This is a genomic window from Ureibacillus chungkukjangi (assembly GCF_003217295.1).
GTDB classification, from domain to species: Bacteria; Bacillota; Bacilli; order Bacillales_A; family Planococcaceae; genus Ureibacillus; species Ureibacillus chungkukjangi.
Window position 1 is genome coordinate 115,343 of sequence record NZ_QJTJ01000003.1, and the last position, 115,343, is coordinate 230,685.

Below are 115,343 nucleotides of genomic sequence, written 5' to 3' on the forward strand. Positions count from 1 at the left end.
CAGCAGCACTTACTGTTTTAGAACCTACTTCAAATGGTATTGGCGGAGATGCATTTGCTCTCGTTTGGGTAAAAGGAGAGCTTCATGGACTAAATGCATCAGGCCCTTCTCCAGAATTACTGACTGCAGAGGCAGTTAAGGCTCTTGGACATGAAAAGATGCCTAAAATGGGGCTTACCCCGATTACAGTACCTGGTACACCTGCTGCATGGGCAGAGCTTTCTAAAAAGTTTGGTCGACTTTCACTGGAAGAGACCCTACAGCCCGCTATTTCCTATGCAGAGGAAGGATATCCTTTAACACCGATTCTCGGAAAATATTGGGGCAGAGCCTATAATGCTTATAAAAGATTGGAAGGTCCAGAATTTGCTCATTGGTTCGACACCTTTGCACCGAATGGCCGTCCTCCTGAAATTGGCGATATATGGCGCTCACAAGGTCATGCAGATACATTAAGAGCCATTGCTAAAACAGATGCCAGAGACTTTTATGAAGGTGAACTAGCTCAAAAAATGGAGGACTTCATGATTGAGTATGGAGGATTCCTGAGAAAAAGTGATCTAGCCTCTTATCAGGTAGAGTGGGTTAAACCGATATCTACCAGCTATCGAGGGTATGAGGTTTGGGAAATCCCTCCGAACGGTCAAGGAATGGTGGCTTTAATGGCCTTAAATATTTTCGAACAGCTAGAGGAGCCTAAATGGCAAAGCGCAGATACCTACCATCAGCAAATCGAGGCTATGAAACTAGCGTTTACAGATGGGCAAGCGTATATCACGGAGCAAAAAGAGATGCCGGTTAGTGTGGAGCATTTACTATCAAAGGATTATGCTGCAATCCGTGCAAAGGAAGTTAACGATAAAGCAATTGATCCAAAGCCCTATGAGCTGCCATCAGGTGGAACTGTCTATTTAGCTACTGCAGATGATGAAGGGAATATGGTGTCATTCATCCAAAGTAACTACATGGGATTTGGCTCGGGTATCGTAATTCCTGGTACCGGTATCAGCCTGCAAAATCGAGGGGCAGATTTTACATTAGAAGAAAATCATCCAAACTTTTTAAAGCCTGGGAAACGTACATATCACACGATTATTCCAGGATTTATGACGAAGGACAAAGAAGCAGTAGGTCCATTTGGGGTAATGGGAGGTTATATGCAACCTCAAGGCCATTTTCAGGTAGTATCAAATACAATCGATTTTCTATTGAATCCACAAGCAGCACTCGATATGCCAAGATGGCAATGGATTGGCGGAAAGAAGGTACAAGTGGAACCTGAATTTCCAAATTATCTAGTGCAGGCATTACAAAGAAAAGGGCATGAAATTGAAGTGTTGCCTGATGGTGGCAGCTTTGGACGTGGGCAAATCATTTGGAGAAATCCACAAACTGGCGTCCTTGCCGGAGGAACGGAATCAAGAACAGATGGAATGATAGCAGCCTGGTAGAGTGAATAATCGTATAAAGAAAGGAGAGAGCAGACTATTAAGCTCTCTCCTTTTTCTAGTTTAGAAGATTATTTAAATAATGGCGTTTTCTTTAATACAAGACATACTGGGATGGCAATTACCATTCCTACTGCGTTTTGTACAAGGTTACCAGGGATTGAACCTAAAGGAATAATCCAGTTGCCAAAGATAATTGATTCGTAAAGATAGTAGACTACTACCATTACAGGGATTGATACCATCATCCCAAATAGGTTAAAGCCTATGCTATTCCCATTTCTACCTTTTGACCAAGCAATTTTCCCAACGATATACCCCTGCAAGCCGCGAGCGATAATTGTACCTGGTGCCCAAATTGTCCAGCCTGACATTAAATCAAATAACCCCATACCCAAGCTACCTGCAAGTGCACCCTTTTTAGGACCGAACATAATAGAAGCTATGAAGAGCATGCCCGTACCAAGATGGACTAAACCACCCTGTCCTCCAATTGGAAGCTTGATATTTAAGAAGACTGTTGAAACAAATACAAGAGAAATTAGTAGTGCTGAAATAATCAAATCAAAGGTTTTATTACGTGAGCTTGAATAATCTAGTGTTTTTTGCATCTCAACGATCCGTCCTTACTATTAGGAATTTACAGATAACAATAACAGAGGTCTGGTATTTAAAAAAGTATCACTTTCTTAAAAAGTTTTAAGGTCAGATTGAAGATTAATAATTCATACATAACAAAATCAATTAGTTAAAAGGGCTTAACGTAAACCAAGAGAGCTACTAATAAAAAACTGCCTTGTTAAAATTTCGAAATAATAATTAGTGCTTTTTTCTTTCAAACAGCCAAAATACGGATTTGCGAAATTTGTAATTTAGTAGAACGGTAGGTTTAAGGATTCATTTTTTAATTTCATATACAAATTTAAATTTTAAATCTATGTTTTAAATCGATTTAAAGTAATTTTGGACTATCTCTTTTCCCTCTTATTACTTAAAAATACTATTTCCAAATAGATACAATTATTTAAATTTCAAAATGATGGAAGAGAATTTACAAATTTAGACAAACAATATACTTTCAATTCTATATAGTAGTTTTTACAACTAGAACGGTTAAGAACATCTGTGGTTGCTGTGAACCTTAGATTCTCGTAATGGAGGGAGAGTTAGATTTGTTTATACGAAAAGGGGAGCAGGTTGTTGTTAATTTGGAAGGGGGAGAGATTATGAAAACGAAACGTTCAACCAAGATTTTAAGTATTACTGCTTCTTTACTTATGACAGTATCATTAATTGCACCAAATGTAGCAAGTGCGAAGGAAGTAAATAAGTTACACGAGTCTTTAAAACAATCAAGCGTATCGAATGTTTTGGCGAAGGATAAAATTAGCGACCGATTACTAACGGATTTTAAGGACGAAGAAAAGGTTACATTCCTGGTTAAATTCAAGGAAAAAGCAGATCCTCAAAAGGTTGCAGCACAGGCACGCAAAACAGCAGCGGACAAAAATCTATCTGCTCAAAATACGAAGCTTGTCCAACGCTCTGCAGTTGTTTCTGAGCTGAAGGCTACCTCCATCGATTCGCAAGCATCTGTTATAAAGTTTCTTGAGCAAGAAAAGAAAAAAGGAGCGGTTTCAGAGTTTGATTCCTATTATGTGGTGAATGGGATGGCAGTAACAGCAACAAAAGAAATTGCCGAAAAAATTGCAGGCTATTCAGAGGTAGAAAAAGTTCTTCCCAATGAAACTAGAAAATTAGTTACAACAAAAACAAAGGAAGCTAAGGCTCCTGCTGCAGATGTGGCGAATGTTGAATGGAACGTTTCTCGAGTAAAAGCTCCAGAAGTTTGGGAGATGGGGATCGATGGTTCGGGAACTGTTGTAGCAGTTATCGATACGGGTGTTGATTGGGATCACCCAGCACTAAAGGAAAAATACCGAGGCTACAATGAAGCAACAGGTGAAGTAGACCATGATTTTAACTGGTTTGATGCTACAGCAGGACAGTCAGAGCCGTATGATGACGATGGGCATGGTACCCACGTTACTGGAACAGTGGTTGGTAGTGAACCGAATGGCTCAAACCAAATTGGTGTAGCACCCGGGGCGGAATATATTTCAGTTAAAGCATTTACACCTGCAGGAGGTACAGATGCAGATTTACTAGAAGCAGCCGAATGGATTTTAGCTCCAACAGATTCTGAAGGAAATATTCGAGTGGATTTAGCTCCGGATGTTGTAAATAACTCTTGGGGTGGAGGACCTGGACTTGATGAGTGGTATCGAGATGTTGTAATTAGCTGGCGTGCAGCAGAAATTTTCCCTGAATTCTCAGCTGGAAACACAACGCTTTTCAACCCAGGAGGACCTGGATCTGTAGCTGCTCCTGCCAACTACCCAGAATCCTTTGCTACAGGGGCAATTGATATTAACAACAAAGTAGCAAGCTTCTCCCTACGTGGTCCATCACCTTATGAGGAAATCAAACCAGATATTTCGGCTCCAGGGGTTAACATTCGTTCTTCTGTACCTGGTGGCGGTTATGAAGGTGGATGGAACGGTACATCCATGGCTGGGCCGGCTGTAGCTGGTGTTGCAGCACTTCTGCGTCAAGTAAATTCAAACATTACAGTTGATGAAATGGAAGAAATTCTTCTAGAAACAGCAACACCTTTAACAGATTCGGAATACCCAGCTTCTCCTAACCACGGATATGGATATGGCTTAGTTGATGCATATTCTGCAGTATCCTCTATTATTTCTGGTCTTGGAACAATTGAAGGACAAGTAACAAAGCAGGGTGAGGATACAGAAGCGCCAACATTTGAGTACGAAGCGCCTAGTGAAACCTATGCAGGAATGGATTTAACATTAACTATTTCCGTTTCAGATAATATTAGTGTTTCATCAGTAAATCTAAATTATGTTGATGGAAATGGCGATGTACAAGCAATTCAAGCTGGACGTTCATCGGGTGACTACAAATCCGGTGAGTTTACAGTAGTTGTTCCTGGAAATTTAATAACAGGAAGCGAGTTTACTTACTTCTGGACAATCAATGATTTTGGTAATAATGAAGTAACAAGTGATGAATACTCGATTCAAGTAAATCCCGGTATCTCAACAGGCTACTCTGAAGATTTTGAGGGACAACCAGTTGGCTGGAGCTCATTCGGCAATGCAAATAGCTGGGAATGGGGAGCACCAAGCTCAGGGCCAGGAAGTGCTGCATCTGGTGAGAAAGTATATGCAACAAATCTAGCAGGCACTTACGCGAATAATATGAATGCAACACTAATTATGCCTCCTGTGGACTTACCGGAGGGGAATAGCTATCTACAGTTTAAGAATTGGTATAATTTTGAGCTTTCTTGGGATTTTGGCCATGTAGTGATTTCTACTGATTTAGAAAACTGGACACAATTACAAGAAGTATCTGGAGAATCCAATGGTTGGATAAGCTCAGAAATCAATTTATCAGACTATGCAGGGCAACGAGTATACATTGGCTTTAATGCATATTCAGACGGTAGTGTTTTACGTGATGGCTGGTATATTGATGATGTCGCATTATCGAATACAGCCCTTACGAAGAACCAATTAGGGGTTATTAAAAAGATTAAAACGGAAAAGCCAGCAAAATTAACAAAAGAAGATAAAGCTGCTGAGAAAAATAAGGCAAAAACGCAAACGCCTATTAATCCAGCAAAAATTAAACCTGAAAACCCTGTCAAAGCAAAAACGCCAGAGGTTGAAGCAATCGTGAATCCAACACTTCTTCCACTAGGTGCACAAGTAAGTGTACTTGAATCAGGACGCTCGGTTTATACAAATCCTGTTGATGGTACTTACACTATGACTCATAGTGCAGGTACATTTACTGTAAAAGCAGGCGCTTACGGTTATGAATCAGAAGAACAGACTGTGTCATTAGAGGCAGATCAAGCAGTTTCGGCTGATTTTACATTAGACGAGCTTCCACAAAGTTCTGTTACGGGATCTATTACTGATGCAAAAACTGGGGAGCCAATTGAGGGAGCAATTTTACTTCTAGTAGAGGATGCTAACATTACTCCTGTTTCAACAGATGCAAGCGGAAACTACACAATTACAGGTTATGAAGGATCATATACTTTAAAGGTTTTGGCTAATGGATACCGTGGCCAAGAAATTTCTGTAGTAATTGATGCAGATGGTGCAGTGCAAGATATAGCTTTAGAACCTTTCTACACATATCCAGGTGGGGAAATTGGTTATGATGATGGCACAGGAGAAAATGCACGTGCCTACTATGATGCAGGAAATGGTTGGGCAGTAAAAATGACTCTTCCTGAAGGGGAGGAGAACGGTATTGTAACGGATGGCGTCTTCCGCTTCTGGGACACGACTTGGCCAACTCCTGGAGGAACAAACTTTAAAGTAGAGGTTTGGGATGCAACTGGAGCAAATGGTACGCCTGGTAAAAAATTAGCTGGACCTATTGATGCAACAGCACTTCGAAATGGTGAGTGGACAGTTGTTGATTTACGTGAACATAATATTGCTGTAAATGGTGATTTCTACATGGTTTACATTCAATCAGCTATTAATACATCCTCACCTGGACTTGCTACAGATGAAGATGGAACAAACGCTGGGCGAAGCTATCAATATGTCTCAGGTGCTTGGTCTCCAGTACCAGCTGAGGAAGGCAATTATATGATTCGTGCACGTGTAAGCTATGAGGTAGCAACACCTGTTATCACAGGTCCTACTGAAAACTTCATTACAAATGAATCAGAATTAATTGTAACAGGTACTGCCTCTCCTACGACAACAATTGAGCTAACATTGAATGGAGAAGCTGCTGGTACTACTGAAGTAAGTGAAAATGGTCAATTTGAAATTCCAGTAACTCTTGCAGAAGGAAATAACGAGTTAAAAGTTACTTCTACACTAGATGGCAAAACAACTGGAGAGTCTGCCCCGGTTACGGTTGTATTAGATACAGCTAGTCCGACAGTTACAATTACAGCTCCTGCAAATGGTGAAAAGATTAGTCGTGAATCAGTCACTGTAACGGGTACAGTTGAGGATGCTAATCTTGATTTTGTAAAGGTGAATGGTCAAAAAGCTACGGTTACAAACGGTAAATTCTCACACCGTATGTTAATTGATAGTGGAACCAATACTATTAAGGTAATCGCACAGGATTTAGCAGGGAATCGTAAAGCAGAAACAATTACTGTAACGGCAGACTTTGATGCGCCTGTTATAGAAAATGTAAAACCAGACGCTAATTTAAATCTAATTACTGGTAAAAGCGTTAAAATTGAATTTGATAGTGAGCCAGGATTACGTGCCACATATATGATTCATATGCCATTAACAAATTTAAATGGCAATAGCCTGCAAAATGCTACTGAGTTACCTATGATGGAAGAAAGCCCAGGACATTATGTGGGGTATTATACAGTGCCATATGGAACAGTTGCAGATGGGGCACAAATTGAAGTGAAGGCTGTTGATAGCTTTAATAATGAAACACGAGCTAAAGCAGCAGGCAAACTTTACATCAATGTGGATTCGTCAAATAGCAAAGCTACAGATGTAAGAAATAATGGAAATAAGAGCGTTAAATAACGATATCGTTTAGATAGAAAAACTCGGAAGATTCTCCCTCCGAGTTTTTTGTTTGTGAACTTTCTATCACCTTCAAATAAAAATCATTAATTTGGACAGAATAAAGGCGAAAAGAGTGTAAATAAGAATTACTGCAAAATTCTTCTTTCTACTCTTTATGACAATCTTTTGAGGAGGATAGCAATGCCAAATGTAGAAGTAAGCTGTGCGGTTTCGAACTGTATTTTCCATGAAAAAGGAAATGTTTGTGGAGCGGATAAAATTCAGATTGATATGGATTACCATTCTAAAAACAAAAATACAGAGTTTGCTTCGGATTTTGATTTTGAGAAGCTTTCAGAAGAAGCAAATAATTCTCGAGATACATGCTGTAAAACGTTCGAACCAAAAGATGAACGTGAAGAATAAATAAGAAATCGTTTATTCAAAATGACACATGCAGGCAAAGCTGTTTGAACCATATTGATTGTTATAGACGGGGATTAAAGATTACTCTTTAATCCCTTGTTCTATTGTTTGGAAAAAAATCAATAGAAATATATGGGTATACAGAAAATTATTACTTTTATTCGTTAGTAACTTAATATATAAAATTCAATGTGATTCATATATAATTTAAGAACATATTAACAAAGAACAGAGGTTCAATCATGTTTTCAATACCTGATTCCCAAGGGATTACCATCTTGTATGGAGAGTATTCTGTCCCATTAATTGTCTTATCTGTTTTTATCGCTTGTTTTGCGTCATATGCTGCATTATTTATGAATCAAAGAATACAGGATAATGGTTTTTTTCCAAAATCATTTTGGTTAATACTATCTTCTGTAGCAATGGGGCTTGGCATATGGTCTATGCACTTCATTGGAATGAGTGCTTTTATGCTTCCTTTACCAATGGATAATGACCTGTTTTTAACGATACTATCTATGCTCCCTGCGATTATTGCATCCTATATTGCATTTAATTTTGCCAATAAGTCGACGCATCAATCCCTGCTTTCTTACTCTATTGTAGGAATGATTATGGGTCTTGGAATTGCTTCAATGCATTATTTAGGAATGGCAGCTATGAAAATGGAAGCAATGTATTATTATAAGCCTACTTTATTTGTTTTATCGATTATCATTGCCATTGTTGTATCGATGATTGCTATGTTTGTGTTTGCTACTTTACAAAAGCATATGAATAATCATTTAATCAAAATTATTACAGCAATTTTGTTAGGAATAGCAATTTCTAGCATGCACTATACTGGTATGGCTTCTGTTGTTTTTTACATAGAAGGACCATTTTTAACAACACACCATATGCATGATTTCCAAATGGATTTATCTGTTATTGTGATAGTAGCCTTAGGTCTTTTATTTATTATTGTTGGACTTACACGTATCTTAGAGCGTTTTGTAGATTACCGTTTAAATTACTACGATGCGTTAACTTTATTTCCAAACCAACGCCAGTTTGAGAAGGACACGAATGATTTAAAAACAACGGGTAGCCTTGCGATTCTTCAAATACAGGACCTAGAAAAATGGATTAATCAATACGGATATGTTTTTGGCGATAAAGTGATAAAAGCAGTTGGGGAAGTCATTGAGAATAATAGTAAATCGCAATCATTTAAGCTATATCGAATAGAAGGAAATCGATTTGCAGTGTACGCTTTTAATGACCAGCGTTTCGAGAAATTAAAGGGCTTTATGGAAAGTATTACTGATAATCTGAAAAATCCAATACAAATCGAAGACTATCCAATCGTGGTCGATATAGTTTGTGCGATTTCAACTTCGAAGGATAAGGAAAATGTCTTAGAGCTTTTAGCGAATAATTTAGCTGTTCTCCACTATCCATCAAGTAATTATATTGAAAATGTCATTGAATTTGATCCAAAGATTCATACCTACAATATGGATAGACAAATTGTCGAGGATCTTGAAAAAGCAATGGTTAACAATGAACTATTCTTAGTTTATCAACCGAAAGTGCAATCTCATTCTCGTAAAATCTCCGGATTAGAAGCCTTAGTGCGTTGGAAGCATCCGCAAAATGGAATGATTCCTCCTGGTGTTTTTATACCAATCGTTGAAGCAGCAGGCAATAAAGTATTTGACTTAACGGATTGGATTATAGAGCATGTATGTATCCAGATTTCCCAGTGGCTAGAAGAGGGAATAGAGTTTGAGCAAGTATCTATTAATATCCCAGGCTCTTATATAACTTCTACTAGACTTTATGAGGTTATTAACACAAACCTTGATAAATATAATGTTGATAGTAGCTATATAGAATTGGAAATTACAGAAACAAGTGTTGTCTATGATATTAAGCATGCCATAACAGCCATCAACAGGTTTAGAGAAATTGGATTGTCTGTTGCATTAGATGACTTTGGTACAGGACTATCTTCGCTTTCTTATTTAAAGAGAATGCCTATATCGACTATTAAAATTGATAAGTCCTTTGTAGATGGGATTTCTAATTCAGAAAAGGATTCGGCGGTTTTAAAATCGATTATTACATTGTCAGACTCTTTAAACTTAAAAATTGTTATTGAAGGTGTCGAGACAGAGGAGCAATATAATTTTATTTATTCAATGGAAGAAGCCCCACTAATTCAGGGCTATTACTTCTCAAGACCCTTAACATCTGATGAATTTATTAATTGGGCAAAAGAAAGAAAATAAACAGCTTCGGGAATTATTACGTAAAATAATTCCCGAAGCTGTTTTTAAATAATTTAAAACTCTAAAAACATCTAATAGGAATCAATCCTGTGTTAAATGAAGGATAACCAATATAGATGTACACCACAAATACCGAAATAAAGGCAAAAAACACCGACTAGAGTTAGCAGATAGAGTTTTTGAAAGTGCGCTTTACTATTTGTATAAACCCAATAAGAAACAAAAAGAATAAGAAGAGATAAGCCTACTTTTAAACCTAAAAATAATGCAGGATTAATGGAGATAAGGAAATTCATAATGGGATTCATTTCTTCGATTAGTTTTTTCATTAATCCATAGTTTGTTACTATGCCATCAAACAGGTTTAAAAAGGCAATGGAAATCCCAAATAACATAATGTTCTTTTTACCCATAGTACCTTCCTTTACAATTGGTAAAACTTTCTTATGCATTATTAACGGATTTTTCCATTATTAATCTGTTTAGTTTTGTATTGGTGCGTATTTTAGTGATGTATTTATCAAATGGTATGTCTTTCAAAAGGAATGTATGTAAATGAAAATCCCACTGAATACTAAGTCAGTGGGATTGTATCTTTATTGGATGAGGTATTCTTCTTTAAGCTCTGAAACATCGACTTCTGATCGCTCTTCGTGAGCATGTCTTAAGTGAACTGTAGCTGTTTTACCATCTTCATGTAGTTTATCAATCCATATAGAAACACCGTTATAGCTAACTTCAAACTCTTTAGATGAGGCAACAATATCTTGTGCTCGTTGATAATCCAAGGAAAGCCGCCTCCTTATTTCTGGTTCTTCTTAGCTTTTTGAGCCAATTGGTGAAGATGGTTTAGTTCTTGAGCAATTTCTTCTCGCATTTCACCCGGTGCTATTTTTGCGTTTCCAGGTGTTTGAGGTAGTGACTGCTTGTTAGTGCCTTTACTTTTGCTATCGTCTCTTCCCATAAGGAAAAACCCCTTTCAATTTGAATTCCTATTTAATATGGCTTCTGGTGGAATTTTTATCATTAGAAATTTAGTTTTTCGCTAAATGCCATAAAAAAATGCTCAAAAGTTTAAACTGCAAACTTTTGAGACAATATGCGGCGCTATTGTATGCTAACACCTGTTTCAATTGAAATGGCATCGACTTCATATAACCAATCACGAAGCAATGCTCGTGCTTGGTCTAAACCTTGGTTAGCCTGTGTCATTGTATCCATATCTTGTTTTTCTATGGCTGAAACCATTAATGTAAAGGCATTATATTGTGTATTTGCTCCTTCAATATATAATTCGTGAAGTTCCTGAATTCGCGAATTTTTGGGCATAATGGACTCTAAATCTACAACGAATTGGCGATAGCTTGGAAGTACATCGTCTAAAAGAGTATAGTAAAGAATTTCGTCATTTACATAGTTAACTCCAGTCACACTATCATACAGACTAATAATTCGATCCTCTTCAGGAGCTAGTAAAATGATTTGGTCTATATAATTTGTAAACTCCATTGCTAAATCTAAATCGGGATTAGAAGGCTCAGTTTCAGTTTCCGTCTCTGTCTCTTCTTCAGTTGTAGTAGGTTCGTCCGTTACAACTGGCTCCTCTGTTGTTGTCTCTTTTTTAGAATCTTTTTCACTGCAACCAACTAAAAAAACGAAAGCGAAAAGTGAAAGAAAAAGTGATAGTCTTTTCATGCTTCTCCCATCCTCCAACGAATCATTTCAAAACACGTCGGATTTTGTTTTTAAAAATCACATTCTTTGTAGGATATTCAAAAACATAAAAAGGGTGCATCCTTATATGATCTAATTAATGATGTAAGAAAATGGATTGGAGAAAATTTCAATTTTTAGAGTTTTTACTATTAAAACAGTGTTAATATAGTACTATAATAGAAGGAAGATAAAGGAAACTAAACCTTCCGATGAGCATTTTATGATTATAGTAGAAACGTGGTGTTTTTTATGTGGTTGGTTGTACTAGGAGTAGGAATCATACTTTTAATAGCCTTTATTGCAGTACAACACTTTAAACTGGCTCGATTAAAAGGGAAAATGGACTACTTAAAACCGCTAATTGAGACAGTTGAAAATGCAAAAGATATCATTTACTATTGCGAAACACCGCAATTAAAATATCGTTATTTAAGCCCTGGAGTTAATCAATTAGGTGCAAATTCTTATCAGGAGCATATGAAAAATCCTAATAGGGTTTTCGAAATTGTTCACCCAGATGATTATGAAAAGTTGGAAAGTAAAATATCAGGAGAATGGGATTTTAGTAAACCAATAATCTTTCGTCTTATGAATGATAAGGGGAATTATATTTGGTTTGAAGAACATGCTACACCGGTTTATAAGGAAGGTAGGATGATAGCCGTTCAAGGGATCTACCGAAATATTGATGATAAAATGAAATTACAGCAGCAGTTAGAGTATGAGGTTTCCCATGATGGGTTAACAAATGTCTTTAATCGTACGTATTTCCAAACAAAAATGGGCATCTACAATAGGCTGAAGGACGTTCCAATGGGTGTCATTATCTGTGATTTAGACCAATTAAAATATATAAACGATAATAACGGGCACCAAGCAGGAGATCGATTAATCATTGAAGCGGCGAATATTTTAACAAATTGTGCCAGTGAGGAAATGGTTATTGCTCGAATTGGTGGAGATGAATTCTCGATACTTTTACCAAATGTAGTCGAGGAGGATGTAGTTGCATTTATCAATAAAGTCATTCAAAACTTAAATTATCACAATACCTTTAATGAATCACTCCCAATTCATATGTCCGTAGGGTATGCCTACATTAATTCATCAATTCGAAATATGGAATGCTTATATAGTGAAGCAGATCAACAAATGTATACAGCGAAGAATGCAAAAAAGGTATTGGCAAGGTTAAGAAAATAAACGTGCATATAAAAAACATGAACTCGAAATAGATTTCGAACTCATGTTTTTTTAGTTTTAGCTTTCTTTTCTCATGATAAAGCTTAAATGCCTACCGCTTTTTTTATCCTGTCGATAAGAGAAGCCATCTTCACTTTTAAAGGTACATGTTTGATCAATCTTTATATTTTCGGAAGGAATACCCGCAAGCTCACATTGTTTTTTTACGGTTAACTGGTTGTCGATATGGTATTTGTTTGTTTCTTTGTTAAAGTACATAAAATCCTCTGCATAGCCAAGTGCTGCAAACTTTTCATAGACATCGACGTCCACCTCAAATTTCTCCTGGCTAAGGGCTGGTCCAAGTATGACCTGAATGTTCTTAGGATCACTTTGGTTTTTTTCTAGTATTTGTTGAAATGTCTTGAGAGTAATTTCCTTTACAGTGCCCTGCCAGCCTGAGTGGATAACCCCTGAAAGACCATTAGCTTCATTGTAGAAGATAACAGGAACACAATCTGCTGTGAACGAACAGAGAAGGGTATTCGACTCAAATGTATAAAGGGCATCTGTATCTGCTACAGCATCCTCGGTAGTTTGAGAACCTCGCCCTTTATCGGATAAGTTTACCTGATGCACGTTAGCGCTATGAGTTTGATTGGCACAAACAAAATCATTAATGCCACATTTCAAAGTTGAAGCGAGTTTTTGGCGATTCTCAAGTATATTCAGTGGGTCTTCACATATATGAAGCGCCATATTATTCTGTTCTGGACTATCAGAATTCTTTAAGGTTGTCCCTGCCACAAATTGATCGTTATCTAAATAGATTTTTAAGCTCATTCCATCACCCCACTATTATCATATTACACCCTTGCCAGTTAAATCAAAAAATCGCAAAAATATTCTGGCAAGGTTTAGCTCCAATAAAAAAAGGTGCCTCATAATGAGACACCTTTCGATTTCTTATTAGTCTTCTTCGATATCTTTACGATTTTTCTTTAACATTTTAGAAAGAAGCTCGTAAACGATTGGAACGATTACTAATGTTAGCAATGTAGAGCTTAATAGACCACCGATTACTGTGATAGCAAGGTCAGCTGACATTAGTCCGCCACCGCCGCCAACACCTAGTGCCATAGGAACCATCGCACCGATTGTTGCAATTGCAGTCATTAAGATTGGACGTAAACGTGTAGCTCCTGCTTCAAGAATCGCTTCACGCATCACCATTCCATCACGTTCCATATGGATTATACGGTCTACTAATACAATGGCATTTGTTACAACAATACCGATTAACATCAATAGCCCCATCATTACTTGAACAGAAATGGTATGGTTTGTTACGAATAAACCGATAAACGCACCTATTACTGTGAACGGTAATGAGAATAGAATCGCAAATGGCGCTAATCCTTCACCAAATGTAACAACAAGGATGAAGTAGACAATTAGAATTGCGGCAATCATTGCAACACCTAATTGTGTAAATGTTTCAGTCATATCTGCTGCAACACCTGCAACACCACTTGTAACACCTTTTGGTAATTCAAGATCGTTAATTTTTTTGTCTGCTTCACCAGTTGCTACAGAAATATCATCACCAATAATAGTGCCTGAAACTGTTGCATAGTACTCACCAGCAGAACGACTTAAAGTATTTAATGTAGTTCCTTTTTCAAGCTCTACTAATTCTGATAACGGCATTGTTGTACCAAGAGCCGTTGGAATTTCAGTAGCAAGTAAATCATCAATAGATTCTGGAGCAGCTTTTGCTTCTCGTTGAATAATAACGTCAATTTCATTTCCGTCATTTTCAACCTTAGTTAATACTTCGTCAGAGCCTGTATTTGATAATGCCATTACAATTTGGCCAGTTGTTAGACCATATTGAAGGACATGCTCCTGAGAAACCTTAAAGACATTTTCTACATATGGATCCTCTGCATCAGAAGAGATATCCTTAAGACCTTCAATTTCTCCTAAAGCAGTTTCTACTTGAGAAACAGCTGTCATTAAATCATCTAAATCTTCACTGTAAAGTGTGTAGCTTACTTCATTAGTTGACATAGACATTGAAGTGAAGTTTTGTGATTTCCATTCGCCAGATTGACCAAGGTTAAACACATACTCTTCAACTTCTTCTCTTGCCTCAGGGAAGTTCTTCATATCTGGGTCGAAGATTAGGTACATTAATGCACCGCCTCCACCGCCACCCATCATCATAGCAGTTGGATCTGCGCTAGATGAATCTGTAATCGATAATTGTAGAACATCAATATCGTCGCGTTTCATCAACTCTTGCTCAACTGCTTCGATATTTTCTTCTGTTTGTTCAGCAAGCTCTCCAGCTTTAGGAGTATAAGTTAAGTACATAACTTTTTCCTCAGCAGAACCCATGAAGCTAAATCCGATTAAAGGTGTAAGTGCAAGTGAACCAGCTAAGATAACAATTGCAATGATTGAAGTGATCCATTTATGGTTTAAAGCTTTTTCTAGAATACCACGGTACCATAAAGCAAGCTTTCCAACTTCTTTATGAGCTTTTTCTGTCTTCTCACCATAAAGCTTTTTACGGAATAAGAAATGAGACAGTGCTGGTACGATTGTAATCGCAACAAGTAGGGAAGCCCCTAATGCAAATGCCATTGTTAAAGCAAATGGCATGAATAACTCTCCAACCATACCACCTACAAATAGTAATGGTGCAAATACTGCTATAGTTACTAATGTAGAAGAAAGAATTGGTTTAAACATTTCAATCGTTGCTTCGCGAATTAACGCACGGCCACGAAGTTTTTCTTCTTTTAAGTGCATACGACGATAGATATTTTCTACTACTACGATAGAGTCATCGATAACACGACCAATCGCAACTGTAATAGCACCTAACGTCATAATATTTAATGTGATATCTAACCAGTTTAATAATAGTAGGGCCATAAAGATCGAAACTGGAATAGAGATTATCGAAATAATAGTAGATTTAAAGTCTCGTAAGAATAAAAGGATGATTAATACAGCGATTAAACCACCGAATACAGCCTTTTCAACCATTGAGAAAACTGAATCCTCGATTGGTTTACCTTGGTCAAGGGATAAATCAACAACTAAGCCATCGATATTAGCCTCTTCTTCTTCCATTAAATCCTTTACAGCATTTACTACAGTTACAGTGTTAGCCTCTTGCCCTTTAACAATTTGGATGGCAATGGCATCTTCACCATTTGTACGTGAAACAGATTGAACCTTACCTACTGTTTCGATTTTCGCAATCTCACCAAGCTTAACAAATGGTGATGGGTTTTCAGCAGTTGGTGTTACAGGGATTAGCATATCGTTTAACTGATCGACTGTTTGGATATCCCCATCAACTGAAACGGCCTCTTCGCCTTCGACAAACTTATATAGCCCTAATGATAAAGCCATATCACTTGCTTGAACCATTTGCTTTATAGTGTCTTCTGTTAGGCCAAGTGATGCCATTTTTGCATCATCAAATGTAAATTCTACTTCTTCAATATGTTGACCAGTGATAGTAGCCGAAGCAACACCATCAATTTTCTCGATTTTTGGAAGTAGGATATCTTCAACTGTTGATGTTAACTCAACAATATCTTCTTCAGTACTACTAATTGAAAGCGCAACAACTGGCATCATATTCATGCTAATAGCCATAATAGATGGTGATTCTACTTTTTCTGGTAGAGTAACACCGTCAAGCGCTGATTCTAGTTGACGTTTTTTCTCATCCATATCAACGCCATATTCATATTCAACCTGAATCTGAGATACGTTTGATGAAGAACTTGAGTAAACTGCTTTTACGTCTTCTAGTCCTTCAACCGCTTTTTCCATCGGAATTGACAATTCGTTCATTACTTGCTCAGGAGTAGCGCCTGGATAGACACCCATAACAATTAAGTAAGGAATTGAAATATCAGGAATTGACTCCATTTTCATTCTTGAAGCAGAATAAATACCAGATACAGTAATAATAATTGTAAGTAACCATACAGCTAGTTTATTTTTCAGTACAAAATTTACTAAACCTTTCACTTTTACACCTGCCCTTAAAAATTTGACTACTTTACTACAGTTATTTATACTAATGACTAATTGGTCAGTTGTCAAATGAAAGAGTAGGAGTGTTTTAAATTGGTTAAAAAACAACTCATAATGGAGAAATCGCTAGAATTGTTTGCTGAAAACGGTTTCGAAGCAACATCGGTACAGCAGATTACAGAGCGATGTGGGATATCAAAGGGAGCTTTTTATCTATATTTTAAGTCGAAAGATGAGCTTATTAATAGTTTAATTGACCATTTTATGACTAGTATTATTACTGAACTTGAACAGTCGGTCAGTGCGACGCAATCGCGTGAGGAGCTACTATATAACTTCTTATATATATCATTAGGCGAGTTTCAACAACAATCTAATTTTGCTAAATTCTTTATGACGGAGCAGGTCTTATCGTATAATAAGGACCTTTTTGAGAGAATGCAGACTTACATGGCTATGTTCAATCGAATAATTTATTCGATTGTTGAAAGACAATTTGCCCAGACTCCTCCCAATATGTATTTAGATTTAGTATTTACGATTAATGGCTTCGTAAAAAGCTATTCAGAATTATTCTTGCTTGATAATTACAAGTTAGATTTAAGCTTGTTATGTAAATCAATTGTTGAAAAAGTGACACTTGTTGCCCAAAACGCAACAATCCAAGTCGTGACAGCTGATTATTTAGCTTATATCAATCAAATTCCAAAATATACGAAGGACCAATTGATTGAACTCATAAATACTATACAAGAAGAGATTCGCGATGATTCACTTGTAGAGGAATCTTTACAATTATTAAAAGCAGATTTACAAGAGCCAACATTAAGCAGAGTCGTACTAGTAGGATTATTAAAAAATATAAAAGAGAACGAAAATTGTAAGTGGTGTGCATATCTTTATGAAAAATTTTTACAAAATGAAGACTGAAAAAGGTGAGTCCTGTGTTTCATGAGGACTCACCTTTTTACTTAATGATTTAATTTACTGTTTTTTCGTCCATAGATAAAGTAGAAAATTAGCCCAATTACGAACCAGATACCACAAGCAATCCATGTATCAACAGATAATTGAGTGATTAAAAATAGACAAGCAAAGAACGATAAAATCGGAAGCACAGGGAACAGTGGTACCTTAAAGCCGCCAGCTGGAATATCTTTATTTTTTCTTAAGAAGAGAATTCCAATCGAAACAATCATAAAGGCAATTAAAGTTCCCATATTTACTAGCTCAGCTAGCTTACTTAAAGGAATAAATCCTGCACAAAAGGCTACAGCTACTCCGAAAATCCATGTGTTAAAGACAGGACTTTGGCTCTTAGGATTTACTTTATATAATACTTTTGGAAGCAGACCATCTCGAGCGATGGCAAAAAGAAGTCTAGATCCTCCATATAACATTACAAGAATTACTGTCATCATTCCTGTAACTGCACCTAAGGAAATTACCCCAGCGATCCAGTCTTGACCAACTAGTTGAATAACAAAGCTCACAGGGTTACTAACATTTAAGTCTGTATAAGGAGCGATCCCAGTCATCACTAAGGAAATAGTAATGTAAAGCAAAGAACAAACTAATAATGAACCAATGATCCCAATTGGTAAGTTTCTCTGTGGATTCTTTACCTCTTCTGCAGCAGCAGAGACAGCATCGAACCCTAAGAAAGCAAAGAATACTAATGCTGCACCTGCTAAGACACCATCAAATCCAAAGGGCATGAATGGTTGCCAATTATCTGGCTTCACATAGAAGACTCCAACTACGATAAAGAGCAAAATGACTCCTACTTTAACAAAAACCATAATTTTATTGATTTTCGCCGATTCCTGCATTCCTCGTGAAAGTAAATAAGAAATGGCTAAAACGATAAGTACTGCCGGTAGGTTAATATATGTGCCACCTGCAGGATCAAATGGTCCAGACAGGCTGTGTGGAATCGTAATATTTAGCCCTTCCAATAAAGAGATTAAATAAGATGACCAGCCTGTTGCAACGGATGCAGAGGCTAAACCGTATTCTAGTACGAGTGCCCAGCCTACAAGCCACGCGATAATCTCACCAAATACAATGTATCCATATGTATAAGCACTACCGGTTACGGGGATAGCAGATGAGAACTCAGAGTAACACATTCCAGCTAAAGCACAAACAAAAGCTGCAATGATAAAAGAGAAGACAATAGCGGGACCGGAATGTGTGGCAGCAACGGTTCCAGGAAGAATGAAAATCCCTGTTCCTACGATAGCTCCAACACCTAGCATGATTAAATCAAATGCGCCTAAAGATTGCTTTAGCCCGGATCCTTCTCTCTTGTTTAATAAATCACCAATCTGTTTTTTTCTAAATAAATTCGACAAATTTAAACACCTATTCTTTTTGAATTATGAGAGAAATATTACTATGATTCCCTATGTTGGTCAAATTCTTATTAAGTATTTTGACGAATTAGCTCGAAAATATATATATTTTTTAACAATTTTATTTAGAATAACTTTTACTTTTCTGCAGACAATATAAAAAACAATTGGGCTTAATTAGAAAATAAGGTGATAAAAATGAAGGAAGAACATGAATTAACGCTCGTTGAACACTTAGAGGAATTAAGGAAAAGGGTAATAATCGTAGCTGTTACTTTAGTTTTATCGCTGCTGGTTGGTTTTTGGTTTGCGCCAAAAACATTAAATTTCATTAAGGATCAGCCTACAGCACAGGGTGTAGATTGGAATCTATTCGGCTACACAGATGGCTTAATGATTTATGTGAAGTGTGCCCTGATTTTAGGGATATTGATCACGCTTCCTATAGCATTATGGCAGATTTGGTTATTTGTGAAGCCAGGACTAAGCGAGAGGGAAGCAAAGGGAACAATTTTTTATATTCCTATTTCCTTTTTCTTATTTTTGTTAGGAATTAGTTTTAGCTATTTTATATTGTTTCCTTTAATGCTTAATTTTTTATCCAATGTGAATGTATCGATTGGCGCGATTGAAACCTATGGAATTCAGCAATACTTTTCATTGCTTTTTAATCTGACCATTCCAGTTGGGCTCGTATTTGAGCTGCCAGTAGTGATTTTGTTTTTAACAAACATAGGGGTCGTTACGCCGGATAAGCTTCGTAAAATGCGAAAGGTTGCTTACTTTATCTTAATCATTGTGGGCGTCTCGATTTCTCCACCAGATTTCATTTCAGATTTTGTTATCATTGTTCCGCTTTTACTTCTATTTGAAATTAGTATTAGTGTTTCTAGCTGGGCTGAAAAGAAGCGAAAGGAAAGAGAGCTATCTTATTCCGAAAATGGAGAGTTAACTTAAAATTTTTAAAAAGAAATGGAGGGCATTAAAATGGCGAGTATTGGTGTACCAGGTTTAATAATTATTCTGGTCCTGGCTTTAATTATTTTTGGACCATCAAAATTACCACAGTTAGGAAGAGCGGTTGGTGATACACTAAGGGAATTTAAAACTTCAACTAAGGATGTTATGGAGGACGTGACGGAGGATTTAAAAATCGAAGAAGTGGCGGAAGTAGAGAAAATTAAAAAAGTTTAATAAGTAATGGAGGAAGAGAATTCGTAAGCATTGGATTTCTCTTCCTTTTCCTATTAAATAAGAAGAAAGAGAATTGTTATACCGCTATAATTTAAAGTTTTGTAAAGATACCAATAGATTGCTGTTTACAAATTTCTTCTTTGATAAGATTTATGAAAAAAGAGGAGCTATAAACTATCACTATGAATTCAAATGAAAGATCAAATTCTTTAAAAACTTTGTTTGAAATATTGAAAGTATCAACTAAATTAGGCTTCACTTCCTTTGGAGGGCCGACTGCACATTTAGGCTATTTTCATGAGGAGTACATTCGAAGAAAAAAATGGCTCGATGAAAAAACCTATGCCGAGCTAGTGGCATTATGTCAGTTCCTGCCGGGTCCAGCAAGTAGTCAGGTAGGTATTGGAATTGGTGTGATGAGAGGTGGTATTTTAGGTGGTATTATCTCGTTTTTAGGCTTCACAATGCCATCCGTCATCGCATTAATTATTTTTGCATTGCTCGTACAGGGCCTAGATGTAAGTAATGCAGGATGGATACATGGACTGAAGATTGTGGCCGTTGCGGTAGTAGCTCATGCGATTTTAGGGATGGCCAAAAATTTAACGCCTGATTTATCGCGAAAAGCCATTGCGATTTTTGCAATCGCCGTCGTTCTGTTATGGCAGACTGCCTTTGCTCAAGTCGGAATTATATTGCTCGCAGGGGTATTGGGGTACTTCCTTTTTAGACAGGTAAACGAAGGAAATGTATCTAACCTTATCTTCCCGATAACAAAGAAATTAGGAGTTATTTGTCTTACGTTATTTTTTGGTCTATTGATTATCCTTCCGATTCTAAGGGAGGTTACGTCCTCGCGTTTAGTGGCGATGTTCGATAGCTTTTATCGTGCAGGAGCGCTAGTCTTTGGCGGGGGACACGTTGTTTTACCGTTATTAGAGCGGGAGTTTGTTCCGACAGGCTTAATTAGTGAAGAAGCCTTTTTAGCTGGTTATGGGGCAACTCAAGCAGTACCAGGACCAATGTTTACCTTTGCGGCTTATATCGGCGCTACTATGGATGGATGGCTAGGCGGTCTTCTTGCAACAGTAGCAATCTTTTTACCGGCATTTTTATTAGTTTTCGGTGCTCTACCCTTCTGGAATGCCTTACGCCGAAACGGCAAAATGAAAGGTGCCTTCATGGGAATGAATGCGGCGGTAGTAGGGATCTTGATTTCAGCTCTTTATGACCCAATTTTCACTTCAGCAATCATTGACCCAATTGATTTTGTTTTTGCAGTTGTATTATTCAGTATGCTGACTTATTGGAAGCTTGCCCCATGGATAATTGTGATTACGGGCGTTGTAGGTGGAATGCTTATAGCACTTATTTAGAAAATCCGTTTCAAAAGGATGAGTCCTTTTGAAACGGATTTTTGATATGGCTGGTTTATAAAAAAAAGCCAGATGAGGAAGTGGTCCTTCTCCATCTAGCTCTGGTGATATCTCATTTACAAATTAGAAGAGCTACTGATTATTGCCCTTGCCATGTGTGAATTAAATCGTTATTTTGTCCTTTTGCAAATACATCTGTTCGGTTAGCTCCCCAAGAAACTGCAGCGGGTGAACTTGTAAGAGTGCCGCCGATGGATTCCCAGCTATCCCAACGAGAACCATTCCATGTGCGTTTATATAGACGATTCCCTGTTCCTCTTGAAAAGACGTCCAGGTGATTTGCGCGGCGTGAAGAAACAGTTGGTGCACTTGTTAATGTACCCCCAAGGCTCTCCCAATCACTCCAAGTAGTGCCGCTCCACCATTTGTGGATTAAATCATTGTTTTGTCCTCTCGCAAAGACATCAATACGGTTTGGTCCCCACGAAACGGCTGCTGGTTCAGAGTTTAAGTTTCCGCCAAGATCTTCCCATTCTTCCCAGGTAGATCCGTTCCACGTTCTTTTATACAGTCGATTGCCAGTTCCTCTAACAAATACATCTAATTGGTTGGAACGACGTGAGGAAACAGCAGGACCGCTTGTTAATGTACCCCCAAGATTCTCCCAATCGCTCCATTGGCTACCGTCCCACCATTTGTGGTAAAGGGCGTTATCGGTACCTCTAACAAAGACATCAATACGATTTGCGCCCCAAGAAACAGCGGCTGGTGCTGAAGTTAAGCCACCCCCAAGGTTTTCCCAGCTACTCCATTGGCTACCGTCCCACCAAATATGGTAAAGGGCATTATCAGTTCCTCTAGCAAAAACATCTAGGCGGTTTGGTCCCCAAGATGAAGCAGCAGGTGCATCAACGATTGTACCCCCAAGGCTTTCCCAATTAGCCCAGCCCTGACCAGGAGTGGGTGTAGGAGTTGGTGTAGGTGTCGGAGCCGGGGCTGGACCAGGGCTCGGCTGACCTCCTCTAAGGATGTTTAGAGCAATCTCAATCACTCTTGTTAGAATTCTATCGAGGGTGCTTAAAGGTAGATTCATTTGACGTACTAAGGTATTAAACCAAGGTGTTTCCCTTTGGAACTGTGTGTAAACTTGACTAGCAGGTCGATTAATATTAGCTTGGTTTCTTGTAAAGTTCACTACATAAAAAAAGAACGTTTCAATTAACTGTCTGTTTACACCAGCCTGCTGTAGCTGTGTGTACAGATTTCCATGCTGACTGGGAATAGTTTGCATAAGCTGCTGAACACTTGGTTTTTGCTGTGGATTTCTTTGAACAAACTGAGGTGTTGCTGGATTATTAGGTGTGTTCATATTGATTTGGTTTGTATTCGTAGGGAAGTATTGCGCGTAATAATAGGGATAGCCATTATACATAAGACGTAAAATCCTCCGTTTTTTCATTAGTGTATGCACTTATGAAAAATATGGGAATCTATATTGATAGGAAATAGGATTTCAAAAGGCGAAGAAGCTAGGTGGAAGGGGCTTTTTTGAATTTAATTTTCTTCATTTTTATTAAAAAGCTGAGAACGCTTTGGTCTTTCAAGAGGTGTAAGGTTAATGATGAAATAACAAATAATTAAAATTAAAATAACTAGCGAAAAAATCAAAGTATCTAGAGGATGCTCATGATCAACGATAATCAAGCGAACCATCGCAGTAATACCGATGTAGAGAAAATAACGAAGAGGAAAATGATAATCATCTTTAAAATATTTAACAATCATCGTTATAAATTCGAAGTATAAGAAGAAGAGAAGAATATTAGCAAGGAAAAGCGTGTAATCACTACTATCCCTTAATAATAATATCTTAAAAAATTCTACTATTTCTTTTAGTAGAAGGAATGATAGAATGAAGGCTAAAATAACAAGGCAAAAATTCAGAAACCATTGTAAGACAGTCGGGAAAAGCTTAATGGATATTTTCCACTCTATTTTCTTCATCGTACCCCTCCTCCTTAAAAATTAAATTCTAATAAATTTAATCCTATGAGGGGAATTGCAAAAAAATGATAGAAAAAAGTTAATTGTAGTAAATAATTTATAAAGGTACAATTGTCATAGGAAGAAAGAACTTAAGTGAGTGAGTAACAAGGAAGGGTTAATTTGAAAATATATGAAAGAAATTATAACGAAATTTAGTACGAAAAAGTATTATATAATTATATATCTTTTGATAGGGATTATGACTACGGGATTAGTTGTAAAAAATCCACTCTATGGGGAGGATAATATCGGATATTATTTCCACCTCCTATTTGCATTCCTGTTTGCAAGTTGCTTATTAATTTACCCGAAGTATAAAAAAGGAATTATACGATGGTTAATCGTAATAATGGCTACTCTATTATTTTATACATTATTTTTAATTTACCCAGAAACAGGGTCTACCATATTATTGATTTACTTTATACCAACTATTTCTATTATATTTTTTGATAAGAAGCTCTTTTATGCTTCTCTTTTTATCAATCAAATTCTTATAGTAGCTACGGTTATTTTTCTCGTTAATAATGGAAAAACAAGTCTCTATCCGAATGTGACAAGTGACCCAATCGGAAATATTGTCACTTTTGTAGGCAGTCAGGTATTTATATATTTCATTTTTCATTTTACCTCAGATCGTATCACGAAAATGCAATTATATTATGAACAGGTAAAGCATTCAGAACGATTAAAAACAACAGGTGAGTTAGCAGCTGCTGTGGCACACGAGATTAGAAACCCATTAACAGTGGTTAAAGGGTATTTACAGCTTTACGAACAAGATAAAACTTTAGATGAATCTATGAAAAAAAGTTTACCTCTTTTAATAGATGAGCTAGATAGTGCTGAACAGGTAATCTCCCAATTATTATCATTATCCAGGCCGACAATGGACCAAAATACTGAGAGTGTAGACATAGAAAGAGCTATTAACAGTGTGGCTGAGCTACTACAATCCTATGGGATTTTAAATGAAAATAAAATTGAAGTAGTAGTCGAAGCTGGTAGTTACATTGAAATAAATAAAATGGAGCTGCATCAATTGCTGGTGAATGTTGTAAAAAATGCAATAGAAGCATCAAAGGCCGGTGGAACTATATTGATAACAGCAAAAAAGTTAAAGAATGAAAAGATTGAAATAAAAGTAATTGATGATGGCGTTGGTATGTCAGAAGAACAAATGACCTTATTAGGGACACCTTTTTATTCATTGAAGACAAAAGGAACTGGCCTCGGTGTAATGATTTGTAATAATATAGTAAAAAAATACAATGGTTCTATAAAATATGAAAGCTTAAAGGATTGTGGAACAACCGTTGCCATTTGCTTCCCGTCAAAAAGCATCCTTCATAGAGGATGAGCGCAAAGCTGACTTAAGAATGTGATATTCTGGTCAGTTTTTTTGATTTAGGTTCTTTTGCTGCTGTTTGTTTAATAAAGAATATTAGTGATGAAATTACATACATTTGAATTTCTCTATCTTATATTGTTAGATAGAGGTAAAAGGAAAATGCTCTCCAATAATAATGTTTAATTTAAACTTTTATATTTGTAAGATAGCTTTTTATAGTGTTGAGGGAGTTAGAAACTATCTACTAAAATGTTATATAATCACAGCATTAATATTTAGTTATCTAAATTTACTAAAAAATCACACTAGACTAAATATAAAGAATGTTTTACAATCATAAAGTCAATTGATTGAAGATATATATTTTTATAACTATTAATTTCAGAATATTTAGATTACCTATTGATGTTAAGTAGTCTGAATATTATAATTATTAAAACTTAAGAATCTATGTAACTTATTTTCGGGAGGAAAACAAAATGGCAGAGAAGAAAACATTAAAGAGATTTGCATCAGTATTTTTAGCATCATCATTAATCATGGGGGCGTTAGCAGGCTGTAATTCTGAGGGGACGTCAACAGCTGGTGGAGGCTCATCTAGTGATACTACTAGCGATGTAATTAAAATCGGTGCAAACTTAGAACTTTCCGGTGCAGTAGCTTCTTATGGATCATCTATTGCAAACGGAGCGGAATTAGCAGTTGAAGAAATCAATGCTGCTGGTGGTATCGATGGAAAACAAATTCAATTAGTTAAAGTAGATAACAAATCAGAAAACTCTGAAGCGACAAATGCAGCGATTAAGCTTGCAACACAAGATAAGGTTACGGCAATGATTGCTCCAGCAACTTCAGGGAACGTTATTGCAACAGCTCAAATTGCTAATCAATATAAAATCCCGACAGTTACTGCATCTGGAACAGCTCCAAATGTAACTGAAAATGAAGACGGAACATTGAACGATTTCGTATTCCGTACTTGCTTCATTGACCCATTCCAAGGGATTGTTGCAGCAAACTTTGCATCTAACGAATTAGGAGCAAAAAATGTAGCAATCTATGCGGATAATGCATCTGATTATGCTAAGGGGTTAGCGAAGTCATTTAAAGAACAAATTGAAGCGAATGGCGGAACGGTAGTAGCGGAAGAAGCTTACGTAGCAGATGATACTGACTTTAAATCAACATTAACTCGTATCAAATCAGCAAATCCAGATTTCATCTTTATTCCTGGATACTATGAAGAAGTAGGGTTAATTGTTAAACAAGCCCGTGAATTAGGCATTGAAGCGCCTTTAATGGGGGCTGATGGTTGGGACTCTCCAACATTAGTAGAACTTGCTGGTGCAGAAGCACTAAATAATACATTCATTACAAATCACTATTCTTCACAGGATCCAGAAGAAACAATTCAAGGATTTGTTGAAGCATTTAAAGGAAAATACAGTGAATCGCCAAACGCATTCCATGCACTTGGTTATGACACAGTTTACTACATTAAGGATGCTATCGAACGTGCAGGCTCTACAGATGGCGAAGCGATTCAAAAAGCTTTAGCTGAAACACAAGATTTAAGTTTAATTACAGGTACATTCTCAGTTGACGAAAAACACAACCCAGTTAAATCCGCAACAGTTCTAGAATACGTAGACGGTAATCAAGTGTTCAACTCTAAAGTTAATCCGTAAATTTACGTTTAAACGAATGGAACGAGTGAGGGGGGCGAGATTAGCCTCCCTTTTTACAATTTTAAAATCTATTAAAGCATCTAAAAGAATTGAAAGAAAAAAGGAGTGAGAGCTCATGGAATGGATACAACAGCTAGTAAATGGTATATCGCTTGGAAGTATTTATGCTTTGATTGCGTTGGGCTATACGATGGTATACGGAATCATTAAGCTGATTAACTTTGCACATGGTGACGTATTTATGCTAGGGGCATTTATTGGGTTTTATGCAATTGCAAGATGGGATATCGGGTTCTTCCCAGCCCTTATTATATCCATGGTACTCTGTGCAATTATCGGGGTAATCATAGAGCGAGTTGCTTATAAAAGGCTGCGGAATGCAACGCGAATTGCGGCTCTTATTACGGCAATCGGTGTTTCATTATTGATTGAATATACGGTGATATTCTTCAGAGGGGCCTCTCCAGAAGCGTATCCAGAGGTGCTGCCAAAAACATATATTGATATTTTTGGTGTGAGTATTAGTTCGATTTCTATTCTAATTTTAGCAGTAACAGTTGTACTAATGATTTTATTGCAATTTATCGTTCATAAAACAAAAATCGGAAAAGCGATGCGTGCAGTATCACTAGATCCAGACGCAGCCCGTTTAATGGGTATCAATGTAGATAATACAATTTCTGCAACATTTGCTATTGGTTCGGCCTTAGCTGGAGCAGCTGGTGTTATCTTCGGTGTTTACTATACAAGAATTGAACCTTTAATGGGGGTATTACCGGGTCTAAAAGCATTTATTGCTGCGGTATTTGGTGGTATTGGCAGTATTCCAGGAGCTATGGTTGGGGGTCTTTCTTTAGGTGTAGTAGAAACTGTTGTAAGTGCATTAGGTTTTTCTTTATGGCGCGATGCAGCTGCCTTCGTTATTTTAATTTTAATCTTAATCTTGAAACCATCGGGTATATTCGGAAAAAATACTCGAGAGAAAGTGTAGGTGAAGCGGGATATGAAAAAGTCAAAGGCGTTTTGGGTATTTTCTGCTTTAGCGCTAGTAATCTATGCAGTCGTTCAAGGATTAATCTCTAGTGGAATAATAGATTTATACTATCAAAATATTTTAGTGCAAATGTGTATTAACATTATGCTTGCTGTAAGTTTACATATTGTCATCGGGATTACGGGACAATTTTCAATAGGACATGCTGGTTTTATGGCAGTAGGGGCATATTTTAGTGCAATAGCCACTATGAAATTAGGTTTACCACTCCCTGTAGGTCTAGCATTGGGAGCGGGAGTTGCAGCTTTAGCTGGTTTACTAGTAGGGCTACCAACATTACGTCTTAAAGGGGACTATCTAGCAATTGCTACTCTTGGATTTGCTGAAATCATTCGCATTATCTTCTTGAACGTGGATTATGTTGGTGGAGCAGCTGGTATGGTGGTTACGAATATGACGACATGGACGTATGCTTTTGCTGGTGTTGTAATTACAATTATCGTAATTTCTAACTTTACAAACTCAAGACATGGTCGTGGTGCAATTTCCATTCGTGAGGATGAAATAGCGGCTGACGCTATGGGAATCAATACAACTTATTATAAAGTTGTTGCTTTCACAATTGGTTCGTTGTTTGCAGGACTTGCAGGGGCAATTTATGCACATAACTTTTTCATTATCCAGCCGACAACGTTTAACTTCTTAAAATCCTTTGATATTTTGATTTATGTTGTGTTAGGTGGATTAGGAAGTCTTTCTGGATCAGTGATTGCAGCTATTTTTTTAACAATGGTAACTGCGTTTTTAGCAAACTTCCCAGAGACTCGCATGATTATCTATTCGCTTGTATTAATTCTAGTGATGCTTTACCGTCCAACAGGTTTAATGGGAACAAAAGAGATTACGTCTTTATTTAAATTTGGAAAAAAAGGAGGTACTAAGCCATGACAAGTAACCTTCTTCTTAAAGCAGAAAATGTCGGCATTCAATTTGGAGGCTTAAAGGCTGTTCAAAATGTAAACATGTATTTAAACCAAGGAGAATTGGTTGGTTTAATCGGTCCAAACGGCGCTGGAAAAACAACGACTTTTAATATGATAACAGGTGTATACCAGCCTACAGTTGGCGCAATTACCTTTGCCGGTAGAAATTTGAAAGGGCTAAAGCCATATCAGGTAACAAAGCAAGGCATGAGTCGTACATTCCAAAATATCCGTTTATTTAAGGATTTGTCAGTATTAGATAATGTTAAGGTTGCCAACCACAATATTGCCAAGCATTCCATTGTCTCTTCCATTCTTCGTTTACCAAGTCACTTTAGTGGAGAAGCGAAAATGGAACAAGAATCCATTGAGTTTTTAAAGATTTTTGGTTTAGATGTCTACAAGGATGAAATGGCCAAAAACCTTCCGTACGGGATGCAGCGTCGTCTAGAAATTGCCCGTGCCCTAGCAGCAAAACCAAAGCTCTTATTATTGGATGAGCCAGCAGCAGGGATGAATCCTCAAGAGACGCATGATTTGATGGAGTTAATCGCCTTTATCCGAAAAGAGTTTAACTTAACGATTTTATTGATTGAGCATGATATGCATCTAGTTATGGGGATTTGTGAACGTATTTATGTACTTGACCATGGTCAGCTGATTGCGGATGGGACAGCAGAAGAGATTCGAAATAATCCAAAGGTAATCGAAGCATATCTTGGTGAGGAGGTGACTGATTAATGCTAAAAGTAAATAACATCGATGTATTTTATGGAAACATTCATGCATTAAAAGATGTCTCCTTGGAAGTAAATGAAGGTGAGATCGTTACATTAATCGGTGCAAATGGAGCAGGAAAATCAACGCTTTTAAAAACGTTATCCGGACTTTTGAAGCCTAAAAAGGGTGAGGTTTTGTATCAATCCCAGCAAATTGGTGGTAAAGCCGCACAAACCATTGTGAAAAATGGTATTTCACATGTTCCAGAAGGTAGACGTGTATTTTCAACGATGTCTGTAGAGGAAAACCTGGAGCTAGGTGCGTATTTACGCCATGATCGAGATGGGGTTAAAAAGGACATGGCAAATGTCTATGATTTGTTTCCGATATTGGGTGAACGTCGTAAACAGCCATCCGGTACATTATCTGGTGGGGAACAGCAAATGCTTGCAATGGGACGTGCATTAATGGCAAAACCGAAGCTGTTATTATTAGATGAGCCATCCATGGGGCTAGCACCGTTAATCGTAAAGCGAATTTTTGAGATTATTAAAATGGTGAATGAGCAAGGTACAACGGTTTTGCTAGTAGAACAAAATGCCAACATGGCACTATCTATTGCGAACCGGGCTTATGTTATCGAAACAGGGAAAATCGTACTTTCTGGCACAGCGAAGGAGCTTCAAGAAAGTGAACAAGTAAAAGCAGCCTACCTTGGAGGCTTATAAGAAAAGGGAAGCTTTGAGGGCTTCCCTTTTTATTAATTTTTCGGCTGATACTTTAATAGTGTGAATAGCTCGGCCTTTTCCTTCGGTGTTAAGTCTCTCCACTGGCCGACCTTTAGATTGCCTAAGTGAATGTTCATAATACGAATGCGTTGCAGTCTTTTTACTGAGTAGCCAAGAGCTGAACACATGCGACGAATTTGACGATTTAGTCCTTGCTCCAGAACAATTTTAAAGACATGAGATGAAACCTTTTCAACCTTGCACGGTAAGGTTTTAGTATCTAAAATCTCTACACCTGAAGCCATTTTCTTTAAAAATTGCTCAGAAATAGGTTGGTCCACCTGAACCACATATTCTTTTTCGTGGTGATTTTCTGCGCGCAAAATTTCATTGACGATATCCCCGTCATTCGTCAAAAGAAGTAACCCTTCAGATTCTTTATCTAGCCTGCCGATGTGGAAAATCCGTTTAGAATGCCCAACAAAATCAACTACATTGCCTTTAATATGTCTTTCAGTTGTACTTGTAATGCCGATAGGTTTATTTAATACGATATAGACAAGCTCTTCCTCTTTTTTTACGGGCTTACCATCTACACAAACGACATCACCTTCGTTTACCTGACTACCGACCGTAGCAAGCTCTCCATTGATGGTGATACGACCGTCCTCAATCCATTTATCTGCACCACGGCGTGAAGTAACGCCTGTTTCACTTAAAAATTTATTAATTCTCATAAATTCTCCTATTAACCTTTAGTTAAATCCAGTATACAATAACCAATTTCAATGCCTCCACTATTGTTGACTACAAATAGCAGAAACATTCCTACTGACGCTATATCATGTTTTCCTTCGATGCTACTAAATTTATAGTATTTGTCGAAAACTTTTTCTTAAAAAATGGAATAAATTAGATATATTTTTGTAATTTAAACAATATATATTACTAAATACCTTTTAGAATGGGGTACTGCGGTGCAAAGGTATTGGAAGACTAATAGTTGAAAAGGGGAGACTATAATTATGTCAGTATTAACAATGGCTTACGCATTTCCGAACACAGAAGGGGCAGTAGTAAATTTTAAGGATAAGTATGACAATTATATCGGTGGAAAATGGACACCACCTGTTGGGGGTCAATATTTTGAGAATGTGACTCCAGTTACAGGGAAGGTATTTACAGAAGTTGCTCGTTCAACTGAGGAAGATGTTGAATTAGCACTGGATGCAGCACATGCAGCTAAAGAAGCTTGGGGGCAAACATCTGTTGCTGAGCGTGCAAATATCTTAAATAAAATTGCTGATCGAATTGAAGAAAATTTAGAAAAGCTAGCTGTCGCGGAAACTTGGGAAAATGGGAAGGCGGTTCGTGAAACTTTAAATGCTGACTTACCACTTGCTATTGATCACTTCCGATATTTTGCAGGGGCAATTCGTGCACAAGAAGGCGGACTAAGTCAAATTGATAATGATACGGTTGCTTACCACTTCCACGAGCCAATTGGTGTAGTAGGACAAATCATTCCTTGGAATTTCCCACTCCTTATGGCTGTTTGGAAATTAGCACCTGCACTTGCTGCAGGAAACTGTGTGGTATTAAAGCCAGCAGAGCAAACACCAACTTCAATTATGGTATTGATGGAGCTAATTGAAGATCTTTTACCACCTGGTGTTGTGAATATTGTGAATGGATTTGGTTTGGAGGCTGGTAAACCACTTGCTTCTAATCCACGAATTGGCAAAATCGCCTTTACAGGGGAAACAACTACTGGTCGTTTAATTATGCAATATGCATCACAAAATATTATTCCTGTAACTTTAGAGTTAGGTGGAAAATCACCAAATATCTTCTTTGAGGATATCATGGATGCAGATGATGAGTTTTTGGATAAAGCAATTGAAGGCTTCGTATTATTTGCCCTAAATCAAGGGGAAGTATGTACTTGTCCTTCACGTGCACTAATTCAAGAGTCTATTTACGAGAAATTTATTGAGCGTGCATTAAAACGAGTAGAAGCGATTAAGACAGGAAATCCATTAGACCCAAGTACAATGATGGGTGCACAGGCTTCATCAGAGCAATTGGAAAAAATCCTATCTTATTTAGATATCGGTAAACAAGAGGGTGCACAGGTACTGGCTGGTGGAGATCGCAATGCTTTAGAGGGCGACCTTGCAGATGGTTACTATGTTCAACCAACTGTATTTAAAGGAGATAACAGCATGCGTATCTTCCAAGAAGAAATTTTTGGACCAGTTGTAGCTGTTACTACGTTCAAAACAAAAGAAGAAGCGTTAGAGATTGCAAATGACACGCTTTATGGCTTAGGCGCTGGTGTATGGACACGTGATATGAACACAGCTTACCGCTTCGGTCGTGGAATTGAAGCTGGGCGTGTATGGACGAACTGCTACCACGCATACCCAGCACATGCTGCCTTTGGTGGTTATAAAATGTCTGGTGTAGGTCGCGAAAACCATAAAATGATGCTAGAACACTATCAACAAACGAAAAACCTATTAGTAAGCTATAGTCCAAATAAGCTTGGATTCTTCTAATTCTTTTATAAAGGGGGGCTTATGTGGTTGAACGAGTAAGTGCTACTGATGCCGCACTTGAATTGATTGATAGTTTAAAGAAAAAACACGGTCCAATTATGTTCCATCAATCGGGTGGCTGCTGTGATGGTTCTTCTCCGATGTGTTATCCAGAAGGAGACTTAATCATCGGGAATGCCGATATTCTACTTGGTGAAATTGGTGGAGCCAAGTTTTATATGCACAAAAGCCAGTTCGATTATTGGAAGCATACACAGCTGATCATTGATGTAGTAGATGGTCGTGGAGGAATGTTTTCTTTAGAGGGTGTCGAGGGAAAACGTTTCCTTACTAGATCGAGAGCTTTTACATCGGAAGAATTAGCGGGGCTTGTATAAAGATGAAAGGTTTTTTGCTAGAATATTCTGGCAGGAAACCTTTTTTCCATTCCATAAATGTATCAGATAGTTATAAATTATTTCCCAAGAAAAGAAGTTGATAGGTTAGGAAGTGTAGAGATGAATAATGAGCAATTTATAAAAGCATTTCAAGACAATTATAATCGTCTTTTCAATTATACCGGGGGGCACGATATTAAGCTGATGATTTCTATTGCTGGAAAATATACGCTTGCACAAAAACAATTTAGTGGAGTCGTTTTACAAAAAATAATAGAAGAAACTCAAGATGGTGGAGATAAGGCATTATCGGTAAGACTGGAGTCCAGTACAAGCTACAAGCTAGCCTTTCACCTCATGCAACAGGTAGATAGGGATAAGGAACTTAATAGGATTATTGCTAATGACCGGACATTGGCGCAAGTTCATTTTAAAAAGACCACAAATAGAATAGTAGGTGCATTATTTTTAGACCCAAGCAATTGTTTGGAGCATGCAAAAAGAGCAAAGCAATTGTTTGATGAAATGAACCGAAATCAACGGTTTTTAACCTCCAAGGAAGATATTCCATATGCGGTGTTTTTAACGGCTAATCAAGATGTGCGGCCAAAGGTACAGGCAGATACAATTATAAAATACTATAGAAATTTAAGAAGTAACAAATTTACAATGGGCAATCATTTACAAGCGTTAGCCCAAATCATGACAGTCTATAGTGAAGATTATAATAAAATGTTATTGGAAGATGTTGTAAAGCTTAGAGAAGGATTAATAGAACAAGGGGTGAATGTGAAGAAGCTTCATTATCCATACTTGGGAGTATTAGCACTAGCTGCAACGGATGGAACGAAAATGAACAATATTGTTTCTTTACATAATCAATTAATTGAACAGAAGGTTTTCAAAAATGCGAAGGATTATGCGTTAGTTGTAGCTATTCAAAAGATTGTTCAAGAATTTGTGGAAGTAAATAATTTAATTGATATTACGGCGCTCACAAGCATCCTTAATCTATTTGATATTGCTGACTTTATATTAGATCTAGGTCCAAATATTCCAACAGGAATAGCAGATGTAATTGATTTATTTAACTAGTCAAACCTACATAAGAGTGAGATTTGGATATCAGTGATACAATAAAATAGAAGGCTAGAGGAGGTCGATTTCAATGAAAGAAACAAAATTATGGATTAATGGAAATTGGGAAGATGCCAAAAAAAGTTATTCATTAACGGCACCTTATTCTGGGGAAGTTATTGCACGAGTAGCGAAGGCTTCAACTGAAGATGTGGAACGTGCAATTGAAGGAGCACATCAAGCATTTCAATCATTTAAAACAACAACTGCTTATGAAAGAGCAGAAATATTATATAAAGTAGTAGAGATTATGCGTAATCGCAAAGAGGAATTTGCGCGTATTTTAGCGATGGAAGCAGGTAAGCCACTGTCTGCCAGCTTAACTGAGATTGACCGAACAATTGCGACGTATCAGTTCTCGGCAGAAGCGGCCAAACAATCAACGGGAGAAACGGTTCCTTTAGATGCAGCTCCAGGAACTAAAGATCGGATTGGCTATACGAAAAGAGTGCCAATCGGTGTTGTATCTGCCATTACACCATTTAACTTTCCTTTTAACCTAGTAGCTCATAAATTAGGACCAGCAATTGCAGTTGGGAATACGGTAGTGCTAAAGCCTGCTACCCAAACACCATTAACTTCTATTGTTATGGCAGAAGTATTTAAGGAAGCAGGTTTACCAGATGGAGTGCTACAAATCGTAACAGGCTCTGGTGGAGAGTTAAGCGATACACTTGTAACCCATCCACTTGTTAAAAAAGTAACCTTTACAGGTAGTGGAGCCGTTGGATTGAAGATTAAAGAAAAAGTGGGATTGCGTAAAATTACATTAGAATTAGGTTCAAATGCTGCAGTTATTGTAGAGCCAAGTACACCAATCGATAAAATTGTTTCACGCTGCGTTGCTGGTGCATTTGGATATGCTGGACAGGTTTGTATTTCACTACAAAGAATTTATGTGCACGAATCGATTTATGAAGATTTCGCGAAAGCCTTTGTAGAAGAAACAAGAAAGCTTAAATTAGGTGATCCGCTTGACCCCACAACAGATGTAAGTGCAATGATTCACCCAAAAGAAGTCGAACGTATCAAGCAATGGGTGGAAGAGGCGAAAGAACAGGGGGCAGAAGTAGCAATTGGTGCGGAATATACTGATAGAACTTTACAACCAACAGTTATGGTAAATGTAAAACCAAATATGAAGGTAGTCTGCCAGGAAACCTTTGCACCGATTGTGTCGCTTGTACCCTATCCAACATTAGATGAAGCCATTTCCTTAGTTAATGCGTCAGAGCTTGGCTTAAACGCAGGGATATATACCAATGTTTTAACAGATGCTATGAAGGCGGCTGATAATATTGAGGCTGGTACTGTTGTGATTAATGATATTCCAACGTTCCGTGTTGATAACATGCCATATGGTGGTGTAAAAAATAGTGGCTACGGAAGAGAAGGCATTAAATATGCAATAGAAGAGATGACTGATTTGAAGTTCATTACGATTAAAACGACAATCTAAAGGAATCTAGAAGTTGTGAACTGTCAGCTAAAATGGCACCAATTTAAATTTAACTCTTGCATATTTCAACCAGTTTAAATAATGTTATTACCGAAGTGAAGTAGTAGTGGAGGTCTATATGACAAATGAAGTGCCGATAAGTTATTCTCGTTCCTTTCAGACACACCTTATATTACCGCCAGATACAAATCATCATAATTCAATTTTTGGCGGAAAAGTTTTAGCTTATATTGATGAGATTGCAGCCATCACCTCTATGAAGCATGCCAAGTCTGAGGTCGTTACAGCATCCTTTGATTCAGTAGATTTTATCTCACCGGCATACGTAGGGAATATTTTAGAATTAGAAGCGATGGTTACTTCTACAGGAAGATCGTCTATGGAAGTGTATGTCCGTGTAATGGCGAGGAACTTGAAAACTGGTGAACTGAGACTTACTACAGAATCATTTGTCACGATGGTTGCAGTCGATGAGTCTGGAAGACCTGTACAGGTTCCAAAGGTATACCCGGAGACTGAGCGAGAACGTCAGCTTTTTGAAACGGGATCCACACGGAGAGAATTGCGACAAGCTAAAAGGCTAAATACAAAGGAACGTAGAAGGCTATTAGAAAACCTTGAATAAAAATAGAACCTTCTCAAAAGTCGAGGCTTTTGGGAAGGTTCCTTTTATATTTTCTACTCTGTTAACTCGTGAACAACATTTAATAGGGAGTCTGAAGAAGAAGACACCTGTGTGGCACTATCTGTTAACTCACTAATTAATTTTGAGATTTTTGTGATGTCTGTTGTTGTGTTTGTGTACTGTGCTTTGATGCCAGAAACGGCTTTTGCAATAGAATTGAAGGACTCCTCTAAACTTTGCTGAGTTTGTACACTTCTTTGTACCTGATCATCTACATTGCTGACAGAGGTAGTCATATGCCCAATATTTGTCTCGGTTTCATGGATTAAACGAGAAACGTTTTGAACAGCACTTTTCGTTTCTTCTGCTAGTTTTCTTACTTCCTCTGCTACAACAGCAAAGCCCTTTCCATGCTCCCCAGCACGAGCAGCCTCAATCGATGCATTTAATGCCAATAAATTTGTTTGATCGGCAATGCCTGTTACAAGGGCAACAATCTCTGAAATTTTTTGAGATGAAGTACGCAAATTATTCATAGACTTCTCGAGCATAGAAACACTTTCTAAAATAACATGCATTAATTGCGTTTGCGTTTCTAATTGATTTTTCCCTAATCTAGACTTATCCTCAGTATCAGCTACAAAATCTAATCCTTGATTTGTGGCAGTAGCGATACTGCCTGACTGAGAAGAGATGCCATATAAAGAGGCAGCCGTTTCTTGGCTAATAGCATTTAACTCTTCAGCTGTATTTTGAACAGTAGTAATTAATGAGTTTTTAATCGCCTCGTCCTGCATACGGATACGTTGCTGCTCAGCCTCATAGGCTTGAATAACAAGCTGCTGTTCAAGGTTAATAATCTTTGAAAATGCGTTGATAGCTTTTAGCGAATCATTTTTTGAAATATCTAGGTCGCTGATAAAATTAATAAAAGTAGTCGTCAATGATTGGAATGAGCTTAAATACCACTCAGATTCTAAGCCTATACGTACGTGAGTTTCAGCAATTGTCTTTCTCTGCTTTACATAATCGTCATTGATTTTACTTTCGAAAATTTCAGATAAATGTCTTGTTAAAGTTACCTTCAGCCGTTCAATCTTTGAGTGCTGATCGATGATGCCCATTAAATGCTTGCTTTTCATCAGTGCGTCATAAAATTGGTTAACCATTTCAGGGATAAACTGTTCTGTTAAAGGCTTTAATTGCTTTAATATAGCTAAGTCTTCCTTTGTTAAATTAATCAATTGAATTTGATTCTGAAGAACTGGGTAATTTGATAGATTTAATTGGACATCGTTTATGTACTTTTCTACTTCGAAATAATGGGAATTTCGTTTTTGTAGATTTTTTTTGAAAATAGACATTACATTTCTCCGTTCTACTATTTTATAAGAATGATACTTTATATCTATGATACATTAAATAGGATTGTAAATACTATATAGATGTGAGGTTATTGTAGAAAATATTATTATTATGATAATTCTATATACCTCCGTTTGTATTTTAGATAGTTCCCATGTAAAATACGAGATGTTTAGAGAATAAGATATTATTCATGCAAGAGATAGACATTATAAGTAAAGGACGTAATAAGATGGACAAACGCCGTTTTAAATTTGTCATTCCATCAATGGTGGTTGTAGCTGTTGGGGCAACTTTAATGCTAAGGAATTATTTTCAAGAGGTTTCAACAAGAGATGGTGTGATGCTTGTAGTAATCGCTACATTATTCTCGGGGATGATTGCTTATATCCTATTCCCGCATGATGAGGAAGAAAAGCCTGATCCAAAGCCGGTGAATACAAAGAAGAAAACTTCCAAATAATCAGGTCCGTAAGTATCCAATATACTTGCGGATTTTTTCTTTTTCTTCATAAGTATTTATGAAAGAGGGTAATGTAAGGTGAAACTATTTTGCGCTTCAACCGTAAAAGTAGTATACAAAAAATTTAAATGATAAAAGAAAGGCTGATAAATAGATGGAAACTAAATGGGGAAAAGTAATTATACATGCAAGTGCATTTTTTGCTCCGATGCTAGTCCCAATTTTATTTTGGTTAATAAGCTCTGAGGAAGAAATTAAGCGAATTTCTATTCAAGCACTACTGTTCCAAGTTGTGATGTGGCTCTTAATAGGAATATCTAGTTTCTTAAGCTTCATATTAATTGGGATACCATTCGTTATTATCTTTGTAATCATGACAATTGTGGTGCCGATTATCGGTATTATTAAAGCGTTAAACGAAGAAAAATGGAATTACCCGATTGTAGGACGCTGGGTTTAAGTTGTGAATTGTAAAAAATAGGGTTTAGATTAGAAAAAGAAATAACATACTGAGAGATGAACCAAAAGTAAATTTTGGGCTATTTCTCAAAATAAAGCTCCTTTAATATGAAGGAAATTTAAAGAGGTGGTCTCAAGTTTAGCAGAGATTACCTCTTTATTTTTTGTACATATTCAACACAAAAACCGTTTTTTTTTAGTGGGCATTTGATTTGCATTTTGATTTTAATGTTTATATAATATAGTCAAAGATAGTCAAAGTCAGTAATGATTGGGGTGAGGAAGAAATGAGAAATATATCTGACATCATTGAAGGTTATTTGAAACAGGTTATCGAATTAGGTGGTCAAGGACATATTGAGATCAAACGAAGTGAGCTAGCGGATAAGTTTCAGTGCGTCCCCTCTCAAATTAACTATGTAATCAATACCCGATTTACTGCTGAAAGAGGTTATCTTGTTGAGAGTAAACGAGGAGGCGGTGGATATATCCGAATCTTACGTGTAAAAGCACATTCAAGAATTGATTTGTTGGACGATATGATTAGTCAAATTAATCATGGTGCTACTCAAGCAATGGCCGAAGATATTATTTATCGTTTAATCGATGAGCAAGTAATCTCAAAGCGCGAGGCAAAACTGATGCTCGCAGCAATCGATAGGTCCACACTCCGATTACAATTACCTGTTAGAGACGAGTTAAGGGCCTATATTTTAAAATCCATGTTGGCCACATTAAAATACGATAAATAAACCTGAGCGAAAACTTTTTAGAGCTCTTGATCTATTAAAACAATTTTTAAAAAGGGGTGAGGTTATGGTTTGTGAACACTGTAAAGAGCAGCAAGCGACAATAACAGTTACACAAGTGGTTAATGGCCAAAAAAGTGAAAAGCATTATTGTGAGGTTTGTGCGCAAAATTTTCATCCTTTTAATTTAGATTTTCATAAAGAAGAACAAATTCCAATACATCAGCTTGTTTCCAATTTATTTGGATTACCGGTTTGGAATAATGGACCACAGGAAAAGGCGCCATCTACATCTCAAAAAAGCGCTAAATGTCCAACCTGTGGATTTACATTTCGAAAGTTTTTGAATGAAGGAAAGCTTGGTTGTCCACAATGTTATGAAACCTTTGGAAAACAGCTTCCACTCGTTCTGACAAAAATCCAAGCGGGTACTACACATAGTGGTAAAGCGCCCGGTAAGCCAAATCATCATAATGAGTGGATTCAAAAGCAAATCGATTCGACTCGTGAGCAATTGCAGCTCGCAATCCATGAGGAACGCTTTGAAGATGCGGCTGACTTACGCGATGAGATTCGAGAAATGGAGCGTAGGCTGGAACGTGGGGGTGTTGATACACCATGAATCTAGAACATTTTTTAAAAAGCGAGGCACCAGGGTGGATGGATGTTAAAGGACTTGATGCAGATATTGTATTAAGCACACGCATTCGATTGGCTAGAAACTTAGATGGCTATCGTTTCCCTTTAAGCTTTACAGAAAATGAAGCACAGCAAATTGATGGCATGATTTATGAAGCATTACATTCGATTAATGCTGATGGACATAAGTTTTCACACTTTACCATAAAAGAAATGCCTGCCTTGCAACGGCAAGTTTTAGTTGAAAAGCATTTAATTAGTCCGCTCTTAGCTAAAAAGGAGAAGTCCGCCTCTGTTCATATATCGAATGATGAAACAATAAGTATAATGGTAAACGAAGAAGATCATTTACGTATTCAATGCTTAGCTCCGGGGCTGCAGCTAGTAGAAACCTACAGGATTGCATCTAAGCTGGATAGTAAATTAGAAGAACATTTACCCTATGCTTTTAATGAGTCGTTTGGTTACTTAACAAGCTGCCCAACAAATGTTGGAACAGGACTTCGAGCATCTGTCATGATGCATTTGCCGGCTCTGACCATATCTAAGCAAATAAAAGTAGTAACTCAGATGCTTGCACGATTAGGAATGGTAGTTAGGGGTATATATGGAGAAGGTAGCGAAAATTTAGGGAATATTTATCAAATCTCCAACCAAGTTACTCTTGGAAAGTCAGAAGAAGAGATTTTAAAAGACTTACAAGAGGTCGCGTTACAAATTATTAAAAATGAGCGCGGTGCTAGGGAGGCATTATTAAAAAATTCTCGAATAATATTAGAAGACCGCTTTAATCGTTCGTTAGGTACTTTAAAGTATGCACGTATTATGACGAGCGAGGAAGCTGCTGCTTGTTTATCAAATGTTCGCCTTGGAGTTGATGTGGGCATCATTAACGAGGTCCCATTAAATGTATTAAATGAATGCATGATTCTTATACAGCCAGGCTTTGTACAGCAATATGCAGGTACAACTCTTCAAGCTAGTGAACGAGATATGTATAGAGCAAAACTATTGCGTGAAAAGTTAAATTCGAATAATCAAAAGCTAATGGAAAAAGGAGAGGAAAGATATGATGTTTAACCGTTTTACTCAACGTGCACAAAAAGTATTGCAATTAGCACAAGAAGAAGCAATTCGTTGGAAACACGAATCCATTGGTACAGAGCATATTTTACTTGGCCTTATTCGTGAGGGTGGTGGAATTGCAGCAAAAGCCTTAGAAGCAATTGATGTGAGTCCACAAATTATAGAATCAGGAATTGAAGAGCTAGTTGGAAAAGGTGCAAAGGATGTTGGTCCGATTGTTCACTATACTCCAAGAGCCAAAAAGGTTATTGAATTATCAGTAGACGAGTCTAGAAAACTAGGCCATGCATATATCGGAACAGAGCATATTCTGCTTGCCTTAATCCGCGAGGGTGAAGGGGTAGCAGCACGTGTATTAGCTAACGCTGGTGTAAGCCTAAACAAAGCGCGTCAACAAGTTCTTCTATTACTTGGAAATAATGATGCTGCTCAAAGTGCAAATAACCCTACCCAATCAGTTAATACACCAACATTAGATGGGTTAGCACGCGACTTAACAGCGATTGCGCGCGAAGGTTCACTAGATCCTGTAATCGGTCGCAGTAAAGAAATTACTCGTGTCATCGAGGTGCTTTCTCGCCGTACAAAAAACAACCCTGTCTTAATTGGTGAGCCAGGGGTTGGTAAAACAGCCATTGCTGAAGGTTTAGCACAGCAAATTGTTAACAATGAAGTACCTGAAACTCTTCGTGACAAACGTGTTATGACATTAGATATGGGTACAGTTGTTGCAGGCACAAAATACCGTGGTGAATTTGAGGACCGCTTGAAAAAAGTAATGGATGAAATTCGCCAAGCTGGTAACGTTATTCTATTCATCGACGAATTGCATACTTTAATCGGTGCTGGTGGTGCAGAGGGAGCAATTGATGCTTCTAACATTTTAAAACCGTCATTAGCTCGTGGAGAATTACAATGTATTGGTGCTACAACATTAGATGAGTACCGTAAATACATCGAAAAGGATGCTGCCTTAGAGCGTCGTTTCCAGCCGATTCAAGTAGATGAGCCTTCTGTGGATGAAACAATCCAAATTATTCATGGCTTACGTGATCGTTATGAAGCACATCACCGTGTGAAAATTACTGATGAGGCTGTTGAGGCTGCAGCAAAATTATCAGACCGCTATATTTCAGATCGCTTCCTACCAGACAAAGCAATTGATTTAATTGATGAAGCAGGCTCGAAAGTACGTTTGCGTTCATTCACTGTTCCGCCAAATCTTAAGGCTTTAGAGGATAAATTAGAGGGTATCCGTTCTGAGAAAAATGCGGCTGTATCTGGCCAAGAGTTTGAAAAGGCAGCGGCATTAAGAGATACAGAGCAAAAAATCAAAGATGAATTAGAAGCTACTAAGAAAACATGGAAAGAGAAGCAAGGAAAAGAAGAGTCTCAAGTAACAGTAGAAGACATCGCATTGGTGGTTTCTATGTGGACTGGAATTCCTGTTTCGAAAATTGCTCAAGAGGAATCAGCAAAGCTTCTTAACCTTGAAGATGAGCTGCACAAACGTGTAGTTGGTCAAGGTGAAGCAGTAGAAGCCATTTCTCGTGCAATCCGTCGTGCTCGTGCTGGATTAAAAGATCCAAAACGTCCGATTGGTTCATTTATCTTCTTAGGACCAACAGGGGTTGGTAAAACAGAGCTTGCTCGTGCATTAGCTGAAGTAATGTTCGGCGATGAGGACGCAATGATTCGAATTGATATGTCAGAATATATGGAGAAACATTCAACTTCACGCTTAGTTGGTTCACCTCCAGGCTATGTAGGATTCGATGAAGGCGGTCAATTAACTGAAAAGGTTCGTCGTAAACCATATTCTGTTGTTTTACTTGATGAGATTGAAAAAGCGCATCCAGATGTGTTCAATATCTTACTTCAAGTATTAGATGATGGCCGTTTAACAGATTCTAAGGGGCGTACTGTAGATTTCCGAAACACAGTGGTTATCATGACATCAAACGTTGGTGCAGATGCACTGAAATACCAAAAATCATTAGGCTTCGGTGTTGGTAATACAGAGGCTTCTAAATACAAGGATATGAAGGGTACAATGCTTGAAGAGCTGAAAAAAGCATTCCGTCCGGAGTTCTTAAACCGTATTGATGAAATGATTGTGTTCCACTCACTTGAAAAAGATGAGTTAAAACAGATCATTGCCTTAATGGCAAATTCTTTAACAAAACGTCTGAGAGAGCAAAATATCGAGCTAGAGCTAACAGATGCGGCGCTTGTGAAAATTGCTGAAGAAGGATACGATCCACAATATGGTGCACGTCCATTACGTCGTGCCCTGCAAAAGCATGTTGAGGACCGTCTATCTGAAGAGGTATTAAAGGGCACAATTAGCACAGGTCAAAGTGTTGTTATTGACTATGCAGATAATGAATTTATCGTCGTACCCAAAAATGCTGTGCTAACTAAATCTTAAAGGCTTTAAGCGGTTGACAACTTACCGGTCAACCGCTTTATTTTTGTTTAAAGATGAACCGTACATATAAAAGGAAATAAGCGTTCTAAAAAGCAACCGCAATATTACTCATTACACAAGCGTAAAGATAAGTTATACATAGTCAAATTACAATTGCTTTACAAGTTTTTTAAATTTAACTGAACTTAACTTATATATTAGGAGGATCGTAGTGTTGTCATGTACAATTGACTAAAGAATTAATTTCGCGAGGAGAGACAAGATGGCAAAAAAGAAATCAAAGTTTTGTTGTAATTCATGTGGCTATGAATCTCCAAAATGGATGGGACGCTGCCCAGGATGTGGTGGCTGGAATACAATGGTGGAAGAAGTAGAGGTCGTTTTAAAAGGCCCACGTGGTGCTTTCCAGCATTCTAATACAATTTCACAAAAAGCAACACCGATTATAGATATTGAAACCTCAGATGAACCTCGAATTCCAACTGAAATGGATGAGTTGAATCGTGTATTAGGTGGCGGAATCGTTCCAGGCTCACTTGTTTTAATTGGGGGAGATCCTGGTATCGGGAAATCGACTTTACTTATGCAGGTATCAGCTCTTTTATCTAACAAAGGGCATCGAGTTTTATATATTTCGGGAGAGGAATCGATGCGTCAAACAAAGCTTCGAGCTTCTCGACTAGGTGTACAATCACCGGAGCTTTACATCTATTCCGAGACAAATCTCGAGCTTATTAACCAAACAATCGAAGAGGTTACACCGAAATTCGTCATTATTGACTCCATACAAACTATTCATCACCCTGAAGTAACAAGTGCTCCAGGGAGTGTTTCTCAGGTTCGTGAATGTACAGCAGAGCTAATGCGCATCGCTAAAACAAAAGGAATCGCTATTTTCTTAGTTGGGCACGTAACAAAAGAGGGGCAAATTGCTGGTCCTCGTTTACTTGAGCATATGGTGGATACCGTTCTGTACTTCGAGGGAGAGCGTCATCATACTTATCGTATTTTAAGAAGCGTTAAAAACCGATTTGGCTCAACCAATGAAATTGCCATTTTCGAAATGGTTCAGGCTGGTTTAAAGGAAGTCTCCAATCCCTCAGAGCTGTTTTTAGAGGAGCGGTCCTACGATGCTGCAGGTTCAACGATAGTTGCTTCAATGGAGGGGACAAGGCCGATACTAGTTGAGATTCAATCACTAGTGACGCCAACGAGCTTTAACTATCCAAAACGTATGTCCACTGGAGTAGATCAAAATAGGGTGCAGCTGTTAATGGCTGTGCTGGAAAAACGGATGGGATTGCTGCTGCAAGCACAGGATGCTTATATTAAGGTAGCTGGTGGAGTAAAGCTTGACGAGCCTGCGATAGATTTAGCAGTTTTAACGTCCATTGTGTCTAGCTTCAAGGATCAGGCAGTTAAATCAACTGATTGCTTTATAGGAGAAGTTGGTTTGACAGGAGAAGTTCGACGAGTATCCAGAATAGAGCAACGGGTTCAAGAGGCTGCAAGATTAGGATTTAAGCGTGCATTTATCCCCGCTTCAAACCAAGGAGGCTGGGATTATCCAAGCGGTATACAAGTAGTGGGTATTGAAACCATAAATGAAGCATTAAGAGCGTGTTTTAACGATTTATAATGATGGATTTTGCCTAAAATATGAACAAAAAACGTGCCTATACAATCATTTTTGATGTATGGGCATTTTTCTTTTTAATTTTGGGAAGAAATAGAACATATCTTATTTTATACAGCTCAGAATATTTTTCCTTGTTTTTAAAATTCTTGAAGTGTTTATAGCGAAAACCGCTGATGAACTATGTATAATTGATAATAAGAAAAGGAGGTGGGAGCATGTTAAAAAGAGTGATACAAATTGCTTTCTTATTTATCGGAGGAGCGTTAGGTTTTGTTTTCTTACCGCCATTATACGAGTTTATTAATTTATCATCTAATCCCTGGCTTAACAATCCATATGTATCGGTAGCTTTAGGTGCAATTTTGTTATTCGTTTTATCATTCGCATTATCAGATTACTTTGTGAAGCTAATTGTTTGGATGGAAGGTATTTTATTTAAAGTGCCTGCAGCAGATCTTTTATTTGGTTCGATTGGGCTGATTGTAGGGTTAATGGTTGCCTTTTTAATTGGTTTTGCTTTAGAGCGAATTCAAATCCCAATCATAACTGATTTTATCCCTGTTATATTATCTATTTTACTAGGGTATTTAGGTTTCCGTGTTGGGTTCACCAAACGTGATGAGCTTAGTCAAATGTTTTCCAAAGCCAATACGGCACAAAAGAAGAAAACCGTCGATTCAGGGTTCACTCAGGTAGAGGAAAAGCAGTTATACAAATTGTTAGATACGAGTGTCATTATTGATGGTCGAATTGCTGACATTTCATCGACAGGGTTTATTGAAGGTGTTCTTATTGTCCCGCAATTTGTCCTGACGGAGCTACAACATATTGCAGATTCATCGGATACATTGAAACGTACTCGAGGTCGTAGAGGATTGGATATCTTGAAGAAACTACAAGACGAACGTGTTACAACTGTCCAAATATCTGAAGAGGATTTTGAGGATGTACAAGAGGTAGATTTAAAGCTAGTTCGTCTTGCGAAAAAAATGGGTGCTCAAATTTTAACGAATGATTTCAACCTGAATAAGGTTTGTGACTTACATCATGTCCAAGTATTAAATATTAATGATTTGGCAAATGCCGTAAAACCTGTAGTAATTCCTGGAGAGGATATGCAGGTAGTTGTCATCAAGGATGGAAAAGAACAAAATCAAGGTGTTGCTTATCTGGATGATGGCACAATGATCGTAGTAGAGGGTGGTAGAAGCTATATTGGGCAAGCGATTACCGTAACCGTGACAAGTGTCCTACAAACATCGGCGGGGCGAATGATTTTTGCCAAGCCTAAGGACGAACAAGTAGCATAATAGAATGGAAAATATAAGGCTTTAACAGATTAGGAAGTGAATTTGTGCAATATGAAGTAGTACTCCCGGCAGCAGGAAGCGGAAAACGAATGGGAGCAGGGCAAAACAAATTGTTTTTACAGCTGGATATGAAACCAATTCTTATCCACACACTAGAAGCCTTTCAAAGCGACGAAAATTGTACAGGTATCTGGCTTGCTGTTAAACCAGAGGAACGTGAATATATTCGAGGCTTGTTAGAGCAGTATCGTATTACGAAAGTGAAGGGTCTGCCAAATGGAGGGAAAGAAAGACAGCATTCTGTCCATTCGTGTATTAAAGAAATGCAGCAGGTAGAAATTGTGCTTGTGCATGATGCAGCAAGACCGTTTATAACAAAACCAACTATTTCGCGTTTAGTAGAGGTAGCTCAAGAAAAAGGGGCTGCCATTGCCGGCGTTAAAGCAAAAGACACAATGAAAAAAGTAAGTGATGGTGTCATTATTGAAACAGTCGATCGAGAGAGCTTGTGGATGATTCAAACCCCACAAGCCTTTCGTTTCGATTTGATACAGCAGGCAGAGGACAGAGCTGAAGCGCAGGGCTTCTTAGGAACAGATGAAGCGATGCTTGTTGAACGTTTAGGACATCAGGTTCACATTGTGGAAAGTACCTATGATAATGTGAAAATAACAACAAAAGAAGATTTAATATTTGGAGAAGCGATACTAAAGCATCGTAGCAACTAGGAGGATAATTATGTTTCGAGTAGGACAAGGATTTGACGTTCATGCATTTGCAGAAGGACGTCCATTAATAATTGGTGGGGTTGAAATTCCTCACGAACGTGGGTTACTGGGGCATTCAGATGCAGATGTATTGTTACATACGGTAACGGATGCGGCTCTTGGTGCAATTGGAGAAGGGGACATTGGACATCATTTCCCTGATTCAGATCCAGAATTCAAGGATGCAGACAGTGCAAAATTGCTAGAATATATTTGGAATATTGTTGAGGAAAAAGGCTATGTACTTGGAAATGTTGATTGTACAATCATGGCTCAACGTCCCAAAATGGCTCCGTATATCGAACCGATGCGTAACCGAATCGCAGAGCTATTAAAAGCAGACCCATCACAGGTGAATGTGAAGGCAACAACTACCGAGAAATTAGGTTTCACTGGTCGTGAAGAAGGAATTGCAGCAATGGCAACGATTTTATTAATTAAGAAATAAAATTTTGGTGCATATTTTAGAGAATTAATGGATATTTTAGCCCGAATAAGTGATATCAAAGCATATACCCTTTACTTCAAGCTGACCCAGCTTTTCATTCTTATTCTTGAATGGTAAAATGTACAAGGTTAACATGAGAAGTGGATTTGCGGCTTCTCAATATATATAACAAACTTTTTGAACTAATATAGGAGGCAATAATTATGACGAAGGAAGTTCGTGTTCGTTATGCTCCGAGTCCAACTGGCTTTTTACACATTGGTGGAGCACGTACAGCGTTATTTAACTATTTATTTGCAAAACATCACAACGGTAAATTTATCGTACGTATTGAGGATACAGATATTGAACGTAATGTAGAGGGTGGAGAAGCCTCTCAGCTAGATAACCTTCGTTGGTTAGGAATTACGCCTGATGAGTCAATTGATATTGGTGGACCGTATGCACCATATCGCCAAATGGAACGTTTAGATGTGTATACAAAACACGCTGAAGACTTACTAGAGCGTGGAATTGCTTACAAATGCTTCTGTACCTCAGAAGAGCTAGAAGCTTCTCGTGAAGCGCAAAGAGCAAGAGGAGTGGCAGCACCAACTTATGATGGGAAATGTCGTCACTTAACAAAAGAAGAGGTTGCAGCAAAAGAAGCAGAAGGTATTCCACACACTATCCGTATGCGTGTGCCTGAAAACACAACTTACCGCTTCACAGATTTAGTGCGTGGTGAAGTAACGTTTGAATCAAAAGACGTTGGTGATTGGGTACTTGTGAAAGCGAACGGAATTCCAACATATAACTATGCTGTTGTTTTAGATGATCACTTCATGGACATTACGCATGTATTCCGTGGGGAAGAGCATTTATCAAATACTCCAAAACAAATGATGATTTTTGATGCATTTGACTGGGAGTATCCACAATACGGTCACATGACATTAATCGTAAATGAAGATCATAAGAAATTATCAAAACGTGACGAGTCGATTATTCAATTTGTTACGCAATATAAAGAGCTTGGCTATTTACCAGAAGCAATGTTTAACTTCTTTGCCCTTTTAGGCTGGTCTCCAGAAGGAGAAGAAGAAATCTTCACTAAAGAACAATTCATCGAAATTTTTGATGAAAAACGTCTTTCAAAGTCACCATCTATGTTCGATAAAAATAAACTAACATGGATGAACAATCAATATATTAAAAAACTGCCTTTAGAAAAAGTTGTGGAATTATCTTTACCACATTTACAAAAGGCTGGTTTACTTCCACAAGAATTAAACGAAGAGCAACAACAGTGGGCAACAGCTTTAATCGGTTTATATCATAACCAAATGAGCTTTGGCGCTGAAATTGTTGAGCTTACAAGTTTATTCTTTACAGAAGAAGTTGAGTATGATGAAGAGGCTAAGGAAGTAATGGCTGGTGAACAAATCCCAGAAGTAATGGCTTCTTTCAAGGCGCAACTTGAAGCGCTTGAAGGCTTCGATGCACCATCTATTAAGTCTGCTATTAAAGCAGTTCAAAAAGAAACAGGGCATAAAGGGAAAAACCTATTCATGCCAATTCGTGTAGTAACAACTGGCCAAACACATGGTCCTGAATTAGCAGATGCAATTGCTTTAATTGGAAAAGATAAAGCAATCGCACGTATTGAAAAATACGTAAAATAACCATTGCAATTGATTGACTTTTATTAAAGCTAATGTAAAATAAAGTTACTTTAGTCGTAATTGTTAAACATCAAAAATCTGTCAAAGCGTTGAGAAGGAGAAGTACATAAAATAAGTTTTCAAAGAGAGGGTCATCATCGGCTGAAAGTGACCTAGGCCTCTATTTTATGGAAATGCACCTTTGAGCACTTAGCTGAAAATTTTGCGGATGTAATTTGATTGTCCGCATAAGAAAATACACTGTTACGCCATCCGTGCGTGATAATTCGTATTTTTCTAAGTAGGCGAGTCGAGTCGTCCGGCGTTAACGGACTTTCGAGTGGAAAGCATTTAACCTTGTGTTTAATGTGCTTTCAAACAGAGTGGAACCACGTATAATAGCGTCTCTGTCTTTTCATGTGAAAAGACAGGGGCGCTTTTTTATTAAAAAAATCAGATTTATAATCTAGTCCATTTCAAAAGGAGAGAGTGAAATGACAATTCAAATATTTAATTCCTTAACAAGACAAAAAGAACCCTTTGTCCCACTAGAAGAAGGAAAAGTAAAAATGTATGTATGCGGGCCAACTGTATACAACTTCATTCATATCGGGAATGCCCGACCTGTTATTGTATATGACACAGTTCGTCGCTACTTCCAATACAAAGGCTTCGAAGTGAAGTACGTTTCAAACTTTACTGACGTTGATGACAAAATCATCAAAGCAGCAAACGAATTAGGGGAAGACGTTTTTGAGCTAACAAACCGCTTTATTAATGCATATTTTGAGGATATTACCGCCCTTGGATGCAAAAAAGCAGACGTACATCCTCGTGTAACGAACCATATGGAAGATATTATCGATTTTATCGGTGTTTTAATCGAAAAAGGCTATGCCTACGAATCACAAGGAGATGTGTATTACCGCACGCGTAAATTCGATGGGTACGGGAAATTATCGCATCAACCGATTGATGATTTAAAAGTGGGAGCACGTATTGAAGCTGGTGAAAAGAAGGAAGATCCTCTAGATTTCGCTCTTTGGAAATCAGCAAAACCAGGTGAAATCAAATGGGAAAGTCCTTGGGGTGAAGGGCGCCCAGGCTGGCATATCGAATGTTCGGTAATGGCTCGCGAGCATCTTGGAGACACAATTGACATACATGCGGGAGGACAGGATTTAACTTTCCCTCACCATGAAAACGAAATTGCTCAATCGGAAGCTTATACAGGGAAGGAATTTGCACGCTACTGGATGCACAATGGATATATCAATATCGACAATGAGAAGATGTCTAAATCTCTAGGGAATTTTGTGCTAGTAAATGATATTCGTCAGCAAATCGATCCACAAGTATTACGTTTCTTTATGCTTTCTGTACATTATCGCCATCCGATTAACTTTGCACAGGATTTAGTTGAGTCGGCTCAAGCTGGGTTAGAAAGACTGCGTACAGCTTATTCAAATATTCAGTACAGATTATCAGCGTCAACAAACCTGGCTGATAACGGTGGAGAATATTTAGATAAGCTTGAAGAAGTTAAAAAGCAATTTGAAATTGCGATGGATGATGATTTCAATACTGCAAATGCTATTTCTACACTATTTGAGCTTGCTCGAATTGCAAACATCTACCTAAACGAAACAAATACAGAAGAACGTGTGCTAAAAGCATTTATCGAAACTTTTGATGCACTTGGTGACGTCCTGGGTATTAAGCTAGTTGTGGAAAACGAGTTGCTGGATGAAGAAATTGAGGCTTTAATTGAAGAGCGTATTCTGGCACGTAAAAATCGCGATTTCGCTCGTTCAGATGAAATTCGTGACCAGCTTTTAAACATGAATATTATTTTAGAAGATACACGTCAAGGTACACGTTGGAAACGAGGTTTGTAAAATGGCGCAGCTTCGTATAGAAGATGTAAAACAACTAAATGCACTTGCATTAGCTTACATGGGAGATGCTGTTCTCGAACAAAAGGTTCGGGAGCATCTTCTTTTAAGTGGACGAGCTAAGCCCAATCGATTACATAAAGAGGCAACGAATTATGTATCTGCGAAGGCTCAATCTATGATTGTACATCGTTTAATGGATGAAAATTACTTAACTGAAGAAGAGGTTGCTGTTTTTAAAAGAGGTCGCAACGCAAAATCAGGATCTGTCCCAAAAAATACGGATGTTCAAACCTATCGTAATAGTTCAGGATTTGAAGCTGTTTTGGGAAGTCTATATTTAACAAAGCAATACGAAAGAGTTTATGAAATAATCGATTATGCGATAATAATTGTTGAGCAATCAAAGGGGGCATCATAAATGACTGAACATAATAATGAAATGATTGCTGGAAAGAACCCTGTACTAGAAGCACTACGTTCAGGAAGAGAAATCAATAAGCTTTGGATAGCAGAAGGCGTCAAGAAGACAGGCATTAACGAGGTATTAGATTTAGCTCGTGAGCGTGGCGTACTTGTACAATTTGTTCCAAAGAAAAAGGTAGACCAATTATCAAGTGAAAATCACCAAGGAATTGTAGCTTCTGTTGCAGCTTATAACTATGCGGAGTTAGAGGATTTATTTAAAGCTGCGAAGGCAAAAAATGAAGACCCATTCTTCCTTATACTTGATGAGCTCGAGGATCCTCATAATCTAGGTTCAATTATGCGTACTGCCGATGCAATTGGTGTTCATGGCATCATAATTCCAAAAAGACGCGCGGTAGGTTTAACTGCTGTTGTAGCGAAGGCTTCTACAGGAGCGATTGAACATGTACCTGTCGTACGTGTCACGAACCTTGCGCAAACAGTGGATGAGCTAAAAGAAAATGGCGTTTGGATAGCGGGAACGGATGCTTTGGGTTCTGCGGATTATCGTAAGATGGATGCGACTTTACCTTTAGCAGTGATAATTGGAAGTGAAGGCCGTGGAATGAGTAGATTGTTGAAAGATAAATGTGATTTTTTATATCACCTACCAATGGTCGGTCATGTGAATTCGTTGAATGCTTCAGTAGCTGCAGCCCTTTTAATGTATGAGGTATACCGTAAGCGTCAAGAAAAGAATGGATAAGTTGTATCATGCAAACGATTTTAATTGTCGACGGCTACAATATGATTGGGGCATGGAAGGAATTACGACCTCTTCGTGATACAAATTTTGAAGAAGCACGCAATCGCTTGCTTGAACTCATGGCTGAATATAAAGCAGCCATGGGGGGGCGATTGATTGTTGTGTTTGATGCCCACTTAGTTCCTGGAGTACAACAAACCTATGTACAAAAAGCGGTTGAAATCATTTATACAAGAAAAAATGAAACAGCAGATGAACGGATTGAGAAGCTAACGAATGAATTAAAGGGACGCAAAATACAAATCTATGTAGCTACCTCCGATATGACAGAACAAAATGTAATCTTCGGAAATGGGGCTCTTCGTAAATCGGCAAGAGAGCTAGAAATTGAAATGGAAATTATACAGTCGAATATCACGCAAAAAGTAAAGATAACCCATGATGAGCAGCCTAAATCTAGGATTCAATTATCTAAGGAAGTAGAACTAGCTTTTGAAAAATGGAGACGAGGTTTGAAATAACTAGGTTGACCTATATTTTCCAGTTCCGTTATACTATTCCTAACACTATACGATCGTTATGGGGTGATGCCGATGCTAAAAGAAAGTCAAACACAAGTATTGCAACGATTTGAAGACCTTTCAGATGAACAACTTATTGAAGAAGTACATCACGGAAATACAGAAGCTTTAGATTATTTAATTACGAAGTATCGACTGTTCGTCAAAGCGAAGGCGCGCTCCTATTTTTTAATTGGAGCAGATAAGGAAGACATCATTCAAGAAGGAATGATAGGTTTATATAAATCAATAAGAGATTTCAAAGGAGACAAGCTGTCCTCTTTTAGAGCGTTTGCGGAGCTTTGTATTACACGTCAAATCATTACAGCTATTAAAACAGCGACGCGTCAAAAGCATATTCCACTAAATTCCTATGTATCTCTTGATAAACCAATCTATGATGAAGAATCCGATCGGACATTAATGGATGTGATCACCAGCACAGAGTCTGATGATCCGGTGCATTTAATGATTAATCGTGAAGAGTATTCCCATCTTGAAGAAAAAATTGGCGAAATATTAAGTGAACTTGAGCAACAGGTGTTAGCTTTATACCTAGATGGACAATCCTATAACGAGATATCAGAAGGATTGAATCGTCACGTTAAGTCAATCGATAATGCTCTCCAACGTGTAAAGCGTAAGTTAGAGCGTCACCTGGAAATAGGTGACGTTTAAGTGGGGCAACACATTGCTCTTATTGACAGTAATAGGTTTAGGTGTTAGTCTTTAAAAGACAAAATGCAAAAAAAATAGGTGAATTTTCAAAAATGCATAAGAAAATCGTTTTATGTTGTGAAAAATGTGGTTCCAGAAATTATTCAGTTCCTGAAAGAGCAAGTGCAAATGAGCGTCTAGAATTGAAAAAGTTTTGCTCACATTGTAATGAACATACGGTGCATAAACAAACTCGATAATTTTACTTTCATTCAGAAGTGGTCTCACAATAGTTTAAATGGTCCAATGAATACGAATCGTTCTATGACTCTACACGTATTCAAGCAACTGATTGAAGTTAAAGTCTATTTTGCGGATGCCTGTGCCAAGTTTATCAAATGTATTTCTTGAGTTCTCGGCGAACAGACACGCCTACGCATTTGATTTAGTAAATTAGATTGAAACATAGAATAGATGATTTGTTCGGAGGTTAAGCTAGAATGGGCAAGATTAAACAGTTTCTATCAGATGTAACATCTGAAATGAGAAAGACAAGCTGGCCAAAAAGTAAAGAGCTTACAAAATATACAGTTGTCGTAGTTTCAACGGTAATTGTTATGGCTATCTTTTTTGTGTTAGTAGACTTAGGTGTTTCAGAACTATTCCGCTGGTATATAGATCTATAAAAAGCATTGTTAATATTTTGAAAATGGCCCGTCTTTAAATGTTAACGGGTTTTTTTCATTTGTTTCGTTAATTGTATTATTAAGGTCCATGTGATGAGTGAAGGAGGGACGGACATATAGTCCGGCAACGTTATGGAAAAAAGATGGTATGTAGTTCATACTTATTCAGGTTATGAAAATCGCGTAAAAGCGAATCTTGAAAAACGTGTTGAAACAATGGGGATGCAAGATAATATTTTCCGTGTAATTGTTCCAGAACACGAAGAAACAGATTTAAAGGATGGGAAAAAACGTACAGTAATGCGTAAAGTTTTCCCGGGTTACGTATTAGTAGAACAGATTTTAACAGACGAATCATGGTATGTAGTACGTAATACACCAGGTGTTACAGGATTTATCGGTTCATCAGGCGGCGGTGCAAAACCAACTCCGTTATTACCTGAAGAAGTAGAACGTTTACTACAACAAATGGGTATGACGAAATCAACAGTTGGCGAATTAGATATAACTGTTGGAGAAGTAGTAGAGGTATTAGAAGGACCGTTTGCTCATTTCCAAGGTAAAATCGAAGAAATTGATGCAGACAAAGGGAAAGTTAAAGTTATTGTTGATATGTTCGGTCGCGAAACAAAGATGGAACTTGACTTCGAACAAATTCAAAAATTATAGTTCTTCAACAACGACGATATTTTTGAAATAAGATTTTACTTGCTAATATAATTTAAAAGTGATATCATTTCATAGGTCAGACTGTCGTAGCACAGTTTGTCTAAAAAGAAAATTAATCTTTTAATGTTATCGGCAAATAGCTGACAGACAGATATTGAGTGGGAGGGGCAACCCAGTTACCACATCACGGACTTAAGGAGGTGTGTCTCGTGGCTAAAAAAGTTATTAAAATTGTAAAACTTCAAATCCCTGCTGGTAAAGCTAATCCAGCTCCACCGGTTGGTCCTGCATTAGGTCAAGCAGGTGTTAATATCATGGGATTCTGTAAGGAGTTCAACGCTCGTACTGCTGACCAAGCTGGTTTAATTATCCCAGTTGAAATCACAGTTTTCGAAGATCGTTCTTTCACTTTCATTACAAAAACTCCACCTGCAGCAGTGTTACTTAAAGTAGCAGCAGGTATCCAATCTGGATCAGGTGAACCAAACCGTAAAAAAGTTGCAACGGTTAAACGTGATAAAGTTCGCGAAATCGCTGAACAAAAAATGCCAGACCTAAACGCTGCTTCAGTTGAATCAGCAATGGCGATGGTTGAAGGTACAGCACGCAGCATGGGTATTGTTATCGAAGACTAATTCGTAACAAATATCTTGTTTACTTGATGATGAGAAGGCTTTTGTTTATTGGAGGTTGCGGTAAGTTCTTTGGGAACAAGCGCAACCTCTATTCGTGGGAGGAATATCCGCTATAACCACAATCAAGGAGGAAATTATAATGGTAAAAAAAGGTAAAAGACTGCAAGATGCAGCTAAATTAGTTGATCGTTCAACTTTATATACTGCTGAAGAAGCAATCGCTTTAGCAAAACAAACAAGCACAGTAAAATTCGACGCAACAGTTGAAGTTGCTTTCAGACTTGGAATCGATACTCGTAAAAACGACCAACAAATCCGTGGTGCAGTAGTACTACCAAACGGTACTGGTAAAACTCAACGTGTATTAGTATTCGCTAAAGGTGAAAAACTTAAAGAAGCTGAAGCTGCTGGTGCTGATTATGTAGGCGATGCAGAATTCATCACAAAAATCCAACAAGGTTGGTTTGACTTTGATGTAATCGTTGCAACTCCTGACATGATGGGTGAAGTTGGTAAACTTGGTCGTGTATTAGGACCTAAAGGTTTAATGCCAAACCCTAAAACTGGTACAGTTACTTTCGACGTAACTAAAGCTATCAACGAAATTAAAGCTGGTAAAGTAGAATACCGCGCTGACAAAGCTGGTATCATCCACGCTCCTATCGGTAAAGTTTCATTTGAAACTGAAAAATTAGTTGAAAACTTCTTAGCTGTATTTGACGTAGTTCAAAAAGCAAAACCTGCTGCAGCTAAAGGTACTTACATGAAATCTGTAAACGTTACTTCTACAATGGGACCATCAGTGAAAATTGATTCTACTAACGTAGTTGTTAAATAATATAAAATATTATTAAGTAATTTAATTATAAATAATATTGACAACTATCATCATTCTTGTTAAGATGAATGACGTTGTGAATATCCATTTGTACCGTAGACAGTAGGGGTGCTTAGCACTTAAAACAATCCCTACCGAGGACACAGAAATCAGATTCTTTTTTAGATGATGAATTTTCCGCCTCTAGTCTACTCTAATGTGACTAGAGGCTTTACTTTTGTCGGTATAAATGACCCATTCTAATAGGAGGTGTCAATCATGAGCAATGTAATTGAAACTAAAAAAGCAGTCGTACAAGAAATCGCTGAAAAATTCCAAGCAGCAGCATCAGTTGTTGTAGTGGATTACCGTGGTTTAACTGTTGGTCAAGTTACAGAACTTCGTAAACAACTTCGTGAAGCAGGTGTTGAGTTCAAAGTATACAAAAATACTTTAACTCGTCGTGCATCTGAAATCGCTGGTGTTGATGGAATTAACGAATTCTTAACTGGTCCAAACGCTGTTGCGTTCTCTAACGAAGACGTAGTAGCTCCAGCGAAAATCATCAATGATTTCGCTAAAAAGAACGAAGCGCTTGAAATCAAAGCAGGTATCATCGAAGGTAACGTTTCTTCAGCTGATGATGTGAAAGCTCTTGCTGAACTTCCATCACGCGAAGGTTTACTATCTATGCTTTTATCTGTACTTCAAGCTCCAGTGCGCAACTTCGCACTTGCAACAAAAGCTGTTGCAGAACAAAAAGAAGAGCAAGGCGCTTAATAGTAGCCTAAACTTCAAAACAACAAACTTAAGGCAAATTGCCTAAAAAAATACAACATCCATATAGGAGGAAAATAAAATGAACAAAGATCAAATCTTAGAAGCTATCAAAGCTATGACAGTTCTTGAGTTAAACGACTTAGTAAAAGCAATCGAAGAAGAATTCGGTGTAACAGCTGCTGCTCCTGTAGCAGTAGTAGGTGGCGGTGCAGCTGCAGTTGAAGAAAAAACTGAGTTTGACGTAGTACTAGCTTCTGCTGGTGACCAAAAAATTAAAGTAATCAAAGTGGTACGTGAAATCACTGGTCTTGGCTTAAAAGAAGCTAAAGAAGTAGTAGATAACGCTCCTAAAGCATTAAAAGAAGGCGTTTCTAAAGAAGAAGCAGAAGAAATGAAAGCTAAACTTGAAGAAGTTGGCGCTTCAATCGAAGTTAAATAATTTCTGACTTACCTTATTTTCAATAAATAAAGAAAGCTCGTCTTTTTGACGGGCTTTCTTCATTTTCTTTGGCGGATAGGATGGTTTGAAATTATGGATATCCCGTAAAGATGCGCCATTGATTTGTCGTGTTACGGCGACAAACCTTGTTTTTTTAAAGGAGGGCACGTTAGATGTCTGAACACTATTATTCAAATAAGCCTCAAACTGAAAGTAAACCACGCCAATGGAAATTTACGTTACTCGGAAATTCGTTTTTATTTGAAACGGACTCTGGAGTATTTAGTAAAAGCGAAGTAGATTTTGGATCCCGTGTTTTAATTGAAGCTTTCCAAAATCCTGAAATAGAAGGTACGATATTGGATGTCGGTTGTGGTTATGGCCCAATTGGACTGTCGATTGCAAAGCAAAATCCAGAGCGTACTGTTTATATGATGGATATTAACGAAAGAGCGGTTGCGCTATCGAAGAAAAATGCGCAATTAAACGGAATTCAAAATGTACGAATTTTTGAAAGTGATGGCCTAGCTTCTGTAGAAGAAGGATTACAGGTAGCCGCAATTTTAACTAACCCACCGATTCGTGCAGGGAAAGAAACTGTATTTAAAATCTATGACGGTGCTTTTGAAAAGTTATCGATTGGTGGAGAATTGTGGATTGTAATTCAGAAGAAACAAGGGGCGCCATCAACGATGAATCATTTAGAAGAAAAGTTTGCAGAGGTTGAAGTAGTCGAGAAGAAGAAGGGTTATTGGATTATACGAGCTAAAAAGTAGTTTTTTGTTTCCAGTTTCGCTATAAATAGTATATGGAAATAAAAGCTCCAAGTGTATAAAATATTGACTTGACAAAATGGCTATGATAACATAATAAAATGCAAAATTATTATTTTGTGGGAGTTTGCCCTTTTGTATGCAATGCATTTTATATGGGTATACTTACCACGGATAAGTTTAGTTTAACCGAAAATGACTCTTGAGAAAAGACTCGTTTTCTTTTTGTCTTTGGAAATCATACACCATTTACATGGTTTTGCAAAGACCTATTATCGCTTTAATGAGGGGTGAATGAGTTGACAGGTCAACTAGTTCAGTACGGACAACACCGCCAGCGTAGAAGCTTTGCGCGTATTAAAGAGGTGCTGGAGCTTCCGAATTTAATTGAGATTCAAACAGCATCTTACGAGTGGTTCCTTGAAGAAGGGTTGCGTGAGATGTTCCGCGACATTTCTCCAATCGAAGATTTTACAGGTAATCTTTCACTTGAATTCATCGATTACAGTTTAGGTGAACCTAAATATGATGTGGATGAATGTAAAGAGCGTGATGTAACTTATGCAGCACCATTGCGTGTAAAGGTACGTCTCCACAACAAAGAAACAGATGAAGTGAAAGAGCAAGATGTTTTCATGGGGGATTTCCCTTTGATGACAGAAACAGGCACATTTGTTATTAACGGTGCCGAACGTGTAATTGTTTCACAATTAGTTCGTTCTCCAAGCGTTTACTTCCATGATAAAACTGATAAGAACGGTAAAAAAGGCTTTGGTGCTACTGTAATTCCGAACCGTGGTGCTTGGTTAGAGTACGAAACAGATGCGAAAGATGTAGTTTACGTACGAATTGATCGTACTCGTAAATTACCTGTTACAGTATTATTACGTGCGTTAGGATTCGGTTCAGACCAAGAAATCATTGATATTCTTGGTGATAACGAATATCTAAGAAACACGCTTGAAAAAGATAATACTGATAGCACTGAAAAAGCGCTTTTAGAAATCTATGAGCGTCTTCGTCCTGGTGAACCACCAACGGTTGAAAGTGCAAAAAGCTTATTATATTCTCGTTTCTTCGATGCTAAACGCTATGATTTAGCAAACGTTGGACGCTATAAAATGAACAAAAAGCTTCACATTAAAAATCGTTTATTCAACCAAACGATTGCCGAAACTCTTGTAGATCCAGAAACAGGAGAAATTTTAGTAGAAGCGGGTACAACATTAGACCGTCGTAATTTGGATCGTATTATTCCTTATTTAGAAAACGGTATCGGCTTCCGTACATTATCACAAGTTGGTGGTGTATTAGAGGAAGATGTAACTATCCAATCTATTAAAATTTTCGCACCAAATGATGAAGCGCAAAAAGAAATCAACATTATTTCTAACGCTTATATTGAAGAAGAAGTGAAGAACATTACGCCTGCTGACGTAATTGCTTCAATGTCATATTTCTTCAACCTATTATATGGCGTAGGAAATACAGATGATATCGACCATTTAGGTAACCGTCGCTTACGTTCAGTAGGTGAGCTGTTACAAAACCAATTCCGTATCGGTTTATCTCGTATGGAACGTGTTGTACGTGAACGTATGTCTATTAACGACACAGCGTCTATCGTACCTCAACAATTAATCAATATTCGTCCTGTTATTGCTTCAATTAAAGAGTTCTTTGGTAGCTCACAATTATCGCAATTCATGGACCAAACAAACCCGTTAGCAGAGTTAACACACAAACGTCGTCTTTCTGCATTAGGGCCTGGTGGTTTAACTCGTGAACGTGCTGGTATGGAAGTACGTGACGTTCACTACTCTCACTATGGTCGTATGTGTCCAATCGAGACACCAGAGGGTCCAAACATTGGGTTAATTAACTCACTATCTTCATTTGCAAAAGTGAACAAATTCGGTTTCATTGAAACACCATATCGTCGTGTGGATCCTGAAACAAGTCGAGTAACTGAACATATCGATTACTTAACTGCTGATGAAGAAGATAACTACATCGTTGCACAGGCCAATTCACCATTAAATGATGATGGTTCATTTACAAACGAAGAAGTTTTAGGTCGTTTCCGTGGGGATAACACAGTCTTCAAAAGAGATCGTGTTGACTACATGGACGTATCTCCAAAACAAGTAGTTTCTGCTGCGACAGCTTGTATCCCGTTCTTAGAAAACGATGACTCAAACCGTGCATTAATGGGCGCGAACATGCAACGTCAAGCGGTTCCTTTATTAAACCCAGAATCACCATTTGTTGGAACTGGTATGGAACACGTAGATGCTCGTGACTCAGGTGCTGCTGTAGTTAACAAATTCCACGGAATTGTTGAACATGTAGAAGCTCGTTCAATTCATGTTCGTCGTATCGAAGAAATTGATGGGAAAGAAGTTAAAGGTGAATTAACGAAATATAAACTTCAAAAATTCACTCGTTCTAACCATGGTACTTCAATTAACCAACGTCCAATCGTTACAGTTGGCGATCGTGTTAAACCAAAAGATATTTTAGCTGATGGTCCTTCTATGGAACTTGGTGAACTTGCTCTTGGTCGTAACGTATTAGTTGCCTTCATGACTTGGGAAGGTTTTAACTATGAAGATGCTGTTATTATGAACGAACGTCTTGTGAAAGATGATGTTTATACTTCTGTTCATATTGAAGAATATGAGTCAGAGTCTCGTGATACAAAACTAGGACCTGAAGAAATCACTCGCGATATTCCTAATGTTGGTGAAGATGCTCTTCGTAACCTAGATGATCGTGGAATTATCCGTATTGGTGCGGAAGTTCGCGATGGTGACATTTTAGTAGGTAAAGTAACACCTAAGGGAGTAACAGAGTTAACGGCTGAAGAACGTTTACTACATGCTATCTTTGGTGAGAAAGCTCGTGAAGTTCGTGATACATCTCTACGCGTACCTCATGGAGCAGGCGGTATTATACTAGATGTTAAAGTCTTCAATCGTGAAGATGGTGATGAATTACCACCGGGTGTTAACCAATTAGTTCGTGCTTATATTGTTCAAAAACGTAAAATTCGCGTTGGGGACAAAATGGCCGGACGTCACGGTAACAAAGGGGTAATCTCACGTATCTTACCTGAAGAGGATATGCCGTTTATGCCAGACGGAACACCTGTTGATATCATGTTAAACCCACTTGGGGTACCATCTCGTATGAACATCGGACAAGTATTAGAGCTTCACTTAGGTATGGCTGCTCGTTACTTAGGTCTTCATATGGCTTCACCAGTATTTGATGGTGCTAACGAACAAGATGTATGGGAAACAATGGAAGAAGCAGGTATGAACCGTGATGGTAAGACAATTCTTTATGATGGTCGCTCAGGTGAACCATTAGACAACCGTGTATCTGTTGGTATCATGTACATGATCAAACTAGCTCACATGGTTGATGACAAACTTCACGCTCGTTCAACAGGTCCTTACTCACTCGTTACACAACAACCACTTGGTGGTAAGGCGCAATTTGGTGGACAACGTTTTGGTGAGATGGAGGTATGGGCACTTGAAGCATATGGTGCTGCTTATACTCTTCAAGAAATCTTGACAATTAAATCAGATGACGTTGTTGGACGTGTGAAAACTTATGAAGCAATTGTTAAAGGTGAAAGTGTTCCAGAACCAGGAGTTCCAGAGTCTTTCAAAGTATTAATAAAAGAGCTTCAATCACTGGGATTAGATGTTAAAATGCTTACAATCAATGACGAAGAAGTTGAACTTCGCGACTTAGATGACGAAGATGAGCTTCAACCAACTGATGCGTTAAATATTTTACCAGCTAGTGAAAAAGAAGATGCTGTTGAGTCTGTAGAATAGTCTAAAAGTATCGGGCAGGAGGAAGCACATTCTGCCTGCCCGGTTTTTAATTTTATATAAATGAATTAATTGTTGAGCTTCGGAATCGGAAAGTCGTTAGAGGACTTATACTAAAGGGAGGTAGGCTCCTTGATAGACGTTAATGAATTTGAATATATGAAAATTGGTTTAGCTTCACCAGACAAGATTCGTTCTTGGTCTTATGGAGAAGTAAAAAAACCAGAAACAATTAACTACCGTACGTTAAAACCAGAAAAAGATGGTCTGTTCTGTGAACGCATTTTCGGACCTACAAAAGACTGGGAATGTCACTGTGGTAAATACAAACGTGTACGCTATAAAGGCGTAGTTTGTGACCGTTGTGGTGTTGAAGTAACTCGTGCAAAAGTTCGTCGTGAACGTATGGGTCATATTGAGCTTGCAGCGCCTGTATCACATATCTGGTACTTCAAAGGTATTCCAAGCCGTATGGGACTTATCCTTGATATGTCACCTCGTGCATTAGAAGAAGTAATCTACTTTGCTTCATATGTTGTAATCGAAGCAGGCGATACTAGCTTAGATAAAAAGCAACTTTTATCTGAAAAAGAATATCGTGCATACCGTGAAAAATTCGGTGCTACTTTCGAAGCGGCAATGGGTGCAGAGGCAATCAAAAAACTTTTAGAATCAATTGATCTAGAAGATGAAACAAACACTTTAAAAGAAGAGTTAAAATCGGCTCAAGGGCAACGTCGTACTCGTGCGATTAAACGCCTTGAAGTAATCGAGTCATTCCGTAACTCTGGCAATAAGCCAGAATGGATGATTTTAGAAGTACTTCCTGTAATACCACCAGAGCTTCGTCCAATGGTGCAATTAGATGGTGGTCGTTTTGCAACTTCTGACTTAAACGATTTATATCGTCGTGTTATTAACCGTAACAACCGTTTAAAACGTTTATTAGACCTTGGTGCACCAAGCATCATCGTACAAAACGAAAAACGTATGCTACAAGAAGCGGTTGATGCATTGATCGATAACGGTCGTCGTGGTCGTCCTGTAACAGGTCCGGGTAACCGTCCTTTAAAATCCCTTTCACATATGCTAAAAGGGAAACAAGGTCGTTTCCGTCAAAACTTACTTGGTAAACGTGTAGACTATTCTGGTCGTTCGGTTATCGTAGTAGGTCCAAACTTAAAAATGTACCAATGTGGTCTTCCAAAAGAAATGGCTATCGAGTTATTCAAACCTTTCGTAATGAAAGAGCTTGTTGAACGAGGTCTTGCCCATAACATTAAGAGTGCAAAACGTAAAATTGAGCGTATGCACAATGAAGTTTGGGATGTTTTAGAAGATGTTATCCGTGAGCATCCAGTGTTACTTAACCGTGCACCAACGCTTCACAGACTTGGTATTCAGGCATTTGAGCCTACATTAGTAGAAGGTCGTGCAATTCGTCTTCACCCATTAGTATGTACAGCTTATAATGCTGACTTCGATGGTGACCAAATGGCGGTTCACGTTCCATTATCAGCGGAAGCACAAGCAGAAGCTCGTTTACTTATGTTAGCTGCTCAAAATATCTTAAACCCTAAAGATGGTAAACCAGTTGTTACTCCATCTCAGGATATGGTATTAGGTAACTATTACTTAACTCTTGAGCGTGAAGGAGCACGTGGTGAAGGTTCTATCTTCTATGGTCCAGATGAAGTGTTAATTGCATACCAAACAGGTAATGTACACTTACACACACGTATTGCGATTAAAGCAAGTTCATTAAACAACCAAACATTCACAGAAGAGCAAAATAAGCAATATCTGTTAACAACGGTTGGTAAGGTAATATTCAACGAAATTCTTCCTGAATCATTCCCATACATTAATGAGCCGACATCTGAGAACTTAGAACAAGAAACACCACAACAATACTTCGCATCTTTAACGATTGATGAAGATACTTTACAACAACTTAAAACATCTGACGGCTACAATGAGCTATCAGAAGGTGAAAAAGTTGAAGCTGAACGTCGAGCTGTGTTAGTAAAACACTTTGCTTCAGTTAAAACAATTAGTCCATTCCGTAAGAAATTCTTAGGTAATATCATTGCTGAAGTATTTAAACGATTCCATATTACAGAAACGTCTAAAATGCTTGACCGTATGAAAGACCTAGGATTTAAATATTCAACTAAAGCAGGTATTACAGTTGCGATCTCAGATATCGTAGTATTACCAGAAAAAGTTGGAATTCTAGAAGAAGCACAGAAAAAAGTAGATAAAGTAATGGTTCAATTCCGTCGTGGTTTAATTACGGAAGAAGAACGTTATGACCGTGTAATTTCAAGCTGGTCTGCAGCCAAAGATGACATTCAGTCTAAACTGATGGACTCTTTACCAGATACAAACCCGATCTTCATGATGAGTGACTCTGGTGCCCGTGGTAACGCATCTAACTTTACGCAGCTAGCAGGTATGCGTGGATTAATGGCCAACCCGGCTGGTCGTATTATCGAACTTCCAATCAAATCTTCATTCCGTGAAGGTTTAACAGTATTGGAATACTTCATCTCTACTCACGGTGCTCGTAAAGGTCTAGCCGATACAGCATTAAAAACTGCCGATTCAGGTTACTTAACTCGTCGTTTAGTTGACGTAGCACAAGATGTTATCGTACGTGAAGACGATTGTGGAACTGATCGTGGTTTAACTATTGGTGCGTTAATGGAAGGTACTGAAGTTATCGAAATGTTAGATGAGCGTATTATCGGTCGTCATACAAAGAAAACAATTTACCACCCAGAAACTGGTGCTGTCATTTTATCTCGTGACGAGTTAATTACTCAAGATATCGCTCGTGTTATTGAAGATGTGGGTATAACTGAGGTAACAATCCGTTCAGCATTCACATGTAATACTAAACATGGGGTATGTAAAAAATGTTACGGTATCAACCTAGCAACAGGTGAAGAGGTTGAAGTTGGTGAAGCAGTAGGTATCATTGCTGCTCAATCTATCGGTGAGCCTGGTACGCAGTTAACGATGCGTACATTCCATACTGGTGGGGTAGCTGGTAACGATATTACACAAGGTCTTCCACGTATCCAAGAGATCTTTGAGTCACGTAACCCTAAAGGGCAAGCGGTAATCTCTGAAATCTCGGGTAAAGTTTCTGAAATCGAAGAAATCCGTGAAGGCTTGAAAGAAATTACAATCCAAGGTGAAATCGAAACTCGTAAGTACCAAGCGCCATATAATGCGCGTTTAAAAGTACAACTAGAAGATGAAATCATACCTGGACAAATTCTAACAGAAGGTTCAATTGATCCTAAACAATTATTAAAAGTTAAGGACGTTGCCACTGTACAAGAATACTTATTAAAAGAAGTACAAAAAGTATACCGTATGCAAGGGGTAGAAATTGGAGATAAACATATCGAGGTTATGGTACGCCAAATGCTTCGTAAAGTTCGTGTAATTGAAGCGGGAGATACTGAGTTATTACCTGGTTCATTACTAGATATTCACCAATTCGCTGAGGCAAACAAAGAAGTAATTCTAAGTGGTAAAGTACCGGCAACTTGTCGTCCTGTTATCCTTGGTATTACGAAAGCCTCTCTTGAAACGGAATCATTCCTATCTGCTGCATCATTCCAAGAAACAACTCGTGTGTTAACGGATGCTGCAATCAAAGGTAAGCGTGATGAGCTTCTAGGTCTGAAGGAAAATGTTATTATCGGTAAGCTAGTTCCGGCTGGTACTGGTATGCAACGCTACCGTCAAATTCGCATGGAAAAAACAGACGAACTAGAAGAAGTTGCTACAGTAGAATAATTATTCAAGTTATTTGAATGAAAATAGAGAAATTCCTTGGGAGATTATGCATCTCCCAAGAGAATTTCAATAAAATATTTGACAGTTTAAATTGATAGTGTTAATATACTTAAGGTTGATAGTTAACTGTCTGTACTTTGGAGGATATGAAAATGTCTTATGAAAGAGTAAAGCAGGCTAGTAAAACAATCATAGGTACAAAGCAAGCAGTGAAAGCAATCCGGGCTGGTCAAGTTACAGAACTCTTTGTTGCACTCGATGCAGACAATTGGGTAACCGATCCAGTGGTTATTCTTGCAAAAGAAGTCGGCGTACCAGTAAGTCTCGTTGAGTCTAAAAAAGAACTTGGCAAAGCTTGTGGTATTCACGTTGGAGCTGCGGTTGTTGCAATCGCTGCAAGTTAGTTTTTGTGTATAGAACACAAAGACTTTGTTTTTACCCTAAAAATGAACCACCTGGATGTGTGGTATTAAAAAGGAATATATGAAGGGAGGAAAAACCGATGCCTACAATTAACCAATTGGTACGTAAGCCTCGTAAATCCAAAACTACGAAATCAAATTCACCAGCGTTAAACAAGGGATATAACAGCTTTAAAAAATCTTTAACAGATGTTAACTCTCCACAAAAACGTGGTGTTTGTACTCGTGTTGGTACTATGACACCTAAAAAACCAAACTCAGCGTTACGTAAATACGCTCGTGTACGTTTAACTAACCAAATTGAAGTTACAGCTTACATTCCTGGTGAAGGTCATAACTTACAAGAACACAGCGTAGTATTAATCCGCGGTGGACGAGTAAAAGATTTACCAGGGGTACGTTATCATATCGTTCGTGGTGCTCTTGATACAGCTGGTGTAAACGGCCGTATGCAATCACGTTCTCTATACGGTACAAAACGTCCAAAAGAGAAAAAATAATTTAGTTTCCTGAAATAACACATAGTCCTTTGTAAATTGTACTTGAATTTGAATTCATATGAATCGTGCGCACGGTTCGAAATCTAAGTATAAAATACAAATGGCAACTTGATTATATAAAAGAGACAATTTTTGAAAGGAGGAAAACACATGCCTCGTAAAGGTCCTGTTTCCAAACGTGACGTGTTACCAGATCCAATTTATAATTCAAAACTAGTAACTCGTTTAATCAACAAAATGATGATTGATGGTAAAAGAGGTACTTCTGAAAAGATTTTATACGGTGCGTTCGAATTAGTTAAAGAACGTTCTGGTAACGATCCAATCGAAGTATTCGAAGCTGCTCTAAACAACATTATGCCGGTTCTTGAAGTACGCGCTCGCCGTGTTGGTGGTTCTAACTACCAAGTACCAGTAGAAGTTCGTCCAGAACGTCGTGTTACTTTAGGTCTTCGTTATTTAGTTAACTATTCTCGTCTTCGTGGTGAAAAAACTATGGAAGAGCGTTTAGCTAACGAAATTCTTGATGCATCTAACAACACTGGTGCTTCAGTTAAAAAACGCGAAGATATGCACAAAATGGCAGAAGCCAATAAAGCATTCGCACACTATCGTTGGTAGTAATTTAGACTACGTGCTAGCTGCTGGCTAGTACGTAGATTTAAATATATATTCAAACAATAGTAACACCCAATATGGAAGGAGAAATTTCCTATGAAACGCGAATTCTCACTAGAGAATACACGTAATATTGGGATCATGGCTCACATTGATGCTGGTAAAACAACAACAACTGAGCGTATCCTTTATTACACTGGTAAGATTCACAAAATCGGTGAAACTCACGAAGGTGCTTCTCAAATGGACTGGATGGAGCAAGAGCAAGAACGTGGTATTACTATCACTTCTGCTGCGACAACAGCTGCATGGAATGGACACCGCGTTAACATTATCGATACACCAGGACACGTAGACTTCACTGTAGAAGTTGAACGTTCTTTACGTGTACTTGATGGTGCAGTAACAGTACTTGATGCTCAATCAGGTGTTGAGCCACAAACTGAAACTGTATGGCGTCAAGCTACAACTTATGGAGTTCCACGTATTGTATTCGTTAACAAAATGGATAAAATCGGTGCAGACTTCTTGTATTCTGTAGGAACTCTTAAAGATCGTCTACAAGCTAACGCTCACCCAATTCAATTACCAATCGGTGCTGAAGATGAGTTCGAAGCTATTATCGATCTAGTTGAAATGAAAGCTATCTTCTATGGTAACGACCTTGGTACTGATATCCAAGTGCGTGAAATTCCAGAAGAATTCAAAGCGCAAGCTGAAGAATACCGTGAAAAATTAGTAGAAGCAGTTGCAGAACTTGATGAAGAACTTATGGAGAAATACTTCGCTGGTGAAGAAATCACTCTTGAAGAGCTTAAAGCTGGTATCCGTAAAGCTACATTATCTGTACAATTCTACCCAGTTATTTGTGGTACTGCTTTCAAAAACAAAGGTGTTCAATTAATGCTTGATGCTGTAATTGACTATCTACCAGCTCCAACTGACGTAGAAGCAATTAAAGGTATCGATCCCGACACTGGTGATGAAATTGTACGTCATTCTGACGATTCAGAGCCATTCTCAGCATTAGCATTCAAAGTAATGACTGACCCTTATGTTGGTAAGTTAACATTCTTCCGTGTGTACTCTGGTGTATTAGAATCAGGATCATACGTACAAAACTCTACAAAAGGTAAACGTGAACGTGTAGGTCGTATTCTACAAATGCATGCTAACTCTCGTGAAGAGATTGCGAAAGTATACTCTGGAGATATCGCTGCTGCTGTAGGTCTTAAAGATACGACAACTGGTGACACTCTTTGTGAAGAGAAGAATCTTGTAATCCTTGAGTCTATGGAATTCCCAGAACCAGTTATCTCTTTATCTGTAGAACCAAAATCTAAAGCGGACCAAGATAAAATGGGTCAAGCTTTACAAAAACTTCAAGAAGAAGATCCAACTTTCCGTGCACATACAGACCAAGAAACTGGTCAAACAATCATCTCTGGTATGGGTGAGCTTCACCTTGATATCTTAGTTGACCGTATGAAACGTGAGTTCAAAGTAGAAGCTAACGTGGGTGCTCCACAAGTTTCTTACCGTGAAACTTTCCGTGGTTCAGCTCAAGTACAAGGTAAATTCACACGCCAATCTGGTGGTCGTGGACAATACGGAGACGTTTGGATTGAATTCTCTCCAAACGAAGAAGGTAAAGGCTTCGAATTCGAAAACGCTATCGTTGGTGGGGTAGTACCACGTGAATACATTCCAGCAGTTGAAGCAGGTCTTCGTGACTCTCTTGACCGCGGTGTAATTGCTGGTTATCCATTAATCGACATTAAAGCTAGATTATTCGATGGTTCTTACCATGATGTCGATTCAAATGAAATGGCATTCAAAATTGCAGCATCTATGGCTCTTAAAGCAGCGGCTTCTAAATGTAACCCAGTTCTTTTAGAACCTATTATGAAAGTAGAAGTTGTAATTCCTGAAGAATACCTTGGTGATATCATGGGTAACATTACTTCTCGTCGTGGACGTGTAGAAGGTATGGAAGCTCGCGGTAACGCTCAAGTTGTTCGTGCAATGGTTCCACTTGCTGAAATGTTTGGATATGCGACTACATTACGTTCTGCAACACAAGGACGTGGGGTATTCTCAATGGTATTCGATCACTATGAGGATGTACCAAAATCAATTTCAGAAGAAATCGTTAAAAAAAATAAAGGTGAATAATTGAAATTTCATCTTGTATCAAGTATAAATAATTTGTAAGCTATGATTGACTGGCTGAAAAGGGCCCTTCTCAGCCAGCAGTTATAACATAAAAAAAATAATAAACTCATATTTAGGAGGCTAACTCAAATGGCTAAAGAAAAATTTGACCGTTCGAAAACGCATGCTAACATTGGTACAATCGGACACGTTGACCATGGTAAAACTACATTAACTGCAGCAATCGCTACAGTTCTTTCAAAAAAAATGGGTGGAGAAGCTAAATCATACGCTGATATCGATAACGCTCCAGAAGAAAAAGAACGTGGTATCACAATCAACACTTCTCACGTAGAATATGAAACTGAAACTCGTCACTATGCACACGTTGACTGCCCAGGACATGCTGACTATGTTAAAAACATGATCACTGGTGCTGCTCAAATGGACGGCGGTATCTTAGTAGTATCTGCAGCTGATGGCCCAATGCCACAAACTCGTGAGCACATCTTATTATCACGCCAAGTAGGTGTACCTTACTTAGTAGTATTCTTAAACAAATGTGATATGGTTGATGACGAAGAATTACTAGAATTAGTTGAAATGGAAGTACGTGACTTATTATCTGAGTACGATTTCCCAGGCGACGATCTTCCAGTAATCAAAGGTTCTGCTCTTAAAGCTCTTGAGGGTGAAGAAGAATGGGAAGAAAAAATCGTTGAATTAATGAACGCTGTTGACGAGTACATCCCAACTCCAGAACGTCAAACTGACAAACCATTCATGATGCCAGTAGAGGACGTATTCTCTATCACTGGTCGTGGTACTGTTGCTACTGGTCGTGTAGACCGTGGACAAGTTAAAGTTGGTGACGTTATTGAAATCGTTGGTTTAACTGAAGAACCAAAATCAACTACTGTAACTGGTGTTGAAATGTTCCGTAAATTATTAGACTATGCTGAAGCTGGTGACAACATCGGTGCTCTACTTCGTGGGGTTGCTCGTGAAGATATCCAACGTGGACAAGTATTAGCTAAACCAGGTTCAATTACTCCACACACAACTTTTAAAGCAGAAGTTTACGTTTTATCAAAAGAAGAGGGTGGACGTCATACTCCATTCTTCTCTAACTACCGTCCTCAGTTCTACTTCCGTACAACTGATGTAACTGGTGTTATCAACTTACCAGAAGGCGTAGAAATGGTTATGCCTGGTGACAACATCGAAATGAACGTTGAGTTAATCTCTCCAATCGCTCTTGAAGAAGGTACTAAATTCTCTATCCGTGAGGGTGGACGTACTGTTGGAGCTGGAGTAGTAGCTTCAATCCAAAAATAATAAAGTTTATTACTAAACTTTCGACCAATTCGTGGGGACGCTCGCGAATTGGTCTTTTTTATTTTCACGGAAAATATGGCAGCTTTTTGCAATGGGATTGCTATGCCAACAAACCTCCCTGATTACAAATACATCAAATATGTTTAATAAGTTATACTATCTTATTCTTTGATATTGTTAATTATTACCTCCATTTTCTCCCTCAATGTTACAATGGGTTGGAGGAGTGGTGATATGTTAACAAAGGTACTATTAATTGAAGATGATCAATCAATTTTTGAACTGATTCAGGAACGATTTATAAACTGGCAAATGCAAATTATTGGCCCTCCTGATTTTCAAAAGGTGATTGATTATTTTATTGTAGAAAAACCACAGTTAGTAATTATTGATATACAATTACCTGCATTTGATGGATTTCACTGGTGTAGAGAAATTCGTACTCTTTCAAAGGTGCCTATTATATTTTTATCTTCACGTGATCACCCAATGGATATGGTAATGGCGATGCAGATGGGTGCTGATGACTTTGTACAGAAGCCCTTTCATATGGATGTTTTATTGGCGAAGGTACAAGCTATCTTAAGGCGTACCTATCACTATGCTGAAGATCAAACTGAATTAGTTCGTTGGAATGGTGCAACAGTAGATTATAGTAAGGGTAAGATACAATTAGGCGAGCAATCTTGTGAATTAACGAAGAATGAGCTTTTTATCTTAAGACTCCTTATACAGCAGGTAGATAAAGTGGTTTCAAGGGATGAATTGATGCGAAAGCTTTGGGATGATGAACGTTTTGTCAATGATAATACATTAACGGTTAATGTAAATCGTCTACGCTTAAAGCTTGAGGAGATTGGCTTAAAGGATGCCATTTTGACGAAAAAGGGTATGGGGTATATGGCGATTACATTATAGAGGTGGCAAATGTTTTTTCTATTGTTCTTAAAAGAGCGTTGGGCTTGGATTTCATATATCCTCTTACTGATTTTATTTATTAATATAGTATTCTTTTTAGATGCAGGGTTATCAGGGATATCCATTAGTTATTTTAATATAGTCACCCTAATGCTATCATTTAGCTTCTTTATATGGCGTTATATTAAGGAAACTCAAGGATTGGCTCATTTCCTGGGAAATTTGTCGAATCCAACAGAGTTTTTATATTCTGAAAATACTTTCCTTTCGCCTTTTCAACGGAAATATTTTGATGAGGTTCTTAATGTTATTGAGCAAAAAGATACTCTACTAAATCAGTCGAGAGTGAAGGTTCAAGAAGATGCTGAATCTCAACTAGCCTGGGTTCATGAAATGAAAACCCCTTTAACTGCTATGAAGCTGATGATTGAGCAGGTAAATGATGCGAAATTACGCTATAGAATTGAGAATGAATGGATGCGGACACATTTATTATTAGATCAGCAACTGCACCATACAAGATTAGCATCAATAGAGAAGGATAATCGGTTAGAGAGGGTTATATTAAAGTCAATAATATTTAAGGAAATACGTGAATTTCAGACATGGTGTATGGAAAAGGGAATTGGTTTTCAGACAGCCGAGTTAGATAAGGAAGTTGTATCGGATAATAAGTGGCTAGCCTTTATAGTGCGTCAAATTTTATCTAATGCTATTAAATATAGTCATGAAAATAGCGAAATCGATATCTATACGGAGGTAGATGAATTAGGGCATTTACTACTCCATGTTAAAGATTGTGGAAGAGGTATCCGTGCAGAAGATCTGCCTCGAATTTTTCAAAAGTCGTACACGGGGACAATTGGAAGAGAATCTGTTCAGTCTACAGGTATGGGTCTATATTTAGCTAAGAATGCAGCAGTAAGTCTTGGTATTAAAATTTCAGTAGAGTCAAAGTTAAATGAAGGTTCAATTTTTACTTTAAAATTCCCACTACAAAATGAATATCACAGCAGTTTTGATAGATGACAAAATTGTCACCTATCATTTATTTTTGTCATGTAAATCGGAGGAAGTAAGAATCCATCAGATGTACAATGAACAGAGTAATGGAAAGGGGCGAAAAGGTTTGTCAGTTTTGGTGGGTAGAAAGATCAGAAAGATATATGGTAAAAAATCAACAGCACAAGAGGTACTAAAAGGTATTGATATAGAAGTTAGTAAAGGTGAATTTGTTGGAATTATGGGTCCATCAGGTTCAGGTAAAACCACACTATTAAATGTTTTGTGTTCAATCGATCATCCGACAGAGGGTGTTGTAGAGATCAATGGGCAAAGTCTAAGTGGAATGAAGGAAAAGGAATTGGCTAAGTTTCGCCGTGAACAGCTAGGATTTATCTTTCAAGACTATAATCTACTGGATACATTAACGGTAAAGGAGAATATTTTACTTCCTTTCTCTATTAGTAAACTGCCGAAAGCAGCTGCAGAAGCTCGCTTGAAGGAGCTTGTCGGTTTACTAGGAATTGAAGAGATTCTAAATAAGTATCCAAACGAGGTTTCAGGGGGGCAAAAGCAAAGAACTTCAGCTGCACGTGCGTTGATATCAAACCCTGCATTAGTATTTGCTGATGAGCCTACAGGAGCATTAGATTCAAAATCAGCAACAGCATTATTAAAGAATTTAGAAAAAATAAATCAACAAAAATCTACTACGATTATGATGGTAACACATGACTCAGTTGCTGCAAGCTTTTGTTCGCGAGTTCTATTCCTTAATGATGGTGCAATCTATACAGAAGTCTATAGAGGGGATAAAACTAGACAGCAATTCTTCCAGCAAATCATTAATACTCAAAGTGTACTAGGTGGTGACGGTTATGACGCTTAGTCGCCTAGTTTTTAGAAGTATGAGAAAGAATCTCAAGCAATACTACTTATACTTCTTTGCCCTTATTTTCAGTGTGACGCTTTGTTTTTCTTTTACCACACTACAATATAATCCGAGTGTTACAGAGGCACTAGAACGAAGTGGAACAGCGAATGCAGGGTTTAGTGCTGCAAGCTATATCTTATATGTAATTATTACATTGTTTGTGCTTTATGCGAGTCAGCTCTTTATGAAAAGAAGAAGTAAAGAAATTGGTCTATATCAGCTAATTGGAATGACAAAGGGATTAGTCGTTCGATTGATTGCACTAGAGAATGTCGTGCTGTTTTTGTTTGCCGTTTGTATTGGAATGGTTCTTGGCTTTTTCAGTTCGCGTCTATTTGCCATGATCCTAATGAAAATGCTAGATATTGATATGGTGATTCATTTAGTATTTTCACAGGAAGCATTCAAACAGTCAGTGATCATTTTTGCGATTCTATTAGTAGTGATTATTTTGCAGCTTGCATGGATGGTGCGTCGTGTATCGTTACTATCTCTGTTCAGTGCTACTAAGCAGGCCGATGAACGAATAAAGCGTTTTAGCGTTTTTCAGGCAGTAATGGGATTCTTAGGATTATTATTCATAGCCGTTGGATATTATCTATCAACAATCTTATTTGATATTAAATCAGGTTTCTTAAATAATCTATTTTTGAACATGATTTTAATACTGGTATCAACCATGCTTGGTACGTTTCTATTCTTCCGTTATTCAGTGTCGCTGATTATGAATGTAATTCGCTCTAATAAGAAGGGGCATTTGAAAGTAAGTGATGTGTTAGCTGTGACGCCTATTATGCACCGCATGAAAGGGAACTCAAAGTCACTGACGCTTATTACGCTGCTTACTGGCTTGGCAGTGGGAATTATGAGCTTGTCGTATATTTCGTTCTATTCCTCGGGAACGAATGCAAGGCAGGCTTCACCTTATGACTACATTCTATTAAATGATAAAGGCACGGAATTTATAAATCAGTTAGAGCAAGAAGAAATTGAATATGAACAGGACTCATATAACATATCAAGTGTAATGCTTAACATAGCTGACTTAGTTTCTGTGCAGTTAGAAGAGCTTACATTATTTGATGGGGCGACACAGACTACGGTTATTCCTTTAAGTAATTTACAACAAATCGAGCCGGGTGTGCAGTTAGAGGAAGGAGAAGCTTATTTAACTAGCTACGTTAATGTACTAGCGGAGATTATGCCTCTTGAAGCTGATAAAGAGATTACGGTTAAAGCAGGGGAGATTGAGCTTCCATTATATATTAAAGAAATAAGAGAAGATTTTATGTTATCGGAGGAAGTAGCGTTAGGCAGTCCAATCTTAGTAGTAACCGATAGCGTGTTTGAAGAGATACAGTCTAATAATATAGAAGAAACACAGTTTACTTCTCAAATAGGAATCAACCTTATCGACGAACGGGATAAGAATCAAGCAGAGGAGCTTTATAAAAATCTAGCCGATGAAAGAACAATAGCTATAGGGGAGAACGATACTTATAGCTTTACTTTGGAGTCCTATGAAGAGCTAAGAAAACGTAATATTACTGCGTTAGGATTAACAATCTTTGTAACAGCCTTTTTAGGACTAGCATTTTTATTAACAACAGGCAGTATTCTTTACTTTAAACAAATGGCAGAAGCAGAGGATGAGAGAGAATCCTACAAAATTCTCCGTAAGATTGGTTTCTCGACAAATGACATATTAAAGGGAATCTACGCAAAACAAGCCTTTAACTTTGGCGTGCCATTAGTAATCGGTCTATTGCATAGTTACTTTGCAGTTAAATCTGGCTGGTGGTTATTTGGAACAGAGCTTGTGGCTCCATTAGTTATCATAATGGGATTATATATTGTTATGTATGCTGTATTCGCAATCCTTTCTATACAATACTACAAGAAGGTTGTAAAAGAGTCATTATAGATAGAAGAAACTCGAATCAAGCATTACAAAAATATTTGAATAGTATAACAAATCGCTCCTGAATAAACTCAGGAGCGATTTTACATATTAAAGGAATCAGGACGCAAATTACCACTAATTATATATGAAGAAATGTTTGATATAGTATAGGATTTCTTATATACTAATAAAGGCTTTGAAACAATATGTAGAAAAGCGATGTATAAAAACACGACAATTGAAAAGAAATTAGCAAAAACACTTGCTTATTCTTTTTTTATTGTATATAATGTTGAATGTTGGTCTTTGACTGCGATGAAGCGGGAGGTTGCCGACACACACGGCCGCTTTGCCATGGCGAGTGTGTGGGAAATTTCCGTGGAGAATGTCTAGTAATTAGGCGAAAAAAAGGAGGGAAAATAATGGCAAAACAAAAGATTCGTATCCGTTTAAAAGCGTATGATCACCGTGTTTTAGATCAATCTGCTGAGAAAATTGTGGAAACTGCTAAACGTTCAGGTGCAAGTGTATCAGGTCCGATTCCGTTACCAACTGAAAAGTCTGTGTACACAATTCTTCGTGCGGTTCACAAGTACAAAGATTCTCGTGAACAATTCGAAATGCGTACGCATAAACGTTTAATCGATATCATTAACCCAACACCACAAACTGTTGATGCGTTAATGAAACTTGATTTACCATCTGGCGTTGATATTGAAATCAAACTTTAATGGTAAAAACAAATAGAATTTTTTAATTATCACAGGAGGTGTGACAAAATGGCTAAAGGAATCTTAGGTAGAAAAGTTGGTATGACACAAGTTTTCGCTGAGAATGGTGATTTAATCCCTGTAACAGTTATCGAAGCTGCTCCAAACGTAGTTCTTCAAAAGAAAACTGTTGAAACAGATGGTTACGAAGCGATTCAAGTTGGTTTCGAAGATAAGCGTATTAAGCTTTCAAACAAACCACAACAAGGTCACGTAGCAAAAGCGAATACTGCTCCTAAGCGCTTCATCCGTGAATTCCGCAATGTAAACGTGGAAGAATACGAAGTTGGTCAAGAAGTCAAAGTAGAAGTTTTCGCAGAAGGCGATGTAGTAGATGTAACAGGAGTTACTAAAGGTAAAGGTTTCCAAGGTGTTATTAAACGTCACGGACAATCTCGTGGTCCTATGGCCCATGGTTCTCGTTACCACCGTCGTCCTGGTTCAATGGGGCCAGTTGCTCCGAACCGCGTATTTAAACAAAAGAAATTACCTGGTCAAATGGGTGGGAATGTAGTTACAATCCAAAACATCGAAATCGTAAAAGTAGATGCAGAGCGTAACTTACTACTTGTTAAAGGTAATGTTCCTGGTTCTCGTAAAGCATTAGTTACAGTGAAAACTGCTGTAAAATCTAAATAATTTCTCGAAGAAAGGAGGAAACAGGAATGACAAAAGTATCTGTACTTAGTCAAACAGGCGCTTCTGTAGGTGAAATCGAATTAAACGACTTAGTTTTCGGAATTGAGCCAAATGAAGCAGTATTATTCGACGCAGTAGTTGCTCAACGCGCTTCTCTTCGTCAAGGTAACCATAAAGTTAAAAACCGTTCTGAAGTTGCTGGTGGTGGACGTAAACCATGGCGCCAAAAAGGAACTGGTCGTGCTCGACAAGGTTCTATCCGTTCGCCACAATGGCGTGGTGGTGGTGTTGTATTCGGTCCAACTCCACGTAGCTATAGCTACAAATTACCGAAAAAAGTTCGTCGCTTAGCTCTTAAATCAGCTTTATCAGCTAAAGTTGGAGAACAAAATTTCTTAGTTCTTGATGCATTGCAATTAGCAGCACCGAAAACGAAAGATTTCAAAACGATTTTAGGTAACCTAAACATCGAAAAGAAAGCTTTATTCGTTACAGCTGAACTAGATGAAAATGTAGCATTATCTGCTCGTAACATCCCAGGTGTAACTGTAGTAACAGCTTCTGGAATCAACGTTCTTGATCTTTTAGGTCACGAAAAAGTTGTATTCACAAAAGCTGCAGTAGAAAAAGTTGAGGAGGTGCTTGGATAATGGAAGCACGTGATATTCTAAAACGTCCGGTCATTACTGAGCGTTCTTCTGAGCTTATGGCTGAGAAAAAATATACTTTTGAAGTTGATGTTCGCGCTAATAAAACTCAAGTTAAAGATGCTGTACAAGAAATCTTTGGCGTAACAGTTGATAAAGTAAACATCATGAACTACAAAGGTAAATTTAAACGTGTTGGTAAATTCGGCGGATACACTAACAAACGTCGTAAAGCAATCGTTAAATTAACTGCTGATAGCAAAGAAATCGAAATTTTTGAAATTTAATTTCCAATAGGAGATAAAATCGAACATTCAAGAAGGAGGGAAAACACATGGCGATTAAAAAGTATAAACCAACCTCAAATGGTCGTCGTAATATGACGTCATCTGATTTTGCGGAAATCACAACTAATAAGCCTGAAAAGTCATTATTAGAGCCAATTAAACGCAAAGCTGGTCGTAATAACCAAGGTAAAATTACTGTTCGTCATCACGGTGGAGGTCATAAGAAGCAATACCGCGTAATCGACTTTAAACGTACTAAAGACGGAATTCCTGCACGCGTTGCTACTATTGAATATGATCCAAACCGCTCTGCGAATATCGCATTAATCAATTATGCTGACGGTGAAAAACGTTACATCTTAGCACCGAAAGGATTAGAAGTTGGTCAAACAATCATCTCTGGTCCTGATGTTGATATTAAAGTAGGTAACACATTACCATTAGCAAACATCCCAATGGGTACAACAATCCATAACATCGAGTTAAAACCTGGAAAAGGCGGACAATTAGTACGTTCTGCTGGTACTTCTGCGCAAGTACTTGGACGTGAAGATAAATATGTAATCGTTCGTTTACAATCTGGTGAGGTTCGCTTAGTACTTGCAACTTGTCGTGCAACAATCGGTCAAGTAGGTAACGAGCAACACGAACTTATCCACATTGGTAAAGCAGGTCGTTCTCGTTGGTTAGGTAAACGCCCAACTGTACGTGGATCTGTAATGAACCCTAATGATCACCCACACGGTGGTGGTGAAGGACGTTCACCAATCGGACGTAAATCTCCAATGACACCATGGGGTAAACCAGCCCTTGGTTTCAAAACTCGTAAGAAGAAAAACAAAACTAGTAAGTTCATCATTCGTTCTCGTAAAAAATAATGTGATTGTACTACGGTTCGTATGCAGAACCGTGGTGGAGTCACGGAGGGAGGTTCCTAAATGGGTCGCAGTTTGAAAAAAGGACCTTTTGTGGATGATCACTTGATGAAAAAAGTTGAAGCACAAGAAGGTTCAGAGAAAAAACAAGTTATTAAAACTTGGTCACGCCGTTCTACTATCTTCCCGAACTTCATCGGTTTAACAGTCGCTGTATATGATGGACGTAAGCATGTTCCTGTATACGTGACAGAAGACATGGTAGGTCATAAACTAGGCGAATTCGCACCAACACGTACTTACAAAGGTCACGGTGCAGATGACAAGAAAACAAGACGCTAATTTTGAGAGGAGGTAAATCCTAATGACACAAGCTAAAGCTATCGCTCGCACAGTTCGTATTGCTCCTCGTAAAGTACGTCTAGTAGTAGACTTAATCCGAGGAAAGCAAATTGGTGAAGCAGTTGCAATTTTACGTCATACTCCAAAAGCGGCGTCTCCAGTCGTTGAGAAAGTATTAAAATCTGCAGTTGCAAATGCTGAGCACAACTATGATTTAGATATTAACAACTTAGTTATTTCTGAAGTATTTGTTGACGAAGGTCCAACATTAAAACGTTTCCGTCCACGTGCGCAAGGACGTGCAAGCGCAATTAACAAACGCACAAGCCACATCACTTTAGTGGTATCTGAGAAGAAGGAGGGTTAATCCGTGGGTCAAAAAGTACATCCAATAGGACTACGAGTTGGTATTATTCGTGATTGGGAGTCAAGATGGTACGCTGAGAAAGACTATGCGACTTTATTACACGAAGATATCAAAGTTCGTAAATATATCGAATCTGCTTTAAAAGAAGCATCTGTTTCTAAAGTAGAAATCGAACGCGCTGCAAATCGCGTAAACATTACTATTCACACTGCGAAACCAGGTATGGTTATCGGTAAAGGTGGTACGGAAGTTGAAAACTTACGTAAATATCTTAACGATTTAACTGGTAAACGTGTACACATTAACATCGTAGAAATCAAAAGAGCTGATCTTGATGCTCGTTTAGTAGCAGAAAACATCGCTCGTCAACTTGAGAACCGCGTATCATTCCGCCGTGCTCAAAAACAAGCAATTCAACGCACAATCCGTTCTGGTGCAAAAGGAATTAAAACACAAGTATCTGGTCGTTTAGGTGGCGCTGATATCGCGCGTGCTGAACATTACAGTGAAGGAACTGTTCCACTTCATACTCTTCGTGCTGACATTGATTATGCTCACGCAGAAGCTGACACTACTTATGGTAAATTAGGTGTTAAAGTATGGATTTATCGTGGTGAAGTCCTTCCAACGAAGAAGAGCTCTGTGGAAGGAGGCAAATAATAATGTTATTACCAAAACGCGTAAAATATCGTCGTGAACACCGTGGTAACATGCGTGGTGAAGCGAAAGGCGGTAAAGAAGTATCTTTCGGCGAATGGGGCTTACAAGCAACAACAGCTAGCTGGATCACTAACCGTCAAATCGAATCTGCCCGTATTGCAATGACACGTTACATGAAACGTGGCGGTAAAGTTTGGATTAAAATTTTCCCACACAAGCCTTACACTAAAAAGCCTCTAGAGGTTCGAATGGGTTCCGGTAAAGGTTCTCCAGAAGGCTGGGTAGCAGTAGTAAAACCAGGAAAAGTAATGTTTGAAGTTGCTGGTGTATCTGAAGAGATCGCACGTGAAGCACTTCGTTTAGCATCACACAAACTTCCTGTTAAATGTAAGATTGTTAAACGTCAAGAAACTGGTGGTGAATCTAATGAAAGCTAATGAAATCCGTGACCTTGCCACTTCTGAAATTGAATTAAAAGTGAAATCACTGAAAGAAGAGCTTTTCAACCTTCGCTTCCAATTGGCGACTGGTCAATTAGAAAACACAGCTCGCATCCGCGAAGTTCGTAAAGCGATTGCGCGCATGAAAACTGTGATTCGTGAAAGAGAAATCAGTGCAAATAACTGATAAAGGAGGTTCTTTAGTATGACTGAGCGTAATCAACGCAAAGTTTACACGGGCCGTGTAGTTTCAGATAAAATGGACAAAACAGTTACTGTTCTTGTTGAAACTTATAAGAAACACAAATTATATGGTAAACGTGTAAAGTACTCTAAAAAATTTAAAGCTCATGATGAGTTGAACGAAGCGAAAATCGGTGATATCGTACGTATCATGGAAACTCGTCCGTTATCAGCTACAAAACGCTTCCGTCTAGTGGAAGTCGTAGAAAAAGCTGTTATTATTTAATAACATATTCGGAAAACACATGAATTCCGAAGGGAGGTAACCTAAGTGATCCAACAAGAAAGTCGTATGAAAGTTGCTGACAACTCAGGTGCACGCGAAGTTTTAACAATTAAAGTACTTGGTGGTTCTGGCCGTAAAACTGCTAACATCGGTGATATCGTTGTTGTAACAGTTAAGAAAGCAACACCAGGGGGCGTTGTCAAGAAGGGTGACGTTGTTAAGGCTGTTGTCGTTCGCACAAAATCTGGTGTACGCCGTAAAGATGGTACTTATATTAAATTTGACGAAAATGCTTGCGTAATCATCAAAGACGATAAGTCACCACGCGGAACTCGTATTTTCGGACCTGTTGCACGTGAATTACGTGATAGCAACTTCATGAAAATCGTTTCATTAGCTCCAGAAGTTCTTTAATTTCATGATAGTACCAATCAAGGAGGTGCGACACTAATGCATGTAAAAAAGGGCGACAAAGTAAAAGTTATCTCTGGTAAAGATAAAGGTAAAGAAGGCGTAGTTTTAGCTGCTTTCCCAAAACAAGAACGCGTTCTTGTAGAAGGTATTAACATCGTTAAAAAACACGTTAAACCTAACCAGTTAAACCCACAAGGTGGTATTGTGAGCCAAGAAGCAGCAATCCACGTATCGAACGTAATGCTAATCGATCCGAAATCTGGCGAGCCGACTCGTGTAGGTTACAAAATCGAAGATGGCAAAAAAGTTCGTGTTGCAAAAAAATCAGGTGCAGTAATCGACTAAAACGAAATTTGAGAAGGGAGGTACGAACATGAGCCGCCTAAAAGAAAAATATTTAAACGAAGTTTCTCCTGCTCTAATGAGCAAGTTCGAATATAAATCAGTAATGCAAGTGCCTAAAGTAGACAAAATCGTTATTAACATGGGTGTTGGTGACGCTGTACAAAACTCTAAAGCACTAGATGCTGCTGTTGAAGAATTAACAATTATCACTGGGCAAAAACCAGTTGTAACAAAAGCGAAAAAATCTATTGCTGGTTTCCGTCTACGTGAAGGTCAAGCAATTGGTGCGAAAGTTACATTACGTGGTGAACGTATGTATGAATTCTTGGACAAATTAATCGCTATCTCACTACCACGTGTACGCGACTTCCGCGGTGTTTCTAAAAAATCATTTGATGGTCGTGGAAACTACACATTAGGTGTTAAAGAACAATTAATTTTCCCAGAGATCGATTACGATAAAGTTTCGAAAGTACGCGGTATGGACATCGTGATCGTAACAACTGCGAATTCTGATGAAGAAGCTCGCGAGTTATTGACACAATTCGGTATGCCGTTCCAAAAGTAATAAAATAAGGAGGGCGAAAACGTGGCTAAAAAATCAATGATCGTTAAACAACAACGTAAGCAAAAGTTTAAAGTTCAAGAATATACACGTTGTGAACGCTGTGGTCGTCCACATTCTGTATATCGTAAATTTAAACTTTGCCGTATTTGTTTCCGTGAACTTGCATATAAGGGACAAATTCCTGGCGTTAAAAAAGCTAGCTGGTAATCCCCTAAATTGGGAAGGAGGTAAAATTTATGACAATGACAGATCCGATCGCAGATATGCTAACACGCATTCGTAATGCTAACATGGTTCGTCACGAGAAGTTAGAAGTACCAGCTTCAAACTTAAAGAAAGAAATCGCTGAAATCTTAAAGCGTGAAGGTTTCGTTCGTGATGTAGAATATGTTGAAGATAATAAGCAAGGTATCATCCGTATCTTCTTAAAATATGGAAAAGAAAACGAGCGTGTTATCACTGGCTTAAAACGTATTTCAAAACCTGGCTTACGTGTATATGCTAAAACTGACGAAGTACCTCGTGTACTTAACGGTTTAGGTATCGCTTTAGTATCAACTTCTCAAGGTTTATTAACTGATAAAGAAGCACGTGCTAAAAAAGTTGGCGGAGAAATCTTAGCTTACATTTGGTAATAAGCAATAAAAGAATGGAGGTGCAACTAAATGTCTCGTGTAGGTAAAAAACCAATCGAGGTTCCAGCTAACGTGACTGTAACTATCGCTGACGATAACACAGTTACTGTTAAAGGACCTAAAGGCGATTTAACTCGTCAATTCAACCAAGATATGAAAATTGAGTTAGAAGGTAACATCATCAACGTTGTTCGCCCTTCTGAGTCAAAACAACACCGTACTATTCATGGTACAACTCGTGCGCTATTAGCAAACATGGTTACTGGTGTTTCTGAAGGATTTTCTCGTTCACTAGAACTTATCGGTGTAGGTTACCGTGCGCAATTACAAGGTAAGAAACTTGTACTTAACGTAGGTTACTCTCATCCAGTAGAGTTCACACCTGAAGAAGGTCTAGAAATCGAAGTTCCTTCAAATACTAAGGTAATTGTTAAAGGTATTAGCAAAGAACGTGTTGGTGCATTAGCATCTAACATTCGTGATGTTCGCCCACCAGAGCCTTACAAAGGTAAAGGTATTCGTTATGAAGGCGAATTTGTACGTCGTAAAGAAGGTAAAACAGGTAAATAATGCTTTTCGCATTAGAAAGGAGTGACCTCTGTGATTACGAAACAAGATAAAAATCAAGTTCGTAAAAAACGTCATGTGCGTGTTCGTACAAAGATCTCAGGTACTGCTGAGCGTCCACGTTTAAACGTATTCCGTTCAAACAAGAACATCTATGCACAACTTATTGACGATGTTGCTGGTGTGACACTTGTAAGTGCATCTTCTCAAGAAAATAGTTTTGAGGGTGCAGGTAACAATGTAGAAGCTGCAGCAAAAATCGGTGAAACAATCGCTAAACGCGCTGCGGAAAAAAATATTACTGCTGTTGTATTTGACCGCGGTGGTTACTTATATCATGGACGTGTAAAAGCTTTAGCTGAAGCTGCACGTGAAAACGGCTTAGAATTTTAATAAGAAGGAGGGACATACTTCATGAGTCGCATTGACGCAAACAAACTTGAACTTGAAGAACGCGTAGTTACTATTAACCGCGTTGCTAAAGTTGTTAAAGGTGGTCGTCGCTTCCGCTTTACAGCACTAGTTGTTGTAGGTGACAAAAACGGTCATGTAGGTTTCGGTACTGGTAAAGCTCAAGAGGTTCCAGACGCGATCCGTAAAGCTGTTGAAGACGCGAAGAAAAACTTAATCGAAGTGCCACGTGTTGGTGGAACAACTCCACATGATGTTGTTGGTCGCTTCGGAGCAGGTCAAATTTTAATCAAACCTGCAGCTCCAGGTACTGGAGTTATCGCTGGTGGTCCTGTACGTGCCGTACTTGAACTTGCTGGTATTACTGATATTCTTTCAAAATCTCTAGGTTCAAACACACCAATCAACATGGTACGTGCTACTGTTGCTGGTCTAAGTGAACTAAAACGCGCAGAGGACGTTGCAAAACTACGCGGTAAATCAGTGGAAGAACTATTAGGATAAGGGGGGGAATTATAATGACAAACAAATTAGAAATTACCCTTACTAAATCTTTAATTGGTACTAAGCCTCAACAACGTAAAATCGTTGAAGCATTAGGTTTACGTAAAATGAACCAAACTGTAGAACAAGCTGACAACGCAGCTATTCGCGGTATGTTAGATAAAGTAGCTCACTTAGTTACTGTAAAAGGAAATTAATTTTCAATCATTGAACAAGGAGGTGCCACCCATATGAAACTTCATGAGTTAAAACCAGCAGAAGGATCACGTAAAGAGCGTAACCGTGTTGGTCGTGGTATCGGTTCTGGTAACGGTAAAACTGCAGGTAGAGGTCATAAAGGTCAAAACGCTCGTTCTGGCGGCGGCGTTCGTCCTGGATTCGAGGGGGGTCAAAACCCACTATTCCGTCGTTTACCAAAACGCGGCTTTACGAACATCAACCGTAAAGAATTCGCAATCGTTAACCTTGATGCATTAAACCGTTTCGAAGATGGTGCAGAAGTAACACCTGCATTATTACTAGAAACTGGTATTGTGAGTAATGAAAAAGCTGGGATTAAGATTCTAGGTAATGGAACTCTTAACAAAAAGCTTACAGTAAAAGCTCACAAGTTCTCAGCTTCAGCTAAAGAAGCAATCGAGAACGCTGGCGGAACAACTGAGGTGATTTAATGTTTCAGACGATCTCTAACTTTATGCGCGTTCGAGATATACGAAATAAAATCATCTTTACATTATTAATGTTGATTGTTTTCCGTATTGGAACATTCATTCCAGTACCTAACGTCGACTCTCAAGTATTAAAGGTAGCCGATGAGTTTAACTTAATTGGTTTCCTTAATACTTTCGGCGGTGGTGCATTGTCTAACTTCTCAATCTTTGCATTGGGAATTATGCCTTACATTACTGCTTCTATTATTGTTCAGCTATTGCAAATGGATGTTGTTCCAAAGTTTGCGGAATGGGCAAAACAAGGTGATGTTGGTCGACGCAAGTTGGCTCAATTCACTCGTTACTTAACTGTAATTTTAGCCTTCATTCAAGCTTTCGCAATGTCATTTGGGTTCAATCAAATGTACGGTGGTTCTTTAATTACTGATACAAGTGTTTTGTCCTACATAACGATTGCGATCGTGTTAACTGCTGGTACTTCATTCCTACTATGGCTAGGTGAACAAATCACATCACATGGTGTTGGAAATGGTATTTCAATCATTATCTTTGCAGGGATTGTTGCTGCAATACCAACAACAGTGAACCAAATCTATGCACAACAAATCGAGGATGCTGGAGATCAGCTATTCATCCGAATTGCTATCTTAGTAATACTTGTTTTGATTATGCTAGCAGTTGTAGTTGGAGTAATTTACGTACAACAAGCTTTACGTAAAATTCCAATTCAATATGCAAAACGAGTTGCAGGTCGTACGCCACAAGCTGGTGGACAACAAACACATTTACCGTTAAAAGTAAATGCTGCAGGGGTTATTCCGGTAATCTTTGCCATTGCGTTTATTGTTACACCTCAAACTTTAGCTACGTTCTTCGGTCAAAATTCAGTGACTTCCTTCATTACAACTACGTTTGACTATACTAAACCTGTTGGAATGATTATCTATATTGCATTGATTGTTGCGTTCACGTACTTCTATGCATTTATACAAGTGAATCCTGAAAACTTGTCCGACAACTTGAAAAAACAAGGTGCGTATATTCCTGGGATTCGTCCTGGTAACGATACGCAAAGTTACTTAACAAAAGTACTATACCGTTTAACATTTGTGGGTGCACTATTCTTAGTTGCTATTTCAGTACTACCAATCCTATTTATTAATTTCATGAATCTACCTGCTTCGGCGCAAATTGGTGGTACTAGTGTAATTATCGTAGTTGGTGTTGCTTTAGAAACAATGAAACAATTAGAAGCTCAACTTGTAAAACGTCACTATAAAGGCTTTATGAAATAAAATGCAGGTTTTAGGAAACGTTCAAGTTTCCTAAGCCAGCAAGCTTTAGGGGGAATGAAACGTATGAATATCGTTTTAATGGGTCTACCTGGTGCTGGTAAAGGTACACAGGCAGATAAAATTATTGAGAAGTACGAAATCCCTCATATTTCTACAGGCGACATGTTCCGTGCTGCTATTGGTGCGGGAACAGAATTAGGTTTAGAAGCTAAATCGTTTATGGATCAAGGTGCTCTTGTACCTGATGAAGTAACGATTGGCATCGTTCGTGAACGACTAGCACAAAAAGATTGTGAAAAAGGTTTCTTATTAGACGGGTTCCCACGTACAGTTCCACAAGCTGAGGCTTTAGATAGCATCCTAGATGAACTTGGGAAAAAAATTGATCATACAATCAATATCCAAGTTGAAAAAGATGAACTAGTAGCACGTCTTAGCGGTCGTCGTATTTGTAAAACTTGTGGTACATCTTATCATGTCATTTTTAACCCTCCTAAAGTGGAAGGTAAATGTGACAAAGATGGCGGCGAATTATACACTCGTGCGGACGATAATCCTGATACGGTAGCAAACCGTCTGGAAGTAAATATGAATCAAGCACAACCTTTACTTGATTTCTATGAATCTAAAGGTGTTTTAACAAATATCGATGGACAGCAAGATATCGAAAAAGTGTTTGCTGATCTTGACGCTCTATTACTACAGGGCAGCCGCAGCTGATACCCGGCATTAGACGAGAGTCAATTGCTTTTCGCGGGAGAATTTGCGGGTGCAACAAAATAAACTTTATTGAGAGTTGCAAAAGCATATTGTGCCCGGTATACACGAGACACAAATGTGATAGAATCTATTTTGTGGTAAGTGTTATGGGTTTCGTGGAAGCATCTTTGTAACGGGTATGAATCTCTCATCCAAGACATTCCGGGATATCGAGTAAAGAATGTATACATTCTTAATCGGAAGTAGTCATTCCCAGGATTGTGTGAAGCGAAACCAGACGAGCGTCTTTCGAACATCTCTCATACAATCCAAGCATATGTTGGTGAAGTTGCTTCTATTGAATAAAAACAGTTGCATAGATTCTCTTTATCGTGTATGTTAGAGAATCGATAACGCATATAGAAGGGAGACAGGGTTGATGGCGAAAGACGATGTAATTGAAGTCGAAGGAACAGTTGTTGAGACTTTGCCAAACGCGATGTTTAAGGTAGAATTAGAAAATGGGCACACGGTGCTTGCACACGTTTCTGGAAAGATTCGAATGCACTTTATCCGTATTTTACCTGGAGATAAGGTTACTATAGAGTTATCTCCATACGATTTAACTCGCGGTCGTATCACATACCGTTTTAAATAATCTTTTGCACTCCGGACTATTAAGGAGGTTGGGTTAGATGAAAGTGAGACCATCTGTGAAACCGATCTGCGAAAAATGTAAAGTAATTCGCCGACGCGGTAAAGTAATGGTAATCTGTGAAAATCCTAAACACAAACAAAAACAAGGATAATTATAAGGAGGTGCACAACGTACATGGCACGTATTGCTGGAGTTGACATTCCTCGCGACAAACGCGTGGTAATTTCATTAACTTACATTTACGGAATTGGTAAAACTACTTCTCAAAAAGTATTAGCTGCTGCTGGCGTTAACGCTGAGACTCGCGTACGCGATCTTACTGAAGATGAGTTAAACAAAATCCGTGAACAATTAGATACTTTAAAAGTGGAAGGTGACTTACGTCGCGAAATTTCACTTAACATTAAACGTCTGATGGAAATCGGTTGTAACCGTGGTATCCGTCACCGTCGTGGTTTACCTGTTCGTGGTCAAAATACGAAAAACAATGCGCGTACGCGTAAAGGTCCTCGTAAAACTGTAGCGAACAAGAAAAAATAATAAGTAAAGGGGGTTCCTTCTTAACATGGCTCGTAAACAACAAACTCGTAAACGTCGTGTGAAAAAGAATATCGAATCAGGTATTGCACACATCCGTTCTACATTTAACAATACAATCGTAACGATTACAGATATGCAAGGTAACGCAGTATCTTGGTCTAGTGCTGGTGCGCTTGGATTCAGAGGTTCACGTAAATCTACTCCTTATGCTGCTCAAATGGCTGCTGAAGCTGCTGCAAAATCGTCCGTTGAACATGGTCTAAAGACGTTGGAAGTAACTGTTAAAGGTCCTGGTGCTGGTCGTGAAGCTGCAATTCGTGCACTTCAAGCTGCTGGTTTAGAAGTAACTGCAATTAAAGATGTTACTCCAGTACCACATAACGGTTGCCGTCCGCCAAAACGTCGTCGTGTATAATGGGAGCATCTCAAAGTAATCTTTGAGTTCATCATTGCTTGTACAAAACAAAAATCTTGTGCAAATCTTATAAAGTCAATAGTTTTTGACTATTATGATGTTATGAACCTATACATTCGATGTTTTAAAGGAGGGTAAATTGAATGATCGAAATTGAAAAACCAAAGATTGAAACTGTTGAGATCAGCGAAGATTCCAAATATGGCAAGTTTGTTGTAGAACCGCTTGAACGCGGGTACGGAAACACTTTGGGTAATTCTTTACGTCGTATCCTTCTGTCTTCATTACCAGGAGCTGCTGTTACATCTATTCAAATTGACGGTGTGTTACACGAATTCTCAACTGTAGAAGGCGTAGTAGAAGACGTTGCTTCAATTATTTTGAATATCAAAAAACTTGCACTTAAAATCTACTCTGACGAAGAAAAAGTTATTGAGATTGATGTGAAAGGTGATGGAACTGTTACAGCTGCTGATATCACACATGACAGTGACGTTGAAATATTAAATCCAGATTTGTATATTGCAACAATCGCTAAAAATGGTCATTTACGTATGCGTATGTATGCTCGTCGTGGCCGTGGATATACTCCTGCTGATCAAAACAAACGTGAGGATCTTCCTATCGGCGTGATCCCGATCGACTCTATTTACACTCCAGTTTCACGCGTTAATTTCCAAGTGGAGAATACACGTGTTGGACAGAACTCTGATTTCGACAAGTTATCACTTGATGTGTGGACAGATGGTAGCATCGGTTCAAAAGAGGCGATATCGCTCGGAGCGAAAATTTTAACAGAGCATCTTAATATCTTTGTAGGCTTAACGAATGAAGCACAAACTGCTGAAATCATGGTCGAAAAAGAAGAGGATCAAAAAGAAAAAGTTTTAGAGATGACGATTGAGGAATTAGATCTTTCAGTTCGTTCTTACAACTGCTTAAAACGCGCTGGTATCAATACGGTATTAGAACTTGCGAATAAATCAGAAGACGACATGATGAAAGTACGTAATCTTGGTCGTAAGTCACTAGAAGAAGTAAAAGCTAAATTAGAAGAGCTTGGTTTAGGATTACGTAAAGAAGACTAGTCAAGTGACTTTATTTATAGCAGTCTAGATTAAAGGAGGGAACATCCATGGGTTACAGAAAACTTGGTCGTACAAGTTCTCAACGTAAAGCGTTATTACGTGATTTAGCTACTGACTTAATCATCAACGAACGCATCGAAACTACTGAAGCACGTGCGAAAGAATTACGTTCTGTAGTTGATAAAATGATTACTTTAGGTAAACGTGGAGATTTACATGCTCGTCGTCAAGCGGCTGCATTTATCCGTCGTGAATTAGTAACAACTACTGATGCTGAAGGTAACGAAACAACTTCATTTGCACTTCAAAAGTTATTTAATGATGTTGCACCACGTTACGCAGAGCGTCAAGGTGGTTACACTCGTATCCTTAAAGTAGGACCTCGCCGTGGTGACGGTGCACCTGTAGTAGTTATCGAATTAGTTTAATATTTGATTTCTTATTTATACAGGTAGGAGGGTGTCCGGTTCACCGGTTGAACCCGGACCCCTCTATTTTTATTAAATGATTTATACGACAATAAAATGGCTTGAGCGTTATAATGAGCGGATCACTTGTTGATGGCGTCTCGTCTAGCTCTCCGCACCTCATTCAAAAGAGCCCGGAATTGAGCAGCCGTGTTCTTGTTAAAAATGTAGAAATAAAGCGCATTTCTCTGAATGAGGTGCGCGCTTTTTTATTTCCTTAAAAAAGCTTATGCATTTGTTTTAAGCTTTATAAATTACATATACAAAAATAAAGTACGTTTCAATCTGGCTGTTTTTTTGCTGATATGTAAACGTACCTTATTTTTATATATGACACTATACGAAATGGTAGCATTGGCGTGTAAAACAGTGTAATTTAGTTAGTAGAGATAGAGAGGAGCTAGAATAAGTGACCGAGATTTTATCGTTTAATAATGTAAGTTTTTCATATACACCCGATAACCCGGAGCTTCGCAATGCGGTTCAGGATGTTTCGTTTTCTATTAATGAAGGCGAATGGATTGCGATAGTCGGACATAACGGTTCTGGGAAATCAACGATGGTCAAGCTAGTATGCGGATTACTCTTTCCACAAGATGGAGAAGTTCGTGTAATGAGAAATGTTTTAACAGAAGAGAATTTATGGGAAGTCCGTTCGAATATCGGTATGGTCTTCCAAAATCCGGATAACCAATTTGTTGGAGCTACCGTACAAGATGATGTAGCATTTGCTTTAGAAAATAGTGGAGTACCCTATACAGAAATGGTAGATCGTGTTCACTCGTCACTGGCACAGGTGAAAATGGACAAGTTTTTAAACCATGAGCCTCACCATTTGTCAGGTGGGCAAAAACAGCGTGTGGCCATTGCAGGAGCACTTGCTATGCGACCGAAGCTTCTAATTCTAGATGAAGCTACATCCATGCTTGATCCTCAAGGGCGTGACGAGGTTTTAAAAACAGTTCGCGCACTACGTGAAGAAATCGGTTTAACAGTTCTTTCGATTACGCACGATGTAGAAGAAGCACTGTTTGCTGATCGTGTATTATTTATGAATAACGGTCAAAAGTATGCTGAAGGTACACCTTCTGAAATCTTCTCACTAGGAGATAAGCTGGTCGAATTCGGTTTAGAGCTGCCATTTGCTATGCGAATGACAAAGCTTTTTAAAGATAATGGTGTTTTATTAGAAGGGCAACATATGTCAGAAGAAGAGTTGGTGAATGATCTATGGACATCAAACTTCAACAAGTAAGCTACGCATATTCGAAGGGGACACCCTTTGAAAAATATGCTTTATTTAATGTTGATTTAACAATTCCTCATGGAACCTATCAGGCAATAATAGGACATACTGGTTCTGGGAAATCTACCATCCTTCAGCACTTTAACGGTCTTTTAAAGCCATCAGAAGGACAAGTACATATTGGTGAACGTGTTATAGTAGCTGGGAAAAAAGCGAAAGAGCTAAAGCCAGTTCGTCAAAAAGTAGGGATTGTTTTTCAGTTTCCGGAGCATCAATTATTTGAAGAGACTGTACTTAAAGACATTATGTTCGGACCCATGAACTTTGGTGTATCTGAACAAGTAGCTGAAGCACGTGCACGGGAGCTTATCAAGCTAGTAGGCCTACCAGAGGATATTTTAAACAAGTCGCCCTTTGACTTGTCTGGAGGGCAAATGCGTCGTGTAGCGATAGCTGGCGTGCTTGCAATGGATCCAGAGGTAATCGTATTGGATGAGCCAACAGCGGGACTTGATCCTAGAGGTCAAAAAGAGATTATGGACATGTTCTATAATCTTCATAAGGAACGTGGCTTAACGACGATTCTTGTAACCCATAGTATGGAGGATGCTGCACGCTACGCAGATCAAATTGCCATTATGCATGAAGGACGTTGTGTACTAAATGGAACACCACATGAAATCTTCTCAGATTCAGATACACTAGAGAAATATCGTTTAGAGCTACCTCATATTGTTCGATTCCAAAGAAAAATCGAGCAGTTAATGAAGAAGCCATTAAGTAAAATATGTTTAACAGAAGAAGAGCTAGCGGCTGAAGTAGCACATGCCTTAAGAGAGGGGCGTGACGCTAAATGATGGAGAAAATGATTTTTGGACGTTATATTCCAGGTGAATCTTTTGTACATCGACTAGACCCACGTTCAAAGCTGATTTTTGTATTTGCTTTTATATTGGTAGTTTTTTTAGCTAATAATATTGTTACCTATGCATTACTATTAGCATTTACATTGCTAGTTATTCTAATGTCTCGCATTCGTTTATACTTTTTGATTAACGGATTAAAGCCGATAATTATTCTATTAGTATTTACGTTCTTTATTCATATTTTATTTACTAGAGAAGGGGATATACTCCTTGATCTAGGCTTTTTAAAGGTTTATGAGGAAGGGCTAAGGCAAGGGATCTTTATATCTGTCCGCTTCCTTGTTCTTGTCTTTATGACATCTATTTTGACTTTAACAACTTCACCTATTTCCATTACAGATGGGATTGAAGTATTGTTAAATCCTTTAAAGAAAATTAAGCTGCCTGTACATGAATTAGCTTTAATGATGTCCATCGCCCTTCGCTTTATTCCAACATTGATGGATGAAACAGATAAAATCATGAAAGCACAAATGGCGCGTGGTTCCGATTTAAGTGCAGGGCCATTAAAAGAACGTATAAAGGCAGTTGTGCCACTTTTAGTACCGTTATTCGTCAGTGCCTTTAAACGCGCTGAGGACTTAGCAACGGCCATGGAGGTTCGCGGTTATCGTGGTGGAGAAGGCCGTACACGCTACCGTCAGCTGAAATGGGATTGGCGTGATACATTATGTTTAGTTGTATTTGTTATCATGACGGCATTATTAGTATTTTATCGTAATTAGCAGTAGTTATCCCCGAGGTGAAGTATTTGAGACGTTTAAAAGCAACGATTAGTTATGATGGTACCCTTTTTGCAGGGTATCAGGTACAACCAGGCGAGCGTACTGTTCAGCTTGAGATTGAAAATGTATTAACCAAAATGCATAAAAGCGAAAAAGTGAAAATTATAGCAAGTGGTCGCACAGATGCGCGTGTTCATGCTACTGGACAGGTGATTCATTTTGATACCTCACTGTCAATTCCACTGGATCGTTATGAAAAAGCACTAAACGTCCAATTACCTCGTGATATTCGAGTGTTATCAGTAGAGGAAGTTGAAGCTGATTTCCATGCAAGATACAGTGTGTCCGGAAAAAGGTACCGATATATCTGGAATTGTGAAGCACAGCAAAGTCCTTTTCGTCGAAATTATACAGTGGAGACAAATGGAGTAAAGCCTGATATTGAAAAGATGCAGGCTGCTGCACAGTATATTGTTGGTACGCATGATTTTTCTTGCTTCTGTGCGGCGAATACCAGTGTAGTGGATAAAGTTCGTACAGTTCAATCTTTAAACTTCTCTTGGCAGGGAGAAGAGCTTCATATGGTGATAGAAGGGAACGGCTTTCTTTACAATATGGTACGCATCATTGCAGGTACCCTGTGGGAGGTTGGCATTGGGAAGCGAGATGCACAAGAACTAGAGGGTATTATTGCTTCAATGGAGCGCGGAAAAGCAGGTAAAACAGCACCTGCACATGGTCTTTATCTGGAAAAAGTTTTTTATTAAAAAGCATTTTAGCTTCCCCAAAATATGGTGGTATACGTACTTTCATACTTGTGCTAAAATAAATAAGCAACACTACCAGGTGTGTTGCTTTTTTTCTTGACTTATGTGTAAATATATTATAAGATGACATATGGTATTTTCATTACCACCACAAATAAGCCCCGAAACTTATAAGTGTATAATAATGAAAAATAACGGTAATCGAATCGATTAGGAGGACATATAAATGCGTACAACATTCATGGCTAAAGGTCACGAAGTAGATCGTAAATGGTTAGTAGTTGACGCAGAAGGCCAAACGCTTGGACGTTTAGCTTCTGAAGTAGCTGCTATCTTACGCGGTAAACATAAACCAACATTCACACCAAACGTAGACACAGGTGACTTTGTTATCGTTATCAACGCTGACAAAATTCATTTAACAGGTAACAAATTAGAAGGTAAAATCTATTACCGTCACACTCAATTCGCAGGTGGTTTAAAACAACGTACAGCTGGCGAAATGAAAGAAAAATACCCAACACAAATGATCGAATTAGCAGTTAAAGGGATGCTTCCTAAAAACTCTTTAGGTCGTAAAATGTTCACTAAACTTAACGTTTACACTGGAACAGAACATCCACATGCAGCACAAAAACCGGAAAGCTATACGCTTCGCGGATAATTATTAAGAGGAGGATACACCCTTGGCACAAGTTCAATATATCGGCACAGGTCGCCGTAAAAGCTCAGTAGCTCGCGTACGTTTAGTACCAGGCGAAGGTAAAATTGTTATCAACAACCGTAGCATCGAAGAGTACTTACCATTCGAAACTTTACACTTAATCATCAACCAACCATTAGAAGCAACTCAAACTAAAGGTAGCTATGATGTATTTGTAAACGTAAACGGTGGTGGATTCACAGGTCAAGCTGGAGCAATCCGTCACGGTATCGCTCGTGCGTTACTAACAGTTGACCCAGATTTCCGTCCAGCACTTAAATCTGCAGGTTTACTAACACGTGACCCACGTATGAAAGAACGTAAAAAATACGGTCTTAAAGGTGCTCGTCGTGCGCCTCAGTTCTCAAAACGTTAATAATCTTGAGTTTCAAGGCTCTCAACCATTCTTGGTTGGGGGTCTTTTTTTGCGTGAAAAATAGATAGAAATTAGATTTGCAGCAAAAAAACGAGAAGCTCTATAAAATAGACTTCTCGCTTTAAATATTTATATGGATATTTTATTCTGGAATATACGGTAATTCCTTCATAGCAGGGATATTGATGACATGGGTTTCTGTATATGATTTAATTCCATCTAAACCATATTCACGACCTACACCGGATTGTTTAACACCACCAAATGGGAAGTGAACATCTAATCCTTGTACGGCAGCCGTGTTAATCATTGTTGTACCAGCTTCAATGCGGCGTGCCACTTTAATCGCGTGTTCCTCTTCGCCCCATACTGAGCTTGTTAAACCATAGATGCTTTCGTTGTGTAGATTGATGACTTCTTCTTCGCTATCGTATGGAAGAATTGGAACAGTTGGACCGAATTGTTCTTCTACAACAACGCGATCATGAACATCTGCACCTAAAACAAGTGTTGGTTGTAGGAAGTATCCATTATCCATTAATTCAGGATTTAGAATTGTACCTAAAGGAATGATTTTAGCTCCTTTATTTTTGGCATCCTCCACTAAGCTTTTCACGTAATCTACCTGGTTTTTATTATTTACTGGCCCAACTGTTACTTCTGGGTGGAATGGGTCTCCAACTCTAATCCATTTATTTGCTGCTTCAATGTATTTTTCAACAAACGCATCGTAAATTGAACGGTGAACATAGACGCGTTTCGCAATCATACAAATCTGACCGGCTGATAGGAAGTTAGAGATAACCATGCGTCGTAAAGCACGTTCGTCATTGACATCAAAGTCTTCCAGAACGATAGCTGCATCATTACCGCCAAGCTCCAATGTCATATTTTTAATAGTATCAGATGCTGCTTTCATGATATGTTTTGCTGTATTTGTACCACCTGTAAAGGCAATTTTTGCAATTTTAGGATTCGATGTAAGCTCGATACCAACCTCTGCATCACCGTTTACAAGATTTAATACGCCAGCAGGGAATTCATCTGCTATGATTTCCGTAACAAGGCTTACTGCTAAAGGAGCAAACGGGCTTGGTTTAAGCACCATTGTATTTCCTGTTAATAAAGCAGGTGCAATCTTAATTGTAGATAGAGAAATCGGATAGTTCCAAGGTGTGATGGCTGATACTACTCCGATAGGATCCTGTGCAATAATTGTACGACCGTTTTCGTGTTTTCTTTCTTCAGGTGTAGTTATCTTTTTCACATTTTTAACGGCAAATTCCATCCACATTACTGAAATGGCAATTTCCCCTTGTGCATCATAAAGCGCTTTACCATGCTCGCGAGCTAATAACTCCGAAATTTCTGGCATTTGGTCTTTAATTTTTTGAATCGCACGGTTCATTCTTTCGATACGATCGTCAACATTGCTCCATGCCCAAGTTTTGAAGGCTTCATGGGCTGCATCAATTGCTTGGATAGTTTCTTCTCTTGTATTGTTTGGAGCGTAACCAACAATCTGCTCAGGATGTGTTGGATTTTCACGCGCAATTTTTTTATCTGTTTGTATTTTTTCACCATTAATAATGGCGCTAACTATAATTGGTTCTTTAGACATACAAAACCCTCCTATATTAATAAACTTCGCTTACAACTAAGATAATAATTCTATTAAAATATAGTTTCAAGAAACTTGCTCACACTGTAAAAAAAAGTTTAATAGATAGAGCTTATACTTATTTCTATTTTATAGCAAAAAGTTACAAGTAGAGTTTTTTCAAAATATCTACTCGGGCTTTATATTTACCTTATATAACCCAAAATTTTTCAAGAAAACATAGATTTCTCATTTATTTCATGTAATATAGTAAATAGTTAAATGTTTTGCAGGGGGACACGATTAGTGTTGAGAAGGTAAAACCTGACCCTTAGAACCTGATCCGTTAATACGGGCGTAGGGAGCAACGTACAAATGATTTGTGTGCTTGTATGCTCTCCTTTTTTCAAGGGGGGCTTTTCTTTTGCAAAATTATTTTAATTGCGGGGGGACACGATTAGTGTTGAGAAGGTTAAAACCTGACCCTTAGAACCTGACAGTTAACACTGACGTAGGGAGCAATAATGGGTGTAGTCTACCTTTTTTTGGCCTCTACTTTCACTAGTAGAGGCCTTTTTGCTTCCTGAAAAAGGAGGAGAAGAAGATGTTAGTAAGTATAGAAATTCAAGAGATTTGGGGAGGGGAATTGCCATGTTAACGACTATCCATCAAGCAAAACCGCTTGTTCATTGTATGACCAATTATGTTGTAGCGAATTTTACTGCCAATGGGTTACTTGCTATTGGTGCTTCCCCAGTTATGGCCGATGAGGTAGAGGAAGTAGCGGATATGGTCTCTATAGCAGGTGCTTTGCTTTTAAATATAGGCACCGTAAATACCCGTACGGCCAAAGCCATGCTTGTTGCCGGGAAAAAGGCAAATGAATGTGGAGTACCTGTCGTATTAGATCCTGTAGGAGTTGGCGCAACACCTTACCGTAAAAGTGTGGTTATGGAAATCCTCGATCAAGTAAAAATCAATGTGCTTCGCTGTAACGAAGGGGAGCTTGCTTCAATTTATGGCGTGTCTTGGGATTCTCGCGGAGTGGATAGTGGCGAAGGTGATATGGATACAATCGAGGCTGCTAAAGAGGTGGCAAGGAAATATCAATGCATCGTTGTAGTGACAGGTGAAGTGGATTTTATTACAGACGGGCAAGAGGTAACGCATGTGCATGGCGGAAATATTTTGGCAACCCGAGTAACTGGCACAGGCTGCTTGTTAAGTGCGATTTGTGCAGCAGTTTTAGCAGCGAGTAAACAACCGATGCTAGAGTTGGCCACTACACTAAAACAATATAAACAAGCAAGTGAGCAAAGCGGAGAAGAGCTGGGAGCATTCCAGATTAATTTCATAAATGCACTTCAAAAAATGGCGGAGGGACATCAATGATTGCCTTAACAATAGCTGGTTCAGATTCTGGTGGCGGTGCGGGGATTCAGGCGGATATTAAAACGTTTCAGGAGCTTGAGGTATTTGGCACAACAGCAATTACGGCATTAACCGCCCAAAATACACTTGGTGTGTATGATGTCCTTGATGTAACCCCTGCATTTTTGAAGCAACAATTAGATGCAGTTTTAGCCGACTTTAATGTGAAAGCCATTAAAACAGGAATGCTATTTTCTGCTGAACTGATTGAGGTAGTTGCCAAAATTGTGGGTAAATATAAAAATATCCCCCTTGTTGTTGATCCGGTCATGATCGCTAAAGGGGGAGAGAGTTTATTGCAGGAACAGGCAGTTGAGGCTTTAAGAACTAAGCTGCTTCCTTTAACGCTTATTTGTACACCGAATATTCCAGAAGCAGAGGTCCTGACTGGAATGACTATTCATAACGAAAAAGATATTGAGCAAGCAGCGAGAAAAATTCTAGGTATGGGTGTGCAGTATGTGGTGATGAAAGGCGGTCATTTGGACGGGGAATTTTCAACAGACACAGTTTATTGGACCGATGGTTACTTCACCATGAAGACGCCGCGTGTAGATACGAAGGACACACATGGCACAGGCTGTACATTTTCAGCAGCCATTACAGCGCAATTGGCAAAAGGATTATCGATTGAAGATGCCATTATTGAAGCGAAAAAATTTATACATTTAGCGATTTCTAATCCGTTATCCATTGGCCATGGACATGGACATGGCCCTACTAATCATTTTGCTTACAAGCGTACACTTGGAAATTGTGAGGTAATAGTCTATGAATCCTGATGTTTTGAATGTGTATTTTATCATGGGAACGGTAAATTGCGTGGAGCCACCGCTAGATACTCTTGAACAGGCTCTGCAGGCAGGAATTACTTGCTTCCAATTCCGGGAAAAGGGAGAAGGGTGCTTAAACGGTGAAGCTTATGAGACGTTTGCACGTAACTGTCAAAAGCTATGTAAGGATTATGGAGTGCCGTTTATCGTTAATGATGACGTCGAGCTTGCATTAAAGCTTGATGCAGATGGGATTCATGTCGGACAGGATGATTTGGCAATCACAGAATTCCGGGCACGGGCGGAAAATAAAATCATAGGTGTCTCTGTACATAACGAACAAGAGATGGAACTTGCTGTTCGAAGTGGTGCAGATTATGTGGGAATCGGTCCTATCTATCCAACGAAATCGAAGAAAGATGCAAAGCCCCCTGCTGGACTGGGATTTTTGAAGAAGGTAAGAAGTCAGTATCCATCATTTCCGATTGTTGCGATTGGTGGGATCAACGAAATGAATGCCTCAGAAGTACGATTAGCGGGTGCTGATGGGATATCTGTCATTTCCGTAATTTGTGAAAGTTCAAATGTAGAGGGAACAATACAAAAACTTAGGGGGGCGCGGGGATGAAGCTACATGAACAGACAGTGCTAATAACAGGGGCAAGCAGAGGTGTGGGAGAAGAGCTTGTGAGAGCATTTGCTAATGAAGGGGCAAATGTCATTGTTAACTATTATAAGAGTAAGGAAAAAGCGCAAGCCTTAGCAAAAGAGCTTGGGGATAGAGTTATTGCTTTGCAAGCCGATATACGGAACAAACAGGAAGTAATCCAAATGGTGGAAGCGGCAAAGCAGTATTTTCAAAAACCAGTTACGACGGTTGTTAATAATGCACTGATTGATTTTGAATTTAACCCACTTACACAAAAAAATGCCTTCGAACTAAGCTGGGCTGACTACAATAAGCAATTTGAAGGAACAATTCAAGGGGCACTTAATAGTATTCAAGTTTGTTTAAATGATATGAGAGAGCTAGGCTTTGGGCGGGTAGTTAATATTGGGACGAATCTTTTTCAAAATCCTGTGGTAGCCTACCATGAATATACTACAGCTAAAGCGGCATTACTTGGCTTTACTCGAAATATGGCAAAAGAGTTAGGCCCTTATGGAATTACGGTAAATATGATGTCTGGTGGTCTTTTAAAGCAAACAGATGCAAGTAAAGTCACAACAGCGGAAGTCTTTCAAATTATCGAATCCTCTACGCCCTTGCAAAAGGTGACAACACCCAAGGAATTAGCAGAGGTCGCCTTATTTTTTGCTTCTCCATGGGGACGAGCAATCACCGGTCAGAATCTCGTTGTAGATGGTGGCCTGGTGATGGATTAAAAAATCCAACAATAACTGAAACATTTTCTCCCCTCTTTGCGTATGGAAATACAGAATATGTAAATGAGGAGGCGTTAGATGGGTTCTTTAGATAAAGTAGAGCTTGCAAAAAGGGATTTGAAAAAAAAGCATCCAATAGAAAACTTTTTATTAAAACATCAAAATAAACTAATGATAGCTGCAGGCATATATATTTTACTTTTCTTTGTTATGGCATTTATAAATCAAATAATTGGATTACTTATATTCGGACCTATTTTACTATTGGTTGTCATAATAGGCTTTATTCTAAATCTTATTATTTTTTATAGTAAGGTAGATACTTTGCGAGAGTTTATCTTCTCAAAAAAATTATTTCATATAATTTTTATTTCTTCCATGATAGTGCTGGCACTATACTTAGGAAGGGAACAAATTTATGATCTCCCCAATTATGTGAAAAATAATTTTGAAGTTTATGTTGGTAGCCCAACTGAAATTGAAATTCGTTACGGTGATAAGGGGAAAGCTAGATATAGTACTACTCACTTTATCCTTCAAAATGGAGAAGATGTTTTTTATCGAGGAAAAATTGAAGACCTGGATCCAACACATGAATACGAAATAGAGTATTTACCAAATAGCAAGGAAATCACCGAGATAAATAATCTAACAACGGGTGAAAAGTGGAGGCATCGTTAAATGTAATGTCTTTGGCTTGTTTACCTATCAAGACTTTAAACAAATCTAGAGCACATCTCTTAGGAAATGTGCTCTAGTAATTGTGCATCTATTGGATTTTCAACACTTTAAACTTTAGCCACAGTCATTAGCTCCTGAATTTTTTCAACTAAATTCAGAACGAGGAATCCATTCCCTTCAGAGCTTTTACGATTTCCTAATGGTAAAGTACGTTTAATAAGCTGGGCATAAATCTCTACCTCACTAAGAGATCGACCAAACTCCTTCTCACTCAAAATAATCAGTAGTGCTACAGCTCCTGCAATATGAGGCGTAGCCATGGATGTGCCTGATAGAGAAGCATATTTGTTTCCTAAGTAAGTAGACATAACTTCTACTCCAGGAGCCACCAAATCGATCTCTTCGTTGGTATTTGTAAATGGAGCAAGTGCCAAATTATTATCTACAGCCCCAACTTGAATGACTTCATTATATTTTCCAGGATAAGCATATTCAAAAGTGTCTTCACTATTATCGCCTTCGTTTCCAGCCGCGACAACAACAGAGATATCTTGGCTAACTGCCTTTTGGATGGCTTCATGCATTTCTGGTACATCCTCAGGACCGCCAAGAGACATAGAGATGACACGTACTCGTTCTTGCTCGGGTCCTCGCCACTCGATTGCATAGTTAATGGCGTTGATAATCCAATCATAATTACCTGCACCTTCTCCAGTTAATGCTTTTAAGCTTAGAATTTTGGCTTTAGGAGCAACTCCTACAACACCTTCATTATCTAAACTAGCGGCAATCGTGCCAGATACATGAGTACCATGCCCATTATTATCTTCAAATATATTAGGGTCTCCGTCATAATCGGAAGTAAAATTTCGTCCATCGATGATTTGATCTTTGAGGTCGGGATGATCCGTGTCAATACCAGTATCAATTACTGCAATTACAATGCCTTCACCTTGATTGCTATCTTCCCAAATCGAAGCTGCTTCAACTAAATCTACCCCTTTTGGTATTTCGTTTGTGTTTTCTACAACCGACTCAACAGTGAAAGGAATTAATTTGACCTGTAATGGATTTTGAATCATTCTTCATCCGCTCCTTCTATTCAATTGGGAAGTTACTATAAAGTAATTAACTCCCTTGTTTATATAGGTTCAACAAATTATTCTCCATTCCTTCTGCAAAACAAAAGATAAGACTTTCGAACTCGTAAGCTTTAATAGTTGGGTTTTTTCTACTACAGGAGCTTTGTGCAGATGGTTTTGTTTGCTTACATAAACATGCTTAAGCGGATTTTGGGACATGATATAAACAAAGGAGGGAATAATTATGGCGCGAAAAAATAAAATACTTGTACCAGAAGCTCGTCAAGGACTAGATCAGTTGAAGGCAAAGGTAGCCGGCACTGCTGATCCAGAACAAGCTAAATACGAAATTGCACAAGAAGTAGGTGTCCCCTTAAAAGAAGGATATAATGGCAAGCTAACTTCTGAACAAGCAGGTAAAGTTGGCGGACGACTTGGCGGGAATATGGTAAAAGAGCTTGTAAGAATGGCTCAAGAAAATTTAAATAAAAATCAATAAAGAAAAAATCTCTCGCCATTTTTGGTGAGAGATTTTATTTGAATTCTAACCCGGGAAATAAAATGCTAAAATAATTTCCTGAAATGATAGTTAAAATGATGGTAATCCATTTTTAAATGGATTCTTCCATTCCATTAAAGTACCGTAATTTAAGGATTCCTCATCCTCCAAGTAATTTTCCACCACTGCTATTGGCAGACGTCCACATTTCAATAAGAATGAAATGACAGGGTCATATAATTCTCCACTAACTATTTTGTCTATATATTCCTGAGCTGAGAGCTGATGAGCGTTTTTGTGGTAACCTGGCATTCTACCACCGCCAAGCAAACGATCTAATCCCTTTTCGATCACAACATGGTACATTGCCTGCATCATGATTTTGCCTAGACCTAAAGAACGAAAGGCAGGTCGAACACTTATATCTACGATGTAGAGCGTATTACCGTTTGGATTATGATTTGTAATATAGCCGCCAGCTGTTGCTTCTTCCCATGTATGGTTTGGATGTGCTGGGTCAAATAGTGTACAAACGCCCGTTAAGGAGCTGACAACGTTCCCATCGATTTCAATACACAAGGCACCTTCAGGAAACAATGTAACATGATTGGTTAATTGCTCTTTATTCCACCACAGCTCAGAGGGGAAGGGTGGAGGAAAGCATTCCCTTTGAATATCGATTAATTCATCGAAATCTTTTTCTGTATAATTTCGCACCACAATTCGTACAGGTTCCCCATTATCAAATAATATTTGTTCACTTCGATACAAAGGTTTCACCTCGCTTTCTATCGTTTATCCGTTCTAGCTTTTATGACCAATCTGTATAAAGGTCAGTGCGGCGATCTCTCCAAGTTGTAACAGAGCCCTTTTCGCGAACCTTTTCTAGTAGCTCGATATCAAGATCGGCCGTTACGAGCATATCGTTGTTTATTTCTCCTTCAGCTAAAAGGCCTTTTGGAGGGAATGGCACATCGTTTGGTGTAATGATTGCTGCTTGACCGAAGTTTGCGCGCATGAAGTCAACAGTTGGTAGGGCACCGACTGTTCCAGTTAACACGACATATACTTGGTTTTCGATAGCGCGGGCATGGCTTGTATATCGAACGCGATGGAAGCCGTGACGGTCATCTGTACATGATGGACAGAAAATCACATCTGCTCCCTTAGCTTTTGCCATACGGACAATTTCCGGGAACTCGATATCATAGCAAGTCAAAATGGCAATGGTCCCTTTTTCTGTTTCAAAAACCTCTAAGCCCTCCCCGGCAGACATATTCCATTCATGAACTTCCGTAGGTGTGATATGTAGCTTTGCTTGTGTACCGACACGCCCATCCGGATAGAATAAATGCGCTGTATTACGAAGCTTCCCATCTACATTTACAACATGTGTACCCGCAATAATATGGACATTATACTTTTCGGCAAGTTCAGTAAATAATTCGAGGTACTGGTCGGTAAAGGCTGGAAGATCATCAATAGTTAAGGATTTACCACCTTCTCCTTTAATAGAAAGCAATTGCGTTGTAAAAAACTCCGGGAATAATATAAATTCCGTTTCAAATTCTAAAGCAGCCTTGATATAGTGCTCACTTTGATGGGCAAAATCTTCAAAGGATTCGATTGTATGGAGATGATATTGAACAGCAGAAACTCGTAATTTCATAGACAACCCCTCTTTTATTTGTATTTGATAGCTCTATTATAGAAAATTTTATCCCCAATGTATGCTAATACGCATTCGAAAAATCATCCGAGAAGGATATTGTAATTGTGTATACTTATGTATACAATTGTATACAAGAGGTGGTTTTTTTATGATAAACGAAGAGAATAATGAGAACCGTGAAGAGCGAAAAGCTAGAAGGGAGCATCATGGTCGACATGGTAGAGGTCATCATGGCGCTAAAACGTTTAGACGCGGTAGAGCATTGGCGTTTTATGAAATATTAATCGTAAAGCGAGATACCTTAAAGCAACAATTAGACTCTCCCGAATTGCAATCCATTCAACAGGTGATTGCAGGTGAGTTAAAGGCAACAGAAGCAATTATGAATGATTTCAAAGCGGCCTTTGAATTAGATGAGATTTCTCATGTGGATGCCAAGAAGGAAGATTAAAAGGCTTCTGAATTACTGACATTAAATCAAAATCTACTAAAAGAGTCATAGTGAAAGAGAGAAGGTACTACATGCAAGCAGTATTATCCTTGAAAAAATATTTAAAGCCATATATGGTCTTTGCAATCATTGCCCCTGTAATGATGCTGTTGGAGGTTGCGATGGATTTGGTGCAGCCTACAATCATGCAGCATATTATCGATAATGGGATTGCAAAAGGTGATACAGCCTATGTTTTCCAAATGTTTGGACTCATGATTTTATGTGCTGTTATCGGCTTAATCGGTGGGGTAGGCTGCTCCATATATGCTTCTAAGACAGCGATTAACTTTTCGGCAGATATTCGGCAGGATCTATATGAAACGATTACTTATTTTTCTAATAGTAACAAAGACCGTTTCACACTTGGAAAACTAATCACAAACATTACGAGTGATGTCGAAATGCTACAAAGAGCATTAACCATGCTTTTAAAAATGTTTATAAGAGGGCCATTTACTTTTATTGGAGCAATCGTCATTGTATTTTTAACAGCCAGAGAGCTATTTCCGATTTTACTAGTGGTTGTTCCCATTCTGGCCTTTGCTATTTTCTTTTTTACAAGACTGTCAGGAAAGCTATTCTTAAAGGTTCAAGAAGCAGTGGATGGGGTAAATATCCGAGTGCAAGAGAATCTGGCTGGTATTCGTGTCATTAAGGCATATAACCGAAAGCATCACCAAATTCAGCAATTTACATCGGTAAATGAAAACCTGATGAAACGCAACATCCACGCCGATCAAATTATCGGTATTTTAATGCCCTTAACAGCCTTTGTGGTTAATATGGGGATTATTGCAGCTCTTTGGATGGGCGCTATTAAAGTAGAGAATAGCACGATTGAAGTAGGGGTTATTTTAGCTTTCATAAACTATCTGATGATGATTATGGGCGGACTAATGGGCTCCTCCTCCGTACTAATGCAGATTGCTCGTGCAATTCCAAGTGCGAAACGTATTGTGGCAGTGCTTGAGGAGCAATCTGAAATAACGAATCTAGAGAATCCTGTGCTTACACCTATTAAAGGGGAAGTAGAATTTGACCAGGTTAGCTTCGCCTATAACAAAAACAACGAGCCGGTTCTAAAGAATATCACCTTTAAGGCAAAACCAGGGGAGACAATCGGGATTATTGGAATGACGGGGAGTGGAAAGTCATCTATTATCAATTTGATTCCGCGAATGTTTGACGTAGATAAAGGTGTTATTAGAATAGATGGCCTGCCTATTAAGGAATATGACCTGTCAATGCTTCGAGGGGCTATTGGCTTTACTCCTCAAAAAGCAACCTTATTTTCGAGAACAATCGAAGAGAATGTTAGATATGGGAATAACGAAGCAACGATGGAGGAATTTATAGAAGCCTTAGAAGCCTCCTGTGCCTTTGAATTCGTGGAAAAGCTCGATACCAAAGAACAATATAGAGTTACCCAAGGTGCTACGAATCTCTCGGGCGGGCAAAAGCAACGTCTTGCAATGGCTAGAGCCTTGATACGGAAGCCTGCTATTTTAATTTTAGATGATACAACCTCTGCAGTAGATAGTATCTCAGAGAAAAGAATTCAAAAAGCGATTGAAGAAAACTTCCGTGAAAGCACAAAATTCATCGTCTCTTCTAAAATTTCCTCGCTTCGCCATGCCGACAAGATCTTAGTATTGGATGATGGCGTCATTGTTGGGCAAGGGACTCATGAAGAACTGCTTGAAAAGAATAAAGCCTATCAAGAAATTGTATCGACACAATTGGTTAGAGGAGGGACTTTACATGAATAAACCGCCTGGAAGACCGGCTGGACCTCCTCCAATCGGCAGACATCCTGGACCAAGATTTAACGGTCCAGCAGAAAAAGCAAAAGATCAAAAAGCGACCTTGAAAAGAATCTGGACGTACTTAAATAAACAAAGAATAGGTTTAATCAGCTCTATTTTCTTTGTAGTCGTATCCACTCTTTTAAGTTTAGTTGGACCATTAATGATCGGGATGATAATCGATAACTATATATTAAAATTCGACCTTAATGGTGCAATTCGAATGGTATTAGTTCTTGCAGGAATTTATATTATATCTGCTGTATTTACCTGGTTGCAGACCTTTATGATGATACGGGTCTCGCAAAAAACGATTCGAGAACTTCGTCAAGATTTGTTTGAGAAGTTTCAATCCCTACCGATTTCCATTTTTGATAAGCGTCAACAGGGCGATTTAATGAGCCGAATGACAAATGATATTGAAAATTTAAATGCTGCTGTCTCACAAAGTGTGATTCAAATCGTATCAACGGTATTATCTGTAGTCGGTACGGGAATCGCAATGTCCTATTTAAATTGGATTTTAGCGATTGTTACATTGCTGGTCATTCCTATTATTATTGGGTCGACAAAGCAAATTATTAAGCGTAGTAGTAAAAACTTCTCTCAAAGACAAAGAGATTTAGGAAGCTTAAATGGGTTTATCGAGGAAACGATTTCGAATTCCCATATCACTACTTTATTTGGTAAAGAAGAGCAGGCTGTTGCTCAATTCAAAGAGGCAAATGAGAAGCTGCGCACGTCTGCTCTAAAGGCAGATATTACTTCTGGGTTCCTTGGCCCTATTAATAACTTTATTAATAACCTAGGGATTGGTTTAGTTATTGGTGTTGGGGCATTGCTTGCAATAGGTAGTCTGGGGGTAAGTGTAGGGGTCATTGCATCCTTTGTTACGTACACAAGACAATTTTTCCGTCCAATCAACCAATTATCAAATCTATTCAACACATTCCAATCGGCTATTGCCGGGGCCGAGCGTGTATTTGAAATATTAGATGAACAAAATGAAGTAGCAGATGTACCGAATGCGATAAGTAAAGATCGATATGATGGGGATGTGGAGTTCCGTAATGTAGAGTTCTTCTATCAACCCCAAAAATCAGTGCTTCACAACATTTCATTCCGGGCAAAGGCTGGGGAAACCATTGCCCTCGTTGGTCCTACCGGTTCCGGGAAAACATCTATTATTCAGCTGCTTAACCGTTTTTATGATGCAAAACGTGGAGGAATAATGATAGATGGTAATGATATTAAGGCATATCAAATGGAGAATTTGCGAGATCATATCGGCGTAGTTTTGCAGGATACGTATTTGTTTTCCGGGACTGTTAGGGAAAACATTCGCTATGGGAAGCTAAATGCTACCAATGAAGAGGTGGAAAGAGCTGCGAAAATTGCCTATGCCCACAATTTTATAAAATACTTACCACAAGGCTATGATACAATGCTTGTTTCTGGAGGGATGAATTTAAGTCAGGGGCAACGTCAGCTTATAGCCATAGCGCGGGCGATTTTAGAAGGTCCAGATATTCTAATCCTAGATGAAGCAACCTCGAGTGTTGATACGATGACAGAGGTACACATTCAAAAAGGGTTAAACAATTTAATGCAAGGTCGTACTAGCTTTGTAATCGCACATCGATTAAAAACGATTGAAAATGCCGACCAAATACTCGTTATAAAAGATGGCGAAATTTTAGAGCAAGGAAATCATGATAGCTTAATGATGAGTAATGGTTTGTATGCTTCGCTCCAAAATCAATTGCAGGTGCAGTAGAAGTTAAGGTGGATTTTGTGAATTTTGGCATATACTCACAAAAGAGGCAACTTTAACAGTAGACGGCTTTATAAAATTTTCACGAAATTTAGCCTTTAATATTATTAAAATAATCCCATGATAAGTAAATATTTAGGACATGCTAAACATAAGTTGTTAAGCGTGTCCTTTTTAATATTTTTCATACCTAAAACACTTTTTGGAAATAAGAAAGTTCACGCATACTCGTCCTAATTTTTGCGTATAGTAGTGAAAAAGGTTGCAAAAGGTGGTGTAAGAGCTTGAAAAGATGGATTGCACTAGGTGTTATATTGTTAGGGTGTTTGTGCCTTGTTGTTTATGAGACAAGCGCATCGGATCGAAGTTTCTTTTTACCTGAACCATTAGGTGGCGTTAAGATTGTTATTGATGCTGGTCATGGTGGAGTTGATGGTGGGGCTTCGTCTGGAGAAATAATTGAAAAAAATGTTACCTTAGCAATTGCACAAAAGGTAGAAAAACAATTAAAGCGTTTAGGTGCTGAGGTTGTTATGACGCGCTCGACAGATGGAGATGTATTAGATGAGCATGCACCAAGCGAGGAATTCTCTACTTTAAGAGAAAGAAAAAAGGAAGATATCTTCCTACGTTCAAATCTTGTTAGCAAAAATGAACCAGATATTTTCTTGACGATTCATGCTAATGCTATTCCAGAAGAAAAATGGAGAGGTGCACAAGTCTTCTATCATAAGGATGGGCATCAGAATAGTGAGCTTTTAGCAAAATCGATTCAGTCAACAATCAAAGAATCATTGCAAAATACAGAACGCGAAGCACTAGCCATTAAACAAATATATCTTCTAAAGAAAGCAGCTGTACCTGCTGTACTAGTTGAAACGGGCTTCCTAAGTAATCCAGAAGAACGTGATCTACTAGCAAGCCAAGAGTACCAAGAGAAGATGGCGGCTGCCATCGTTACCGGCATCGAGAGCTACGTAAACCTAGAATTCGAATAAAAAAATGTGATTATTATGTATGATAACCAATGCAAATTGCCAGAACCAATCTGCAAAGAAAATACATAATGATACGTTTAAACCCACTCACAAATCGTGAGTGGGTTTTTAAATTGTGTGAGAATTGTTTGTGTACCAGGTACACAAACAATTCTCTTTTAATTAAATGTAAATATTATTAACAGCATGATAATAAGTGTAAAAACCTTCCAAATTCATCGTTTTGTCCAATTAGATGTGGTTGAATAGATGTAGTTCATGAAGGAGGTTATTGTATGGGTTACATCGAACTGATGGGCATTTCAAAATCCTATAACAAGCAAAGTAACGTGTTAAACGGAATTGATTTAACAATTGAAAAAGGTGAGTTTTTTGTACTGGTCGGTCCTTCTGGTTCAGGGAAAAGCACGCTGCTTCGAATGATTGCAGGACTTGAAGAAATTTCAGGAGGTACTTTAAAAATTAGTGGGGAAATTGTAAACCATCTTCCTCCGAAGAACCGCAATCTATCGATGGTCTTTCAAAACTATGCATTATATCCACACTTATCCGTTGAGCAAAATATATTATTTGGTCTGCATGCTAAAAAAATTGATAAAGAAATACAAAGGAAGAGGCTAGAAGAGACGGCTGAGATGATGGGGTTAAGTGAACTTCTAAAACGCAAGCCGAGAGAGTTGTCTGGTGGACAAAGACAGCGTGTGGCCCTAGCTCGCGCGGTTGTTAGTGAAGCGCCACTTTGTTTAATGGACGAGCCATTATCAAATTTAGACGCCAAGCTACGTGCGAATATGCGAATTGAAATTCGTCGCCTCCAAAAAAGATTAGGACTAACGATGGTCTATGTAACACATGACCAAGTGGAAGCCATGACAATGGGAGATCGCATTATGGTGCTAAATGACGGCATTATACAACAGGTTGGCGAACCAATCGAGCTTTATAATAAGCCAGCCAATTTATTTGTGGCTACCTTCATCGGCTCACCAAAAATGAATTTGGGAAAAGCGGTTTTGAAGGATTCAAAGCTATTAATAGAAAATGCATTAGAGGTCCCGTTAGAACAAATGGAGGTGCCAACGAGCTTACAAAATCGGGATTTAGTAATTGGCCTCCGTGCAGAGCATATGCCACATGGTTCTGAGCAGCACCAAATTCAAAAAGTTGAAATCGTAAATGTCGAGCATTTAGGAAATGAAACATTGATCTCTTTTGAAGTGGGGACAGAGCTATGGACAGCAAAATGGCTTGGACAATGGTTAGTGCAAGTAGGTGACATAGTGCCTATACATATCTCCGTAGAAAACATGTGCTTCTTCGATGCTGACACAGGCTGCTTAATTCAAGAAGCGGCATTTAGTCAAAAGCAAGAGGTTGTGAGCAAATGAGTATGACGAAACCGATGCCCGATGCACTTGAAATTCAGGAGATTAATTTTGAAAGCGTGAAAAGGAAACAAAGGGTGAAGAGCTTTACAAAGGGCATGCTTTTCCTTTTACCATCCATTGTTTTGTTTGGCGTATTTTTATTCTATCCCTTATTTAAAACGATGTACCTAAGCTTTTTCTTAACTAATGCAAGAGGTGAAACAACAGTCTTTGTCGGCCTACAAAATTATATCGAAATGTTCACCTCTCCCATATTCCACCAGAGTATGAAATCGACGTTTTTATTTGTTCTCTATACTGTTCCAACAACGATTATTATTGCTCTTTTATTGGCAGTATTAGCGAACGAAAAGCTAAAAGGAATTGGCTTTTTTAGAACAATTTTTTCATCAACCATGGGGATTTCAGTAGCTGCCGCTTCCGTATTTTGGCTCTATATGTTCCATCCTTCTATCGGCTTTTTAAATAGAATTCTAAATTTAATAGGACTCGAATCCATCGGTTGGTTAACAGATCCTAATTGGGCTTTAATAGCAGTTGCCGTTACAACAATCTGGATGAATCTAGGATTTACCTTTTTAGTCCTGCTAGGCGGTCTGCAATCCATTGATTCCTATTTATATGAAAGTGCAGATATTGATGGAGCGGGCTATTTTTATAAGCTAAGACGAATCACGATTCCAATGCTTTCGCCAACACTATTTTTTGTTATTACAGTAACTATTATTAATGCATTTCAAACGTTTGGACAAATCGATATCCTAACACAGGGTGGTCCTCAAAACACAACGAATCTAATTGTTTACTCGATTTATCGAGAAGCCTTTTCAAACTATCAATTTGGAACTGCGAGTGCCCAGGCAATTGTCTTATTCATCATCATATTAGTAATGACGATTATTCAATTTAAACTTGGTGAAAGGAAGGTTCATTATCAATGACCATGCCAATCAGCAAAAAAATTCTATTTTATTTTCTACTTTCCATCGCAGCACTTGTCGTATTCGCACCAGCATTAATGGCATTTGTCATGAGCTTTATGGAGAACAAGGATATTATGACGGGGACCATCCCCCAATCCCTATCCTTTGATAATTATTTAAAGGCATTTGAGCAATTTCCGTTATTAAAATATTTATTTAATAGTTTAGTAGTCTCGATTGTCATAACAATCGGTCAATTGGTTCTGTCGAGTTTGGCTGCTTATGCCTTTGTGTTCTTGGAATTCAAGGGGAGAGATATGCTGTTCTTTCTATTTATAGCAACAATGATGGTTCCCTTTGAAGCATCGATTATTCCCAATTTCCATATCATTCGAGATTTGAACTGGATTGATCAGTATCCAGGGTTAACCGTGCCGTTTTTCGCTACAGCATTTGGCACATTCCTACTTCGCCAGAACTTTAAGCAAATACCGAAAGAGTTAAGGGAAGCGAGTCAAATTGTTGGGATGGGAGACTTTAAATTCTATTTAAAGGTTGTTTTACCCGTTGCCAAAACAAGTTTAGTAACACTTGGCGCATATGGGTTCCTAACCTCATGGAATATGTATCTATGGCCATTACTTTCAACTACAAATGACACTGTGAGAACAGTACAAATTGGCTTAAAGCAATTACAAACCCAGGAGCAGTTAAATGACTGGGGTGTCATTATGTCAGGTGCCATTATCGTTATTATTCCGACACTAATCTTATTGTTCCTTGGTCAAAAACAATTACAAAAGGGTTTAACAGAAGGGGCAATTAAGTAAAGCTCAATCAGCTATTGTCTTAGTCAAAGCAACACTAGAAACTGGTTTATCCCTTTTGAAAATCAAAAGGATAAATAGATAGATTATTAAATGAACCAAAAAGGAGTAGGAAAATGAAAAAACAATTTTTACTATCATCTTTAATGGTGCTACTTGTTGTATTTTTGGCAGCATGTAGTTCAAGCGAAAGTTCAGAAACAGAAGCAGAGGCAGAAGCAAGCACAGGTTCGGGTAATGAATCAGAAACAACAGATAACTCAGAGTCAAAAGCAAAACAAGTCGTAACATTCTGGCACTCAATGGGCGGTGCAGGTCAAGAAGCATTAAATGCGATTGTTGAATCATACAATAGCTCTCAAGATGAAATTCAAGTAAATGCAGAGTATCAAGGTACTTATGACGAATCTTTAACAAAATTTAATGCCGTTGCTGGTAGTGATAGTGCACCAACAATGATTCAAACATTTGAAATTGGAACAAAAGCAATGATCAATAGCGGACAAATCGCACCGATTCAAGAATTTATCGATGCAGATGGATACGATATGAGTGGACTAGAAGAAAATATTACGAATTACTATTCGTTGGATGGTACGTTTTATTCAATGCCATTTAACTCTTCAACTCCTGTAATGTATTACAACAAAGATGCTTTTGAAGCAGCAGGACTGGATCCGGAAGCTGCACCAGAAACATTTGAAGAAATTATCGAAGCTAATAAAGCAATTGCAAAGGCGAACCCGAAAATGAAAGGCTTCGCATTACAGGCTTATGGCTGGTTATGGGAGCAATTACTAGCGAACCAAGGCGCACTACTTTTAAACAATGACAATGGTCGTTCAGAAACACCTACTGAAATTGGTTGGTCAGAAGAAGAAGGAAAATCAATCTTCAACTGGGTGAAACAAATGGTCGATGACGAAACTTTTGCAAACTATGGTACAAATGGAGATAACATGGTTGCAGGATTCTTAGCAGGTGATGTAGCGATGTTCTTACAATCTTCTGCTAGTTCAAGAGATGTTATTGATAATGCACCATTTGAAGTAGGTATTGCTTATTTACCACATCCTGAAGAAAAAGAGCGTCAAGGTGTTGTTATCGGTGGTGCAAGTCTTTGGATGATTGATAGTAAACCTGAAGAAGAGAAAAAGGCGGCATGGGAATTCATGAAGTTCCTACAAACTCCAGAAGTACAAGCTCAGTGGCATGTTGGAACTGGTTATTTTGCTATCAACCCATCAGCCTATGGTGAACAGGTTGTAGTAGATGCTTACGCAGAAAAACCACAATTACAAGTAACGGTGGATCAATTACAGGATACAAAATCTTCATTTGCTACTCAGGGTGCATTAATGGACATGCTACCAGAAGGTCGTAAAATCATGGAGACTGCACTTGAAACAGTCTACAATGGTGGAGATGTCGATGAGGCCTATAATACGGCGGTTGAACAATTTAATGCAGCAATCCAAAAAGCTAATGCTGCACGCGGTGAATAATTAAACCTTAAGAATAAAGCGAGTTTTTCTCGTTTTATTCTTTTTCAATATGTAAAATTAAAATGTACAAACAAAGTAAAATCACAGCTATACATACATAGAATAAACAAATGAAAAAAAGGAGTGTAATTCACGAGTGAGAAAGACAATGAGAATATTTTTATATGCACTATTAATCGTGTTACTCCTTTGCCTCTTTGGCTTTCTTGGTAAGGGGAAACCAGAAGCCGAAGAAGCACCAGTACCTGGAGTTGTAGCCTCTCCTAAAATATTTGCCCATCGCGGGGCGGCTAATCAGTTTAATGAAAATACGATTAAGAGCTATAAAATTGCGAGCATGGAAGACGTTGATGCACTTGAAATCGACCTGCGTATGACAAAGGATAATGTGTTAATTGCCATGCATGACGAAACTATTGATCGTACGACAAATGGGACGGGAAGGGTAAGTGAGCTAACTCTTAGGGACATAAAATCCTACGTCACTTTAGGATTATATAACGGAGAAATAACAATGGAGGAAATCCCGACACTAGAGGAAGTGTTTCAAACCTTTGGTAGTACGCAAAATTATTACATTGAAACTCGTCTTGTCTATGGAGAAACTGTTATGGAAGAAGTGCTCGTTAAAATGCTAGCCAATCATCAATTATTGGATAAAGAAAAAGTGGCTATCCAATCCTTCTCAGAGGAAAGCTTAGAAAAAATGGCAGAGCTTGCGCCAGATTTACGCTTAACATTATTATTTAGAGAGGGCGAATTTGATTTAACAAAAGCGTTAGATGTCGATTTCCCAGTAATCGGAATGGAATCAACAGATGCTACCCTTGATGCGGTAAATGCATTGCACCGAAAGGGAAAAGAGGTGCATGTATTTTTTAATAATCCAGAGACACTGGAAGAACAGCAGGAAAAAATGAAACAGTTCAATATTGATGGATACTTTACTGATAACATCTCCTACACAAAGCGTTTGTTGGGCAAGTAGTTATAGTGGAGAACAAGCTAAATAAGTAGTAGAATTACACTATGTTATACTAACATTAGAAACAAAAATAGGGGAGTGTTTCAAGTGATAAACGAACAACAGGTCCGTGAAGTTTTAGGACAATTACAAGATCCTTTTTTA

Annotated in this window: 122 protein-coding genes, 2 riboswitches and 2 other annotated features (2 of these 126 running past the window's edge); of the genes, 106 read left to right on the forward strand and 16 right to left on the reverse strand. The window is 38.3% G+C overall.

The genetic code is table 11. The features are described 5' to 3' along the window. Positions 1-1,451, forward strand: the 3' portion of a protein-coding gene (locus BJ095_RS03960) for a gamma-glutamyltransferase family protein (protein WP_107932180.1). It extends 151 nt beyond the left edge of the window; 1,451 of the gene's 1,602 nt are visible here — the last part of the coding sequence; its start codon lies off the left edge, out of view; its stop codon occupies positions 1,449-1,451. 68 nt (positions 1,452-1,519) lie between these two features. On the opposite strand, the gene BJ095_RS03965 is transcribed toward BJ095_RS03960, so the two are convergent. Beyond that, positions 1,520-2,059 (reverse strand): ECF transporter S component, encoded by a 540-nt coding sequence (locus BJ095_RS03965; protein WP_107932182.1) that lies wholly within the window; start codon positions 2,057-2,059, stop codon positions 1,520-1,522. Positions 2,060-2,674: 615 nt separating this feature from the next. Here BJ095_RS03965 and BJ095_RS03970 point away from each other — a divergent pair. The 3 genes from BJ095_RS03970 to BJ095_RS03980 all read left to right on the forward strand — a co-directional run bounded on the left by BJ095_RS03970 (position 2,675) and on the right by BJ095_RS03980 (position 9,759). Next, a complete protein-coding gene (locus BJ095_RS03970; RefSeq protein WP_107932410.1) occupies positions 2,675-7,072 on the forward strand; it encodes a S8 family serine peptidase in 4,398 nt (1,465 codons plus the stop codon). Positions 7,073-7,255: 183 nt separating this feature from the next. Then, positions 7,256-7,480: a DUF1540 domain-containing protein gene (locus BJ095_RS03975; protein WP_107932183.1), complete on the forward strand. Its 225-nt coding sequence runs from the start codon at positions 7,256-7,258 to the stop codon at positions 7,478-7,480. Between the two features lie 242 nt (positions 7,481-7,722). Then, positions 7,723-9,759: a bifunctional diguanylate cyclase/phosphodiesterase gene (locus BJ095_RS03980; protein WP_107932185.1), complete on the forward strand. Its 2,037-nt coding sequence runs from the start codon at positions 7,723-7,725 to the stop codon at positions 9,757-9,759. Between the two features lie 92 nt (positions 9,760-9,851). On the opposite strand, the gene BJ095_RS03985 is transcribed toward BJ095_RS03980, so the two are convergent. The 4 genes from BJ095_RS03985 to BJ095_RS03995 form a co-directional block, all read right to left on the reverse strand. Next, on the reverse strand, positions 9,852-10,211 hold the full coding sequence (locus BJ095_RS03985) for a DUF5658 family protein (RefSeq protein WP_107932187.1): 360 nt from the start codon (positions 10,209-10,211) through the stop codon (positions 9,852-9,854). A gap of 144 nt (positions 10,212-10,355) precedes the next feature. Further along, complete coding sequence (locus BJ095_RS03990; RefSeq protein WP_107932189.1) at positions 10,356-10,547, reverse strand: H-type small acid-soluble spore protein; 192 nt, start codon at positions 10,545-10,547, stop codon at positions 10,356-10,358. A 14-nt stretch (positions 10,548-10,561) separates the two neighbouring features. Continuing rightward, positions 10,562-10,723 carry a hypothetical protein gene (locus BJ095_RS18970; protein WP_181417957.1) on the reverse strand — a complete coding sequence of 54 codons (162 nt, stop codon included), beginning with the start codon at positions 10,721-10,723 and terminating at the stop codon, positions 10,562-10,564. A gap of 143 nt (positions 10,724-10,866) precedes the next feature. Beyond that, positions 10,867-11,454 carry a hypothetical protein gene (locus BJ095_RS03995; protein ID WP_107932191.1) on the reverse strand — a complete coding sequence of 196 codons (588 nt, stop codon included), beginning with the start codon at positions 11,452-11,454 and terminating at the stop codon, positions 10,867-10,869. Between the two features lie 270 nt (positions 11,455-11,724). Between BJ095_RS03995 and BJ095_RS04000 the strand changes: the two genes are divergently transcribed. Then, positions 11,725-12,678 carry a sensor domain-containing diguanylate cyclase gene (locus BJ095_RS04000; protein ID WP_107932193.1) on the forward strand — a complete coding sequence of 318 codons (954 nt, stop codon included), beginning with the start codon at positions 11,725-11,727 and terminating at the stop codon, positions 12,676-12,678. A 57-nt stretch (positions 12,679-12,735) separates the two neighbouring features. On the opposite strand, the gene pgeF is transcribed toward BJ095_RS04000, so the two are convergent. Continuing rightward, on the reverse strand, positions 12,736-13,500 hold the full coding sequence (gene pgeF, locus BJ095_RS04005) for a peptidoglycan editing factor PgeF (protein WP_107932195.1): 765 nt from the start codon (positions 13,498-13,500) through the stop codon (positions 12,736-12,738). Between the two features lie 126 nt (positions 13,501-13,626). Then, positions 13,627-16,719 carry an efflux RND transporter permease subunit gene (locus BJ095_RS04010; protein ID WP_107932197.1) on the reverse strand — a complete coding sequence of 1,031 codons (3,093 nt, stop codon included), beginning with the start codon at positions 16,717-16,719 and terminating at the stop codon, positions 13,627-13,629. Positions 16,720-16,818: 99 nt separating this feature from the next. On the opposite strand from BJ095_RS04010, the gene BJ095_RS04015 reads away from it, so the two are divergent. Next, the gene (locus tag BJ095_RS04015) at positions 16,819-17,655 is read left to right on the forward strand and encodes a TetR/AcrR family transcriptional regulator (protein WP_107932198.1); all 837 of its coding nucleotides are present in this window, start codon (positions 16,819-16,821) and stop codon (positions 17,653-17,655) included. A gap of 41 nt (positions 17,656-17,696) precedes the next feature. On the opposite strand, the gene BJ095_RS04020 is transcribed toward BJ095_RS04015, so the two are convergent. Continuing rightward, positions 17,697-19,082: an amino acid permease gene (locus tag BJ095_RS04020; RefSeq protein ID WP_107932200.1), complete on the reverse strand. Its 1,386-nt coding sequence runs from the start codon at positions 19,080-19,082 to the stop codon at positions 17,697-17,699. Positions 19,083-19,280: 198 nt separating this feature from the next. Between BJ095_RS04020 and tatC the strand changes: the two genes are divergently transcribed. The 3 genes from tatC to chrA all read left to right on the forward strand — a co-directional run bounded on the left by tatC (position 19,281) and on the right by chrA (position 21,652). Further along, a complete protein-coding gene (gene tatC / locus BJ095_RS04025) occupies positions 19,281-20,039 on the forward strand; it encodes a twin-arginine translocase subunit TatC (RefSeq protein WP_107932202.1) in 759 nt (252 codons plus the stop codon). 30 nt (positions 20,040-20,069) lie between these two features. Then, a complete protein-coding gene (gene tatA / locus BJ095_RS04030) occupies positions 20,070-20,276 on the forward strand; it encodes a twin-arginine translocase TatA/TatE family subunit (protein WP_107932204.1) in 207 nt (68 codons plus the stop codon). Positions 20,277-20,458: 182 nt separating this feature from the next. Then, positions 20,459-21,652, forward strand: coding sequence for a chromate efflux transporter (chrA, locus tag BJ095_RS04035; protein WP_107932206.1), 1,194 nt, complete (start codon positions 20,459-20,461; stop codon positions 21,650-21,652). Positions 21,653-21,791: 139 nt separating this feature from the next. Here the strand turns inward: chrA and BJ095_RS04040 are convergent, their stop codons facing one another. Together BJ095_RS04040 and psiE are read right to left on the reverse strand one after the other, a co-directional pair. Continuing rightward, positions 21,792-23,111 carry a DUF346 domain-containing protein gene (locus BJ095_RS04040; protein ID WP_235867567.1) on the reverse strand — a complete coding sequence of 440 codons (1,320 nt, stop codon included), beginning with the start codon at positions 23,109-23,111 and terminating at the stop codon, positions 21,792-21,794. Between the two features lie 95 nt (positions 23,112-23,206). Further along, positions 23,207-23,656, reverse strand: coding sequence for a phosphate-starvation-inducible protein PsiE (gene psiE, locus BJ095_RS04045; protein ID WP_107932208.1), 450 nt, complete (start codon positions 23,654-23,656; stop codon positions 23,207-23,209). A 391-nt stretch (positions 23,657-24,047) separates the two neighbouring features. Between psiE and BJ095_RS04050 the strand changes: the two genes are divergently transcribed. The 6 genes from BJ095_RS04050 (at position 24,048) to BJ095_RS04075 (ending at position 30,162) form a co-directional block, all read left to right on the forward strand. Then, entirely contained in the window at positions 24,048-25,058 is a 1,011-nt protein-coding gene (locus BJ095_RS04050) for an ATP-binding protein (RefSeq protein ID WP_235867568.1), read from the forward strand. A 470-nt stretch (positions 25,059-25,528) separates the two neighbouring features. After that, on the forward strand, positions 25,529-26,737 hold the full coding sequence (locus BJ095_RS04055) for an ABC transporter substrate-binding protein (RefSeq protein ID WP_107932212.1): 1,209 nt from the start codon (positions 25,529-25,531) through the stop codon (positions 26,735-26,737). A 115-nt stretch (positions 26,738-26,852) separates the two neighbouring features. Next, a complete protein-coding gene (locus BJ095_RS04060) occupies positions 26,853-27,728 on the forward strand; it encodes a branched-chain amino acid ABC transporter permease (protein WP_107932214.1) in 876 nt (291 codons plus the stop codon). 12 nt (positions 27,729-27,740) lie between these two features. Beyond that, positions 27,741-28,679 (forward strand): branched-chain amino acid ABC transporter permease, encoded by a 939-nt coding sequence (locus BJ095_RS04065; protein WP_107932216.1) that lies wholly within the window; start codon positions 27,741-27,743, stop codon positions 28,677-28,679. After that, positions 28,676-29,455 carry an ABC transporter ATP-binding protein gene (locus BJ095_RS04070; protein WP_107932218.1) on the forward strand — a complete coding sequence of 260 codons (780 nt, stop codon included), beginning with the start codon at positions 28,676-28,678 and terminating at the stop codon, positions 29,453-29,455. The genes BJ095_RS04065 and BJ095_RS04070 overlap by 4 nt, the downstream gene beginning before the upstream one ends. Then, the gene (locus BJ095_RS04075; RefSeq protein ID WP_107932220.1) at positions 29,455-30,162 is read left to right on the forward strand and encodes an ABC transporter ATP-binding protein; all 708 of its coding nucleotides are present in this window, start codon (positions 29,455-29,457) and stop codon (positions 30,160-30,162) included. Before BJ095_RS04070 ends, BJ095_RS04075 begins: the two co-directional genes overlap by 1 nt. Positions 30,163-30,194: 32 nt before the next feature. Here the strand turns inward: BJ095_RS04075 and rluF are convergent, their stop codons facing one another. After that, positions 30,195-30,899 carry a 23S rRNA pseudouridine(2604) synthase RluF gene (gene rluF / locus BJ095_RS04080; RefSeq protein ID WP_107932221.1) on the reverse strand — a complete coding sequence of 235 codons (705 nt, stop codon included), beginning with the start codon at positions 30,897-30,899 and terminating at the stop codon, positions 30,195-30,197. 303 nt (positions 30,900-31,202) lie between these two features. Here rluF and adh point away from each other — a divergent pair, with 303 nt between their 5' ends. From adh to BJ095_RS04105, 5 genes are all read left to right on the forward strand, one after another. Further along, positions 31,203-32,723 (forward strand): aldehyde dehydrogenase, encoded by a 1,521-nt coding sequence (gene adh / locus BJ095_RS04085; protein ID WP_107932414.1) that lies wholly within the window; start codon positions 31,203-31,205, stop codon positions 32,721-32,723. A 23-nt stretch (positions 32,724-32,746) separates the two neighbouring features. After that, positions 32,747-33,100 carry a DUF779 domain-containing protein gene (locus tag BJ095_RS04090; protein WP_107932223.1) on the forward strand — a complete coding sequence of 118 codons (354 nt, stop codon included), beginning with the start codon at positions 32,747-32,749 and terminating at the stop codon, positions 33,098-33,100. Between the two features lie 120 nt (positions 33,101-33,220). Next, complete coding sequence (locus BJ095_RS04095; RefSeq protein WP_181417958.1) at positions 33,221-34,195, forward strand: DUF4003 family protein; 975 nt, start codon at positions 33,221-33,223, stop codon at positions 34,193-34,195. 73 nt (positions 34,196-34,268) lie between these two features. Next, positions 34,269-35,696 (forward strand): aldehyde dehydrogenase family protein, encoded by a 1,428-nt coding sequence (locus tag BJ095_RS04100; RefSeq protein WP_107932227.1) that lies wholly within the window; start codon positions 34,269-34,271, stop codon positions 35,694-35,696. A 118-nt stretch (positions 35,697-35,814) separates the two neighbouring features. Continuing rightward, positions 35,815-36,321 carry an acyl-CoA thioesterase gene (locus tag BJ095_RS04105; RefSeq protein WP_107932229.1) on the forward strand — a complete coding sequence of 169 codons (507 nt, stop codon included), beginning with the start codon at positions 35,815-35,817 and terminating at the stop codon, positions 36,319-36,321. Positions 36,322-36,374: 53 nt separating this feature from the next. On the opposite strand, the gene BJ095_RS19445 is transcribed toward BJ095_RS04105, so the two are convergent. Continuing rightward, positions 36,375-37,685 carry a globin-coupled sensor protein gene (locus BJ095_RS19445; protein WP_107932231.1) on the reverse strand — a complete coding sequence of 437 codons (1,311 nt, stop codon included), beginning with the start codon at positions 37,683-37,685 and terminating at the stop codon, positions 36,375-36,377. Between the two features lie 194 nt (positions 37,686-37,879). Between BJ095_RS19445 and BJ095_RS04115 the strand changes: the two genes are divergently transcribed. The 70 genes from BJ095_RS04115 to rpsI all read left to right on the forward strand — a co-directional run bounded on the left by BJ095_RS04115 (position 37,880) and on the right by rpsI (position 95,377). After that, positions 37,880-38,149: a hypothetical protein gene (locus BJ095_RS04115; RefSeq protein ID WP_146223195.1), complete on the forward strand. Its 270-nt coding sequence runs from the start codon at positions 37,880-37,882 to the stop codon at positions 38,147-38,149. Between the two features lie 154 nt (positions 38,150-38,303). Beyond that, positions 38,304-38,609, forward strand: a complete 306-nt coding sequence (locus BJ095_RS04120) for a DUF4870 domain-containing protein (RefSeq protein WP_107932235.1) — start codon at positions 38,304-38,306, stop codon at positions 38,607-38,609. A gap of 286 nt (positions 38,610-38,895) precedes the next feature. After that, complete coding sequence (locus tag BJ095_RS04125; protein WP_107932237.1) at positions 38,896-39,360, forward strand: CtsR family transcriptional regulator; 465 nt, start codon at positions 38,896-38,898, stop codon at positions 39,358-39,360. 64 nt (positions 39,361-39,424) lie between these two features. Beyond that, positions 39,425-39,979 (forward strand): UvrB/UvrC motif-containing protein, encoded by a 555-nt coding sequence (locus tag BJ095_RS04130; RefSeq protein WP_107932239.1) that lies wholly within the window; start codon positions 39,425-39,427, stop codon positions 39,977-39,979. Next, positions 39,976-41,076 (forward strand): protein arginine kinase, encoded by a 1,101-nt coding sequence (locus tag BJ095_RS04135; protein ID WP_107932241.1) that lies wholly within the window; start codon positions 39,976-39,978, stop codon positions 41,074-41,076. The genes BJ095_RS04130 and BJ095_RS04135 overlap by 4 nt, the downstream gene beginning before the upstream one ends. Beyond that, complete coding sequence (locus BJ095_RS04140; RefSeq protein ID WP_107932243.1) at positions 41,066-43,513, forward strand: ATP-dependent Clp protease ATP-binding subunit; 2,448 nt, start codon at positions 41,066-41,068, stop codon at positions 43,511-43,513. Before BJ095_RS04135 ends, BJ095_RS04140 begins: the two co-directional genes overlap by 11 nt. A 262-nt stretch (positions 43,514-43,775) precedes the next feature. Beyond that, positions 43,776-45,152, forward strand: coding sequence for a DNA repair protein RadA (gene radA / locus BJ095_RS04145; protein ID WP_107932245.1), 1,377 nt, complete (start codon positions 43,776-43,778; stop codon positions 45,150-45,152). 215 nt (positions 45,153-45,367) lie between these two features. Then, entirely contained in the window at positions 45,368-46,462 is a 1,095-nt protein-coding gene (locus BJ095_RS04150; RefSeq protein WP_107932247.1) for a PIN/TRAM domain-containing protein, read from the forward strand. A 44-nt stretch (positions 46,463-46,506) separates the two neighbouring features. Then, complete coding sequence (gene ispD / locus BJ095_RS04155) at positions 46,507-47,190, forward strand: 2-C-methyl-D-erythritol 4-phosphate cytidylyltransferase (RefSeq protein WP_107932249.1); 684 nt, start codon at positions 46,507-46,509, stop codon at positions 47,188-47,190. Between the two features lie 10 nt (positions 47,191-47,200). Further along, complete coding sequence (gene ispF / locus BJ095_RS04160) at positions 47,201-47,677, forward strand: 2-C-methyl-D-erythritol 2,4-cyclodiphosphate synthase (RefSeq protein ID WP_107932251.1); 477 nt, start codon at positions 47,201-47,203, stop codon at positions 47,675-47,677. A gap of 203 nt (positions 47,678-47,880) precedes the next feature. Further along, positions 47,881-49,341, forward strand: coding sequence for a glutamate--tRNA ligase (gene gltX / locus BJ095_RS04165; RefSeq protein WP_107932253.1), 1,461 nt, complete (start codon positions 47,881-47,883; stop codon positions 49,339-49,341). A gap of 80 nt (positions 49,342-49,421) precedes the next feature. After that, positions 49,422-49,732: a binding site (T-box leader), on the forward strand. An 82-nt stretch (positions 49,733-49,814) separates the two neighbouring features. Beyond that, the gene (gene cysS / locus BJ095_RS04170) at positions 49,815-51,218 is read left to right on the forward strand and encodes a cysteine--tRNA ligase (RefSeq protein WP_107932255.1); all 1,404 of its coding nucleotides are present in this window, start codon (positions 49,815-49,817) and stop codon (positions 51,216-51,218) included. A gap of 1 nt (position 51,219) precedes the next feature. Further along, a complete protein-coding gene (locus tag BJ095_RS04175) occupies positions 51,220-51,636 on the forward strand; it encodes a Mini-ribonuclease 3 (RefSeq protein ID WP_107932257.1) in 417 nt (138 codons plus the stop codon). Further along, positions 51,637-52,389 (forward strand): 23S rRNA (guanosine(2251)-2'-O)-methyltransferase RlmB, encoded by a 753-nt coding sequence (gene rlmB, locus BJ095_RS04180; RefSeq protein WP_107932259.1) that lies wholly within the window; start codon positions 51,637-51,639, stop codon positions 52,387-52,389. Positions 52,390-52,397: 8 nt separating this feature from the next. Then, on the forward strand, positions 52,398-52,910 hold the full coding sequence (locus tag BJ095_RS04185; RefSeq protein ID WP_107932261.1) for an NYN domain-containing protein: 513 nt from the start codon (positions 52,398-52,400) through the stop codon (positions 52,908-52,910). Between the two features lie 72 nt (positions 52,911-52,982). Further along, positions 52,983-53,627 carry an RNA polymerase sporulation sigma factor SigH gene (gene sigH / locus BJ095_RS04190; RefSeq protein WP_107932263.1) on the forward strand — a complete coding sequence of 215 codons (645 nt, stop codon included), beginning with the start codon at positions 52,983-52,985 and terminating at the stop codon, positions 53,625-53,627. 92 nt (positions 53,628-53,719) lie between these two features. After that, positions 53,720-53,866: a 50S ribosomal protein L33 gene (gene rpmG, locus BJ095_RS04195; RefSeq protein WP_107932265.1), complete on the forward strand. Its 147-nt coding sequence runs from the start codon at positions 53,720-53,722 to the stop codon at positions 53,864-53,866. 240 nt (positions 53,867-54,106) lie between these two features. Further along, complete coding sequence (gene secE, locus BJ095_RS04200) at positions 54,107-54,292, forward strand: preprotein translocase subunit SecE (protein ID WP_107932267.1); 186 nt, start codon at positions 54,107-54,109, stop codon at positions 54,290-54,292. A gap of 132 nt (positions 54,293-54,424) precedes the next feature. Then, positions 54,425-54,961: a transcription termination/antitermination protein NusG gene (nusG, locus tag BJ095_RS04205; protein ID WP_107932269.1), complete on the forward strand. Its 537-nt coding sequence runs from the start codon at positions 54,425-54,427 to the stop codon at positions 54,959-54,961. 209 nt (positions 54,962-55,170) lie between these two features. Further along, positions 55,171-55,596, forward strand: a complete 426-nt coding sequence (gene rplK, locus BJ095_RS04210; protein ID WP_137730352.1) for a 50S ribosomal protein L11 — start codon at positions 55,171-55,173, stop codon at positions 55,594-55,596. A 139-nt stretch (positions 55,597-55,735) separates the two neighbouring features. Further along, positions 55,736-56,434, forward strand: coding sequence for a 50S ribosomal protein L1 (gene rplA, locus BJ095_RS04215; RefSeq protein ID WP_107932273.1), 699 nt, complete (start codon positions 55,736-55,738; stop codon positions 56,432-56,434). Positions 56,435-56,509: 75 nt separating this feature from the next. After that, positions 56,510-56,659, forward strand: a sequence feature (ribosomal protein L10 leader region). A 33-nt stretch (positions 56,660-56,692) separates the two neighbouring features. Beyond that, the gene (gene rplJ, locus BJ095_RS04220) at positions 56,693-57,193 is read left to right on the forward strand and encodes a 50S ribosomal protein L10 (RefSeq protein ID WP_107932275.1); all 501 of its coding nucleotides are present in this window, start codon (positions 56,693-56,695) and stop codon (positions 57,191-57,193) included. A 79-nt stretch (positions 57,194-57,272) separates the two neighbouring features. After that, the gene (gene rplL, locus BJ095_RS04225; protein ID WP_107932277.1) at positions 57,273-57,632 is read left to right on the forward strand and encodes a 50S ribosomal protein L7/L12; all 360 of its coding nucleotides are present in this window, start codon (positions 57,273-57,275) and stop codon (positions 57,630-57,632) included. A 173-nt stretch (positions 57,633-57,805) separates the two neighbouring features. Beyond that, positions 57,806-58,408: a class I SAM-dependent methyltransferase gene (locus tag BJ095_RS04230; RefSeq protein WP_107932279.1), complete on the forward strand. Its 603-nt coding sequence runs from the start codon at positions 57,806-57,808 to the stop codon at positions 58,406-58,408. Positions 58,409-58,695: 287 nt separating this feature from the next. Then, the gene (rpoB, locus tag BJ095_RS04235; protein ID WP_181417959.1) at positions 58,696-62,259 is read left to right on the forward strand and encodes a DNA-directed RNA polymerase subunit beta; all 3,564 of its coding nucleotides are present in this window, start codon (positions 58,696-58,698) and stop codon (positions 62,257-62,259) included. Positions 62,260-62,388: 129 nt separating this feature from the next. Beyond that, positions 62,389-66,072: a DNA-directed RNA polymerase subunit beta' gene (rpoC, locus tag BJ095_RS04240; RefSeq protein ID WP_107932283.1), complete on the forward strand. Its 3,684-nt coding sequence runs from the start codon at positions 62,389-62,391 to the stop codon at positions 66,070-66,072. Positions 66,073-66,224: 152 nt separating this feature from the next. Then, on the forward strand, positions 66,225-66,476 hold the full coding sequence (locus BJ095_RS04245) for a ribosomal L7Ae/L30e/S12e/Gadd45 family protein (protein WP_107932285.1): 252 nt from the start codon (positions 66,225-66,227) through the stop codon (positions 66,474-66,476). Positions 66,477-66,574: 98 nt separating this feature from the next. Further along, positions 66,575-66,994 carry a 30S ribosomal protein S12 gene (gene rpsL, locus BJ095_RS04250; RefSeq protein WP_036200765.1) on the forward strand — a complete coding sequence of 140 codons (420 nt, stop codon included), beginning with the start codon at positions 66,575-66,577 and terminating at the stop codon, positions 66,992-66,994. Between the two features lie 150 nt (positions 66,995-67,144). Beyond that, complete coding sequence (gene rpsG / locus BJ095_RS04255) at positions 67,145-67,615, forward strand: 30S ribosomal protein S7 (RefSeq protein WP_036200764.1); 471 nt, start codon at positions 67,145-67,147, stop codon at positions 67,613-67,615. A gap of 93 nt (positions 67,616-67,708) precedes the next feature. Next, complete coding sequence (fusA, locus tag BJ095_RS04260) at positions 67,709-69,787, forward strand: elongation factor G (RefSeq protein WP_107932287.1); 2,079 nt, start codon at positions 67,709-67,711, stop codon at positions 69,785-69,787. Positions 69,788-69,916: 129 nt separating this feature from the next. Next, positions 69,917-71,104 carry an elongation factor Tu gene (gene tuf, locus BJ095_RS04265; protein ID WP_107932289.1) on the forward strand — a complete coding sequence of 396 codons (1,188 nt, stop codon included), beginning with the start codon at positions 69,917-69,919 and terminating at the stop codon, positions 71,102-71,104. Between the two features lie 234 nt (positions 71,105-71,338). After that, a complete protein-coding gene (locus BJ095_RS04270) occupies positions 71,339-72,022 on the forward strand; it encodes a response regulator transcription factor (protein ID WP_107932291.1) in 684 nt (227 codons plus the stop codon). A gap of 9 nt (positions 72,023-72,031) precedes the next feature. Continuing rightward, the gene (locus tag BJ095_RS04275) at positions 72,032-73,051 is read left to right on the forward strand and encodes a sensor histidine kinase (protein WP_107932292.1); all 1,020 of its coding nucleotides are present in this window, start codon (positions 72,032-72,034) and stop codon (positions 73,049-73,051) included. A gap of 100 nt (positions 73,052-73,151) precedes the next feature. Next, positions 73,152-73,913 (forward strand): ABC transporter ATP-binding protein, encoded by a 762-nt coding sequence (locus BJ095_RS04280; protein ID WP_107932294.1) that lies wholly within the window; start codon positions 73,152-73,154, stop codon positions 73,911-73,913. Beyond that, the gene (locus tag BJ095_RS04285; RefSeq protein ID WP_107932296.1) at positions 73,903-75,882 is read left to right on the forward strand and encodes an FtsX-like permease family protein; all 1,980 of its coding nucleotides are present in this window, start codon (positions 73,903-73,905) and stop codon (positions 75,880-75,882) included. The genes BJ095_RS04280 and BJ095_RS04285 overlap by 11 nt, the downstream gene beginning before the upstream one ends. A gap of 401 nt (positions 75,883-76,283) precedes the next feature. Continuing rightward, on the forward strand, positions 76,284-76,592 hold the full coding sequence (rpsJ, locus tag BJ095_RS04290) for a 30S ribosomal protein S10 (RefSeq protein ID WP_036172433.1): 309 nt from the start codon (positions 76,284-76,286) through the stop codon (positions 76,590-76,592). 48 nt (positions 76,593-76,640) lie between these two features. Further along, on the forward strand, positions 76,641-77,270 hold the full coding sequence (rplC, locus tag BJ095_RS04295) for a 50S ribosomal protein L3 (protein WP_107932298.1): 630 nt from the start codon (positions 76,641-76,643) through the stop codon (positions 77,268-77,270). Positions 77,271-77,296: 26 nt separating this feature from the next. Next, complete coding sequence (gene rplD, locus BJ095_RS04300) at positions 77,297-77,920, forward strand: 50S ribosomal protein L4 (protein WP_107932299.1); 624 nt, start codon at positions 77,297-77,299, stop codon at positions 77,918-77,920. Beyond that, positions 77,920-78,204: a 50S ribosomal protein L23 gene (rplW, locus tag BJ095_RS04305; RefSeq protein ID WP_107932302.1), complete on the forward strand. Its 285-nt coding sequence runs from the start codon at positions 77,920-77,922 to the stop codon at positions 78,202-78,204. The genes rplD and rplW overlap by 1 nt, the downstream gene beginning before the upstream one ends. A gap of 47 nt (positions 78,205-78,251) precedes the next feature. Continuing rightward, on the forward strand, positions 78,252-79,082 hold the full coding sequence (gene rplB, locus BJ095_RS04310; protein WP_107932304.1) for a 50S ribosomal protein L2: 831 nt from the start codon (positions 78,252-78,254) through the stop codon (positions 79,080-79,082). 60 nt (positions 79,083-79,142) lie between these two features. Next, on the forward strand, positions 79,143-79,421 hold the full coding sequence (rpsS, locus tag BJ095_RS04315) for a 30S ribosomal protein S19 (protein ID WP_107932306.1): 279 nt from the start codon (positions 79,143-79,145) through the stop codon (positions 79,419-79,421). Between the two features lie 22 nt (positions 79,422-79,443). Continuing rightward, entirely contained in the window at positions 79,444-79,788 is a 345-nt protein-coding gene (gene rplV, locus BJ095_RS04320; protein ID WP_107932308.1) for a 50S ribosomal protein L22, read from the forward strand. 3 nt (positions 79,789-79,791) lie between these two features. Beyond that, positions 79,792-80,448 carry a 30S ribosomal protein S3 gene (gene rpsC / locus BJ095_RS04325; RefSeq protein WP_107932310.1) on the forward strand — a complete coding sequence of 219 codons (657 nt, stop codon included), beginning with the start codon at positions 79,792-79,794 and terminating at the stop codon, positions 80,446-80,448. 2 nt (positions 80,449-80,450) lie between these two features. Continuing rightward, positions 80,451-80,885: a 50S ribosomal protein L16 gene (gene rplP / locus BJ095_RS04330; protein ID WP_107932312.1), complete on the forward strand. Its 435-nt coding sequence runs from the start codon at positions 80,451-80,453 to the stop codon at positions 80,883-80,885. Further along, on the forward strand, positions 80,875-81,075 hold the full coding sequence (gene rpmC, locus BJ095_RS04335; RefSeq protein WP_004233646.1) for a 50S ribosomal protein L29: 201 nt from the start codon (positions 80,875-80,877) through the stop codon (positions 81,073-81,075). The genes rplP and rpmC overlap by 11 nt, the downstream gene beginning before the upstream one ends. A gap of 18 nt (positions 81,076-81,093) precedes the next feature. Then, entirely contained in the window at positions 81,094-81,357 is a 264-nt protein-coding gene (gene rpsQ, locus BJ095_RS04340; protein WP_036200740.1) for a 30S ribosomal protein S17, read from the forward strand. 45 nt (positions 81,358-81,402) lie between these two features. Then, a complete protein-coding gene (rplN, locus tag BJ095_RS04345; protein ID WP_036200739.1) occupies positions 81,403-81,771 on the forward strand; it encodes a 50S ribosomal protein L14 in 369 nt (122 codons plus the stop codon). 36 nt (positions 81,772-81,807) lie between these two features. Beyond that, positions 81,808-82,116, forward strand: coding sequence for a 50S ribosomal protein L24 (gene rplX, locus BJ095_RS04350; protein ID WP_107932314.1), 309 nt, complete (start codon positions 81,808-81,810; stop codon positions 82,114-82,116). Between the two features lie 28 nt (positions 82,117-82,144). Beyond that, positions 82,145-82,684 carry a 50S ribosomal protein L5 gene (gene rplE / locus BJ095_RS04355; protein WP_107932316.1) on the forward strand — a complete coding sequence of 180 codons (540 nt, stop codon included), beginning with the start codon at positions 82,145-82,147 and terminating at the stop codon, positions 82,682-82,684. 21 nt (positions 82,685-82,705) lie between these two features. Continuing rightward, positions 82,706-82,891 carry a type Z 30S ribosomal protein S14 gene (locus BJ095_RS04360; RefSeq protein WP_004233656.1) on the forward strand — a complete coding sequence of 62 codons (186 nt, stop codon included), beginning with the start codon at positions 82,706-82,708 and terminating at the stop codon, positions 82,889-82,891. A gap of 29 nt (positions 82,892-82,920) precedes the next feature. Next, the gene (rpsH, locus tag BJ095_RS04365) at positions 82,921-83,319 is read left to right on the forward strand and encodes a 30S ribosomal protein S8 (RefSeq protein ID WP_107932318.1); all 399 of its coding nucleotides are present in this window, start codon (positions 82,921-82,923) and stop codon (positions 83,317-83,319) included. Between the two features lie 30 nt (positions 83,320-83,349). After that, positions 83,350-83,889, forward strand: a complete 540-nt coding sequence (gene rplF, locus BJ095_RS04370) for a 50S ribosomal protein L6 (protein ID WP_107932320.1) — start codon at positions 83,350-83,352, stop codon at positions 83,887-83,889. A gap of 30 nt (positions 83,890-83,919) precedes the next feature. Next, positions 83,920-84,279, forward strand: a complete 360-nt coding sequence (gene rplR, locus BJ095_RS04375) for a 50S ribosomal protein L18 (RefSeq protein WP_107932322.1) — start codon at positions 83,920-83,922, stop codon at positions 84,277-84,279. A 21-nt stretch (positions 84,280-84,300) separates the two neighbouring features. Further along, positions 84,301-84,801, forward strand: a complete 501-nt coding sequence (rpsE, locus tag BJ095_RS04380) for a 30S ribosomal protein S5 (RefSeq protein WP_107932324.1) — start codon at positions 84,301-84,303, stop codon at positions 84,799-84,801. Between the two features lie 14 nt (positions 84,802-84,815). Next, entirely contained in the window at positions 84,816-84,998 is a 183-nt protein-coding gene (gene rpmD / locus BJ095_RS04385; RefSeq protein ID WP_107932326.1) for a 50S ribosomal protein L30, read from the forward strand. 33 nt (positions 84,999-85,031) lie between these two features. Continuing rightward, positions 85,032-85,472, forward strand: coding sequence for a 50S ribosomal protein L15 (gene rplO / locus BJ095_RS04390; protein WP_107932327.1), 441 nt, complete (start codon positions 85,032-85,034; stop codon positions 85,470-85,472). Continuing rightward, a complete protein-coding gene (gene secY, locus BJ095_RS04395; protein WP_107932329.1) occupies positions 85,472-86,767 on the forward strand; it encodes a preprotein translocase subunit SecY in 1,296 nt (431 codons plus the stop codon). The genes rplO and secY overlap by 1 nt, the downstream gene beginning before the upstream one ends. A gap of 63 nt (positions 86,768-86,830) precedes the next feature. Continuing rightward, on the forward strand, positions 86,831-87,487 hold the full coding sequence (locus BJ095_RS04400) for an adenylate kinase (RefSeq protein WP_107932331.1): 657 nt from the start codon (positions 86,831-86,833) through the stop codon (positions 87,485-87,487). 418 nt (positions 87,488-87,905) lie between these two features. Next, the gene (gene infA / locus BJ095_RS04405) at positions 87,906-88,124 is read left to right on the forward strand and encodes a translation initiation factor IF-1 (protein ID WP_016839390.1); all 219 of its coding nucleotides are present in this window, start codon (positions 87,906-87,908) and stop codon (positions 88,122-88,124) included. A 37-nt stretch (positions 88,125-88,161) separates the two neighbouring features. Further along, positions 88,162-88,275, forward strand: coding sequence for a 50S ribosomal protein L36 (rpmJ, locus tag BJ095_RS04410; RefSeq protein ID WP_000868344.1), 114 nt, complete (start codon positions 88,162-88,164; stop codon positions 88,273-88,275). Positions 88,276-88,298: 23 nt separating this feature from the next. After that, positions 88,299-88,664, forward strand: a complete 366-nt coding sequence (gene rpsM / locus BJ095_RS04415) for a 30S ribosomal protein S13 (RefSeq protein ID WP_107932333.1) — start codon at positions 88,299-88,301, stop codon at positions 88,662-88,664. Positions 88,665-88,689: 25 nt separating this feature from the next. Beyond that, positions 88,690-89,079: a 30S ribosomal protein S11 gene (gene rpsK / locus BJ095_RS04420; RefSeq protein ID WP_107932335.1), complete on the forward strand. Its 390-nt coding sequence runs from the start codon at positions 88,690-88,692 to the stop codon at positions 89,077-89,079. Between the two features lie 143 nt (positions 89,080-89,222). After that, positions 89,223-90,167 carry a DNA-directed RNA polymerase subunit alpha gene (locus tag BJ095_RS04425; protein ID WP_107932337.1) on the forward strand — a complete coding sequence of 315 codons (945 nt, stop codon included), beginning with the start codon at positions 89,223-89,225 and terminating at the stop codon, positions 90,165-90,167. A gap of 47 nt (positions 90,168-90,214) precedes the next feature. Then, positions 90,215-90,595, forward strand: a complete 381-nt coding sequence (gene rplQ, locus BJ095_RS04430; protein ID WP_107932339.1) for a 50S ribosomal protein L17 — start codon at positions 90,215-90,217, stop codon at positions 90,593-90,595. A 448-nt stretch (positions 90,596-91,043) separates the two neighbouring features. Continuing rightward, positions 91,044-91,889 carry an energy-coupling factor ABC transporter ATP-binding protein gene (locus BJ095_RS04435; protein ID WP_107932341.1) on the forward strand — a complete coding sequence of 282 codons (846 nt, stop codon included), beginning with the start codon at positions 91,044-91,046 and terminating at the stop codon, positions 91,887-91,889. Continuing rightward, positions 91,865-92,737, forward strand: a complete 873-nt coding sequence (locus tag BJ095_RS04440; protein ID WP_107932343.1) for an energy-coupling factor ABC transporter ATP-binding protein — start codon at positions 91,865-91,867, stop codon at positions 92,735-92,737. Before BJ095_RS04435 ends, BJ095_RS04440 begins: the two co-directional genes overlap by 25 nt. Beyond that, complete coding sequence (locus BJ095_RS04445) at positions 92,734-93,531, forward strand: energy-coupling factor transporter transmembrane component T family protein (protein WP_107932345.1); 798 nt, start codon at positions 92,734-92,736, stop codon at positions 93,529-93,531. The genes BJ095_RS04440 and BJ095_RS04445 overlap by 4 nt, the downstream gene beginning before the upstream one ends. 26 nt (positions 93,532-93,557) lie before the next feature. Further along, on the forward strand, positions 93,558-94,298 hold the full coding sequence (gene truA / locus BJ095_RS04450) for a tRNA pseudouridine(38-40) synthase TruA (RefSeq protein WP_107932347.1): 741 nt from the start codon (positions 93,558-93,560) through the stop codon (positions 94,296-94,298). Positions 94,299-94,524: 226 nt separating this feature from the next. Beyond that, positions 94,525-94,962: a 50S ribosomal protein L13 gene (gene rplM, locus BJ095_RS04455; RefSeq protein ID WP_107932349.1), complete on the forward strand. Its 438-nt coding sequence runs from the start codon at positions 94,525-94,527 to the stop codon at positions 94,960-94,962. Positions 94,963-94,984: 22 nt separating this feature from the next. Beyond that, positions 94,985-95,377: a 30S ribosomal protein S9 gene (gene rpsI / locus BJ095_RS04460; RefSeq protein ID WP_107932351.1), complete on the forward strand. Its 393-nt coding sequence runs from the start codon at positions 94,985-94,987 to the stop codon at positions 95,375-95,377. Positions 95,378-95,519: 142 nt separating this feature from the next. On the opposite strand, the gene BJ095_RS04465 is transcribed toward rpsI, so the two are convergent. Then, positions 95,520-96,998, reverse strand: a complete 1,479-nt coding sequence (locus BJ095_RS04465; protein ID WP_107932353.1) for an aldehyde dehydrogenase family protein — start codon at positions 96,996-96,998, stop codon at positions 95,520-95,522. 260 nt (positions 96,999-97,258) lie between these two features. Further along, positions 97,259-97,358, forward strand: a riboswitch (TPP riboswitch). Between the two features lie 54 nt (positions 97,359-97,412). Next, positions 97,413-97,512: riboswitch (TPP riboswitch) on the forward strand. A gap of 116 nt (positions 97,513-97,628) precedes the next feature. Here BJ095_RS04465 and thiM point away from each other — a divergent pair. The 5 genes from thiM (at position 97,629) to BJ095_RS04490 (ending at position 101,248) form a co-directional block, all read left to right on the forward strand. After that, on the forward strand, positions 97,629-98,369 hold the full coding sequence (thiM, locus tag BJ095_RS04470; protein WP_107932416.1) for a hydroxyethylthiazole kinase: 741 nt from the start codon (positions 97,629-97,631) through the stop codon (positions 98,367-98,369). Next, positions 98,366-99,190, forward strand: coding sequence for a bifunctional hydroxymethylpyrimidine kinase/phosphomethylpyrimidine kinase (thiD, locus tag BJ095_RS04475; protein WP_107932355.1), 825 nt, complete (start codon positions 98,366-98,368; stop codon positions 99,188-99,190). Before thiM ends, thiD begins: the two co-directional genes overlap by 4 nt. Further along, positions 99,180-99,809, forward strand: coding sequence for a thiamine phosphate synthase (gene thiE, locus BJ095_RS04480; RefSeq protein WP_107932357.1), 630 nt, complete (start codon positions 99,180-99,182; stop codon positions 99,807-99,809). The genes thiD and thiE overlap by 11 nt, the downstream gene beginning before the upstream one ends. Beyond that, entirely contained in the window at positions 99,806-100,567 is a 762-nt protein-coding gene (locus BJ095_RS04485; protein ID WP_107932359.1) for a 3-oxoacyl-ACP reductase, read from the forward strand. Before thiE ends, BJ095_RS04485 begins: the two co-directional genes overlap by 4 nt. Before the next feature lie 78 nt (positions 100,568-100,645). Next, a complete protein-coding gene (locus BJ095_RS04490; protein WP_107932361.1) occupies positions 100,646-101,248 on the forward strand; it encodes a hypothetical protein in 603 nt (200 codons plus the stop codon). 107 nt (positions 101,249-101,355) lie between these two features. On the opposite strand, the gene BJ095_RS04495 is transcribed toward BJ095_RS04490, so the two are convergent. Next, positions 101,356-102,330: a S8 family peptidase gene (locus BJ095_RS04495; RefSeq protein ID WP_107932363.1), complete on the reverse strand. Its 975-nt coding sequence runs from the start codon at positions 102,328-102,330 to the stop codon at positions 101,356-101,358. Positions 102,331-102,574: 244 nt separating this feature from the next. On the opposite strand from BJ095_RS04495, the gene BJ095_RS04500 reads away from it, so the two are divergent. Continuing rightward, on the forward strand, positions 102,575-102,829 hold the full coding sequence (locus BJ095_RS04500; RefSeq protein WP_107932365.1) for an alpha/beta-type small acid-soluble spore protein: 255 nt from the start codon (positions 102,575-102,577) through the stop codon (positions 102,827-102,829). 90 nt (positions 102,830-102,919) lie between these two features. On the opposite strand, the gene BJ095_RS04505 is transcribed toward BJ095_RS04500, so the two are convergent. Continuing rightward, a complete protein-coding gene (locus BJ095_RS04505; protein WP_107932367.1) occupies positions 102,920-103,600 on the reverse strand; it encodes a GNAT family N-acetyltransferase in 681 nt (226 codons plus the stop codon). A gap of 40 nt (positions 103,601-103,640) precedes the next feature. Then, positions 103,641-104,498 (reverse strand): carbon-nitrogen hydrolase family protein, encoded by an 858-nt coding sequence (locus BJ095_RS04510; protein ID WP_107932369.1) that lies wholly within the window; start codon positions 104,496-104,498, stop codon positions 103,641-103,643. Positions 104,499-104,649: 151 nt separating this feature from the next. On the opposite strand from BJ095_RS04510, the gene BJ095_RS04515 reads away from it, so the two are divergent. From BJ095_RS04515 to BJ095_RS04560, 10 genes are all read left to right on the forward strand, one after another. Continuing rightward, positions 104,650-104,952, forward strand: coding sequence for a 2-keto-3-deoxygluconate kinase (locus tag BJ095_RS04515; protein WP_235867569.1), 303 nt, complete (start codon positions 104,650-104,652; stop codon positions 104,950-104,952). A 71-nt stretch (positions 104,953-105,023) separates the two neighbouring features. Continuing rightward, complete coding sequence (locus BJ095_RS04520) at positions 105,024-106,763, forward strand: ABC transporter ATP-binding protein (RefSeq protein WP_107932370.1); 1,740 nt, start codon at positions 105,024-105,026, stop codon at positions 106,761-106,763. Then, positions 106,756-108,576 carry an ABC transporter ATP-binding protein gene (locus tag BJ095_RS04525; protein ID WP_107932372.1) on the forward strand — a complete coding sequence of 607 codons (1,821 nt, stop codon included), beginning with the start codon at positions 106,756-106,758 and terminating at the stop codon, positions 108,574-108,576. The genes BJ095_RS04520 and BJ095_RS04525 overlap by 8 nt, the downstream gene beginning before the upstream one ends. A gap of 281 nt (positions 108,577-108,857) precedes the next feature. Then, positions 108,858-109,571, forward strand: coding sequence for an N-acetylmuramoyl-L-alanine amidase (locus BJ095_RS04530; protein WP_107932374.1), 714 nt, complete (start codon positions 108,858-108,860; stop codon positions 109,569-109,571). A gap of 275 nt (positions 109,572-109,846) precedes the next feature. Next, a complete protein-coding gene (locus BJ095_RS04535) occupies positions 109,847-110,959 on the forward strand; it encodes an ABC transporter ATP-binding protein (protein WP_107932376.1) in 1,113 nt (370 codons plus the stop codon). Between the two features lie 14 nt (positions 110,960-110,973). Next, positions 110,974-111,900, forward strand: coding sequence for a carbohydrate ABC transporter permease (locus BJ095_RS04540; RefSeq protein ID WP_202973770.1), 927 nt, complete (start codon positions 110,974-110,976; stop codon positions 111,898-111,900). 2 nt (positions 111,901-111,902) lie between these two features. Next, positions 111,903-112,712, forward strand: a complete 810-nt coding sequence (locus BJ095_RS04545) for a carbohydrate ABC transporter permease (RefSeq protein WP_107932419.1) — start codon at positions 111,903-111,905, stop codon at positions 112,710-112,712. A 113-nt stretch (positions 112,713-112,825) separates the two neighbouring features. After that, a complete protein-coding gene (locus BJ095_RS04550; RefSeq protein ID WP_107932378.1) occupies positions 112,826-114,214 on the forward strand; it encodes an ABC transporter substrate-binding protein in 1,389 nt (462 codons plus the stop codon). 148 nt (positions 114,215-114,362) lie between these two features. Beyond that, positions 114,363-115,202, forward strand: a complete 840-nt coding sequence (locus BJ095_RS04555; protein WP_146223196.1) for a glycerophosphodiester phosphodiesterase — start codon at positions 114,363-114,365, stop codon at positions 115,200-115,202. Positions 115,203-115,286: 84 nt separating this feature from the next. Beyond that, a protein-coding gene (locus tag BJ095_RS04560) for an Mrp/NBP35 family ATP-binding protein (RefSeq protein ID WP_107932382.1) crosses the window boundary here: on the forward strand, positions 115,287-115,343 show its 5' end (the start). It continues 999 nt past the right edge of the window; only the first 57 of its 1,056 coding nucleotides appear in the window; the start codon lies at positions 115,287-115,289; its stop codon lies beyond the right edge, outside the window.

What these genes read in the sequence shown, in the direction of transcription:
- BJ095_RS03965 (WP_107932182.1), bottom strand. Translation starts at nt 2,059, where the DNA reads ATGCAAAAAACACTAGATTATTCAAGCTCACGTAATAAAACCTTTGAT.
- BJ095_RS03970 (WP_107932410.1), top strand. Translation starts at nt 2,675, where the DNA reads ATGAAAACGAAACGTTCAACCAAGATTTTAAGTATTACTGCTTCTTTA.
- BJ095_RS03975 (WP_107932183.1), top strand. Translation starts at nt 7,256, where the DNA reads ATGCCAAATGTAGAAGTAAGCTGTGCGGTTTCGAACTGTATTTTCCAT.
- BJ095_RS03980 (WP_107932185.1), top strand. Translation starts at nt 7,723, where the DNA reads ATGTTTTCAATACCTGATTCCCAAGGGATTACCATCTTGTATGGAGAG.
- BJ095_RS03985 (WP_107932187.1), bottom strand. Translation starts at nt 10,211, where the DNA reads ATGCATAAGAAAGTTTTACCAATTGTAAAGGAAGGTACTATGGGTAAA.
- BJ095_RS18970 (WP_181417957.1), bottom strand. Translation starts at nt 10,723, where the DNA reads ATGGGAAGAGACGATAGCAAAAGTAAAGGCACTAACAAGCAGTCACTA.
- BJ095_RS03995 (WP_107932191.1), bottom strand. Translation starts at nt 11,454, where the DNA reads ATGAAAAGACTATCACTTTTTCTTTCACTTTTCGCTTTCGTTTTTTTA.
- BJ095_RS04000 (WP_107932193.1), top strand. Translation starts at nt 11,725, where the DNA reads ATGTGGTTGGTTGTACTAGGAGTAGGAATCATACTTTTAATAGCCTTT.
- pgeF (WP_107932195.1), bottom strand. Translation starts at nt 13,500, where the DNA reads ATGAGCTTAAAAATCTATTTAGATAACGATCAATTTGTGGCAGGGACA.
- tatC (WP_107932202.1), top strand. Translation starts at nt 19,281, where the DNA reads ATGAAGGAAGAACATGAATTAACGCTCGTTGAACACTTAGAGGAATTA.
- tatA (WP_107932204.1), top strand. Translation starts at nt 20,070, where the DNA reads ATGGCGAGTATTGGTGTACCAGGTTTAATAATTATTCTGGTCCTGGCT.
- chrA (WP_107932206.1), top strand. Translation starts at nt 20,459, where the DNA reads ATGAATTCAAATGAAAGATCAAATTCTTTAAAAACTTTGTTTGAAATA.
- BJ095_RS04040 (WP_235867567.1), bottom strand. Translation starts at nt 23,111, where the DNA reads ATGAAAAAACGGAGGATTTTACGTCTTATGTATAATGGCTATCCCTAT.
- psiE (WP_107932208.1), bottom strand. Translation starts at nt 23,656, where the DNA reads ATGAAGAAAATAGAGTGGAAAATATCCATTAAGCTTTTCCCGACTGTC.
- BJ095_RS04050 (WP_235867568.1), top strand. Translation starts at nt 24,048, where the DNA reads ATGGCTACTCTATTATTTTATACATTATTTTTAATTTACCCAGAAACA.
- BJ095_RS04055 (WP_107932212.1), top strand. Translation starts at nt 25,529, where the DNA reads ATGGCAGAGAAGAAAACATTAAAGAGATTTGCATCAGTATTTTTAGCA.
- BJ095_RS04060 (WP_107932214.1), top strand. Translation starts at nt 26,853, where the DNA reads ATGGAATGGATACAACAGCTAGTAAATGGTATATCGCTTGGAAGTATT.
- BJ095_RS04065 (WP_107932216.1), top strand. Translation starts at nt 27,741, where the DNA reads ATGAAAAAGTCAAAGGCGTTTTGGGTATTTTCTGCTTTAGCGCTAGTA.
- BJ095_RS04070 (WP_107932218.1), top strand. Translation starts at nt 28,676, where the DNA reads ATGACAAGTAACCTTCTTCTTAAAGCAGAAAATGTCGGCATTCAATTT.
- BJ095_RS04075 (WP_107932220.1), top strand. Translation starts at nt 29,455, where the DNA reads ATGCTAAAAGTAAATAACATCGATGTATTTTATGGAAACATTCATGCA.
- rluF (WP_107932221.1), bottom strand. Translation starts at nt 30,899, where the DNA reads ATGAGAATTAATAAATTTTTAAGTGAAACAGGCGTTACTTCACGCCGT.
- adh (WP_107932414.1), top strand. Translation starts at nt 31,203, where the DNA reads ATGGCTTACGCATTTCCGAACACAGAAGGGGCAGTAGTAAATTTTAAG.
- BJ095_RS04095 (WP_181417958.1), top strand. Translation starts at nt 33,221, where the DNA reads ATGAATAATGAGCAATTTATAAAAGCATTTCAAGACAATTATAATCGT.
- BJ095_RS04100 (WP_107932227.1), top strand. Translation starts at nt 34,269, where the DNA reads ATGAAAGAAACAAAATTATGGATTAATGGAAATTGGGAAGATGCCAAA.
- BJ095_RS04105 (WP_107932229.1), top strand. Translation starts at nt 35,815, where the DNA reads ATGACAAATGAAGTGCCGATAAGTTATTCTCGTTCCTTTCAGACACAC.
- BJ095_RS19445 (WP_107932231.1), bottom strand. Translation starts at nt 37,685, where the DNA reads ATGTCTATTTTCAAAAAAAATCTACAAAAACGAAATTCCCATTATTTC.
- BJ095_RS04115 (WP_146223195.1), top strand. Translation starts at nt 37,880, where the DNA reads ATGCAAGAGATAGACATTATAAGTAAAGGACGTAATAAGATGGACAAA.
- BJ095_RS04120 (WP_107932235.1), top strand. Translation starts at nt 38,304, where the DNA reads ATGGAAACTAAATGGGGAAAAGTAATTATACATGCAAGTGCATTTTTT.
- BJ095_RS04125 (WP_107932237.1), top strand. Translation starts at nt 38,896, where the DNA reads ATGAGAAATATATCTGACATCATTGAAGGTTATTTGAAACAGGTTATC.
- BJ095_RS04130 (WP_107932239.1), top strand. Translation starts at nt 39,425, where the DNA reads ATGGTTTGTGAACACTGTAAAGAGCAGCAAGCGACAATAACAGTTACA.
- BJ095_RS04135 (WP_107932241.1), top strand. Translation starts at nt 39,976, where the DNA reads ATGAATCTAGAACATTTTTTAAAAAGCGAGGCACCAGGGTGGATGGAT.
- BJ095_RS04140 (WP_107932243.1), top strand. Translation starts at nt 41,066, where the DNA reads ATGATGTTTAACCGTTTTACTCAACGTGCACAAAAAGTATTGCAATTA.
- radA (WP_107932245.1), top strand. Translation starts at nt 43,776, where the DNA reads ATGGCAAAAAAGAAATCAAAGTTTTGTTGTAATTCATGTGGCTATGAA.
- BJ095_RS04150 (WP_107932247.1), top strand. Translation starts at nt 45,368, where the DNA reads ATGTTAAAAAGAGTGATACAAATTGCTTTCTTATTTATCGGAGGAGCG.
- ispF (WP_107932251.1), top strand. Translation starts at nt 47,201, where the DNA reads ATGTTTCGAGTAGGACAAGGATTTGACGTTCATGCATTTGCAGAAGGA.
- gltX (WP_107932253.1), top strand. Translation starts at nt 47,881, where the DNA reads ATGACGAAGGAAGTTCGTGTTCGTTATGCTCCGAGTCCAACTGGCTTT.
- cysS (WP_107932255.1), top strand. Translation starts at nt 49,815, where the DNA reads ATGACAATTCAAATATTTAATTCCTTAACAAGACAAAAAGAACCCTTT.
- BJ095_RS04175 (WP_107932257.1), top strand. Translation starts at nt 51,220, where the DNA reads ATGGCGCAGCTTCGTATAGAAGATGTAAAACAACTAAATGCACTTGCA.
- rlmB (WP_107932259.1), top strand. Translation starts at nt 51,637, where the DNA reads ATGACTGAACATAATAATGAAATGATTGCTGGAAAGAACCCTGTACTA.
- BJ095_RS04185 (WP_107932261.1), top strand. Translation starts at nt 52,398, where the DNA reads ATGCAAACGATTTTAATTGTCGACGGCTACAATATGATTGGGGCATGG.
- sigH (WP_107932263.1), top strand. Translation starts at nt 52,983, where the DNA reads ATGCTAAAAGAAAGTCAAACACAAGTATTGCAACGATTTGAAGACCTT.
- rpmG (WP_107932265.1), top strand. Translation starts at nt 53,720, where the DNA reads ATGCATAAGAAAATCGTTTTATGTTGTGAAAAATGTGGTTCCAGAAAT.
- secE (WP_107932267.1), top strand. Translation starts at nt 54,107, where the DNA reads ATGGGCAAGATTAAACAGTTTCTATCAGATGTAACATCTGAAATGAGA.
- nusG (WP_107932269.1), top strand. Translation starts at nt 54,425, where the DNA reads ATGGAAAAAAGATGGTATGTAGTTCATACTTATTCAGGTTATGAAAAT.
- rplA (WP_107932273.1), top strand. Translation starts at nt 55,736, where the DNA reads ATGGTAAAAAAAGGTAAAAGACTGCAAGATGCAGCTAAATTAGTTGAT.
- rplJ (WP_107932275.1), top strand. Translation starts at nt 56,693, where the DNA reads ATGAGCAATGTAATTGAAACTAAAAAAGCAGTCGTACAAGAAATCGCT.
- rplL (WP_107932277.1), top strand. Translation starts at nt 57,273, where the DNA reads ATGAACAAAGATCAAATCTTAGAAGCTATCAAAGCTATGACAGTTCTT.
- BJ095_RS04230 (WP_107932279.1), top strand. Translation starts at nt 57,806, where the DNA reads ATGTCTGAACACTATTATTCAAATAAGCCTCAAACTGAAAGTAAACCA.
- BJ095_RS04245 (WP_107932285.1), top strand. Translation starts at nt 66,225, where the DNA reads ATGTCTTATGAAAGAGTAAAGCAGGCTAGTAAAACAATCATAGGTACA.
- rpsL (WP_036200765.1), top strand. Translation starts at nt 66,575, where the DNA reads ATGCCTACAATTAACCAATTGGTACGTAAGCCTCGTAAATCCAAAACT.
- rpsG (WP_036200764.1), top strand. Translation starts at nt 67,145, where the DNA reads ATGCCTCGTAAAGGTCCTGTTTCCAAACGTGACGTGTTACCAGATCCA.
- fusA (WP_107932287.1), top strand. Translation starts at nt 67,709, where the DNA reads ATGAAACGCGAATTCTCACTAGAGAATACACGTAATATTGGGATCATG.
- tuf (WP_107932289.1), top strand. Translation starts at nt 69,917, where the DNA reads ATGGCTAAAGAAAAATTTGACCGTTCGAAAACGCATGCTAACATTGGT.
- BJ095_RS04270 (WP_107932291.1), top strand. Translation starts at nt 71,339, where the DNA reads ATGTTAACAAAGGTACTATTAATTGAAGATGATCAATCAATTTTTGAA.
- BJ095_RS04275 (WP_107932292.1), top strand. Translation starts at nt 72,032, where the DNA reads ATGTTTTTTCTATTGTTCTTAAAAGAGCGTTGGGCTTGGATTTCATAT.
- BJ095_RS04285 (WP_107932296.1), top strand. Translation starts at nt 73,903, where the DNA reads ATGACGCTTAGTCGCCTAGTTTTTAGAAGTATGAGAAAGAATCTCAAG.
- rpsJ (WP_036172433.1), top strand. Translation starts at nt 76,284, where the DNA reads ATGGCAAAACAAAAGATTCGTATCCGTTTAAAAGCGTATGATCACCGT.
- rplC (WP_107932298.1), top strand. Translation starts at nt 76,641, where the DNA reads ATGGCTAAAGGAATCTTAGGTAGAAAAGTTGGTATGACACAAGTTTTC.
- rplD (WP_107932299.1), top strand. Translation starts at nt 77,297, where the DNA reads ATGACAAAAGTATCTGTACTTAGTCAAACAGGCGCTTCTGTAGGTGAA.
- rplW (WP_107932302.1), top strand. Translation starts at nt 77,920, where the DNA reads ATGGAAGCACGTGATATTCTAAAACGTCCGGTCATTACTGAGCGTTCT.
- rplB (WP_107932304.1), top strand. Translation starts at nt 78,252, where the DNA reads ATGGCGATTAAAAAGTATAAACCAACCTCAAATGGTCGTCGTAATATG.
- rpsS (WP_107932306.1), top strand. Translation starts at nt 79,143, where the DNA reads ATGGGTCGCAGTTTGAAAAAAGGACCTTTTGTGGATGATCACTTGATG.
- rplV (WP_107932308.1), top strand. Translation starts at nt 79,444, where the DNA reads ATGACACAAGCTAAAGCTATCGCTCGCACAGTTCGTATTGCTCCTCGT.
- rplP (WP_107932312.1), top strand. Translation starts at nt 80,451, where the DNA reads ATGTTATTACCAAAACGCGTAAAATATCGTCGTGAACACCGTGGTAAC.
- rpmC (WP_004233646.1), top strand. Translation starts at nt 80,875, where the DNA reads ATGAAAGCTAATGAAATCCGTGACCTTGCCACTTCTGAAATTGAATTA.
- rpsQ (WP_036200740.1), top strand. Translation starts at nt 81,094, where the DNA reads ATGACTGAGCGTAATCAACGCAAAGTTTACACGGGCCGTGTAGTTTCA.
- rplX (WP_107932314.1), top strand. Translation starts at nt 81,808, where the DNA reads ATGCATGTAAAAAAGGGCGACAAAGTAAAAGTTATCTCTGGTAAAGAT.
- rplE (WP_107932316.1), top strand. Translation starts at nt 82,145, where the DNA reads ATGAGCCGCCTAAAAGAAAAATATTTAAACGAAGTTTCTCCTGCTCTA.
- rpsH (WP_107932318.1), top strand. Translation starts at nt 82,921, where the DNA reads ATGACAATGACAGATCCGATCGCAGATATGCTAACACGCATTCGTAAT.
- rplF (WP_107932320.1), top strand. Translation starts at nt 83,350, where the DNA reads ATGTCTCGTGTAGGTAAAAAACCAATCGAGGTTCCAGCTAACGTGACT.
- rpsE (WP_107932324.1), top strand. Translation starts at nt 84,301, where the DNA reads ATGAGTCGCATTGACGCAAACAAACTTGAACTTGAAGAACGCGTAGTT.
- rpmD (WP_107932326.1), top strand. Translation starts at nt 84,816, where the DNA reads ATGACAAACAAATTAGAAATTACCCTTACTAAATCTTTAATTGGTACT.
- rplO (WP_107932327.1), top strand. Translation starts at nt 85,032, where the DNA reads ATGAAACTTCATGAGTTAAAACCAGCAGAAGGATCACGTAAAGAGCGT.
- secY (WP_107932329.1), top strand. Translation starts at nt 85,472, where the DNA reads ATGTTTCAGACGATCTCTAACTTTATGCGCGTTCGAGATATACGAAAT.
- BJ095_RS04400 (WP_107932331.1), top strand. Translation starts at nt 86,831, where the DNA reads ATGAATATCGTTTTAATGGGTCTACCTGGTGCTGGTAAAGGTACACAG.
- infA (WP_016839390.1), top strand. Translation starts at nt 87,906, where the DNA reads ATGGCGAAAGACGATGTAATTGAAGTCGAAGGAACAGTTGTTGAGACT.
- rpmJ (WP_000868344.1), top strand. Translation starts at nt 88,162, where the DNA reads ATGAAAGTGAGACCATCTGTGAAACCGATCTGCGAAAAATGTAAAGTA.
- rpsM (WP_107932333.1), top strand. Translation starts at nt 88,299, where the DNA reads ATGGCACGTATTGCTGGAGTTGACATTCCTCGCGACAAACGCGTGGTA.
- rpsK (WP_107932335.1), top strand. Translation starts at nt 88,690, where the DNA reads ATGGCTCGTAAACAACAAACTCGTAAACGTCGTGTGAAAAAGAATATC.
- BJ095_RS04425 (WP_107932337.1), top strand. Translation starts at nt 89,223, where the DNA reads ATGATCGAAATTGAAAAACCAAAGATTGAAACTGTTGAGATCAGCGAA.
- rplQ (WP_107932339.1), top strand. Translation starts at nt 90,215, where the DNA reads ATGGGTTACAGAAAACTTGGTCGTACAAGTTCTCAACGTAAAGCGTTA.
- BJ095_RS04440 (WP_107932343.1), top strand. Translation starts at nt 91,865, where the DNA reads ATGGACATCAAACTTCAACAAGTAAGCTACGCATATTCGAAGGGGACA.
- BJ095_RS04445 (WP_107932345.1), top strand. Translation starts at nt 92,734, where the DNA reads ATGATGGAGAAAATGATTTTTGGACGTTATATTCCAGGTGAATCTTTT.
- rplM (WP_107932349.1), top strand. Translation starts at nt 94,525, where the DNA reads ATGCGTACAACATTCATGGCTAAAGGTCACGAAGTAGATCGTAAATGG.
- BJ095_RS04465 (WP_107932353.1), bottom strand. Translation starts at nt 96,998, where the DNA reads ATGTCTAAAGAACCAATTATAGTTAGCGCCATTATTAATGGTGAAAAA.
- thiM (WP_107932416.1), top strand. Translation starts at nt 97,629, where the DNA reads ATGTTAACGACTATCCATCAAGCAAAACCGCTTGTTCATTGTATGACC.
- thiD (WP_107932355.1), top strand. Translation starts at nt 98,366, where the DNA reads ATGATTGCCTTAACAATAGCTGGTTCAGATTCTGGTGGCGGTGCGGGG.
- thiE (WP_107932357.1), top strand. Translation starts at nt 99,180, where the DNA reads ATGAATCCTGATGTTTTGAATGTGTATTTTATCATGGGAACGGTAAAT.
- BJ095_RS04485 (WP_107932359.1), top strand. Translation starts at nt 99,806, where the DNA reads ATGAAGCTACATGAACAGACAGTGCTAATAACAGGGGCAAGCAGAGGT.
- BJ095_RS04490 (WP_107932361.1), top strand. Translation starts at nt 100,646, where the DNA reads ATGGGTTCTTTAGATAAAGTAGAGCTTGCAAAAAGGGATTTGAAAAAA.
- BJ095_RS04495 (WP_107932363.1), bottom strand. Translation starts at nt 102,330, where the DNA reads ATGATTCAAAATCCATTACAGGTCAAATTAATTCCTTTCACTGTTGAG.
- BJ095_RS04500 (WP_107932365.1), top strand. Translation starts at nt 102,575, where the DNA reads ATGGCGCGAAAAAATAAAATACTTGTACCAGAAGCTCGTCAAGGACTA.
- BJ095_RS04510 (WP_107932369.1), bottom strand. Translation starts at nt 104,498, where the DNA reads ATGAAATTACGAGTTTCTGCTGTTCAATATCATCTCCATACAATCGAA.
- BJ095_RS04515 (WP_235867569.1), top strand. Translation starts at nt 104,650, where the DNA reads ATGATAAACGAAGAGAATAATGAGAACCGTGAAGAGCGAAAAGCTAGA.
- BJ095_RS04520 (WP_107932370.1), top strand. Translation starts at nt 105,024, where the DNA reads ATGCAAGCAGTATTATCCTTGAAAAAATATTTAAAGCCATATATGGTC.
- BJ095_RS04525 (WP_107932372.1), top strand. Translation starts at nt 106,756, where the DNA reads ATGAATAAACCGCCTGGAAGACCGGCTGGACCTCCTCCAATCGGCAGA.
- BJ095_RS04535 (WP_107932376.1), top strand. Translation starts at nt 109,847, where the DNA reads ATGGGTTACATCGAACTGATGGGCATTTCAAAATCCTATAACAAGCAA.
- BJ095_RS04540 (WP_202973770.1), top strand. Translation starts at nt 110,974, where the DNA reads ATGCCCGATGCACTTGAAATTCAGGAGATTAATTTTGAAAGCGTGAAA.
- BJ095_RS04545 (WP_107932419.1), top strand. Translation starts at nt 111,903, where the DNA reads ATGCCAATCAGCAAAAAAATTCTATTTTATTTTCTACTTTCCATCGCA.
- BJ095_RS04550 (WP_107932378.1), top strand. Translation starts at nt 112,826, where the DNA reads ATGAAAAAACAATTTTTACTATCATCTTTAATGGTGCTACTTGTTGTA.
- BJ095_RS04555 (WP_146223196.1), top strand. Translation starts at nt 114,363, where the DNA reads ATGAGAATATTTTTATATGCACTATTAATCGTGTTACTCCTTTGCCTC.